The organism is Kitasatospora sp. NPDC058063 (genome assembly GCF_042885395.1).
GTDB lineage: Bacteria > Actinomycetota > Actinomycetes > Streptomycetales > Streptomycetaceae > Kitasatospora > Kitasatospora lactacystinica.
This window is the reverse complement of the sequence record NZ_JBHVSD010000021.1, coordinates 1-114,486: the sequence shown is the minus strand read 5'-3', so window position 1 is coordinate 114,486 and position 114,486 is coordinate 1. Positions and strand designations below refer to the sequence as shown.

At 74.7% G+C, this 114,486-nt stretch carries 95 protein-coding genes, 1 tRNA gene and 1 pseudogene (1 of these 97 only partly in view); 58 read left to right on the top strand and 39 right to left on the bottom strand.

The genetic code is table 11. From position 1 onward, the window contains the following. From ACFVUY_RS30870 to ACFVUY_RS30850, 5 genes are all read right to left on the bottom strand, one after another. Positions 1 to 994: the 5' portion of a TIGR03571 family LLM class oxidoreductase gene (locus ACFVUY_RS30870; protein WP_387735488.1), read on the bottom strand. The gene continues 20 nt to the left of window position 1, outside the view; 994 of the gene's 1,014 nt are visible here — the first part of the coding sequence; its start codon is at positions 992 to 994; the stop codon falls past the left edge of the window. 94 nt (positions 995 to 1,088) lie between these two features. After that, positions 1,089 to 1,925: an aldo/keto reductase gene (locus ACFVUY_RS30865; RefSeq protein WP_387692397.1), complete on the bottom strand. Its 837-nt coding sequence runs from the start codon at positions 1,923 to 1,925 to the stop codon at positions 1,089 to 1,091. Positions 1,926 to 1,987: 62 nt separating this feature from the next. Then, a complete protein-coding gene (locus ACFVUY_RS30860) occupies positions 1,988 to 2,413 on the bottom strand; it encodes a heme-binding protein (RefSeq protein WP_387692395.1) in 426 nt (141 codons plus the stop codon). A gap of 41 nt (positions 2,414 to 2,454) precedes the next feature. Next, positions 2,455 to 3,657, bottom strand: coding sequence for an MFS transporter (locus ACFVUY_RS30855; protein WP_387735486.1), 1,203 nt, complete (start codon positions 3,655 to 3,657; stop codon positions 2,455 to 2,457). Between the two features lie 256 nt (positions 3,658 to 3,913). Then, the gene (locus tag ACFVUY_RS30850) at positions 3,914 to 4,381 is read right to left on the bottom strand and encodes a MarR family winged helix-turn-helix transcriptional regulator (protein ID WP_387692391.1); all 468 of its coding nucleotides are present in this window, start codon (positions 4,379 to 4,381) and stop codon (positions 3,914 to 3,916) included. Between the two features lie 355 nt (positions 4,382 to 4,736). Here ACFVUY_RS30850 and ACFVUY_RS30845 point away from each other — a divergent pair, with 355 nt between their 5' ends. From ACFVUY_RS30845 to ACFVUY_RS30835, 3 genes are all read left to right on the top strand, one after another. Beyond that, positions 4,737 to 5,327: a lytic polysaccharide monooxygenase gene (locus tag ACFVUY_RS30845; RefSeq protein ID WP_387735483.1), complete on the top strand. Its 591-nt coding sequence runs from the start codon at positions 4,737 to 4,739 to the stop codon at positions 5,325 to 5,327. A 322-nt stretch (positions 5,328 to 5,649) separates the two neighbouring features. After that, positions 5,650 to 6,747: a chemotaxis protein gene (locus ACFVUY_RS30840; RefSeq protein WP_387735480.1), complete on the top strand. Its 1,098-nt coding sequence runs from the start codon at positions 5,650 to 5,652 to the stop codon at positions 6,745 to 6,747. A gap of 275 nt (positions 6,748 to 7,022) precedes the next feature. Then, positions 7,023 to 8,966, top strand: coding sequence for a glycerophosphodiester phosphodiesterase family protein (locus ACFVUY_RS30835; RefSeq protein WP_387735478.1), 1,944 nt, complete (start codon positions 7,023 to 7,025; stop codon positions 8,964 to 8,966). A gap of 100 nt (positions 8,967 to 9,066) precedes the next feature. Here the strand turns inward: ACFVUY_RS30835 and ACFVUY_RS30830 are convergent, their stop codons facing one another. Then, complete coding sequence (locus ACFVUY_RS30830; protein WP_387735475.1) at positions 9,067 to 11,430, bottom strand: LPXTG cell wall anchor domain-containing protein; 2,364 nt, start codon at positions 11,428 to 11,430, stop codon at positions 9,067 to 9,069. A 273-nt stretch (positions 11,431 to 11,703) separates the two neighbouring features. On the opposite strand from ACFVUY_RS30830, the gene ACFVUY_RS30825 reads away from it, so the two are divergent. Next, positions 11,704 to 11,874: a hypothetical protein gene (locus ACFVUY_RS30825; protein WP_359915435.1), complete on the top strand. Its 171-nt coding sequence runs from the start codon at positions 11,704 to 11,706 to the stop codon at positions 11,872 to 11,874. An 88-nt stretch (positions 11,875 to 11,962) separates the two neighbouring features. Here the strand turns inward: ACFVUY_RS30825 and ACFVUY_RS30820 are convergent, their stop codons facing one another. Then, entirely contained in the window at positions 11,963 to 14,884 is a 2,922-nt protein-coding gene (locus ACFVUY_RS30820) for an ATP-binding protein (RefSeq protein WP_387735472.1), read from the bottom strand. A gap of 231 nt (positions 14,885 to 15,115) precedes the next feature. Then, the gene (locus ACFVUY_RS30815; protein WP_387692379.1) at positions 15,116 to 15,502 is read right to left on the bottom strand and encodes a recombinase family protein; all 387 of its coding nucleotides are present in this window, start codon (positions 15,500 to 15,502) and stop codon (positions 15,116 to 15,118) included. A gap of 282 nt (positions 15,503 to 15,784) precedes the next feature. On the opposite strand from ACFVUY_RS30815, the gene ACFVUY_RS30810 reads away from it, so the two are divergent. The 7 genes from ACFVUY_RS30810 to ACFVUY_RS30780 all read left to right on the top strand — a co-directional run bounded on the left by ACFVUY_RS30810 (position 15,785) and on the right by ACFVUY_RS30780 (position 24,673). Continuing rightward, positions 15,785 to 16,861 (top strand): alpha/beta fold hydrolase, encoded by a 1,077-nt coding sequence (locus ACFVUY_RS30810; protein WP_387735469.1) that lies wholly within the window; start codon positions 15,785 to 15,787, stop codon positions 16,859 to 16,861. A 353-nt stretch (positions 16,862 to 17,214) separates the two neighbouring features. Further along, positions 17,215 to 18,783 carry a serine hydrolase domain-containing protein gene (locus tag ACFVUY_RS30805; RefSeq protein WP_387735466.1) on the top strand — a complete coding sequence of 523 codons (1,569 nt, stop codon included), beginning with the start codon at positions 17,215 to 17,217 and terminating at the stop codon, positions 18,781 to 18,783. Further along, positions 18,780 to 20,378 (top strand): PucR family transcriptional regulator, encoded by a 1,599-nt coding sequence (locus tag ACFVUY_RS30800; protein WP_387735464.1) that lies wholly within the window; start codon positions 18,780 to 18,782, stop codon positions 20,376 to 20,378. Before ACFVUY_RS30805 ends, ACFVUY_RS30800 begins: the two co-directional genes overlap by 4 nt. After that, positions 20,375 to 21,241, top strand: coding sequence for a GNAT family N-acetyltransferase (locus tag ACFVUY_RS30795; protein ID WP_387735461.1), 867 nt, complete (start codon positions 20,375 to 20,377; stop codon positions 21,239 to 21,241). Before ACFVUY_RS30800 ends, ACFVUY_RS30795 begins: the two co-directional genes overlap by 4 nt. After that, the gene (gene menC / locus ACFVUY_RS30790) at positions 21,238 to 22,347 is read left to right on the top strand and encodes an o-succinylbenzoate synthase (protein WP_387692369.1); all 1,110 of its coding nucleotides are present in this window, start codon (positions 21,238 to 21,240) and stop codon (positions 22,345 to 22,347) included. The genes ACFVUY_RS30795 and menC overlap by 4 nt, the downstream gene beginning before the upstream one ends. Before the next feature lie 545 nt (positions 22,348 to 22,892). After that, on the top strand, positions 22,893 to 23,546 hold the full coding sequence (locus ACFVUY_RS30785; protein WP_359906195.1) for a GAP family protein: 654 nt from the start codon (positions 22,893 to 22,895) through the stop codon (positions 23,544 to 23,546). After that, positions 23,543 to 24,673: a hypothetical protein gene (locus ACFVUY_RS30780; RefSeq protein WP_387735459.1), complete on the top strand. Its 1,131-nt coding sequence runs from the start codon at positions 23,543 to 23,545 to the stop codon at positions 24,671 to 24,673. The genes ACFVUY_RS30785 and ACFVUY_RS30780 overlap by 4 nt, the downstream gene beginning before the upstream one ends. 66 nt (positions 24,674 to 24,739) lie before the next feature. On the opposite strand, the gene ACFVUY_RS30775 is transcribed toward ACFVUY_RS30780, so the two are convergent. From ACFVUY_RS30775 to ACFVUY_RS30765, 3 genes are all read right to left on the bottom strand, one after another. Continuing rightward, on the bottom strand, positions 24,740 to 25,084 hold the full coding sequence (locus ACFVUY_RS30775; RefSeq protein ID WP_359906200.1) for a hypothetical protein: 345 nt from the start codon (positions 25,082 to 25,084) through the stop codon (positions 24,740 to 24,742). A gap of 303 nt (positions 25,085 to 25,387) precedes the next feature. Further along, positions 25,388 to 25,579: a DUF397 domain-containing protein gene (locus tag ACFVUY_RS30770; RefSeq protein WP_387735456.1), complete on the bottom strand. Its 192-nt coding sequence runs from the start codon at positions 25,577 to 25,579 to the stop codon at positions 25,388 to 25,390. Then, positions 25,572 to 26,435, bottom strand: a complete 864-nt coding sequence (locus ACFVUY_RS30765) for a helix-turn-helix domain-containing protein (RefSeq protein WP_387692363.1) — start codon at positions 26,433 to 26,435, stop codon at positions 25,572 to 25,574. Before ACFVUY_RS30765 ends, ACFVUY_RS30770 begins: the two co-directional genes overlap by 8 nt. Before the next feature lie 269 nt (positions 26,436 to 26,704). Between ACFVUY_RS30765 and ACFVUY_RS30760 the strand changes: the two genes are divergently transcribed. The 5 genes from ACFVUY_RS30760 (at position 26,705) to ACFVUY_RS30740 (ending at position 29,309) form a co-directional block, all read left to right on the top strand. After that, positions 26,705 to 27,067: an ATP-binding protein gene (locus tag ACFVUY_RS30760; protein ID WP_359906212.1), complete on the top strand. Its 363-nt coding sequence runs from the start codon at positions 26,705 to 26,707 to the stop codon at positions 27,065 to 27,067. Next, a complete protein-coding gene (locus ACFVUY_RS30755) occupies positions 27,064 to 27,309 on the top strand; it encodes a hypothetical protein (protein WP_387735454.1) in 246 nt (81 codons plus the stop codon). The genes ACFVUY_RS30760 and ACFVUY_RS30755 overlap by 4 nt, the downstream gene beginning before the upstream one ends. Positions 27,310 to 27,617: 308 nt before the next feature. Continuing rightward, the gene (locus ACFVUY_RS30750; RefSeq protein ID WP_387692349.1) at positions 27,618 to 28,073 is read left to right on the top strand and encodes a hypothetical protein; all 456 of its coding nucleotides are present in this window, start codon (positions 27,618 to 27,620) and stop codon (positions 28,071 to 28,073) included. Positions 28,074 to 28,180: 107 nt separating this feature from the next. Then, positions 28,181 to 28,891 (top strand): class I SAM-dependent methyltransferase, encoded by a 711-nt coding sequence (locus ACFVUY_RS30745; RefSeq protein ID WP_387735451.1) that lies wholly within the window; start codon positions 28,181 to 28,183, stop codon positions 28,889 to 28,891. 40 nt (positions 28,892 to 28,931) lie between these two features. Next, the gene (locus tag ACFVUY_RS30740; RefSeq protein WP_387735449.1) at positions 28,932 to 29,309 is read left to right on the top strand and encodes an ASCH domain-containing protein; all 378 of its coding nucleotides are present in this window, start codon (positions 28,932 to 28,934) and stop codon (positions 29,307 to 29,309) included. A gap of 172 nt (positions 29,310 to 29,481) precedes the next feature. Here ACFVUY_RS30740 and ACFVUY_RS30735 read toward each other — a convergent pair whose 3' ends face one another. Further along, a complete protein-coding gene (locus ACFVUY_RS30735; protein ID WP_387735446.1) occupies positions 29,482 to 29,688 on the bottom strand; it encodes a DivIVA domain-containing protein in 207 nt (68 codons plus the stop codon). 196 nt (positions 29,689 to 29,884) lie between these two features. Between ACFVUY_RS30735 and ACFVUY_RS30730 the strand changes: the two genes are divergently transcribed. After that, entirely contained in the window at positions 29,885 to 31,903 is a 2,019-nt protein-coding gene (locus ACFVUY_RS30730) for a ricin-type beta-trefoil lectin domain protein (RefSeq protein WP_387735444.1), read from the top strand. Positions 31,904 to 32,034: 131 nt separating this feature from the next. On the opposite strand, the gene ACFVUY_RS30725 is transcribed toward ACFVUY_RS30730, so the two are convergent. Further along, entirely contained in the window at positions 32,035 to 32,217 is a 183-nt protein-coding gene (locus ACFVUY_RS30725) for a hypothetical protein (protein WP_387735442.1), read from the bottom strand. Between the two features lie 162 nt (positions 32,218 to 32,379). Between ACFVUY_RS30725 and ACFVUY_RS30720 the strand changes: the two genes are divergently transcribed. Continuing rightward, positions 32,380 to 33,471, top strand: coding sequence for a DUF4232 domain-containing protein (locus ACFVUY_RS30720; RefSeq protein ID WP_387735440.1), 1,092 nt, complete (start codon positions 32,380 to 32,382; stop codon positions 33,469 to 33,471). 59 nt (positions 33,472 to 33,530) lie between these two features. Beyond that, positions 33,531 to 34,334, top strand: a complete 804-nt coding sequence (locus ACFVUY_RS30715; RefSeq protein WP_387735438.1) for a hypothetical protein — start codon at positions 33,531 to 33,533, stop codon at positions 34,332 to 34,334. Positions 34,335 to 34,742: 408 nt separating this feature from the next. Here ACFVUY_RS30715 and ACFVUY_RS30710 read toward each other — a convergent pair whose 3' ends face one another. After that, a complete protein-coding gene (locus ACFVUY_RS30710; protein WP_387735436.1) occupies positions 34,743 to 35,798 on the bottom strand; it encodes a helix-turn-helix domain-containing protein in 1,056 nt (351 codons plus the stop codon). A 325-nt stretch (positions 35,799 to 36,123) separates the two neighbouring features. On the opposite strand from ACFVUY_RS30710, the gene ACFVUY_RS30705 reads away from it, so the two are divergent. Further along, positions 36,124 to 36,645, top strand: coding sequence for a hypothetical protein (locus ACFVUY_RS30705; protein WP_387692326.1), 522 nt, complete (start codon positions 36,124 to 36,126; stop codon positions 36,643 to 36,645). Between the two features lie 134 nt (positions 36,646 to 36,779). On the opposite strand, the gene ACFVUY_RS30700 is transcribed toward ACFVUY_RS30705, so the two are convergent. Next, positions 36,780 to 37,592, bottom strand: a complete 813-nt coding sequence (locus ACFVUY_RS30700) for a GntR family transcriptional regulator (RefSeq protein WP_387692324.1) — start codon at positions 37,590 to 37,592, stop codon at positions 36,780 to 36,782. Between the two features lie 198 nt (positions 37,593 to 37,790). On the opposite strand from ACFVUY_RS30700, the gene ACFVUY_RS30695 reads away from it, so the two are divergent. The 9 genes and pseudogenes from ACFVUY_RS30695 to ACFVUY_RS30655 form a co-directional block, all read left to right on the top strand. Then, the gene (locus ACFVUY_RS30695; RefSeq protein ID WP_387735434.1) at positions 37,791 to 39,380 is read left to right on the top strand and encodes an alkaline phosphatase family protein; all 1,590 of its coding nucleotides are present in this window, start codon (positions 37,791 to 37,793) and stop codon (positions 39,378 to 39,380) included. Between the two features lie 292 nt (positions 39,381 to 39,672). Then, complete coding sequence (locus ACFVUY_RS30690) at positions 39,673 to 40,683, top strand: aldo/keto reductase (protein WP_387735432.1); 1,011 nt, start codon at positions 39,673 to 39,675, stop codon at positions 40,681 to 40,683. Between the two features lie 42 nt (positions 40,684 to 40,725). Continuing rightward, on the top strand, positions 40,726 to 41,157 hold the full coding sequence (locus tag ACFVUY_RS30685; RefSeq protein WP_387735429.1) for an SRPBCC family protein: 432 nt from the start codon (positions 40,726 to 40,728) through the stop codon (positions 41,155 to 41,157). Positions 41,158 to 41,315: 158 nt separating this feature from the next. After that, a complete protein-coding gene (locus ACFVUY_RS30680; RefSeq protein ID WP_387692317.1) occupies positions 41,316 to 42,428 on the top strand; it encodes a hypothetical protein in 1,113 nt (370 codons plus the stop codon). 199 nt (positions 42,429 to 42,627) lie between these two features. Continuing rightward, positions 42,628 to 43,638, top strand: coding sequence for a 3-oxoacyl-ACP synthase III family protein (locus tag ACFVUY_RS30675; protein ID WP_387692315.1), 1,011 nt, complete (start codon positions 42,628 to 42,630; stop codon positions 43,636 to 43,638). A gap of 314 nt (positions 43,639 to 43,952) precedes the next feature. Beyond that, positions 43,953 to 45,491 carry a phenylacetate--CoA ligase family protein gene (locus ACFVUY_RS30670; protein ID WP_387735426.1) on the top strand — a complete coding sequence of 513 codons (1,539 nt, stop codon included), beginning with the start codon at positions 43,953 to 43,955 and terminating at the stop codon, positions 45,489 to 45,491. Next, entirely contained in the window at positions 45,488 to 46,444 is a 957-nt protein-coding gene (locus ACFVUY_RS30665) for a hypothetical protein (protein ID WP_387735423.1), read from the top strand. Before ACFVUY_RS30670 ends, ACFVUY_RS30665 begins: the two co-directional genes overlap by 4 nt. Positions 46,445 to 46,672: 228 nt before the next feature. Then, entirely contained in the window at positions 46,673 to 47,185 is a 513-nt protein-coding gene (locus ACFVUY_RS30660) for a DinB family protein (protein WP_387735420.1), read from the top strand. A gap of 118 nt (positions 47,186 to 47,303) precedes the next feature. Further along, positions 47,304 to 47,432: pseudogene (locus tag ACFVUY_RS30655) on the top strand (IS630 family transposase); the annotation flags it as partial. 81 nt (positions 47,433 to 47,513) lie between these two features. Here ACFVUY_RS30655 and ACFVUY_RS30650 read toward each other — a convergent pair. Beyond that, entirely contained in the window at positions 47,514 to 48,365 is an 852-nt protein-coding gene (locus ACFVUY_RS30650; protein WP_387735417.1) for a TIGR04222 domain-containing membrane protein, read from the bottom strand. A 394-nt stretch (positions 48,366 to 48,759) separates the two neighbouring features. Between ACFVUY_RS30650 and ligA the strand changes: the two genes are divergently transcribed. Together ligA and ACFVUY_RS30640 are read left to right on the top strand one after the other, a co-directional pair. Next, positions 48,760 to 50,838: an NAD-dependent DNA ligase LigA gene (gene ligA, locus ACFVUY_RS30645; protein ID WP_387735414.1), complete on the top strand. Its 2,079-nt coding sequence runs from the start codon at positions 48,760 to 48,762 to the stop codon at positions 50,836 to 50,838. 196 nt (positions 50,839 to 51,034) lie between these two features. After that, entirely contained in the window at positions 51,035 to 52,012 is a 978-nt protein-coding gene (locus ACFVUY_RS30640) for a hypothetical protein (protein WP_387735411.1), read from the top strand. Positions 52,013 to 52,202: 190 nt separating this feature from the next. On the opposite strand, the gene ACFVUY_RS30635 is transcribed toward ACFVUY_RS30640, so the two are convergent. Beyond that, positions 52,203 to 53,174, bottom strand: a complete 972-nt coding sequence (locus ACFVUY_RS30635) for a hypothetical protein (RefSeq protein ID WP_387735408.1) — start codon at positions 53,172 to 53,174, stop codon at positions 52,203 to 52,205. A gap of 208 nt (positions 53,175 to 53,382) precedes the next feature. On the opposite strand from ACFVUY_RS30635, the gene ACFVUY_RS30630 reads away from it, so the two are divergent. The 4 genes from ACFVUY_RS30630 (at position 53,383) to ACFVUY_RS30615 (ending at position 56,854) form a co-directional block, all read left to right on the top strand. Next, positions 53,383 to 54,222, top strand: coding sequence for an arylamine N-acetyltransferase (locus ACFVUY_RS30630; protein WP_387735405.1), 840 nt, complete (start codon positions 53,383 to 53,385; stop codon positions 54,220 to 54,222). 216 nt (positions 54,223 to 54,438) lie between these two features. Then, positions 54,439 to 55,455, top strand: coding sequence for an LD-carboxypeptidase (locus ACFVUY_RS30625; protein ID WP_387735402.1), 1,017 nt, complete (start codon positions 54,439 to 54,441; stop codon positions 55,453 to 55,455). A gap of 156 nt (positions 55,456 to 55,611) precedes the next feature. Beyond that, positions 55,612 to 56,250: an ATP-dependent Clp protease proteolytic subunit gene (locus tag ACFVUY_RS30620; RefSeq protein WP_380354999.1), complete on the top strand. Its 639-nt coding sequence runs from the start codon at positions 55,612 to 55,614 to the stop codon at positions 56,248 to 56,250. Between the two features lies 1 nt (position 56,251). Beyond that, complete coding sequence (locus tag ACFVUY_RS30615) at positions 56,252 to 56,854, top strand: ClpP family protease (RefSeq protein WP_387695131.1); 603 nt, start codon at positions 56,252 to 56,254, stop codon at positions 56,852 to 56,854. A gap of 70 nt (positions 56,855 to 56,924) precedes the next feature. Here ACFVUY_RS30615 and ACFVUY_RS30610 read toward each other — a convergent pair whose 3' ends face one another. Next, positions 56,925 to 57,395: a helix-turn-helix domain-containing protein gene (locus tag ACFVUY_RS30610; protein WP_387735398.1), complete on the bottom strand. Its 471-nt coding sequence runs from the start codon at positions 57,393 to 57,395 to the stop codon at positions 56,925 to 56,927. Between the two features lie 177 nt (positions 57,396 to 57,572). Here ACFVUY_RS30610 and ACFVUY_RS30605 point away from each other — a divergent pair, with 177 nt between their 5' ends. The 5 genes from ACFVUY_RS30605 to dpgD all read left to right on the top strand — a co-directional run bounded on the left by ACFVUY_RS30605 (position 57,573) and on the right by dpgD (position 64,344). Continuing rightward, the gene (locus ACFVUY_RS30605) at positions 57,573 to 58,217 is read left to right on the top strand and encodes a tetratricopeptide repeat protein (RefSeq protein ID WP_387735395.1); all 645 of its coding nucleotides are present in this window, start codon (positions 57,573 to 57,575) and stop codon (positions 58,215 to 58,217) included. A gap of 295 nt (positions 58,218 to 58,512) precedes the next feature. Next, positions 58,513 to 59,559 carry a DUF4190 domain-containing protein gene (locus tag ACFVUY_RS30600; RefSeq protein ID WP_387735392.1) on the top strand — a complete coding sequence of 349 codons (1,047 nt, stop codon included), beginning with the start codon at positions 58,513 to 58,515 and terminating at the stop codon, positions 59,557 to 59,559. A gap of 216 nt (positions 59,560 to 59,775) precedes the next feature. Continuing rightward, on the top strand, positions 59,776 to 61,863 hold the full coding sequence (locus tag ACFVUY_RS30595; protein WP_387735389.1) for a hypothetical protein: 2,088 nt from the start codon (positions 59,776 to 59,778) through the stop codon (positions 61,861 to 61,863). Between the two features lie 14 nt (positions 61,864 to 61,877). Next, positions 61,878 to 63,428, top strand: a complete 1,551-nt coding sequence (locus tag ACFVUY_RS30590; RefSeq protein ID WP_387735386.1) for a hypothetical protein — start codon at positions 61,878 to 61,880, stop codon at positions 63,426 to 63,428. A gap of 64 nt (positions 63,429 to 63,492) precedes the next feature. Further along, the gene (gene dpgD / locus ACFVUY_RS30585) at positions 63,493 to 64,344 is read left to right on the top strand and encodes an enoyl-CoA-hydratase DpgD (RefSeq protein WP_387735384.1); all 852 of its coding nucleotides are present in this window, start codon (positions 63,493 to 63,495) and stop codon (positions 64,342 to 64,344) included. 48 nt (positions 64,345 to 64,392) lie between these two features. On the opposite strand, the gene ACFVUY_RS30580 is transcribed toward dpgD, so the two are convergent. From ACFVUY_RS30580 to ACFVUY_RS30550, 7 genes are all read right to left on the bottom strand, one after another. Further along, a complete protein-coding gene (locus tag ACFVUY_RS30580; RefSeq protein WP_387735380.1) occupies positions 64,393 to 69,405 on the bottom strand; it encodes an amino acid adenylation domain-containing protein in 5,013 nt (1,670 codons plus the stop codon). Continuing rightward, positions 69,402 to 71,432 carry an ABC transporter ATP-binding protein gene (locus tag ACFVUY_RS30575; protein WP_387735378.1) on the bottom strand — a complete coding sequence of 677 codons (2,031 nt, stop codon included), beginning with the start codon at positions 71,430 to 71,432 and terminating at the stop codon, positions 69,402 to 69,404. Before ACFVUY_RS30575 ends, ACFVUY_RS30580 begins: the two co-directional genes overlap by 4 nt. Continuing rightward, positions 71,429 to 71,656 (bottom strand): MbtH family protein, encoded by a 228-nt coding sequence (locus ACFVUY_RS30570; RefSeq protein WP_387695140.1) that lies wholly within the window; start codon positions 71,654 to 71,656, stop codon positions 71,429 to 71,431. Before ACFVUY_RS30570 ends, ACFVUY_RS30575 begins: the two co-directional genes overlap by 4 nt. Before the next feature lie 62 nt (positions 71,657 to 71,718). Continuing rightward, positions 71,719 to 73,020, bottom strand: a complete 1,302-nt coding sequence (gene dpgC / locus ACFVUY_RS30565; protein WP_387735376.1) for a (3,5-dihydroxyphenyl)acetyl-CoA 1,2-dioxygenase DpgC — start codon at positions 73,018 to 73,020, stop codon at positions 71,719 to 71,721. Then, complete coding sequence (gene dpgB / locus ACFVUY_RS30560) at positions 73,017 to 73,700, bottom strand: enoyl-CoA-hydratase DpgB (RefSeq protein ID WP_380550554.1); 684 nt, start codon at positions 73,698 to 73,700, stop codon at positions 73,017 to 73,019. The genes dpgC and dpgB overlap by 4 nt, the downstream gene beginning before the upstream one ends. 21 nt (positions 73,701 to 73,721) lie before the next feature. Further along, positions 73,722 to 74,837, bottom strand: coding sequence for a 3,5-dihydroxyphenylacetyl-CoA synthase DpgA (gene dpgA, locus ACFVUY_RS30555; RefSeq protein ID WP_387735374.1), 1,116 nt, complete (start codon positions 74,835 to 74,837; stop codon positions 73,722 to 73,724). Continuing rightward, the gene (locus ACFVUY_RS30550) at positions 74,834 to 76,219 is read right to left on the bottom strand and encodes a PLP-dependent aminotransferase family protein (protein WP_387735371.1); all 1,386 of its coding nucleotides are present in this window, start codon (positions 76,217 to 76,219) and stop codon (positions 74,834 to 74,836) included. Before ACFVUY_RS30550 ends, dpgA begins: the two co-directional genes overlap by 4 nt. 669 nt (positions 76,220 to 76,888) lie before the next feature. Between ACFVUY_RS30550 and ACFVUY_RS30545 the strand changes: the two genes are divergently transcribed. Together ACFVUY_RS30545 and ACFVUY_RS30540 are read left to right on the top strand one after the other, a co-directional pair. Further along, entirely contained in the window at positions 76,889 to 78,685 is a 1,797-nt protein-coding gene (locus tag ACFVUY_RS30545; RefSeq protein WP_387735369.1) for a hypothetical protein, read from the top strand. Between the two features lie 288 nt (positions 78,686 to 78,973). Then, positions 78,974 to 81,010: a M4 family metallopeptidase gene (locus tag ACFVUY_RS30540; protein ID WP_387735367.1), complete on the top strand. Its 2,037-nt coding sequence runs from the start codon at positions 78,974 to 78,976 to the stop codon at positions 81,008 to 81,010. A 228-nt stretch (positions 81,011 to 81,238) separates the two neighbouring features. On the opposite strand, the gene ACFVUY_RS30535 is transcribed toward ACFVUY_RS30540, so the two are convergent. From ACFVUY_RS30535 to ACFVUY_RS30525, 3 genes are all read right to left on the bottom strand, one after another. After that, positions 81,239 to 82,024 (bottom strand): MHYT domain-containing protein, encoded by a 786-nt coding sequence (locus ACFVUY_RS30535; RefSeq protein WP_387735365.1) that lies wholly within the window; start codon positions 82,022 to 82,024, stop codon positions 81,239 to 81,241. Positions 82,025 to 82,416: 392 nt separating this feature from the next. Further along, positions 82,417 to 82,674 carry a hypothetical protein gene (locus ACFVUY_RS30530; RefSeq protein WP_380357037.1) on the bottom strand — a complete coding sequence of 86 codons (258 nt, stop codon included), beginning with the start codon at positions 82,672 to 82,674 and terminating at the stop codon, positions 82,417 to 82,419. Between the two features lie 82 nt (positions 82,675 to 82,756). After that, positions 82,757 to 83,128 (bottom strand): hypothetical protein, encoded by a 372-nt coding sequence (locus tag ACFVUY_RS30525; protein WP_387735362.1) that lies wholly within the window; start codon positions 83,126 to 83,128, stop codon positions 82,757 to 82,759. A gap of 197 nt (positions 83,129 to 83,325) precedes the next feature. On the opposite strand from ACFVUY_RS30525, the gene ACFVUY_RS30520 reads away from it, so the two are divergent. Further along, positions 83,326 to 83,628, top strand: a complete 303-nt coding sequence (locus tag ACFVUY_RS30520; RefSeq protein WP_387695147.1) for a hypothetical protein — start codon at positions 83,326 to 83,328, stop codon at positions 83,626 to 83,628. Positions 83,629 to 83,892: 264 nt separating this feature from the next. On the opposite strand, the gene ACFVUY_RS30515 is transcribed toward ACFVUY_RS30520, so the two are convergent. Next, positions 83,893 to 84,915, bottom strand: coding sequence for a helix-turn-helix domain-containing protein (locus tag ACFVUY_RS30515; RefSeq protein ID WP_387735359.1), 1,023 nt, complete (start codon positions 84,913 to 84,915; stop codon positions 83,893 to 83,895). Between the two features lie 304 nt (positions 84,916 to 85,219). Here ACFVUY_RS30515 and ACFVUY_RS30510 point away from each other — a divergent pair, with 304 nt between their 5' ends. The 4 genes from ACFVUY_RS30510 to ACFVUY_RS30495 all read left to right on the top strand — a co-directional run bounded on the left by ACFVUY_RS30510 (position 85,220) and on the right by ACFVUY_RS30495 (position 93,474). Next, positions 85,220 to 88,633 (top strand): FtsX-like permease family protein, encoded by a 3,414-nt coding sequence (locus tag ACFVUY_RS30510; protein WP_387735356.1) that lies wholly within the window; start codon positions 85,220 to 85,222, stop codon positions 88,631 to 88,633. 139 nt (positions 88,634 to 88,772) lie between these two features. After that, a complete protein-coding gene (locus ACFVUY_RS30505) occupies positions 88,773 to 91,607 on the top strand; it encodes a hypothetical protein (RefSeq protein ID WP_387735354.1) in 2,835 nt (944 codons plus the stop codon). A gap of 44 nt (positions 91,608 to 91,651) precedes the next feature. Further along, positions 91,652 to 92,557: an ABC transporter ATP-binding protein gene (locus ACFVUY_RS30500; protein ID WP_387735591.1), complete on the top strand. Its 906-nt coding sequence runs from the start codon at positions 91,652 to 91,654 to the stop codon at positions 92,555 to 92,557. Between the two features lie 104 nt (positions 92,558 to 92,661). Beyond that, positions 92,662 to 93,474 carry a maleylpyruvate isomerase family mycothiol-dependent enzyme gene (locus tag ACFVUY_RS30495; RefSeq protein WP_387695151.1) on the top strand — a complete coding sequence of 271 codons (813 nt, stop codon included), beginning with the start codon at positions 92,662 to 92,664 and terminating at the stop codon, positions 93,472 to 93,474. On the opposite strand, the gene ACFVUY_RS30490 is transcribed toward ACFVUY_RS30495, so the two are convergent. Further along, on the bottom strand, positions 93,461 to 93,763 hold the full coding sequence (locus ACFVUY_RS30490; RefSeq protein ID WP_387735351.1) for a hypothetical protein: 303 nt from the start codon (positions 93,761 to 93,763) through the stop codon (positions 93,461 to 93,463). The two genes, ACFVUY_RS30495 and ACFVUY_RS30490, sit on opposite strands and share 14 nt — an antisense overlap. Positions 93,764 to 93,901: 138 nt before the next feature. Between ACFVUY_RS30490 and ACFVUY_RS30485 the strand changes: the two genes are divergently transcribed. From ACFVUY_RS30485 to ACFVUY_RS30465, 5 genes are all read left to right on the top strand, one after another. Further along, positions 93,902 to 94,603 carry an aspartate/glutamate racemase family protein gene (locus tag ACFVUY_RS30485; RefSeq protein WP_387735348.1) on the top strand — a complete coding sequence of 234 codons (702 nt, stop codon included), beginning with the start codon at positions 93,902 to 93,904 and terminating at the stop codon, positions 94,601 to 94,603. Between the two features lie 155 nt (positions 94,604 to 94,758). After that, positions 94,759 to 95,250 (top strand): hypothetical protein, encoded by a 492-nt coding sequence (locus ACFVUY_RS30480; RefSeq protein ID WP_387735345.1) that lies wholly within the window; start codon positions 94,759 to 94,761, stop codon positions 95,248 to 95,250. Positions 95,251 to 95,394: 144 nt separating this feature from the next. Next, positions 95,395 to 95,928: a PadR family transcriptional regulator gene (locus tag ACFVUY_RS30475; RefSeq protein WP_387695155.1), complete on the top strand. Its 534-nt coding sequence runs from the start codon at positions 95,395 to 95,397 to the stop codon at positions 95,926 to 95,928. Then, positions 95,925 to 96,611, top strand: a complete 687-nt coding sequence (locus ACFVUY_RS30470; RefSeq protein WP_387735342.1) for an ABC transporter ATP-binding protein — start codon at positions 95,925 to 95,927, stop codon at positions 96,609 to 96,611. Before ACFVUY_RS30475 ends, ACFVUY_RS30470 begins: the two co-directional genes overlap by 4 nt. Beyond that, the gene (locus ACFVUY_RS30465; RefSeq protein ID WP_387735339.1) at positions 96,608 to 98,956 is read left to right on the top strand and encodes an FtsX-like permease family protein; all 2,349 of its coding nucleotides are present in this window, start codon (positions 96,608 to 96,610) and stop codon (positions 98,954 to 98,956) included. The genes ACFVUY_RS30470 and ACFVUY_RS30465 overlap by 4 nt, the downstream gene beginning before the upstream one ends. Before the next feature lie 130 nt (positions 98,957 to 99,086). On the opposite strand, the gene ACFVUY_RS30460 is transcribed toward ACFVUY_RS30465, so the two are convergent. The 4 genes from ACFVUY_RS30460 to ACFVUY_RS30445 all read right to left on the bottom strand — a co-directional run bounded on the left by ACFVUY_RS30460 (position 99,087) and on the right by ACFVUY_RS30445 (position 103,684). Continuing rightward, positions 99,087 to 100,169 carry a hypothetical protein gene (locus ACFVUY_RS30460; RefSeq protein WP_387735336.1) on the bottom strand — a complete coding sequence of 361 codons (1,083 nt, stop codon included), beginning with the start codon at positions 100,167 to 100,169 and terminating at the stop codon, positions 99,087 to 99,089. Positions 100,170 to 100,290: 121 nt separating this feature from the next. After that, entirely contained in the window at positions 100,291 to 101,622 is a 1,332-nt protein-coding gene (locus ACFVUY_RS30455; RefSeq protein ID WP_387735333.1) for an RNA polymerase sigma factor, read from the bottom strand. Beyond that, entirely contained in the window at positions 101,595 to 102,014 is a 420-nt protein-coding gene (locus ACFVUY_RS30450; protein WP_380552160.1) for a YciI family protein, read from the bottom strand. The genes ACFVUY_RS30455 and ACFVUY_RS30450 overlap by 28 nt, the downstream gene beginning before the upstream one ends. Positions 102,015 to 102,190: 176 nt before the next feature. Beyond that, positions 102,191 to 103,684 (bottom strand): SDR family oxidoreductase, encoded by a 1,494-nt coding sequence (locus ACFVUY_RS30445; RefSeq protein WP_387735330.1) that lies wholly within the window; start codon positions 103,682 to 103,684, stop codon positions 102,191 to 102,193. 427 nt (positions 103,685 to 104,111) lie between these two features. On the opposite strand from ACFVUY_RS30445, the gene ACFVUY_RS30440 reads away from it, so the two are divergent. Then, complete coding sequence (locus ACFVUY_RS30440; protein ID WP_387695161.1) at positions 104,112 to 104,837, top strand: DUF4232 domain-containing protein; 726 nt, start codon at positions 104,112 to 104,114, stop codon at positions 104,835 to 104,837. A 395-nt stretch (positions 104,838 to 105,232) separates the two neighbouring features. Next, a complete protein-coding gene (locus ACFVUY_RS30435) occupies positions 105,233 to 105,892 on the top strand; it encodes a polysaccharide deacetylase family protein (RefSeq protein ID WP_387735327.1) in 660 nt (219 codons plus the stop codon). A gap of 7 nt (positions 105,893 to 105,899) precedes the next feature. Here the strand turns inward: ACFVUY_RS30435 and ACFVUY_RS30430 are convergent, their stop codons facing one another. Continuing rightward, the gene (locus ACFVUY_RS30430) at positions 105,900 to 106,610 is read right to left on the bottom strand and encodes a hypothetical protein (RefSeq protein WP_387695163.1); all 711 of its coding nucleotides are present in this window, start codon (positions 106,608 to 106,610) and stop codon (positions 105,900 to 105,902) included. A gap of 308 nt (positions 106,611 to 106,918) precedes the next feature. Between ACFVUY_RS30430 and ACFVUY_RS30425 the strand changes: the two genes are divergently transcribed. Continuing rightward, positions 106,919 to 106,989: transfer RNA gene (locus tag ACFVUY_RS30425), tRNA-Cys, on the top strand. A gap of 822 nt (positions 106,990 to 107,811) precedes the next feature. Here the strand turns inward: ACFVUY_RS30425 and ACFVUY_RS30420 are convergent. Further along, complete coding sequence (locus ACFVUY_RS30420) at positions 107,812 to 109,290, bottom strand: purine-cytosine permease family protein (RefSeq protein ID WP_387695165.1); 1,479 nt, start codon at positions 109,288 to 109,290, stop codon at positions 107,812 to 107,814. Positions 109,291 to 109,558: 268 nt separating this feature from the next. Here ACFVUY_RS30420 and ACFVUY_RS30415 point away from each other — a divergent pair, with 268 nt between their 5' ends. Both ACFVUY_RS30415 and ACFVUY_RS30410 read left to right on the top strand, forming a co-directional pair. Next, on the top strand, positions 109,559 to 109,771 hold the full coding sequence (locus ACFVUY_RS30415; RefSeq protein WP_387695166.1) for a hypothetical protein: 213 nt from the start codon (positions 109,559 to 109,561) through the stop codon (positions 109,769 to 109,771). 206 nt (positions 109,772 to 109,977) lie between these two features. Then, positions 109,978 to 110,340 carry a hypothetical protein gene (locus ACFVUY_RS30410; RefSeq protein WP_387695167.1) on the top strand — a complete coding sequence of 121 codons (363 nt, stop codon included), beginning with the start codon at positions 109,978 to 109,980 and terminating at the stop codon, positions 110,338 to 110,340. A 105-nt stretch (positions 110,341 to 110,445) separates the two neighbouring features. On the opposite strand, the gene ACFVUY_RS30405 is transcribed toward ACFVUY_RS30410, so the two are convergent. Then, positions 110,446 to 111,108: a DUF4241 domain-containing protein gene (locus tag ACFVUY_RS30405; RefSeq protein ID WP_387735324.1), complete on the bottom strand. Its 663-nt coding sequence runs from the start codon at positions 111,106 to 111,108 to the stop codon at positions 110,446 to 110,448. Between the two features lie 300 nt (positions 111,109 to 111,408). After that, a complete protein-coding gene (locus tag ACFVUY_RS30400) occupies positions 111,409 to 112,002 on the bottom strand; it encodes a transglutaminase family protein (RefSeq protein ID WP_387735321.1) in 594 nt (197 codons plus the stop codon). Positions 112,003 to 112,212: 210 nt separating this feature from the next. On the opposite strand from ACFVUY_RS30400, the gene ACFVUY_RS30395 reads away from it, so the two are divergent. Then, the gene (locus ACFVUY_RS30395; RefSeq protein ID WP_387735318.1) at positions 112,213 to 112,641 is read left to right on the top strand and encodes a hypothetical protein; all 429 of its coding nucleotides are present in this window, start codon (positions 112,213 to 112,215) and stop codon (positions 112,639 to 112,641) included. A 39-nt stretch (positions 112,642 to 112,680) separates the two neighbouring features. Here the strand turns inward: ACFVUY_RS30395 and ACFVUY_RS30390 are convergent, their stop codons facing one another. Beyond that, positions 112,681 to 114,111 (bottom strand): RICIN domain-containing protein, encoded by a 1,431-nt coding sequence (locus ACFVUY_RS30390; RefSeq protein WP_387735315.1) that lies wholly within the window; start codon positions 114,109 to 114,111, stop codon positions 112,681 to 112,683. Positions 114,112 to 114,486: the final 375 nt, after the last annotated feature.

The window sequence follows — 114,486 nt, the reverse complement described above, 5'->3', positions numbered from 1 at the left end:
GAACGGCGGCGGGGGCGGGGGCGGCGAAGCGGGGCAGGACCTCCTCGGCGAGCTCCTGCAGCAGCTCGTCGACGGGGCGGTCGTTGGGGCGCAGGTTGAAGGAGACGTGGGCGACGCCGAGTTCGGACATCAGCTCCAGGTGCTCGATCAGGGCGGTGCGTCCGGTGCTGAGGCCGAGGCGGACGGGGTGCGGCGCGGCGGCCGGGTCCTCGGCGAGGGTGAGCACCATCGGCGTCAGGTAGGGCTTGTCGCCGGCGAGGTCGCGCCACTGGCGCATCCGCAGGCGCAGCGCGCCGAGGTCGCGCGGGTAGTTGAGGGAGGCGTCGGCGTGCTCGGCGATCCACTCGGGGCTCTGCTGGGCGCCGCCGGCGACGGCGATCGGGATGCCCGCGGGGTGGACGGGCCCGGGCAGGACCGCCAGCTGCCGTTCGGCGCCGAGGCCGGCGGCGGGCAGCTCCAGCGGGCCGGGGCGCCAGGCGGCGCGCAGGGTCTCGACGCCGGTGCGGAAGGCCTCGCCGCGGCCGTGGAAGTCGCGGTCGAACAGCGGGTACTCCACGGGGCGGTCGCCGCTGGCCAGGCCGAGCAGCAGACGGCCGCCGGAGAGCACGTCGACGGTGGCGGCGGCCTTGGCGACCAGCAGCGGCTCGCGCAGCGGCAGGACGACCGCGCCGGTGGCGAGGACCGCGTCCCGGGTGAGGGCGGCGAGGTGGCCGAGGTGGGTGAAGGTCTCGAAGACGCTGCCGGCGTCGCCGAACTGGACGGGGTCGTGGAGCGGGACGTCGCGCACCCACAGGGCGGCGAAGCCGAGGCGGTCGGCGAGTCGGGCGAGGCGGGCGTGCTCGGTGAGGTCGGGGACGCCGAAGGGGCGGCCGGCCGCGCGGTCGGCCCGGCCGCGGTCCTGGCCCCAGTCGTTGTCCAGGGGCAGTTCCAGGCCGATGGTCAGCCGGCCGTCGGCGGGGGCGAGTCGGGCGAGGGCGGGGTGGGGGAGTGCCATGGCGGGGTCCTTCGGGGTGACCGGCGGCCGGGGTGGTGGCCGGGGCCCGTCCCGGGCGGCGGTGCGACCGCCCGGGACGGGAGTCGGGGCGGGGTCAGCTCGCGTTGAACTGGTCCGGGTGCGGGCCGGTGCGCAGGTCGCGGTCGCCGGCGGCGATCGCGGCCATGTCCTGCTCGGTCAGCTCGAAGCCGAAGACGTCGAGGTTCTGCCGGATGCGGGCCGGGGTGACCGACTTGGGGATGACGATGTTGCCGAGCTGCAGGTGCCAGCGCAGCACGACCTGGGCGGGGGACTTGCCGGTGCGCGCGGCGATCGCGGTGATCGCCGGGTCGTCCAGGACGGCGCCCTGGGCGAGCGGGCTCCAGGCCTCGGTGGCGATGCCGTGCCGGGCGTGGAAGGCGCGCAGCTCGGCCTGCTGGAGGCCGGGGTGCAGCTCGACCTGGTTGACGGCGGGCACCAGCGAGCTGTGGTCCAGCAGGCGCTGGAGGTGGGCGGGCTGGAAGTTGGACACGCCGGCGGCGCGGATGCGGCCCTCCTCGGCGAGGCGCTCCAGGGCGCGCCAGGAGTCGGGGTAGAGGTCGCGGGCCGGGGTGGGCCAGTGGATCAGGTAGAGGTCGACGTGGTCCAGGCCGAGCTTGGCGAGGCTGGCGTCGAAGGCGCGCAGGGTGGCGTCGTAGCCCTGGTCGGCGTTCCACAGCTTGGTGGTGACGAACAGGTCCTCGCGGGCCACGCCGGAGGCGGCCAGGGCGCGGCCGACGCCGGTCTCGTTGCCGTAGATGGCGGCGGTGTCGATGCTGCGGTAGCCGGCCTCCAGGGCGGAGGCGACGGCGGCGGTGGTCTGCTCGTCGGGGACCTGGAAGACGCCGAAGCCGAGCTGGGGGATCTCGACGCCGTTGTTCAGCTTCACGGTGGGGATGTCGGGGGTGGTCATGCGCTGTCTCCTTCAGGCGGTGCGGTCGGTGGGGGCGGAGCGGAGGGTCCGGGCGGCGGTGCTCACCGGGCGAGTCGGGCGAGTGCGGCGGCGGCGAAGGAGTGGTCCTGCTCGGGGGCGCCGCCGCCGACGCCGATGGCGCCGATCGGCCGGCCGTCGCGGTGGACCGGGATGCCGCCGGCGATGAACAGCAGCGGGCGGTCCAGCGCGGTGGGCAGGGAGTGGAACGGCCCGTCGGGCTTGACCAGGTCGACCAGGTCGGCGGTCGGGGCGTTCAGCTGGAGGGCGGTGTAGGCCTTGCGGGTGCTGGTCTCGCCGGAGATCAGCACGGCGCGGTCGTCGCGGCGGAAGGCGAGCAGGTGGCCGCCCGCGTCCAGGACGGTGACGCTGACGGTCACGCCCGCGGCCTCGGCGGCGGTCCGGGCGGCGTCGACGAGGAGTTCGGCGTCGGCGGTGGTGAGCGGGGCGACGGCGGTGGTGGTGCTCATGGTGGTGCTTCTTCCGGTGGTGGGGCGGGTCGGGTCGATGGTCAGTGGTGCAGGGCGGCGTGGCGGGGAGCCGCGCCCGCCGCGACGGCCGCACGGGTGCGGTCACGGCGCTCCAGGGCGGCGGACCAGAAGGCCAGCAGCAGGGCCGCGCCGGCGAGGACGGCGCCGACCCAGTTCGGGGCGGTGTAGCCGAGACCGGCGCTGATGACCATGCCGCCGAGCCAGGCGGCCAGCGCGTTGCCGAGGTTGAAGGCGCCGATGTTGACGGCGGAGGCCAGGGTGGGGGCGCCGTGGGCGTGGTCCAGGACCCGCTTCTGCAGCGGGGGGACGGTGGCGAAGCCGAGGGCCCCGACCAGCAGGACGGTGACGGCGGCGGCGACCTTGTTGTGGGCGGTGAAGGTGAACAGCGCCAGCACCACGGCGAGACCGCCGAGGGTGGTGTAGAGCATCGGCATCAGCTTGCGGTCGGCGTAGCGTCCGCCCAGCAGGTTGCCGAGGAACATGCCGACGCCGAACAGCACCAGCAGCCAGGTGACGGAGCCCTCGGCGTAGCCGGTGACGTTGGTCATCATCGGGGCGATGTAGGTGATCGCGGCGAAGACGCCGCCGAAGCCGAGCACGGTCATCGCCATCGCGAGCAGCACCTGCGGGTTGCGGAAGGCGGTGAGCTCGCGGCGCAGGTGGGCGCCCTCGGCGCGGGGCATGGCGGGGACGAGCCGGGCGATGCCGAGCAGGCCGAGCACGCCGAGCGCGGCGACGCCGGCGAAGGTGGTGCGCCAGCCGACGGCCTGGCCGATGAAGGTGCCCAGCGGCACGCCGACGATGTTGGCGACGGTCAGCCCGGTGAACATGGTGGCGATGGCGCCGGCCTTCTTCTGCGGGGCGACCAGGTCGGCGGCGACGACGGAGCCGATGCCGAAGAAGGCGCCGTGGGCGAGCGAGGTCACGATGCGCCCGGCCAGCATCACGGGGAAGGACGGGGCGAACGCGGAGAGCAGGTTCCCGGCCGTGAACAGGCCCATCAGCAGCATGAGCATGGTCTTGCGGCTGATCCGGGTGCCGAGGGCGGTCATCAGCGGGGCGCCGACGACCACGCCGAGGGCGTAGCCGGTGACCAGCAGGCCCGCGTTGGGGATGGAGACGCCGTAGTCGCCGGCGATCTGGGGCAGGAGTCCCATGATCACGAACTCGGTGGTCCCGATCCCGAATGCGCCGATGGCCAGGGCGATGAGAGCGAGAGGCATGGGCCCGAACCCTTCTGTGATTGCTTGAGCTAGCGCCTTGCGTGCTTAAACAATAGTTGCAGACGCGCGATAAGTGCAAGCGAGGGTATGGGGCATTCGCCATCGGTTGCATGCGCCACGGGTTGCATACGCCGCGGGTTGCATGCGCAACGGGGTGGGGCGGGCGGGAAACGCGACCGGGCCCGGCCCGTCCGAACCGTGGGTGCGGTTCGGACGGGCCGGGCCCGGGGGAGCGGCGGTGCGGGGCCGGCCGGGGTCAGCGGGCGGGCGAGGCGGCGTCCACGGCCTCGACCGCGCGGACCAGTGAGGTCAGCTCGGGGTTGCGGGCGGCCTCGTCGAGGGCCTCGCGCAGGGCGGCGTCGTTGGTCGGCCGGGCCCGCTCCAGGAGCTTCAGTCCGTCCTCGCTCACGTTGGTGTAGATGCCGCGGCGGTCGGTCGGGCACAGGTAGCGCGACAGCAGGCCGCGGTCCTCCAGTCGGGTGACCAGGCGGGTGGTGGCGCTCTGGCTGAGCACGACCGCGTCGGCGACCTGCTTCATCTGCAGGTGCCCGCCCTCGTCGTCGTGCTGGCGGCTGAGCACGTCGAGCAGCGAGTACTCGCGCACGCTCAGGTCGTGCTCGGCCTGCAGGGCGCGTTCGATGTGGGACTCGATCCGGCCGTGCAGGAGGGACAGGGCGTTCCAGCCGCTGGCGAGGGCGGTGAGCGCGGGGTCCGTGGCGGTCATGGGGCCTGGCCTCCTTGCAGATGTGGCTGGGTCCAGGATAAGCCATGAACTGAAATATCGGCTAGGGCTTGTATAGCGCTTGTGCAAATAATCTTCCCGCGCAGGCCCGGGATGGGCCCGGGTGGGTCCGGTCGGGGTGTCGGGGCGAGGGGTGTCGGGCGGTGCCCAGTGTTCGCAAGGCTTTGGCGTAAATGGTTCAGACCATTGACGCGAGGGGAAGCCAGCTCCTACGGTGTCGGGCAACCGGTCTGGCGCGGGCATGCCATGTCTCGGGCAGACCGCCGTGCGCACCCCCACGCGCACGCGCACGCCCCGCGCCGGGCGCACACTCCATCCACCCCCACGGAGGAGCACCATGCGCAAGCGCCATCTGATCGCCGCCGCCGCGGCCGCGATCGCCCTGCCGATCGCGATCGCCCTGCCGGCCCAGTCGCACGGCTTCATCAACCTGCCGCCGAGCCGTTCCGCGCTCTGCGGCGCCAACGCCGTCCCGTGGGACTGCGGCGACATCCAGTGGGAGCCGCAGAGCGTCGAGGGCCCCAAGGGCTTCCCGAGCCGCGGCCCGGCGGACGGCACCATCTGCGCCGGCGGGGACGCCCGCTGGGCCCCGCTGGACAACCCCAGGGGCGGCGCCTGGCCGACCACCAAGGTGACGGCGGGCCAGCAGCTCACCTTCACCTGGGAGATCGAGGCCCGGCACTCCACCACGAACTTCAAGTACTACCTGACCAAGCCCGGCTACAGCGCGAGCCAGCCGATCACCCGGTCCGCCCTGGACCTGACCCCGTTCCTGACCGTCCCCTACAACGGCCGCCAGCCCGCCGCCACCACCACCCACACCGGGACCCTGCCCACCGGCCGCACCGGCCACCAGGTGATCGTCGCCGTCTGGGAGATCGCCGACACCGGCAACGCCTTCTACTCCTGCACCGACGTCCAGTTCTGACCGTCCCCGGGCCGTCCCGACGGCCCTGACCGGTCGCGTCGCACCGGGCCCGAAACCGTGCCCGACCGGGCCCCACCGCGCCCGACCGCGTCCCGCCGACGCCGCCGCCCGACTCCGGACGGCGCCGGCGGGCCGCCCGATCGCACCGCAGGCCCCGGGCCCGACCCCCGCCCGCCCGCACCGCAGACCCCCGCCCGACCCCCGCCCGGGCCGTGCTCGCGCGCCGCAGAAGCCGTAAATAGGTACATTGACGACATTTGGCAGCAGTGCCAGGCTTCGCGCGTCCACGAAAGAAGGCCGACCGCCTTCGGAAAGGGTCTCCATGCGCCCCGACCTCAGCCCCGCCGTCCTCGCCGAGCTGCGCCGGCCGCGGCCCTATCCGGTGGTGTCGATCCTGATGCCCACGCACCGCCGGGAGCCGGACAACACCCAGGACCCGGTCCGGCTGCGCAACCTGCTGGCCGAGGCGAAGGAGCGCGTCCAGGCGGACCCGGAGGTCTCCCGCGCCGACCGGATCGACGTGCTGGAACAGCTCGACCGGGCCCTCGCGGAGGTCGACCTGGTGCACGCCGAGGACGGCCTGGCGATCTTCGCCGCCCCCGGCGAGCACCAGGTCTGGTCACTCGGGCGTACCGCCCCCGCCCGGGTGGTCCTGTCCGACACCTTCCTCACCCGCAACCTGGTCGCCGCGCACGCCGCCGAGCGCCCGTTCTGGGTGCTCGCGGTCGCCGCCGACAAGGTGGTGCTCTGGGGCGGCACCGAGGAGCGGGTCGCCGAGGAGAAGGGCCGCGGCTTCCCGCTGGTGCGCGTCTTCGACAACCCCGACCCCGAGCGCCAGGAGCAGATCGGCGACATGCCCAGCACCTTCCGCGACGAGGCGACCAAGACCTTCCTGCGCCAGGCCGACACCGAGGTCGGCAAGCTGCTGGCCGCCGCCCCCCGCCCGCTGTACGTGGTCGGCGAGGCCGCCGCGCTCGCCCTGCTGGACGCCGTCGGCCCGATCGCCAAGGAGTCCACCGCGCAGCTCCCGCACGGCGGCCTGGCCCAGGCCGACGCCGAGACCGTGCGCAAGGTGGTCGAACCCGCCGTGCGCGCCCACGCCGACCAGGAGGTCGCCGAGCACCTCGCCCAGCTCGACAAGGCCCGCGGCGCCCAGCAGTTCGCGGCCGGCCTGGACGAGGTCTGGCGGACCGTCGGCGAGGGCCGGGTCGCCCGCCTGGTGGTCGAGGAGAACTACCGTGCCACCGTGCGCGACGAGGGCGAGCACCTCGTGCCCGCCGAGGCCGACCAGCCCGGCGCCCGCGAGGACATCGTCGACGAGGTGATCGAGCGCACCCTGGACACCGGCGGCCAGGTCGGCTTCGTCCCCGACGGCACCCTCGCCGACAGCGACCGGATCGCCGCCGTCCTGCGCTACTGACCCGCCCTCGACCGCGGCCGCCCGTCCGATCACCCCCGGCGGGCGGCCGCGGCGCGCCCGGGACCGTCGCACAGGGCGACCGTCCGACCCGGCCCACCCCCACCGCGTACCCGCCGCACCTTTGCCCGCCGCACCCGCCCACCGCACCCGTACGGAAACGAACCGGCCGAACAGGACAAGGAACGCGCCACCTTCGCGAACCGCACGCGCAATGGTCACGAACGGTTTTCGGACTCGTGGCGCCCGGTTCGGCAAGCGCCCCTAGCCTGCCGCGCATGACACAGAGTCACCGCCCCCGCGCGGGCCGCCGCACCGGCCTGCTCGCCGCCGCCGTCGCCGCCTCGCTCGGCCTCACCGCCGTCGCCCTGAACGCCCCCAGCGCCGTCTCCGCCGAAGCCGCCCCCGCCGCGGCCGCGGCCGGCGCCGCCCCGGCCCCCGGCGAGGTCGTCGTCGACGAGACCTTCACCGCCCCCGCCCTGCCCGCCGGCTGGGCCGCCGTCGAGGGCGACTGGAAGGTCGAGGGCGGCCGCCTGGTCGGCACCTCCGCCAACTCCGGCCAGCAGAGCCGGATCACCTTCGGCCGCCACCTGGACGACTTCCGCATCGAGGCCACCGCCCGCTTCGAGACCGTCCAGGACGGCGCCCGCTGGACCGCCCTGGGCCTCGACGTCCCCGCCTCCGGCGCCACCCCCTGGTCCATCGCCACCATGCGCACCGGCACCACCGCCGCCAACGGCCTCGAATTCGCCCAGCGCACCCCCGCCAACGCCTGGAGCGTCACCGACACCGCCGCGGCCCCCACCGCCGCCGGCACCGGCCGCGACGTGCGCATCGCCGTCGAGGTCCACGGCACCACCGCCCGCTGGATCTTCGACGGCAAGGAGGTCATGCGCACCACCCAGGTCGCCCGCAGCGCCGACGGCGGCCAGGCCCTGGTCGTCAACGGCGCCAAGGTCTCCTTCGACGACCTCAGGGTCACCGCCCTCGCCCCCGGCGGCCGGCTGCGCCCGGCCGGCTCCCCGCTGACCGTCTTCGCCCACCGCGGCGCCTCCTCCGCCGCCCCCGAGAACACCCTGGTCTCCGACGAGATCGCCCGCCGCGGCGGCGCCGAGTGGATCGAGAACGACGTCCAGCCCAGCAAGGACGGCGTCCCCTACGTCCTGCACGACGACACCGTCGACCGCACCACCGACGGCAAGGGCCGCATCCGCGACCTGACCGCCGCCCAGCTCGACACCCTGGACGCCGGCTCCTGGTTCGGCCCCGTCTACGCCGGCGCCCGCATCCCCACCCTGGCCGCCCAGCTGGAGGACCTGCGCACCCGCGGCGGCAGCCTGCTGCTGGAGATCAAGGGCAAGCACAGCCGCGACGAGGTCGCCCGGATCGTCCAGGAGGTGCGCGACCAGAAGATGACCGGACGGGTCTTCGTCCAGAGCTTCGAGGTCGACGCCCTGCGGTACACCCGCGAACTGGCCCCCGAACTGCCCCTGGGCCTGCTGCGCGGCGACCTCGACGCCGACCCGGTGGCCGTCGCCAAGGACCTCGGCCTGTCCGCCTACAACCCCTCCGACGGCGGCCTCGCCGCACGCCCGGCCGTGGTGAAGGACCTGCACGCCGCCGGCGTCGCGGTCAACGTCTGGACGGTCGACTCGGCCACCCGCTGGAAGGCCCTGGAGGCCGCCGGCGTCGACGGCGTCATCACCAACCGCCCGGCGGAGCTGGCCGGTTGGAACAGCGCCTGGCTCCAGGGCGGCAACCCCGTCCGCCCCGTCGCGCCCACCGTGGCGATCACCTCCCCGGCCGCCGGCACCACCCTGGACCGCGCCCAGCAGCCGGTGACCGCCGTCCGGGCCACCGGCGCCGACACCGTCCGCCTCACCCTGGACGGCAAGGAGCTGGCGCCCGGCACCGCCCTGGACACCGCCGCCCTCCCGCTCGGCAGGCACACCCTGCGCGCCGAGGCCACCGGCCCCGGCGGCCGCGCCGAGACCACCACCGAGTTCACCCTCGCCGCCACCCCCACCGGCCTGGCCGCCCTGGTGTTCACCTCCGGCGCCGACCGCAACGCCGTCGCCACCCTGACCGTGATGCTCGGCCAGGGCCAGTACCGGCCGCTCGCCCAGTGGGCCGACGACCAGGCCGGGCGCACCGTCCCCGCCGACCGCGCCCGCCTGATCGCCGCCGACGCCCGCGCCCTGGACACCGCCCCGCGCGGCTGACCTCGCCCCGTCGGGGGCGCTCCCGGTGACGGCCCGGCAACGCGGGGCCGCGCCCACGCGAGGCGTGGGCGCGGCCGGGGCAGTGCGGTCGTGACGGGGCTCAGCGGCTGCGGCGGGTGCGGCGGGCGCGGATCAGCAGGAGCGCGCCCGCGGCGACGGCGCCGAGCGCGGTGAGGCCGACGACGGGCAGCAGCCGGGCCGCGTTGCTACCGGTCTCGGGCAGCTGGCCGCCGTGGCCGTGGTCGGGCGGGGGGACATGGGTCGGGCTGTGGCCCGGGCTGTGGGTCGGATGCGGCGAGGGGCTCGCGGTCGGGCCGGGGCTCGGGCTGGGGCTCGGGCTCGGGCTGTGGGTCGGGCTCGGCGACGACGTCGGGCTCGGGCTCGGGCTGGGGACGGTGACCGGGACCTCGGCGCGGCAGCGCGCGTCCGTCGAGCCCTGCGAGCAGTTGTTGTCGTACGTGCCGGAGGAGACGGTGTTGCGCAGGACCGCGTCGGCGGCCAGCGGGGAGCGCACGGTGACGGAGTAGTTGATGGTCACGGTGGCCCCGACGGGCAGGTCCCCGCTCCAGGTCAGCGCGGTGCCCGCGAACTGGACCTGACCGCGGTCCGCGGTGGCGTCGTTGTTGTACGCGGCGGAGTTCAGCACGCCCGACAGGTCGTCGGTGAGGGTCACCCCGGGGGCGTCGGTCCGGCTGGTGTTGGTGGCCTGGATCCGGTAGTGGACGGTGTCGCCGGGCTTGGCGGTGGTCGGGTCGGCCGTCTTGACGATCGTGTAGCCGGGCACGGCGGCGACGGTGTTGCGCACGGTGTTGCTGGTGCGCTCCTGGGCCCGCTGGGTCTGGCTGCCCCGGAAGTGGAGCGTGGCCGTGTCGTCGAGGTGGGTGCCGACGGCGGTGGAGGCGTCGACGGTGACCTGGAAGGCGACGTCGGCCTCGGCGCCCGGGGGCAGGTCGGGGACGGTGCAGGTGACGGTCTGCCCGGCGGCCTGGCAGGCCGGGTTGGAGGCGGGGACGAAGGTGGTGCCGGCCGGGATCGTGTCGGTCACGGTGACGCCGGTCGCGGTGTCGAGGTCGGTGCTGGTGCCGTCCTGGCGCCGGTTGGCCACCGCGAAGGTGTAGGTGATCGTCCCGCCGGGGCCGACCAGCCCGGGCGGGTTGTCGTCGGGGCTGCCGGGCGGGGTATTGGCCTTGGTGATCCGCAGGTCGGGTTCGAGGGCGTCCAGGGCCAGCCAGGCGGCCTGCGGTTCCAGGGCGTCGCCGGCGCCGCTGATGCGGACCAGCGCCTGCTCGCTGCCGGCCGGGATCTTGCCGGTCACGTCGATCATCCGGGCGTCGTAGCCGTAGTTGTTGACCGGGTCGGGGTCGCGGGTGGTGATGTTGGTGCCGGTGCCGTCCGTCGCGACGTGGTCGATCCGGCTGGTGAACGCGTTGTCCGTGCCGACCCCCGTGGGGCCGGGCATCGGCACCAGGACCAGGTCGGTGGGCGTTGAGCCGACGGCCAGGGAGTCCCCGGCGATCGGCGCGTCACCGTCGCCCACCGTGATCCCCATGACGGCCCGCGGGGCCTGGGTGGCGGGGGTGCGGATGCCGCCCAGGGTGAGGGTCGTCGAGTTGTTGGGGTCGCGCAGCAGCTGGTAGCCGTCCCAGACCTGGAGGTAGCGCAGCGGCTCCGCCGCGTCCTCGTACGCGACGACGAGTGACCAGCCGCCCCAGCAGCCCACGTTGTTGCCGCCGAAGTTCTGCGCGGAGGACCGGCCGGCGCACGCCTGGATGTCGGCGACGGTGTAGCTGCCCGGACCGGCCGCCCGGACCTCCGCCGTCACGTCCTTGACCGCCCCGCCGGCCAGCAGCGGCTCCGGCGGGTTGCCGCCCACCATCTGGTCGAACCAGTCGTAGGTGTCCGCGGTCACCTGCTGGTAGCCGCTCGCGCCCGGGACCTTCCAGGAGACCCGGTTGCCCAGGTTGATGTCCCCGGACGTGCCGCCCGCGGTGCTGGTGTTGGTCGGGTTGAACTGCCAGTACAGGCGCGCCGACAGGACGTTCGCCCCGGCCGGCAGCAGCAGCTGCGCCGAGGAGGCGTTGGGGCCCGGCGCGTTCGGGTCGACCTTGACGAACTTGGTCCGGCCGTTGTTCGACCCCTCGGTGTCCGAGCAGACCGTGCCGTCGCTGTCGTCGCAGGTCAGCACCGAGTTGGAGGCCATCGTGAGGTTGCCGTGCGCCAGCAGGTCGACCACCGGGTCCGGGCCGATCGGGCGCTGCGTCCCGGCCCCGCGCGGCTTCGGCCGCGCCGCCCTGCCCTCCGCCTTCGCCGCGGGCTGCGCCGCCGCGTTCGCCGCCGGCAGGGCCCGCACGGCCTCCGGCGGCGCGGCCGAGGCCGCCGGGGCCGGAACGCTCAGGGCGGCGGCACCCGCACCGAGCACCACCGCCAGCAACGCGGACAGGACGTGCGGCGGGCGCGGACGCACTCGTCGGACAGGTGACACGGGAACCTCGCTGTCGGGAGGTGACACGAACAGCAGAACCACGTACCTGCGCGGACGGGTGCCGATGCCTGCCGGACGGCTCTTTCACCCGGGTGGGGCAACAGCGCTTGACGGCCCGTCCGAGCTGCGCGAACGGCCGGTACCCAGAATTCGGTACGGGGGATTGGGTAGCGGTACGCATTGTTCCCGCCCCCGCCCAGCCGGTTTCCTGGAGCCCGCCCCACACCGACGACCCTCACCCCCAGAGGTCGCCCCATGACCCGCCGCGAACGTCTCCGGCTCTACGCCGACACCCACTTCACCGCCCCCGACCCCGGGCTGGTCCTGCCCGCCCGCCGCAGCAGCGGCCTGCGCCGGCCCGGCCTGGCCCGGCTGGCCCGGCTCTCCCGGCTCGTCGAACGCGCCGGGCACCACCGGCACGGCTGACCCCGGAGCCGGACACCACCGGCACGGCCGACCCCGGACCGGGTCCCGCCCCTTGAGGGAGCGGGCGGGACCCCCCTTTCCCCCTCCCTCAGCCGGTGCCCTCCGGGGCCCCGTCCGCGGCGGCCAGCGCCTCGCCCAGCCCCGCCCGGCCCACCCCGAGCTTGCGCAGCGCACTCGCCACGTGGTGCTCGACCGTACGGGTCGACAGGAACAGCGCCCGGGCGATGTCCTGGTTCGCCGCGCCCTGGGCGGCCAGCGCCGCGACCTGACGCTCGCGCGGGGACAGCCGCTCGCCGTAGCCGCGCCGCCCCGGCGAGGCCGCCCGGCCCAGGCCCAGCTCCCGCCGCAGCCGCTGGCAGCGGGCCGCGTCCGAGGCCGCGCCCAGCGCCAGATAGGCCCGCTCGGCGGCGGCGATCCGCTCCCCGGCCGCCGCCCGGTCGCCCCCCGCCGCCACGGTCGCCGCCCGCTCCTCGGCCCGCGCCTGCTCGTACGGGCGCCCGATCCGCTGCCACAGCCCGGCCGAGCGCTCGAACTCCGCGCCCGCGGCCGCCGGATCCCCGCCCGCGGCCGCCGGATCCGTACCGGCCAGCAGCAGACCGCCGGCGAAGGCCAGCGCCGCCCGGGCCGCCGGCGCGTCCCGCCCCTCCAGACGCGCCCGCGCCTGCTCGACCAGCTCCGCCGCACCCGCCGCGTCGCCCGCCGCCAGCAGCACCTCGACCGCCACCGGCAGCAACTCGGCGGCCCGCGGCCAGGCCCCGGCCCGGCGCAGCGCGTCCAGCGCCGGCACCAGCGTGGCCGCCGCCCGCGGGACGTCCCCCTCCGCCAGCTGCAGCCCCGCCAGCCCCGCCGCCGCCCGCAGCGCCCCGGTCACCTGCGACTCCCGCTCCCCGTACGGGCCCGCCTCCGTGAAATGGGCGCGCGCCTCCGCGAGCCGGCCGCGCGCGGCCGCCAGCCGGCCCCGCAGCAGGGCCTGCTCGACCCCGGCCATCGCGAGGTCCGGGAACTCCGCGCCCAGCGCGGCCAGCCGCTCCTCCAGCCCGTCCCACCGCCCGGCCAGACCCTCCAGCCGCACCAGCGCGATCCGGCTGTAGCACTCCAGATAGGGGATCGCCGCCCGACGGGCCAGACGCCGGCTCTCCTCCAACAGTTGTGCCGCCCGCCGGTCGTGGCCCAGCTCCACGGCGATCTCACCCGCGTTGTACAGCGCACGGGCGGTCTGCCGGACGATCTCCGGCCGCCGCGAGCTGCGCGGCAGCGCGTCCAGTTGCTCCCACACCGCGGGGTCGCCCTCGCGCGCCAGGAACGTCAGCCGGGTGGCCCGCACCGCGGCGGCCACCTCCTCGTCCGGGTTCGCGGCCAGCGTCCGATCGGCCCGCTCCAGCCACTGCCGGGCGCGCTCGCCGGCGCCGTCGCGCTCGTTCATGGCCAGCGCCACCATCGCCCGGGCCGCCCGGCCCGGGCGCTGCTCCAGCTCGTCGAGGGACTCCTCCATCCGGTCGAAACCGGCCCGGTCCCCGCCGTGAACGGCCATCAGGAAGCCCAGCGACAGCCGGATCTCGCCGCGGTCGGGCACCGGCAGCCGCGGATCGGCGATGATCGCGGTCAGCGTCGCCGCGCTGGCCACCGAATCCACGCCGTCGGCGGCGATCCGCGCCAGCGCCAGCGCGGCCCGCCCGCGCCGCCGCGGATCGAGGTCGGGCTCGTCCAGCAGCCGGCGCAGCAGCGCGCCGGCACTGCCGCTGTCCCCGAGCGCCACCGCCTGGTCGGCGGCCGCCTCGGCCACCTCCTGCCAGGCCGCCCGGTCGCCGAGCGCCAGCGTGTGGTGGGCGATCTGCACCAGCGGCCTCGGCTCGCGCGCGCCCAGCGCCGCCACCGCCCGCCGGTGCAGCGCGCCGCGCCGCGGCCCCGGCAGCCGGCGGTAGGCCACCTGCTGCGCCAGGACGTGCCGGAACCCGTAGCGGGCCAGCGGCTTCTCGTTGAGCACCGCCGCCCGCAGCGCCTCGGTGAGGCCGTCCGCCGCGGCCTGCGGGTCGAGGCCGGCCACGGCGGCCAGCAGCTCCTCCCCGGCCGGCACGCCCAGCACCGCGGCCGCCGAGGCGATCGCGGCGGCCTCCGGGGACAGCGCCGCGAGCCGCTCGGTCACCGCGTCGCGCAGGCCGCGCGGCACCTCGGACTGCTCCAGGTCGGCGGCCAGGTCCGCGGCGTTGGTCAGCGCGCCGGCACCGCGCCGCTCGCCCAGTGTGATCAGGTCCTCCTCGGCGACCAGCGGCAGGCCCTCGCTGCGGTCGAACAGCACCCGGGTGAGCGCCGCCGTCGCACGCGGGCCCAGCGCCGCCCGGGCCAGCTCGTCGACCTCGGCCTCGGCGAGCGGGGCCAGCCGGATCAGCGCGCCGCCCACTCCGGCCGGGCGCCGGTAGGCCGCGCCCAGCGCGGGGGTGTCCGGCGCCAGGTCCTCGGCCCGGTAGGTGAGCACCAGGGCCAGCCCCGCCGGCACGTCCCGGGCCAGCAGCAGGAGCAGCTCGCGGGTGGCGTCGTCCACCCAGTGCAGGTCCTCCACGACCAGCACCGTCTCGCCGAGCGCGCCGAGCAGGGCGCGCACCGCCTGGACCAGCAGCCGCAGCCCCGGCGTCCCCTCGCCGGCGGCCGCGGGCAGCGGCGGCAGCCGGTCGGCGAGGTCGGGCAGCAGCGGGCGCAGCGCCCCGGCGCTGGCCGGGATGCGGTCGGCGGGCGGCAGGAACGGGCCGACGCCGCGCAGCGCGTCCACCACCGGGCCGAAGGCCAGCGGCTCGCGCAGCGGATGGCAGAAGCCGGTCAGCACCAGGCGGCCCGCCGCCGCGGCACCGGCCGCGGCCTCGGCCACCAGGCGGGACTTGCCCAGGCCGGCCTCGCCCTCGACCAGGACCACGGCGGGCGGGCGGAGCATCGCGTCGGTCAGGCGGTCCAGTTCGGGCCGGCGCCCCACGAACACGAAACCGGCGCCGGGCGATCCCGGCTCGACGGGCCGACTCACGGCCGTCCGGTCGGTTCGGGGGCGCGGCGCTCGCCGAGGAGGGGTGCGAAGGCCATGGGCACATCATGCCGTGACGGCTTGCGGTGGTACCCGCCGGGGCGCCCTCGCGGTGCGGGTGGTGCGGGCGGTGCGGTGCGTTTCCGTGGTGCGTTCCCGGGGTGCGTTCCCGGGGTGTGTTCCCGCGGTGCGGGCGGTGTGTCCGTGCGTGTACGGATGGTGCGGGCAGTGTGTTCAGGCGGTCCGGGCACGGACCGGCGGGTGCTGCGGCGGGACGTCCGGGCCGGGCAGTTCGAGTACCGCGCAGCCCAGCGCCTCCAGCCGGCGCACGGTCGCCCGGGCACTGCGGTCGTCGAGCGAGAAGACGAACGGCCCCGGCACCAGCACCACGTTCACCCAGCCCTGCTCGGCCCGCTCCAGCAGCCGCTCCAGGGCGGGGTGCGGGTCGCCGGAGCGCACCCCGTCGTCCAGGAAGGCGGAGGGCACCGGCAGGCCGCGGTAGCGGGCCAGACGCTCCAGCACCGCGCGCTGGTACTCCAGCCCCGCCGCGTCGGCGGGGTAACAGCGGAGGTACAGCGCGGGCCGGGCCGGGAGGCCGGGGTGCGGGGGGCGGTCGGTCATGTCGTTCACCTGCCCGGTGGGTGAGGAGTGCGACGGGAGTGGGGCGCCCGTCCACTCCAGCAGGCCCCGGTGAACAGTGCGGGATCAATAGCGGTCGCCACCCAATCGTGCGACCGCCGAACAGGTCACCGCCCCGCCCCGCAGGCCCCGCGGGCCCCGGGCGGCGCTCTCGTTCCCAGCGGTCCCGGGGCCCCCGGGCGGCGCGCCGAGGCGGTCCGGGACGTTGACGTGGTGTCAACAGGCTGGAATGAACGGCACGTTCGCACCAAGGAGGAACCCGGCATGATCGACAGGCGCACCTTCACCAGGGCCGTCGGACTCGGCGCGGGCACCACCGCGCTGTCCCTGGCCGCCCAGACCCTGCCCCGGGCCCAGGCCCAGGCCCAGGCCCAGGCCGCCGCCCCCGTCGGCGCCCCCGTCCCCGCCGCCGGTGCCCCCGGCCCCGCTGCCCGGACCGGCTTCGCCCGCCTGGCCCAGGTCCGGGCCGGCCTGCTCGACGTCGGCTACGCCGAGGACGGCCCGGCCGACGGCCCGGTCGTCGTCTGCCTGCACGGCTGGCCGTACGACATCCACAGCTACGTCGACGTCGCCCCGCTGCTCGCCGCCCGGGGCTACCGGGTCGTCGTCCCGTACCTGCGCGGCCACGGCACCACCCGCTTCCTGTCCGGGCGGACGATGCGCAACGCCCAGCAGGCCGCGGTCGCCCTGGACGTGCTCGCCCTGATGGACGCGCTGGGCATCCGGCGGGCCGTGCTGGCGGGCTTCGACTGGGGCTCGCGCACCGCCGACATCATCGCCGCGCTGTGGCCCGAGCGGGTCGAGGCGCTCGTCTCGGTCAGCGGCTACCTCGTCACCGACGTCGAGACGCAGAAGGAGCCGCTGGCGCCCGCCGCCGAGCACACCTGGTGGTACCAGTTCTACTTCGCCACCGAACGCGGACGGCGTGCCATGGAGGACCGGGACAAGCGCCGCGAGCTGTGCCGCCTGGTCTGGCAGCAGGTCTCGCCGACCTGGGCCTTCGACGACGCCGTCTTCGACCGCACCGCCGCCGCCTTCGACAACCCCGACTACGCGGCGATCGTCATCCACAACTACCGCTGGCGGCTGGGCCTGGCGGAGGGCGAGCACCGCTACGACCGGCTGGAGCGCCGCCTCGCCGCCCGGCCCCGGATCGCCGTGCCGACCGTGACCCTGGACGCGGGCCGCGACCCGTTCACCGCCCCCGGCGACGGCGCCGGCTACCGCGACTACTTCACCGGCCCCTACCTCCACCGGAGCCTGCCCGAGGTCGGCCACAACGTCCCCCAGGAGGCGCCCGAGGCCTTCGTGCAGGCCGTCCTCGACGCCGACCGGCTCTGAGCGCGGACGGTTCGGCGGCCGCGCCGTGCGGGTGCGCCGCGCGGGGGCGGCGGGCGGGGAGGGTCTCGCGGCTTCGTGGGGGAGAAGCCGCGAGACGTCGGTCACCGGGCGCCGGCGGCCGGCCGCGCGGCCGTCACCCGGAAGTCGTCCACCGCTGCTCGGAGCCGCCGGTGCAGGCCACTGGACGACCGGCGCGCCCGGCGTCGTCGACGGCGTGTCCGGAACGTGCGCGACAGAGGAGTGCTCCTGACTCAGGAGGCGTACGGGCATGTCCTTTCGGCCAACGTTGGGCGAGCGGACTTTGCCTGCCAGGACAAACCCTCCGGGCAGTCCTGGCTGAGAGTCTGGGGCGCATGGCCATCTCAACAACACTGTCCGAGGTCGTGGGCTCGGCGGTACGCCCGGGTGACCCGGGACTGTCCGTCGGGATCTACACCGACGGGAAGCTGATCCACCAGGCGTCCGCGGGGCTGGCGAGCGTGGAGTTCGAGACGCCGGTCGACACCCGCACACGGTTCGACATCGCCTCCATGAGCAAGCAGTTCACCGCCGCGGCGGCGTTGCTGCTGTGCCGGGACGGGCGACTGTCGCTGGACGACGACATCCGCACGCACCTGCCCGAGCTGAAGTTGGCGGTGCCGGTGACCGTCGGTCAATGTCTGCGGCACACGGGAGGTCTGCGGGACTGGCTGGCCCTGGCGACGATCGCCGGCCGCCCGCTGACGAGGATCACCCAGGACCAGACGCTGGCCTTCGTGGCAGGGCTGACCGAGGTCGACTTCGAACCGGGAACCGCGTTCTCCTACTCCAACACCGGGTACGTCCTGGTCGCCTCGCTCGTGCGGCGGCTCACCGGTCGCACCCTGGGGGAGTTCACCACGGACCGGATGTTCGCACCGCTGGGCATGAACGAGACCGTGTTCCGCGAGGACAGCCGGGAGCCGTTGCCGCGATTCGCCTACGGGTACGACGTCACCCGCGGTGCCGTCCGGCGCGCCGACACCGAGGAATCCGCGGTCGGCGACGGCGGCCTGGCCACCAGCATCGCCGACCTGGCGCCGTGGTTCGGGTTCCTGCAGGACGGCCGGGTCCTGGGCACCGACATCCGCGACGGGCTGTCGCGGCAGGTCGACTCCGGGGACGGCCAGGAGTGGCCGTACGCGCTGGGTCTCTACCACACGACGATCGCGGGCCGGCCGGCGTTCGGCCATGCCGGCGGTGTCCCCGGGTACCGGTCCCAGCTGCTGTTCATGCCGGACGCCGACCTCGGCGTCGCGCTGCTGAGCAACAACTCCTCGATCGACTCCGCGGAGCTGGCCACCCGGGTGCTCCGGCTGGCCGCCGGGCTGCCCGAGGACGATCCCGTCGCGCTGACGGCGGACCCGGTGGCCGCCGAGCCCGCCGCCCGGCTGACGGGGGACTGGCTGGATCCGCGATCCGGCCTCACCCTCCGGATCGACGCCGTGGGCAACGGCCGGATCCGCATCCACGACGCGCCGTCCGCCGGCGAGTTCGCCCCGGCCGTCGACGGCAGCTGGCAGGGCCTGGAGGACAGCGCCGGCTTCTGGCTGCGGGCGTCGTCCGGCACGATCAGGATCGGATCGGTGTACCGCCCCGGCCGCGCCACGGAGTACCGGCGCTGTCCCCCCGCGGCTGCCGGTGCCACACTGCCACCGGCCGTCTACCGCAGTCCGGAACTCGGTGTCCTGGCGACGGTCACCCGGGACGGCACGCTCGAACTCGGCCTGGAGTTCGTCGGGACGATCGAACCGGCACCGGACGGCGCGTTCCGCGCGGGCGGCCTGATCAGCCTGCGCCCCAGCGGCGACGACCTCCTGATCAGCACGCACGGTGTCCACCGGATGCGCTTCGTCCGACAGCCCGACGACACCGCCCCCCTGGGACTTCCGGAGCGGCGATGACAGCCCCCACCGGGATCACCCTCGGGGTCGTGCTCGACAGCCTGGGAACCGACCTCCTACGGCCGCTCGCACTGCCGCGAGGCCGGGCGGTCGCCGTCGGGGCGCCCACGATCCATGACACCGACGCCCCCGGAACAGGGCTGACCGACGCGATCGTCCTGGTACCCGGCCGACTGACCGCCGACGTCCTGGAGCGGGCAGCCGAGCACCACGCCAAGGCGGTGGTCATGCGAGCCGGCACCACGGACACGGCAGCGCTGACACAGGTGGCCGAACGGACCGGAGTGGCGCTCCTGGAGCGCAGCGCCGAGATCTCCTGGGGGCAGCTCTACACCCTGATCGACGCGCTGCGCGCGATCACGAGCCCGGTGTTCGAGCCGAACAGGCACCGGTCCACCGACCTGTTCGCCCTCGCCAACGACATCGCCGTGCGCGCCGGCGGCGCGGTGGCGATCGAGGACCTGTCCATGCGCGTGCTGGCCTACTCCACGGTCCCGGGCCAACTGGTCGACGACCCGCGCCGGGACGGCATCCTCGGCCGCCGGGTGCCGGACCACCCGACCCACGCCGAGGAGTACGCCGCCGTCCTGCGCTCCGACACCGCGGTCTGGAGCTACGAGCCGAAGGAGTACCGGCCACGCCTCGCCATCGCCATCCGGGACGGTGGCGAGGCGCTGGGCACCATCTGGGTGCTCCAAGGCGATGAACCCCTGACGGAGGAGGCGGCGGACGTCCTCGCCGAGGGCGCGCGGCTGGCCGCGCCCCACCTGGCCCGGGTCAGCCTCGCGGCGGACGCCGAGCGCCGGCAACGAGCCGAGCGCCTCGGCTGGCTGCTCCGCGGCCTGGGAGCGACCCGGGAGCTCGCCGACTCGTTCGGGATACGTTTCGACGCCCCGGCGACCGTGCTGGTGATCGGCCGCCCCGGCGACCCGGCCGGTCACGCGCGAGGCGTCTCGCCGGACTCCGCCGCCGAATACGTCGGCGACCTGCTGCGGATGGGACTCTCCGCCTACCGGCTGGGAGCCGCCGCCGGAGCGCTGGACGGCCAGGCCGTGGCGGTGGTCGACACGGCGTCCGACGCGCCCGTGATCCGGCTGATCATCGCGACGGTGCTGGCCCGGGCGGGCGACACCCTGGGCGGCGGCTGGCGGGCGGGGATCAGCCGCACCCTCCCCGGCCTCGCCGACGTCCCGACCGGGCTGAGCCAGGCCAGGCAGGCGCTCGAGGTGGTCTGCGGACCGTTCGGCAGGACGGAGATCGGACGGCACGACGAGCTGGCCGCCCCGATATTCCTGCGGGACGTCCACGAGGCGCTCCGGTACCGTCCGGCCCTGCACGGGGAGCCCCTGTCGACGGTGCTCGACCACGACGCCCGGCACGGAACGGAGTACGAGAAGACACTGCGCTGCTGGATCGCCGGGCACTACGACGTGCCACGGGTCGCCGAGGCCATGACGCTGCACCCCAACACGTTGCGGCACCGGTTGCGCCGGCTGGCCGAGCTGATCGACATCGACGATCCGGACCTGCGGCTGGCACTGGCGCTGCAACTGCGGCTACGGCTGCCGGACATCGGCACGAAGGAGGCCAGGTGAACTCGGGCACGGACGCCAACGGCCCGGAGCGGCCCGCCGAGCAGACTCGTCGCACGGTCGATCTTCCTTCCGCCGGCGCGGAACGGGCGGACGTCCGAATCCGGTCGCTCCGGACCGTCCCCGAACTCCAGCAGGCCGACGCGGTGCTGCGCACCGTGTGGAACACCCCGGACACCGCCGAGGCACCGCTGGCCCTGGACGTGATGTGCGCGCTCGCCCACACCGGCGGCTACGTCGCGGCGGCGTACCTCGGGACGGCGATGGTCGGCGTGACCGCCGGATTCCGCACCATCGGGGACAGCCTGCACTCGCACGTGGCCGGCGTGCTGCCGGGAATGCACGGGCGCGGGATCGGCGCGGCGATGAAGTCGCACCAGCGGGAGTGGGCCGCCCGGGCGGGCCTGTCGTCGATCTCGTGGACGTACGACCCGCTGATCCGCCGCAACGCCCACTTCAACCTGCGGCGGCTCGGGGCGGTCGCGGAGGCGTACCTGCCCGACTTCTACGGGCCGTTGGCCGACGGCATCAACGACGGCGACGAATCCGACCGGCTGTTCGTCAGCTGGCCGGTGCACGGGACGCCGCACGCACCGGCACCGCTGCCGGACCCGGCCGCGGCGGAACCCGTGCTCGAAGCGGACGGCAACGGCGAGCCCGTACCGCGCGCCGCGACCGGCGGCGTACTGCGCTGTGTCACCCCCGTGGACGCGGAGTCCCTGCGGCGAACGGATCCGGCCGCCGCCCGGCGCTGGCGGTCCGCGATGCGCCAGGCACTCGGCGGCGCCCTGGAGAACGGCTACCGGATCGACGGGTTCGACCGGTCCGGCTGGTACGTCCTGCGACGGAAGGAAACATCGGAATGAAGCTGCAGCAGGTGGAGTTGCGCGAGGTGGCCCTGCCCCTGGTCGCGCCGTTCCGGACCGCACTGGGAACCCAGGAACACCGGAACTCGCTGCTGGTCAAGGTCACCACGGCCGACGGAGCCGTCGGCTGGGGCGAGTGCGTGGCCGACGACGATCCGACGTACAGCGCCGAGTACCTGGCCGGGGCCCGGGAAGTGGTACGCGAGTTCCTGCTGCCCCGGTTGTCCCGGGCCCCCGGGCTGACCGCGGCACTGGTACCCGAGCTGCTCCGGCCGGTCAGAGGCAATCCGATGGCCAGGGCGGCCGTCGAGATGGCGGTACTGGACGCCGAACTGCGGACCGCCGGCATCAGCCTCGCCCAGTACTTCGGGGCGACGCGCACCGAACTCGCGGTCGGCGTCTCGGTCGGCATCACGGACACCGTCGACGAGCTGATCAGCGCCGTCGACGGCTACCTCCGCGCCGGCTACGCCCGGATCAAGCTGAAGATCGAACCGGGCTGGGACATCGAGCCGCTGCGAGCGGTCCGGGAGACGTTCGGCCCGGACATCGCCCTGCAGGTGGACGCCAACACCGCCTACGGTCCGGCGGACCAGCCCCACCTGCGCCGGCTCGACGCCTACGGGCTGACGCTGATCGAGCAGCCGTTCGCCCACGACGACCTGCTCTCGCACACCCGGCTGGCGGCCCGCATGGACACCCCGATCTGCCTGGACGAGTCGATCACCTCCGCCCGGGACGCGGCCACCGCCATCCGGCAGGAGGCGTGCTCGATCGTGAACATCAAACCCGGCCGGGTCGGCGGGTACCTGGAAGCCCGCCGGATCCACGACCTGTGCCTGGCGAACGGCGTACCGGTGTGGTGCGGCGGCATGCTGGAGACCGGGCTGGGGCGGGCGGCCAACCTGGCGCTGGCCGCGCTCCCGGGCTTCACCCTGCCCGGCGACATCTCGGCCTCGGCCCGCTACTACACCCGCGACATCACCGACCCCTTCGTCCTCCACGACGGCCGTCTGACCGTCCCCACCGGCCCGGGGATCGGCATCGTCCCCGACCCCGACGCCCTGCAAGCCGCCACCACCTCCACGGAACTCCTCACCGTCTGACCAGTCGCAGGGCCCCGGGCACCGCCGCGCGGGCCCGGGTCCTGGATTCCTCTCAAGGCCGGTCCTGCGGTGAATCCAGGAAACGCCAAGCCGATTGACCGGTCGAATGATTCGATTCTTTCGAAGGGGCTGGCGAAAGGGGAGCGTTCGTGATCCGGATCCGCCTGGGGGCCCGGCTCCAGCCACCCGCCGCCCAGGCAGCTCCTGCGGGCCCTCGACCGCGGGGAGGACCACTTCGCGCTCCGCCTCGCCGACGAGATGGCGCGGTTCTGGCACGAGGCGCTGGCGCCCTCGTGGCCGGCCCTCCGGGCCCGCCCGGATCGAACGCAGCCTGCCGCTCCTCGCCGCCGCCTGCGGGTACCTTGGCATCATGCTCGGCGTCGGCGACCTTCCCGACCCCTCCCCGCGGGGAGGCTTCCCGCGCATCCTCACCGAGGGAGGCGTGCTGCTGCTCGGCGGCGCGTCGACCTCGCCCTGCTCCAGCGGGCCGAGGGGACGGTCGGCCGCATGACCGAACACCCCACCAACCACGGAAGGGGCATCCGGTGGGCACCGTGATGGGCGAGGTGACACCGCTCGCGCTGGGAATCGCGCTGTCTCCGTTTCCGGTCGTTCCCGCGATCCTGCTGCTGTTCACGCCGCGGCCCAGACCCACCGCCGCGGCCTTCCTGACCGGCTGGACGGCCGGAATCCTCGCGGCGGCGTCCGCGCTCGCCGCGCTCGCCGCCGTCGTCGAGGCCCGCGAGGAGACCCCCACCTGGGCCTCGTGGACCAAAGTGGGCCTCGGCGCGGTCCTCCTGCTCCTCGCCGCCCGGCAGTGGCGCTCCCGAGGGGACAAGGCGACCCCGGCCTGGATGAGGGCCCTGACGGACGCCACCCCGGCCAAGGCCCTGCGGCTGGGGCTGCTGCTGTCGGCGGCCAACCCGAAGGTCGTCCTGCTCTCGGGGGCGGCGGGACTGACGATCGGCTCCGCCGAACTGGAAGCGGCCCCCACCGTCGCCGCCCTGGCAGCGTTCACCGCGATCGCCGCCCTCACCGTCGCGCTCCCCCTGCTGCTCCACATCGCCGCGGGGGAACGTGTCCTGGCCCCGTTGGGCAGAGTGCGGACGTGGCTGGAGACCCACAACAGCACCGTCACCGCACTGGTCCTGGCCGTGATCGGCGCACTCCTGATCGCCGAGGGCGCCACCGCGCTGTGACCGGACCACCGCCCCGCACGGGCGGACGGCGGCACTCGCCCGGCGGGTTGCCGCGCCCGGCCGGGCCCCGCCGCGCGAGGATCACTCCGGCGACGATCCGCCGTACCGACCCGAAGGGCCGTACGGACTCGCGCGCCGAGCTGCCCCGGCGTCCCTCGCCGAGGCCGCACCACCGCCGCACCCCGGAGGGCCAAACGACACGGATCAACCGCGAGACCGTTCTCAGGACGGCGACCTTCTGGCTCCGCCCGGCGTTCGCGCTGCGCGTGGTCAGCCGCTTCCAGCGACTCGTGGGCTTCGACCGCTCCATGGCCCTGGCCTCCGCCGCGCTCACCGCCCTGGTGCCACTGGCCATCGTCTGCGGAGCCCTCGTCGTCCGCCTCGGCGGCAAGGACGTCGCCCAGCGCGTCATCGACCGCTACGGCCTCACCGGGGGCGGCGCCGAAGCCGTGCGAGACATGCTCTCCGCGTCCAACGACTGGGGCGCCACGGGGCTCTTCGGGATCGCCTTCCTCCTCGTCTCGGTGCTGAGCTTCGCGCGGGCCGCCCAGCGCCTGTTCGAACAGGACTGGGAGCTGGAACCGCTGAGCGTCCGCAACACCGTGAACGGCCTCAAATGGATCGCGCTGCTCGCCGGGTACGCCGCGCTGAGCAGCTGGGTCCACGCCACCCTCGACCGCGGGCCGCTGGGACTGGTGGCGGACGTCGTGGAGGCACCGCTGACAGCGGCCTTCCTCATCTGGGGCGGCCGGCTGCTGTCCGCAGGCCGGATCCCCCGGCTCGACCTCGTACCGTTCGCGTGCATCGCGGCGGTCCTGCTGTCCGGCTACTCCCTGGCCATGGGCGTCTACCTGCCGCGCCTCTTCAACGCCTCCACGGACCGCTACGGCGCGATCGGGGCGGTCTTCGCCATGCTCTCCGCCCTGTTCGGGGCCATGCTCGCCACCGTGGCCGCGGCGGCGCTCGGCCGGGAGGTGCGGGACGAACTCGACAGGATCGGACGCGGCGAACGCCCGCCGGACGACGAGATCCGCCAGCAGTGGGACACCGTGCTGCGCCAGGCGCGCTCGCGCTGGCAGACCACGCGCGGCCACGGCCTCCTGGGGCGACTGCCCCGGAGGCATTAAGCGCCCGACGCCCCTCGCCCCGAGTGGGCGAGGGGCGCTGCGGGTCGGGGCGGCCGGGAGCCTCGGCTACCTCTCGACCATGAAGGAGCGGGGGTGCGAGTTGAACCTGACCGAACGGCCGGCGGGGACGTTGAACAGCAGGCTGGTGCAGTCCTCCCGCCAGTAGAAGCGGACCGCGCTGTCTGTCGCGTTGTTCACGCCCGACAACGGCCCCTGCGCCTCCCTCGGCACTTCGTAGCAGCCTGCGGGCGGGTCGACGTACGGCACGCCCGGGCCAAGGCCCGACCCATCAGGGAAGATCACGTTGTAGAACGTCAAGGTTCCCGTGGCGGCCTGGGCGGACGTGGGGACGGCCACGGCCAACGTCCCTGCAGCGATGAGAGTGCCGAGCGTTGTGACGAGTCGTCGCATGATGAGACCTCCTGTGCGCAGGGGTGCCGGGCGCATCCCGCGATCACTGCCAAACGTAATGGGATGTGCGCGAATCGTCACCGGCGTGAAGGGGTGCGAACGGCGCGAAGGCTGCGGCTGCGGCTGTGCAAGGGCTCGAGCGGCGGGCGGCCGCCGGGCTTCGACGAGCAGCGGTACTTCTGCCAGGTGGACTCAGGCATTGTTGTTTTCCGTCTCCTTCCTGGCTGGGGACCTTTGCCTTCGCGGTGCCGTGGTTGCGCCCCTCGCCCTGGGTGGGCGAGGGGCGCTGCGGGGTCGGGGCGGTCAGGCGTGGTGGTCGAATTCGCCGGCTTTGAGGCCGTGGAGGAGGGTGGCGAGGGCGGTGGGGGTGGTGCGGAGGATGAGGTGGCCCTCGTCGGACTCGCGGAGTTCGATCGCCCCGGCGACCGTGCGGACCTCCACACACTCATTGTTTGCGGCGCTGTAGCTGGACTTTTGCCACTCTGGACTACGCATATGTGCGGTTCACATCCTCCATGATGGATCGAATGAAGTCGCGTGATCCTTCTTCGGAGAGTGCTGTGGAGTCCAGGCGAGAGAAGATCGCCCGGTGCTTGGCCAGGTCCGCCGGGGAGTCGAAGAAGAGTGCACCTTGGGTGACGTCCATCTGGATGGTGTCCAGCTCGGGGACGGGGCCTTCGGCGAACGTGAGGTTCTCGCCGGAACCGGGGAAGGTGTCGACGGCAAAGGGCACGACGCGAACTGAGATGCCGGGTTGCTCGGAATCGTCGAGCAGCGAACCGAGCTGGTCGATGAGGACCTTGAGGCCGCCGAACTGCATCCGCAGTGCGGCCTCGTGGATGAACACTTGGAGAGGAGTCGCGCCTGAGCGAACTACCTCTTGCCGCTTGATTCGGAAGGCCGTCCTGGTGTCGATGTCTTGTGGGGGCAGCGGAGGAAAGATCCGTGCGAACACGGCCGAGGCGTAGTCGCTGGTCTGCAACAGTCCGGGCATGTAGGTGGTCGTGCAGATTGTCAGCCGCTTGGCTCGGTTCTCAAGCTCGGCCACCTCAAGGAAGTCGATGGTCAGGGTGCCGCGGAACTTTTCCCACCATCCCTTCTCCCGCTCCAGTGCCATGTCAACGAGAGCGTTGATCAGCGGCTGGTTGACGCAGTTGCAGGCCGAGGCCAGGGTTCGCAGGCGCTCGGGGCTGACGCCGATCTTCGCCTTCTCCATCTGCGTCATCTGGCCAGGGCTGATGCCGAGGGTGCGGGCGAGCTGGCTGCCGCCGAGCTCGGCTTGCTCCCGCATTCTCCGCAGCTCAGCGCCAAGTCGCCGTTGACGGAGGGTCGGGTTGGAGCGAAGGGGCATGGCGTCCTTTCGGCCGGTGCTGGGGCCAGTGTGCCGCGCTGGCGACGTACAGGTCCATCTGCGAGCCACACGATAGAGCGAATTTTTAGGTGTGAGCCTAAAAACTCAGGAGATGGTGCGCTACGGTCGATCTCACACCGATCCGACGGATCGTCAGTAACGCCTGCTAGCAAGCACCGCAGAGCAGCCAAGTCCTTCTCCAACGGCCTGGCTCACGGCGACACATGTTCCGCCGGTTCCTCCCTCACTCACGCCTCGGGAGAACTCCCATGCGTCACATCAACACCCCCACCATCGCCATCGCCCGTCAGACCCTCCACAACAGCATGACCCGCGTCGGCTGGTCCCCCTCCGTCATCTCCGACGCGCAGCTCGCCCTCTGCGAGCTGCTCGTCAACGCCTGGCGGCACGGGGACACCCCCGCCCCGCTCGTCGAGATCATCTCCATCAACGGTTCCCTGCGGGTCTCCGTCACGGACGGGAGCCCGATCCTCCCCGCGACCCCGCCGCTCTCCCTGCTCGCCGAGTCCGGCCGGGGCCTGCAACTCGTCGAGGGCCTCACCCACCGCTGGGGCGTCGACCCCCACGAGCGTGCCAAATCCGTCTGGTTCGAGCTGGACGGCGCCGCGTGATGGCCCGCCGCCACCCGATGCTGCCGACCGACCCCCGGATCCGGCACTACACCGATGCCCACATCAACACGCTCCTCGCCGAAGTCCAGGACCGGGGGCGGAAGTTCGGCCTGATCTTCCCCTCGGCCGGCACCGACCGGACCATCGACGGCCGCGTCCTCGTCCGCTTCAACACCGCGCCGGCCTCGACGCTGCTCAACCTCCTCGTCCTTCTCCTCGACGCGGAGCGGGACTTCTCGTGAAGTTCCTGATCGGGACGGCCTTCGCCGTCCTCCTCGCCGTCGCGGTCTCCATCGTGGCCCTGGGCGTCGTCAACGCCCTCCGCACGACCCCGCCCGACGAGGACGCCTGACCCCGCCGGCCCCCGCCGCCCACGCGCCGGGGGCTGCGGCACTGCTCCGGGCCTCCCCGGGGTCGATCGGACGGGCGGTTCGTCAGACAGCAAAACGCCTGACAAGGCGGCATCCGGCGCCGGAAGGTCCGTAGCTTTCACAGGGCCGCCGGGTAGTGCCCGGCGCCACCAGGTGCCCCAACAGCAGTCGGAGGAACCATGGCAACCGCAGTTGCGCCCACCGACCCGACCGTCGGACCGCTCCGGAACGTGCGCGACCACATCCCCGCCGATCTGTGGGAAAAGCAGATCGGCCTGCTGATGCGCGACTACCCGTACGACTCCGTCATGGCCGCCCGCGTCCTCGGCCAGGGCTACGCCTACCTGCTGACCGCGATGGCCCACCGTGGCGAGCGCCTGAGCCTCGGCCCCAGCGCGCTGGTGGACATCGGCGTCCACACGATCATCCTGGACACCGTCGCCTACGCCGAGCTGTGCCGGACCCACAACGACGGCCACTTCCTGCACCACGTGCCGGCCGTCGAGTTCAAGGACGACGGTACGGTGCTGCGCACCGCCCGGATCATCGCGGCCGACGGCTGGGACGTGGACCTGTCGCTGTGGGCCGACGCCGCCAACTGCAGCCCCTGCCACCCCGGCAACGACTCGCACTGACCGGTCGGTTGCGGTGGTCCCGGCCCGGCCGGGGCCACCGCCACGCGGACGGGTGGTCTTCGCGCGAATCCCTGCGCCCGGGTGCGCCGGGCACCAGGATGGCCCGGATGACGACCACCTCACCCGCCCAGGCCGCCGCGCCGGACCTCTGGCACCACTACGGCCGCACCCGCGCCGACGCGGACCGGGCCGTCCCCGGCTCCTTCCACTGGGTCTGGGCCCAGGACGGCGGGCCGGGGAGCGAGATGCTGGGTGACATCACCGGCCTCGTCCTGGCCGATCTCGGCGCGGGCGCCGCCCGACACGCCGCCCACCTCGTCGCCCACCACGCCCCGGCCCGGGTCGACGCCATCGACGCCTCTCCCGCCCAGCACGCGATGGCCTGCGACCTCTACGGTCACCTCGCGCCGCGCCTGCACCCTCTGCTCGCCGGCGTGGTCGAGCACTTGGAGGCGCACCCGGATGCGTACGACGTCCTCTACTCCGTCTTCGGCGGCCTCGACTTCGCCGACCCCCGCCGGCTGCTGCCCGCCGCTGCCCGCGCCCTGCGTCCCGGCGGGCTGTTCGCCGCCTCCACCCTGGGCCACTACCTCGGCGGAGCGCCCGCCGAGCCGGACGTCCGGCACGCCGACATCCCGGCCCGCACCCCGGACGGCACTGCGACGACGATGCGTCGCTGGGTCCTCCAGGAGCACGTCTGGACGAAGCTGCTGGACGAGGCCGGGTTCACCGCGATCAGCATCGACCGGCTCCCCCCTGCCACTTCGGGCGCACGCTCGGCCGACACCCTGTTCATCCAGGCCCACCGGCAGCCGTGAGGACCGGTCCTGCACCACAACCGCATGGGAAGCACTACTGATGAGCACTCGCCGGCCTGCCACGCACGACTCCCGGGCGGAGCGCCCCCGCGACATGCCGATCTACCGGCAGTACTTCGACCTCATCGCCTCCGGTGAGAAGACGGTCGAGGTCCGCGTCGCCTACGAGTCGATGGAGCGGATCAGGGTCGGGGGCCGGATCAACTTCACCTGCCGCGAGTCGAGTTGCCTGACCCGGGTCACACGGATCGGGAAGTACCGCACCTTCGAGGAGATGTTCGGCACCGAGCGGGTGGAAGCGGTCAACCCCCATGCCACCGAGGCCGAACAGCTCGAAGCGATCCGCGCCATTTTCCCGCCCCACAAGGAAGCGCTGGGCGTGCTCACCTTCGAGATCGCGCGGGTGGACCCCGAGTGAGCCCGGTACCGCCCGGTCGGCTGCGGTGGTCCCGGCCGGGCCGGGGCCACCGCGACGCGGGTGCGGGTGGTTTGTGCCCTGACCCCTGTGCCCGGGCGGGCCGGGGTGCCGGACATCCCATGGCGCAGGAAGTCGGCCGGTCCGACTTCCTGCGCCGAACCCATGACGTGGGTTACGCGCTGCCGCCCCTGCCGCGCAGGAGGTCCGCGATGCGCGCGTCGACCTGGTCGCGGTCGTAGCCGCGCCACCTGATCGGGAACGCCGGCTGCGGCGGCGGTGAACCGGCTTCGGACAGGGCGCGGAGATAGCGGTCGACCTGCTCGCGGTCGTAGCCGCGCCGTACCAGGTCGAAGCCGCGGAACTCCGGTGATGTCGACACCTTGCGGGTCCTCCGATCCGGCCTGCCCGAGGCAGGCCACTGGGGTCGAGCCCGGTCCGCAGGGCCCGCCGGACCGGTTGGCGCGTGAAAGGCGTCAGGCTTCTTGATCTTGTCATATGGATTGCGTCAGGAGTCGTGGGACGGAGAATTCCGCTGCCTAGCATCCAACTTCCCCGAGAAGAAGGATGGTTCTGACGTGCAACCCCTGTCCCGCCTGAAACGCGCCCTGGCCTGCGGAGTCGCGGCGGTCGCCGTGGTCTCCGGCCTGACCGTGCAGGCCCAGGCGGCGCCTGCGGCCGCCCCCGCGGCAGCCCCCGTGGACAAGACCTGCGGAACCCCGGCCACGCCGGGCGGCGGCAACTGCATGACCGCGTTGATCAACTCCGCCTTCGACATGATCAAGCTCATGCACAACGCCGCCAATCTCAACAAGCTGGACAACGCGGAGTTCACCCAGAGCACCGCGACGAAGTTGAGTGCGAAGTTCCCCGGATTCAACGTCATGGTGTTCAAGACCGTGGGCACCGACCTGTACGACACCGAGTGGTTCAGGAACGAGTACAAGGCCGACATGAAGGGGGTGCTGCTCGACACCACCTACAAGCTCAACCACTTCATGGACAAGGAGAAGAAGGAACCGTCCGGCTACGACGTGTTCCGGATCTGGGTCTTCCAGGGGGACTCGACCTTCCGCAACCGGGGCGACGGCGGCTACCTGAACTGGGCGTTCATCGGCAACGACGGTGACACCGTCAAGAAGGAGCCGTGGACCTGCCGGTCCGGCACCGCGCGGCCCTACAAGTGCGACGGCGACGTGCGCACCGTCCACTTCCCCGCCCGGTCCGGCTACGGCACCAGGACCGGCAGCCTCACCCCCGACTCCAGCGGCCCCGGCTACCACGTCTGCCTGGACGTCAGCGGCAACGGCACCGCGAACGGCACCCCCGTGCAGATGTGGGAGTGCAACGGCGGCGACGCCCAGAAGTGGACCTACAACGGTTACAAGCTTCAGGCGGCCAACGGCAAGTGCCTCGACCTGGAGGCCGACAAGACCGCGAACGGGACCAGGCTCCAGGTCTGGGACTGCCTGGAGATCCCCGGTCAGCGCTGGAACATGTCGCCCAGCGGCGGTTTCCGGCACATGACGGACCAGGACGACCGGTCCAAGGACGTCTGCATCGACGACTTCAGCGGCCGGACCGCCAACGGCAGCACGGTGGCGGCCTGGGCCTGCGGCTCCGAGGACCGGCGGGACGCGCCCAACCAGAACTGGGCCTGGGGCGGCACCCCGCCGACCACCAACCCGCCCACGCCCGGCGGCGGCACCGGCAACGGCGCCGAGGTGTACCTGAAGCTCGACAACGGCCTGGGCGCCGTCCCGGTCAGCGGCTCCGCCGGCGCCCCGGTCGTCGCCGGGCTCCGGGGCGGCAACGAGTCCAAGTGGAAGGTCGCCCCGGTGGGCGGCGGTCGTTACCGGATCACCAGCTCGTACGGGCTGGAACTCACCGAGAACGGCACCTACACGGCCGAACTCCAGCCGTGGAGCAACTCCTCCCGGCAGAAGTGGGAGCTCGCCGGAATCGGCAACGGCAAGTACCAGATCCGGATCTCCGACGACGACTGCCTCGCCCACGACGCCGACTTCAAGCAGCTCGGCGTGTGGACGTGCAAGCAGGACTGGCATCAGGGATGGGTGCTCGAGTCCACGTCCGGCGGCGTGATCACGCCGACCGACCCGACCGGCCCCACCGACCCGACCACGCCGACGAAGCCGGACCCCAAGCCGAAGCCGAAGCCGGACCCGAAGCCGTCCTCCGACGTCCCGACCGAGCGGCCGCTGTTCCTGAAGCTCGCCAACGGGCTGGGCGCGACGGCACCCGACGAGACCGCGAGCTGGGGCTCGCCGATCGTGGGCGGGATCCTGGGGGCGAAGGGGTCCAAGTGGACCATCAAGCCGCTGGGCGGGGACCGCTACCGGATCGTCAACGACCTCGGGTTCAACCTCACCGAGAACCCGGAGACCTATGTCGCCGAGCAGCAGGCGTGGGGCGACACCTCCAACCAGAAGTGGGAGTTCGTCGGCCTCGGCAACGGCAAGTACCAGGTCCGGATCGGCGACGACGACTGCCTCGCCCACGACTCCGACTTCAAGCAGCTCGGGGTGTGGAGCTGTGAAGGCGGCTGGAAGCAGGAGTGGTCCTTCCAGCTCCTCTGAACGGCAACCCTCGGCGGCCCTGACGGACGGCACCCGGCCGCACCCGACTCTTCGAACCGGCAGGCCCGCCCACCCGCCCATCCGCTCGGCGGGTGGGCGGGCGAGGGACCGGGCGTTCGGGCCGCCGGTGGCTAGACGTTCATCCGGAGCTGCAGCCGGCAGCCGCCGGGGCGGTCGTCGGTGTCGATGGCGAGTGCCACCGGATGGTCCGGGGACGCGGTGCGGACGTCGTTCGGGAGGGCGCCCCCGCACTGGCTGACGTCGCCGTCCCCGGAGTACCGGATGTCGAGGGTGGCGGACGCGGTGTTCGACACGAGGAAGGTGAGCGTGCACCCGCCCTGACGGCTGTCCGTGTCGATGCGGATCGTCGGGCCGAAGGTGCGGGCACGGAGGCCGACACGGACCGTGGCAGGGCTGTTGCACGCGAAGTGACGCGGCTCACTGCCGTCCGGCGCGGGGCATGATCGACTCGGCGGATGCGCCAGACCTCCCCGCCCCGCCGCCGACTGACGGTCCGTCACCCCGGCGGGCCCGCCGCGTCGGCCGTGGCCGCCGCCACCGCCGCCCTGCTGCTCGCGGGCTGCGGCACCGCGGCCTCCGGCGGCACCGCGACGACCGCGGCCTCCGGCGGCGGACCGGAGGCCTCCGACAGCCCCGGCTCGTGCGGCACCCCGACGCCGGGCGCGCCCGGCGCGGCGCAGCCGACGGCGCTCGCCCAGGGCGGGGTGCGGATCACCGCCGTCGGCCGCACCTGCTTCGAGTACGAGGTGACCAACCCGAACAGCGAACCCTACGACTACACCGTGGTGTTCAACGGCCCCGATCCCAGCCGCGGCGCGGCGGTGTTCGGCAGCCCCGGGTCGGGCGGGGGAGGGAACCTCACCCGGACCGTCACCGGGCTCGCCCCCGGCGCCACCGAGAAGGGGCGGATCGACCTGACCGCGCCCGGCCCGACCGGGCCGGGCTCCCGCCCCGGCCCGACCGGGCCGGGCTCCCGCCCGGGCGCGCCCACCCCGGGACAGCCCGGCAACCCCCGCCCGCCGAAGCCGGAGCTCCTCAAGGTCCGCAGCGTGCCCACCGTCGAGGCGCCCGGCGCCGGCGGCCCCTGCCCGCCCACCGGCCTGCGGCTGTACGCCGACGAGGGCGACGCCGCCATGGGCCTGCGCGTGGTCGGCCTGCACCTGCGCAACTGCGGCACCGCCGTCGTCACCCTCGACGGCTACCCGCAGGTGCAGCCGCTCGACCTCGACCACAAGCCCCTCGACGGCGTGCGGATCCTGCGCGGCGGCGCCGAGATCGCCTCCGGCACCGGCGCCGACGACCCGCCGCGGAAGATCGCCCTGCGCCCGGGAGAGGGCGCCCGCACCACCCTGGTGTGGCGCAACACCACCGAGGCCGGTGCCGGGGAGCCGCTCAACGCCCCCTACGTACGGGTGCGCGCGACCCCCGACGCGGCCCCCGTCACGGTCGTCCCGGAACTCGACCTCGGCACCACCGGGCGCCTCGGCGCCGGGGCCTGGACCAGGGAGGACACGAACGACACGCCGTCACCGCGCCCGGCACCGTGACCGCACTGTGATCGAACCGTCGTCAAGCGCCGCAATCAAGATCACTACGGTACGGCGGTATGTTCCCCACCGATCCTGACCAGCGGCCCGACGACTCCTCGCCCCGCCCCCAGCGGGTCTGGCCGCGCAACCTCGCCTTCGCCCTCGCCGCCGCCGCGGTGACCGTCGGCGCCTTCACCCTGCTGCGGCCCTCCGGCGAGGAGGGCGGGGGATCGGCGGCCCCGTCCGCGGCCCCGTCCGTTTCCGAGTCCCCGTCCCCGTCCGTTTCCGCGTCGGCGTCGGTGTCGGCTTCGGCGTCCGTTTCCGTCACGGCTTCCGCCGCCGCGGCCCGGGCCTCCGCCACCCCGGACGCCTCCCTGCTGCCGCTCGACCAGCTGTTCCCCGCCCAGGTGACGGCGGCCGGCGGCGAGGTCTACACCAGGGTCGGATCGACCGTCATGAAGTCCTGCGTCGAACCGGACTCGGTCGGCCCGCGGCTGATCGGGATGATCCGCGCCTCCAAGGGCTGCCTGGGCGAGCAGATCGCCCTGTACACCGACAGCGCCAAGAACCAGTACAACCTGGCCGTCTTCACCATGGCCGACCCCAAGGACACCGTCCACCTGGTCACCACCCTCAGCATGGCCTTCGACGACTACCAGGTCGGCGCCCAGGCCCCGCCGCCCGCCTCGGGCCTGACCACCCTGCCCCCGGACAGCGGCATGGTGCAGGCGTTCTCCGGCGCCGGCCGGGCCATGGTCGCGGGCCTGGGCCAGTGGGCCGACGGCCGTGCCGGTGACTACCAGACCCTCGTCGACAAGCACCTGAGCCCGCTGCAGAAGGCGGTCGCCCAGGCCGTCTTCGCCCACGAGTCCGGCCGCTGAGTCGCCGAGTCGCCGAGTCGCTGAGCCGCTGGGGCGCTGGGGCGCTGAGCCGCTGGGTCCGATGACCGGCTGAGCCCGCTGAGCCCGCTGAGCCCGCCGACGGCCGGCCGGCCGGTCGGGCCGGGCGGTGCGGGACCCGGCGGCCCGGCACGCTCCCCCGTGGCGTGCCGGGCCGCCGGCGCGGAACGGAACTCGACGTTCCGCTGCGCGGTGTCCCTCAGGGAGGATGCCAGGGCGTCACCCCCGCCGTGTTGGCGCTGAGTGGACAGTCCTTGGCATTGCGTGCACTGATCCGGGATTCCCGCCCGCTCGTGCGCACCTGGTGCTCACGATGCGGGGTTTTCGCGCCCGTCGGCCCGGCCCGTACGGGCCGCGCCGCCCGCGTACGGCTGCCCGCCGCCCGTACGGCTACCCGCCGACGGCCCCGCTCCCGCCCCCGCTTCCGACCCCGCCCCCGCTCCCGGTCAGGGCGCGGTGGCGGTGCTCGCGGGGGGAGAGGCCGTACGCGGCCTTGAAGGCGCGGCTGAACTCGGCGGCGCGGGGCAGGCCGCAGCGGGTGGCGACGGCGTGGACGGGCAGGGCGCGCAGCGCGGGGTCGGCCAGTTCGCGGCGGGCCCGCTCCAGCCGGCGGCGGCGGATGAAGGCGGCGACGGTCTCGCCGCCGGACTCCCGGCCGAAGAGGCGGTGCAGGTAGCTGACGGAGATGTGGTGGGCGGCGGCGATCACGGCGGGCGTCAGCTCGGGGTCGTGCAGGTTGCGTCCGATGAAGGCCCGGACGTGCTCGACCAGGGCCCGCTGCCGGCTGTCGTCGGGCACGGCGGCCTCGGCGTCCACCTCCCGGGCGAGCCAGGCGGCCACCAGGTCGACCACGACGCCGCCCAGGCGGGGGGCGTCGGCGGGGCCCAGGAGGGCGGCCTGCCGGTCGAGGTTGAGCAGGAAGTCCGAGAGCAGCGCGCAGGTGCCCTCCCGGGAGGAGAAGCCGCGGCCCAGCAGGTCCTCCAGCCGGTGCGGCGGCACCGGAAGCAGGGCGGAGGGGAAGTCGACGCCGACGGCCTCGATCCGCAGGTCCCCGGGGGAGCGGGCGGCGCGGGAGCCGAAGGCCCGCAGGTCGAACGGGTGGGAGCTGTCGAGCATGTGCAGGTTGCCGGGCCCGAAGGTCTCGGTGCGCCCGGTGTCGCGGGTCAGGGTGAAGCCGCCGTCGAGCAGCAGGGTGAGGTGGAACACCTCCGGGTCCGAGCGCCGCACCCGGCGCGCGGTGCGGTGGAAGCGGGTCGGCTGGAAGGAACTGCGCAGGAGGGTCACCGGGCCCAGTTCCAGGCGCCGCATCTCCGCCCGGAAGTCGTCGCAGTGGACGCTGGTCACCTCGCTGTCCCGGGTGCGGCTGACCAACTCCCGCCAGCAGTCGAACCGTTCCGTCACGGGTACGCCCTCGCTGCGGAACACGCTCTGCGTGCTCGTGGCCACTGTCCGCCCTTTCCTTCCGGGGTCCGTCCCCTTCCTGCCCGGCCGGGCTCCCCTCCCCACCAGGTGTCACCGGCTCCTTGCAGCCGGTGACACCGAAACCTACAAGGTCGGGCCAGGTGGCCTCCGCCCGGCCCCCGGTCCGGCGGCCGGCCGCGGGAATCCCGGTGAACCGGCCGCCGCCCGCATCCCGTTGGCATGGACGCAGGGGTCGAGAGGCCCCGGTCCCACCGCACGACGGCGGGCGGGCCCCCGGGTCCGTACGGCCGTCCACGACACCGTGCCGCGGCCGGTCGGGAACCGCGCCGCAGCAGAAACGAGGGGAACGATGAGGAACACCGGAACGGTCAAGCGAGCCCTGTCCCTGGTCGGCGCCGCCCTGGCACTGGCCTCGGTCACCGGACTGACGACCGCCACCAGCGCCTCCGCCGACGTCAACAGCGAGTGGAACTGCTCGCGCAACCCGAGCGGCTGGGACCACATGAACTGGGGCAGCTGCCTGCTGCCCGGCGACTCGCTCGTCTCCGGCAACGGCGACTACCGGCTGCTGTACCAGAACGACGGCAACCTCGTGGAGTACGACACCAACACCGGCTACGCGCTGTGGGCCAGCGGCACCAACAGCGGCGGCCCGGGCAAGGTGATCATGCAGTACGACGGCAACTTCGTCGTCTACGACACCTTCAAGAAGGCCAAGTGGTGGTCCGGCACCGCCCTCGGCTGCAACCCCAGCGCCAACTGGGCGCGCATGCAGAACGACGGCAACTTCGTCGTCTACCGCCCGCACGACAACAACAGCCCCTGGGTGCCGGTCTGGTCCTCGTACAACGGCCGCGTCGGCACCTGCTGACACCCGGACGTTTCGTACGCCCGTACGCCCGTACGCCCGTACGCCCGTACGCCCCGCATGCCCCGCATGTCCCGTACGCCCTGCATGCCCCGCACGCCCTGCCGGCGGCGGCCGGACCCGCGGCCGCCGGACGGTCAGCTCGCGTCCGGGGCGTCCGGGGCTTTCGGAGCTCCCAGGGTGCTCGGGGCGTCCGGGGCGCCCAGCGCGAGGGTGAAACTGAACCGGTCCCCGCGGTAGAGGGTGCGCACCTGCTCCAGCGGGCGCCCCGCCGCGTCCAGGCTGCGGCGGTGCAGCAGCAGCATCGGCAGCGCCGGCGGGGTGCCGATCAGCAGGGCCTCGCGCGGGCTGGCCAGCACCGTCTCGATCCGCTCGTCGGCGGCGCCGAGCCGCACCCCCTGCTCGCGCAGATAGCCGTAGAAGGACCCCTCGGGGTCGAAGTCCCGCGCCAGCGCGGGCACCCGGGCGACCGGCACGTACGTCGACTCCAGTCCGACGCGCTCCTCGTCCGCGCGCAGCACCCGCTCCAGGTGCCACAGCGGCTCGCCCTCGGGAACCTCCAGCAGCCGGGCCATCGCCGCGTCGGCGGGCAGCCGGTCCAGGGCGATCAGGGTGCGGCCCGGGCGCAGGCCCTGGCGCGAGACGCCCTCGGTGTAGCTGCTCAGGGACAGCGGCTGCTCGATCTTCGACCCGGCCACGACCGTGCCCCGGCCCTGCCGCCGCAACCGGCCCTCCAGCAGCAGCTCGCGCAGCGCCTGGCGCACCGTCGCCCGCGCCACCCCGTGACGCTGCGCCAGATCGACCTCGGTGGGCAGCCGCCCGCCCGGGCCCAGCTCGGCGATCAGCTCCTCCAGGCGGGCCTTGACCAGGTAGTACTTGGGCACCCGGCCGTGCTCGGGGACGCCGGCGCGGGCGGGCTCGGGGACGGCCCTGGGGATGGGGTGGTTCACCGCGCAAGCGTATCGAGCGCCGTCCGGGCCGGGCGGCCGCCCCGGAGTGTGTGATCACGGAAGCATAACGGGTCTGGTCTGAATTTCTGCGGTTGTTCATACAACCGTGGATTCGCGGAGGGCCCGTCCTCGCCCGCCCCGCCCATCCTCACTCCCGGTGCAACTGCACCGTGCTGCCGACCAGTTGGGAGTCCTCCGTTGCGCACCCCGCGCTCCACCCGCACCGCGGCCCTGGCCGTCACCCTCGCCGCCGCCACCGCCGCCGCCGGGCTGATCGTGCCGACCGCCACCGCCGCGACCGCCGCCACCACCGCTGCGACCGCCACCGCTGCGACCGCCACCGCCACCGCTGCGACCGCCGCCGCCGGTGCGTACCAGGGCCTGCCGAACGGCACCAAGCAGGCCAAGACCCTCGTCATAGGCGTCGACGGCACCCGCTACGACAAGCTGCTCACCGCCGACGCCCCCAACCTCAAGGCGCTGATGGCCGGCGGCATGACCGCCACCGGCAACCTCTACGCCAACCCGCTGGCCCCCACCCTCTCCGGCCCCGGCTGGTCGACCGTCGCCACCGGCGTGTGGCCCGACAAGCACCAGGTGAAGGACAACAGCTTCACCGGCTCCCGCTTCGACCTGTACCCCGACTTCGCCACCCGCCTGGAGAACGCCGACCCCGCCAACTCCACCCTGGTGATCGGCTCCTGGAACCCCATCGCCGGCAACGTCTTCAACGGCCGCGCCGACCTGCGCCTGCAGGAGAGCGAGAACGACACGAAGACCGCCGCCGACGCCGTCGACTACCTCTCCCACGGCAACCCCGACGCCACCTTCCTGCACTTCGACCAGGTCGACGAGGCCGGCCACAACCACGGCGGCGCCAGCCCCGAGTACGCGGCCGCCCTCCACTCCGCCGACGCCCTGGTCGGCCAGGTCCTCCAGGCCGTCAGGTCCCGCCCCACGTACGCCGCGGAGGACTGGCTGATCCTCGTCACCACCGACCACGGCCACACCGACGCCGGCGGCCACGGCGGCAACAGCGCCAACGAGCGCCAGACCTTCCTGATCGCCAGTGGCGCCGGCTGCACCCCCGGCTCGCGCCGCTACGACGTCAAGCCGGTCGACATCGCCCCCACCGTCCTCAAGCACGAGGGCGCCCCCGTCGACCCCGCCCGGCAGCTCGACGGCCGCCCGATCGACGAGATCGTCCCCGACGCCTTCGACGCGCTGCGCCCGGGCCTGCAGGCCCGCACCGACGAGAGCGGCATCCCGGCCGCGGTGAAGGGCTGGACCCACACCCCGCCGGCCGGCTGGAGCATCGACAACTCCCGCATGCCCACCGGCGGCGTCACCGAGTGGCGCGGCTGGACCTTCGCCACCGACGAGTTCTGGACCGCCGCCCAGCTCGGCCAGTCCCGCGAGACCAATGTGCGCGCCCGCAACGTCTTCGCCGTCGCCGACTCCGACGAGTGGGACGACAAGGCGCACGGCGCCGGCCAGTTCGACTCCACCCTGGTCAGCCCCGCCTACCCGGTCTCCGGCGCGAGCCGCGGCGTGCTGTCCTTCGCGACGAACTACAAGGTCGACGGGCCGCAGACCGGCGACGTCTACGTGGTCTTCGACAACGGCGCCCCGCAGCCGGTGAAGTCCTACCGCAGCGACCTCAACACCGTCGAGAACCTCCCCGTCGCCATCCCGGCCGGCGCCACCACCGCCCGCTTCCAGTTCCGCTACACCGGCACGAACAGCGCCTTCTGGACCGTGGACCAGGTCGCCTTCACGGCCTCCTGAGCCGGACGGCGCGCGGGCGGGGGAAGGGCGCCGGGCCCCGCCCCCGCCCGCGGCCGTGCCGGCCCGCCCCCGCCCGTTGCCCGGGCCCGCTGATGCCCGTTGCCCGGGCCCGTTGTCGCCCGTCGCCCGGGCCCGCCGTCGCCCCGGAGCGGCCCACCCCTTGCATTGCAGCGCGTGTGCAACTATTGTTCCTGCATGTAAGGCGCGTCTGCACCAATCACTCGGCGCAGGCGCAACCCCCGGCGGGTGCCCCCTCCCCACGGACCCCCGCCCGCTCCGCAAAGGCACTGACATGTCCCTCAAGGAACTCCTCCCCGGCAAGCTCGGCTTCGGCACCGCCCCCCTCGGCAACATGTTCCGCGCGATCCCCGACACCGAGGCCGCCGCCACCGTCGAGGCCGCCTGGGAGCACGGCATCCGCTACTACGACACCGCCCCCTTCTACGGCGCCGGCCTCTCCGAGCAGCGCCTGGGCGAGGTCCTCTCCGCCAAGCGGCGCGACGAGTACGTGCTGTCCACCAAGGTCGGCCGCGTCATCCTCGACGAGCTGGAGGAGGGCGACCGCGACCTCGGCGAGAAGGGCGGCCTGTTCGAGCACGGCAACCCCAACAAGATGCTCCACGTGTGGACCGCCGAGGCCACCGAGCGCTCCATCGAGGACAGCCTCAAGCGCCTGGGCACCGACCGGCTGGACATCGTCTGGGTCCACGACATCGCCCAGGACTTCCACGGCGACCAGTGGCTGGCCAAGTTCGAGGAGGCCCGCACCGGCGCCTTCCGCGTCCTGTCCCGCCTGCGCGACGAGGGCGTCATCAAGGCCTGGGGCCTGGGCGTCAACAAGGCCGAGCCCATCGAGCTCACCCTCGCCCTCGACGAGCCCAGGCCCGACGGCTTCCTCCTCGCCGGCCGCTACACCCTGCTCGACCACGAGTACGCGCTGCAGCGCCTGCTCCCGATGGCGCAGGAGCAGAACGTCGACATGGTCGTCGGCGGCCCCTACAGCTCCGGCATCCTCGCCGGCGGCGCCCACTTCGAGTACCAGGCCGCCCCGGCGCACATCATCGAGAAGGTCGCCCGCCTCAAGGCCGTCGCCGCCCGGCACGGCGTGTCCATCAAGGCCGCCGCCCTGCAGTTCTCCCTCGCCCACCCGGTGACCGCCGCCGTCGTCCCCGGCGCCACCAGGCCCAGCCGCATCGCCGAGGACCTCGCCGCGCTGAACGAGACCGTCCCGGCCGCGTTCTGGCAGGAGCTGCGCGCCGCCGGCCTCGTCAGCCCGGCCGCCCCGCTGCCCAACGGCGCCTGAACCCCCACCCCGCACCCCCACCGCAGTACAGGAGAAACGATCATGGCCTCCACCTCCGTCAGCCGCATCGTCCCCGCCTCGCCCGGCCAGGTCTGGAACCTCATCGGCGGCTTCGACGCCCTGCCCGACTGGCTCCCCTACATCCCCGAGAGCACCGCGTCCGAGGGCGGCCGGGTCCGCAGCCTGAAGAACCCCGAGGGCGACGTCATCGTCGAGCGCCTCGTGGACTTCAACGAGACCGAGCGGCAGTACAGCTACGCCATCCTCCGGGCCCCCTTCCCGGTCACCGGCTACGTCTCCACCATCCGCGTCCACGCCGTCCCCGGCCGTGACGACATCGCCGAGGTCCAGTGGTCCGGCCGCTTCAACCCCGACAACGCCACCGAGCAGGAGGTCGTCGACCTGTTCGCCGGCATCTACGCCGACGGCCTCGACGCCCTCGACAAGACCCTCGCCCAGGTCCTCGCGGGCTGAGCGGGGCACCCCGCCCCGGCGCCGCGGCGGCCCGGACACCCAGGGGATCGGGTGTCCGGCCCGCCGCGGCGCCGGAATCCCGCGGCCCCACCCCTCGGAGGCCGCCCGGGCTGCCGGCCCCGCGGGCCCGTACGGGCGGCGGGCGTAGGCTCCGACCGGTGACACCGAGACCGACACCGCCCGCCGCGCCCGGCCCCGTCTGGGCCCCGCTCACCTCCGCCACCGACGTCGAGCGCGCGACCGGCCTCGCCTGGCTGTCCGGGCTCGGCCACAACCGCGCGGCGCCCGCCGACCTGCTGCTGCGCCTCCTGGACGCCGGCACGCACGACGTCCTGCACCGCGACGACCTTCCCGAGGAGGTCGTGGACGCCGCGATCGCCCACCCCGGCCGACGCGTGCGGATCGCTGTCGCGGAGAGCGGCCGACTGACACCGGCGCAGTGGGACAGGCTCATCGCCGCCACACCCGGGTCGGGCCTGCGCGGGCTGTTCACGGAACTGGCCGGCGCCGCCCGGAAACCGTCGCCGGGCGACGCCCTCCCGCCCGCCGACCCCGCCGACCCCGCCGAGCTGGCGGCGACGGCCGCCGCGACCCCCGACATCGGCCCCGGCAGCGGGAGCGCGGAGCTGCGGTGGGTCACCGCCCTGCACGCCGATGCCGAGGCCATGCGCCTGCTCGCCGCCTCCCCGAAGCTGCTGGTCCGCCGCAGCGTCGCCAGGGCGCCGCGCCTGCCCGCCGACGTGGCCGACCTCCTCGCCCGCGACGAGGACCGCGTGGTGCGGATCTTCCTGGCCGAGTCCTGCGACGATGCCCCGCCCTGGATGCTCCTGGACATGGCGGCGTGGTGGGACGGCACCTTCTCCTTCCCCGGCCGCCCGCGGAACCACCCCAACTTCCCCCGCGAGGGCCTGCTGCGCCTCGCCGCCGACCCGAACCCGCGCCTGCGGGCCGCCGCGCTCGACGACCCCGCCACCACCTGCGCCGACGTCGAGCGGGCCGCCGCGGACCCCGACCCGGTGGTCCGCCGGGCCGCCGCAGGGCACCGCCGGCTCGCCCCGGCCACCGCCGCCGCGCTCACCGCCGACGACGACCGCGACGTGCGGTGGCTCGCCCGGACCAATCCGGCCCTGCCGCCGGAGGACCTGGTGGCGCTGCTGCTCGATCCGCGCGGGGCCGCGACCGGCGCCCGGAATCCCGCCGTTCCCGGCGTCGTCATGCACCGCATGGTCGATCTCGCCCTCGCGCACGCCGGGATCCCGCCGGCGCCGTGATCCGTCGTCCGCCCGGGCGGCGAGGGCGCCGGTGTCGGTGCTGGTCAGGGCTCCTCGGCGCTGTATAGCCTGACGGGGCGTCGGGCCGGACCGGGAAACGGAAGTTCGATGACGAACTCCCTCGGCGGCGGAAGCGGCACCTTGCCGGTGCCGAACAGTGCGCGGACATGCGAGCCGCGCGGCCGGAAGGGGCAGTGGCGTGGACTACGGACTGATGTCGTTCGGATCGGCCCTCGGGGAGCCCGTCGCCGTCGCCGACGTGGCGTCGGAGTACACCGAGGACGTCGAACGCGTCCTGGCGTACGGCTACCGCGCCGTCCACCGCAGCCCGGCCGGGGTCGGGCTCACCGACCTGGCCGTCGACGCCGCCCGGGCGGCCCTGGACGAAGCGGGCACCGACCCCGCCGAGCTGGACCTGGTGGTCCTCGCGATCACCGACATCCCCGAGTACCTGTACTGGGACGCGGCCGCGAGCCTCCAGGACCGGCTGGGCGCCCGCCGTGCCGAGGCGGTCCTCGTCGGCCAGGGCTGCGTCAGCGGCATCACCTGCTTCGACCTGCTCGCAGGCCGCTTCGCCACCCACCCCGAGTACCAGCGGGCGCTGGTGGTCGGGGCGAACCGGACGTGCGAGCCCTACTGGAACCGGATGCACACCAACTCGCTGCTGTTCTCCGACGGCGCCGGCGCCGCGGTGGCCGGGCGCGGCCACCCCGAACTGCGCTGGCGGGCCAGCGAGACGATCAGCGACGGCCGCTACGTCGACCTGTTCCGGATGGACCAGGGCGGGGCGGCCGACCCCTTCCGCGGCGGCCGGACGCCCCCGCCGGCCCGCGACGCCTGGGGCCTGATGGAGTTCTTCGACTACGACACCGACCGCTTCCAGGAGTTCGCCGGCCTGATGGGCGAGCGGGTGCGCGAGGTGGTGGCCCGGGCCTGCAAGCGGATCGGCGCGTCCGTCCCGGACCTGGCCAGGGTGGTGCTGCTCAACGACAACCTCGGCACGCTGACGAAGCTGGCCGACCGGCTCGGTGTCCCGGTGGAGCGCACCAACCTCGAAATCTCCCTGGAACGGGGCCACTTCGGGGCCGCGGACCACCTCCTCGACCTCCATCACCACCGCGCGTCCGGGCACTTCGGCGACGGCGACCTGATCGCCCTGGCCGGCATGGGGCGCGGCATGCACTGGAGCTGCACCCTCCTGGAGTGCTGACACCACGAACTGACGTGAACAGCCGGAAGGTTGGCCGTGCACACAGGCTGTTGCGGGTGGCCGAACCGTCCCTATACTGCCGTTGCCCGTCGACCAGAACCGGCCACGGGCATCCGCTGCCGCGCCCGGTCAGGGCGGCCGGCCGGCCCGTACGAGGGAGAACCGATCATGGTCAAGCACTACCTCAAGTACGCCTTCAGCACCCTCACCGCCGCCATGTTCCTCCACATGGTCTGACCTGATCGGGGCCTGATCCGATCGACCCCGGCCGGGGCCGGGTGGCGTACCGTCCGACCCTGGCCTGGGGAGTCCGCTTGTTCGCGACCGCGCTGAGTCAACTGCGTTACGGCGCAGCAATCCTGACGAACCGTCGAATACGTCCGAACGACCTGGAACGCCTCGCGCGGGACCTGGTCGCCACCATCGCCGAGTTCGGCGAGCCCGGCGAGGACTCCGCCCTGCTGCCCGGCCGGGCCGGACACGTCGACCCGCAGGTGCGGCGCGAGGTGGCCCGGCGCAGCCTGCGCGCCACCGCCCGTACCGCGGCCCGGCACACCGCCCACTACCGCCGGCAGTTCGCCGAACTCGACCTCGACCCGGCCCGGTTGGAGCCCGAGGACTGGTCGCGCGTCCCCGTCACCCCCAAACAGGCGCTGCGCGCCCTGCCCGCCGCCTTCGTCTCGGACGCCGCCACCCCCGTCCTGATGGCGCTCACCACCGGCACCAGCGGCACCCCCACCGCGGTGTGGTTCTCCCGCGCCGAACTCGAGTGCGCCGTCGCCTTCAGCACCATCTCCGCCGTGCTCGGCCTCGGCCTGCGCCCCCGCCACACCGTCGCCTACGCCGGCTGCTCCCGCGCCACCCTGCCGCTGGTCAACGCCGAGGAGTCGGCCACCCGCGCCGGCGCCGGGTTCGTCCAGTTCGGCACCGTCGGCCCCGCCGTGGCCCTCGACCGCCTCGCCGCCCCGCTCGGCCTGCCCGGCAAGGACCCCCGGATCACCCACCTGACCACCTCCGCCTCCTACCTGGCCGCCCTCGTCCAGGAAGCCGAACAACGCAAGTGGCGCAGCACCGACTTCGGCCTGCGGTCGATCAGCGTCGGCGGCGAGGTGCTCTCCGCACCCCTGCGCCGCCGCGCCGAGGAGGTGTTCGGCGCCACCGCCACCTCCGCCTACCTGATGACCGAGATCCTGCCCTCCGGCGCCACCCCCTGCACCCGGGGCCACCTCCACCACACCACCGAGTTCGGACACCTCGAAGTCCTCGACCCGCTCACCTGGCAACCCACCGCCCCCGGCGCCACCGGCACCGTCGTGCACACCCCCTACGTGCCCTACCGCGACTGCACCCTGCTGCTGCGCTACGCCACCGGCGACCTCGTCCGCCTCCCCGCCGAGCCGCCCACCTGCGAACTCGCCCACCTCCCCGCCACCTCCGAGATCCTCGGCCGCTGGAACGGGCCGCTCAGCCGCACCGTCACCACCCGCGAGGTGCTCGACCTGGTCGAGGCCGAACCGGAGGTCCCGCTGCCCGCCCGCCACGCCCTCACCGAAGGCCCCGACGGCCCCCACGGACCCGCCCGCCTGCACCTGCTGGTCGACCGGCTGCCCGCCACCGCCCTGCGCGGCCGCCTGGAGGAGCGCGCCCACGCCGCCGGCCTGCGGCTGTCCGACATCGTGCTGTACGAGGACCGCGCCGCCATGCCGCCCACCGCGCCTCTGCGCGCCGACCTGCGCGAGCACACCTTCGACACCCTCGACACTCCCGACACCGCCGGCGGCCCCGGCGCCCCCGGCACACCACCGGCGCCCCCGGCACCGTCGACGGCCCCGGCCGCGGGAGGAACCGCATGACCGTCAGCCCCGCCGCCCTGGCCGCACTGAGCGCCGCCGTCGCCGCCGAACTGGCCCTGGCCGCCTGGTACCTCGCCCGGATCCGGATGCCCCGCCCCCCGGTCGGCGTCTACACCGGCGGCGACATCGCCGTCCTGTGCGCCGGCGTCGTCCTCGCCCCGCTGCTCTACACCGCCCTGCCCGGCGCCGCCGTCTCCGCCGTCTTCGGCCTCGTCGCCTGCCTGGCCGTCCAGTTCACCCTCGCCCCGCTGCTCGCCGCCACCCGGCTGCGCGCCACCCCCTGGTCCTGGGCCGCCGCCCTCACCGCCACCGCCGCCACCACGCTCGCCGCCCTCACCGGCCACCCCGGCGCCGCCCGGGCCGGCAGCGACCTGATGATCGCCGCCGCCGTCGTCGGCGTCGCCAACCTCTGGACCCAGAGCGGCCTGCGCTCCGTCCACACCGCCGCCCTGGCCGCCGTCCTCACCGCCTACGACCTCACCGCCACCACCCTCACCGACACCACCGCCCGCTTCTTCGAACAGGTCCAGGACCGCCCCTTCGCCCCGATGCTCGCCCTCACCGGCGGCCCGGCCCCCGTCGCCGTCGGCCTCGGCGACCTGCTGCTGCTCGTCCTGTACCCGCTGGTCGCCGCCAAGGCCCACGGCCGCACCGCCGCCGCCGTCGCCGCCCTCCTCGGCCTGCTGACCACCAGCGCCGTCAGCGCCTGCTTCGCCCTCGGCTGGCTCACCACCGGATTCCCGCTGCTCACCGCGCTGGGCCCGCTCATCGTCGCCCAGCACCTGTACTGGCAGCGCCGCTCGGGCGGCGAGCGGACCACCGCCCAGTGGCGCGAGGGCCACCCGCTCCCGCTCCCCGCCCGCTCCGGCACCGGTACCCGACCCGGACCCGACACCGAGCCGGACGCCGCCCTCGCCGCCCCCCTCCCCGAGGGCACACCCCCGGGCACTTAGTACGGCAACGGTGCTTACCGTGACGGTTGTTAGGTTCGCTCGCTGGGCTGTTCACGGGTGGGGACATGTCCGATCCCGGTGGCGTGCTGATCGTGGACGACACCGGGTTCCTCAAGAAGGGAACGCGGTCGGCCGGGTAGGCCCCGTAGCCGATGCCGCATCAGGCAACGTTCGCCCTGTCGGAGGTCCTGCCTGTCGATGGCTTCGGCCGCTGGCGATAATCGTCCGATGAGTGCCATCGAACGTCCTTTGCCGCCCCTGAACGCCGACGAGAGCACCACGCTCGAAAGCTGGCTTGAATTTCACCGCGTCACCCTCGCCGTGAAGTGCGAGGGCCTGGACGATGAGCAGGCCGCTGTCGCGTCCGTGCCACCGTCCGGCTTCACCTTGACCGGCCTCGTCCAGCACATGGCGGAGGTGGAGCGGAACTGGTTCCGCCGAGTGTTCGCCGGAGAACAGGCCCCGCCCATCTACGACCCGCAGGCCGACCCGTCTGCCCCCGACGGCGGCTTCGAACTGGCCGAGGGCGCCACACTGCACGACGCCCTCGCCACCTGGCATGCGGAGATCGCCCGCGCCCGCGAGCTCTGCGCCGGCCGCGCTCTGACCGACACCGGCCGTTTCATGGAGCAGGACGTCAGCCTCCGCTGGATCTACGTCCACATGATCGAGGAGTACGCCCGCCACAATGGCCACGCCGACCTGCTCCGGGAGCGCATTGACGGCACCACTGGTGTGTGACGCCGGATCAGGCAGGGCCGCCGCCCTGTTGTGACACGATGCGCCGCCGGGTTCCGTGCCGGGCGGCGCGTCGTGTCAGGGTGCTCGGGTGGCTGAACGTGTGAGCGTGCGCGAGATCGATGACGACGAGGGCCAGCGCATCCTGCTCCGCGAGGAAGGCGTCTCCTTTCAACGCCCGAAGACCTGGAAGACCTCCCGCGACCCGGACTGCGCGGCCGAGAAGGCCCGCGTCGAGCACCTCTGCGCGGCTCGCGGTCGGGGTCCTTGTGCTCGCCGCCGCGCTCGGCCCATCGAGCGGCGCACCCACCGAACGTTGCCTGATGCGGCACTAACCCCCCTCACCGGAGCACGTGTAGAGGCGCTGCTGCATCGAGGCTTCCACCTGGGCGGCGATCCGGCGGTCGGAGGCGGCGTCGCAGATACGCAGTTCGTGGTCGGCGGGCAGGGCGGTGAGTCCCCGCAGGGCCACGGCTGCCGTCCCGCTGTGGGGTTCGGCCGCTCGGGCGGCTTTCAGTACCCGGGATCCCGTCCCGGTGGCGTTGCGTAGCGGCGGAAGCGATACGTGGTTGATCCACAGCGCGGCCGCGAAGGGCAGCAGGAAGGCCGCCAGCAGGAAGGCCGCCAGCGGGACGGGCCAGAGCCCTCGGTGCGCGCCCGTCCACGCCCCTGCGACCAGGAACGCGAGGAACACCGCGCCGATCAGCACCTCCATCCACCGGTTCACCCGGCATACGCGTTCGACGAGGTCCTCGTCGTCGGCCAGGCCCCGCGCCGCGAGCCGCGCGCGCAGGGCCTTCGCCTCCGGGGACTTCTCCACCGCCCAGCGCAGCGTGGTGAGATCGCCGGTGCGCGCGGACCCGAGTGAGCGCGCGGCCGCCGCCTCGAACTCGTCTCCGGCACCGTCCTCCGCTCCCGCGCCGGTGCCGGCTGCGGCGGGCGTGGTCAGCGTGACGTCACCGGAGCGGGAGGCAACCAATCGGCCGCGCTCGTACATCTCCGTCACGGTCATCACCCCCAGGTTCCCGGCCAGGAAGGCGAGTTCGACCCGTGTCGGGTCGAACTCCCGCCCGGTCGCCAGCTGTTCCGCCCGGCGCAGCTCCCGCAGCCCGGCGTAGCAGCGCACGGCGGCCACGGCCACCGCCGCCGACACTCCCAGCAGAAGCACCAGGACCACCCACATGACGTCCCCTTCCCCGTCGAGCCAGCCCCAGTGTGTGGCCCGCGAAGACCGTCGGGCAAGTGGCAAGTGTGTTATGCAGAACGGGAGTTGACCCTGATCTGGCGCCTGCCTTCCCGCCCGGCGGGCAGGGACGCGACGGAGCCCGGGCGCGTGGTCGGGCGGGGGAGGGGCCGTCAGAGGGTGACGAAGCGACGACCGCCGCAGGACAGGGCGTGGAGGGCGGTGCCGTGGTGCAGCCGGTCGGTGTGGCGGGCACGGCAGGACCGCACTGGGCGGGCGGCCCAGGTCCGGGGTGGACGTAGAACCCCCTGAGGTCTGCTGGAAACCGCGGGTGGGGTGCCTGGTCTGCTGGGCTCCGGGCGCCGATGTCAGTGCCGGCCGTCATGATTCCCGCATGATCGAGACCGCAGCCCCGCTCTCCTCCCCGTCCGCGTACGCCGACGCCGTCGCCACCGCCGTCCGGGCCGCCGCCGCGTACTACGGCGACGGCTCCACCCCGCTCGGGGACGACGAGTACGACGCCCTGCTGCGGGCCATCGCCGCCTACGAGAGCGCCCACCCCGGCCAGGCCCTGCCCGACTCGCCGACCGGAAAGGTGGCCGGCGGCGCCGCCACCGGCGACGTCCCGCACAGCGCGCCGATGCTCTCCCTGGACAACGTCTTCTCCACCGAGGAACTGGAGTCCTGGGCCGCCGGCCTCGAACGGCGCCTGGGCCGGCCGGTCGCCGCCTGGTGCGTGGAGCCCAAGCTCGACGGCCTCGCCATCGCCGCGCGCTACCGCGCCGGGCGCCTGCAGCAGCTGATCACCCGCGGCGACGGCCTCGCCGGCGAGGACATCACCCACGCCGCCGACGCCGTCCTCGGCCTGCCCGCCGAGCTCACCGAGCCCGCCGACATCGAACTGCGCGGCGAAGTCCTGCTCACCCAGGAGCAGTTCGAGCACGCCAACCGGGTGCGCGCCGAGCACGGCGCCACCCCCTTCGCCCACCCCCGCAGCGGCGCCGCCGGCACCCTGCGGGCCAAGGACCGCCCCTACCGGATCGAACTGACCTTCTTCGCCTACGACGCCGTCGGCCCCGAGGGCCTCGACCACAGCGCCCTGCTGGACCACCTCGCCGCCCTCGGCGCCAACACCGCCGCCACCACCGACGCCCGCCCGCGGCGCTGCGCGGGCATCACCGAGGTCCAGCAGCGGATCGAGGAGATCGCCGCGCTGCGCGCCGAACTGCCCTTCGGGATCGACGGCGTGGTGGTCAAGGCCGACCTGGCCGCCGACCGCGCCGAGGCCGGCCTGGGCTCGCGCGCCCCGCGCTGGGCGGTGGCCCGCAAACTGGCCGCCCAGCACAAGGTCACCCGGCTGCTCGGGGTGGAGTGGAACGTCGGCCGCACCGGGATCATCGCCCCGCGCGCCGTCCTCGAACCCGTCGTCATCGACGGCGTCACCGTCACCTTCGCCACCCTCCACAACCCCGCCGACATCGAACGGCGCGGGCTGATGATCGGCGACCAGGTCTTCGTCTACCGCGCCGGCGACGTGATCCCCCGGGTGGAGGCCCCGGTGCTCGACGCCCGCACCGGCGCCGAGCAGCCGATCGCCTTCCCCCAGGCGTGCCCGCGCTGCGGCGACGCCATCGACACCACCGAACAGCGCTGGCGCTGCACCCGCGGCCGCAACTGCCAGGCCGTCGCCTCCGTCCTCTACGCGGCCGGCCGCGACCAGCTCGACATCGAGGGCCTCGGCGGCACCCGCGCCGTCCAGCTCGTCGAAGCCGGCCTGGTCGCCGACCTCGCCGACCTGTTCACCCTCACCCGCGAGCAACTGCTCACCCTGGAGCGGATGGGGGAGACCAGCGCCGTCAACCTGCTCGCCGCGATCGCCACCGCCCGTACCCAGCCGCTCAACCGGGTCTTCTGCGCCCTCGGCATCCGAGGCACCGGACGGACCATGTCCCGCCGGATCGCCGCGCACTTCGGTTCGATGGCGGCGATCCGCGCCGCCGACGCCGAAACCCTGGCCGGCGTCGACGGCATCGGCGCCGAGAAGGCCCGCGTCGTCGCCGCCGAACTCGCCGACCTCGCCCCGCTGCTGGACCGCCTCGCCGCCCTCGGCGTGGGCACCGCCGTCACCGCCCCGACCGCCCCCGCCGCCGCGGCGGGGGAGAGCGGTACGGGAGAGGGGAGCGGCGCCACCGACGGGAGTGACGACGGGAGCGACGGCGGACCGCTGGCCGGCGAGGCCGTCGTCGTCACCGGCAGCATGACCGGTGCCCTCGCCGACCTCTCCCGCAACCAGATGAACGAACTGATCGAACGCGCCGGGGGCAAGGCCTCCTCCTCGGTCTCCAAGCGCACCACCCTCCTGGTCGCGGGCGAGAAGGCCGGCTCCAAGCGCGCCAAGGCCGAGGAGCTCGGCATCCGCATCCTCACCCCCGAGGAGTTCGCCACCCTGGTGGCCACCCACCTCCCGGCCTGACCACCTGCCGGCCTGACCACCACCGGTGCCGACGGCCGGTGCCGGCCCTCCCCGTCCTCCGGCAGCGGGGTGCCTTCCGACTGCGCCCCCTCTTCCTCGGTCTGCGGGGCGGTCACCCTGCTAGCTTGCTGGACGGTCGCCAACCAGGCCGATCCCGGAAGCAGTTGACCGCACACCACAGTGAGGAAACCGAACGATGACACGACGCTCACTGCCCGTTCCCCTCGCCGCCGTACTCGCCCTGCTCGGCGCGGTCCTCCTCCCGGTCGCGGCGCAGGCCGCGCCCGCCGAGGTCCCGGCCGCAGCCGGCGCGCCGGCCGTCCGCATCGACGCCGACCCCGCCGCGAACCCCGCCCTGGCGGCCGGCTGGTCGGACTGGGAGTCCCTCGGCGGCTCGGCGATCAGTGCCCCGGTCGCGTCCTCCTGGGCCGCCGGCCGGCTCGACCTGTTCGTCGTCGGCGGCGACAACGCCCTGTGGCACCGCTGGTACGACAACAGCACCTGGTACGCCTGGGAGTCCCTCGGCGGCAAGCTGACCGGCAACATCTCCGCCGTCTCCTGGGGGCTGGGTCGGATCGACGTGGTCGGCACCGACGCGGTCAACGGCGGCCTCACCCACCGCTGGTACGACAACGGCACCTGGTACAACTGGGAGGACCTGAGCGCCGGCCTCACGTCCGTCAGCCCCGTGATCTCCTCCCAGGGGCTCGGCAGGCTGGACCTCTTCCTCCCGGTCGGCAAGGACCTCCACCACCGCTCGTACGGCAACGGCGCCTGGACGGGTTGGGAGAACCTCGGCGGGGACCTGTACAGCAACGCCGCCGCCGTCTCCTGGGGCCCCGGCCGCGTCGACGTCGTCGGCCGGGCGCAGGACGGCGGGCTCCGCCACACCTGGTACGGCAACGGCTCCTGGAACGGCTGGGAGACGCTCCCCGCGCAGATCACCGGCACCCCGGCGATCTCCTCCCGGGGCCCCGGCCGACTGGACGTCTTCGCCTGGGGCCCCGGCAACCACATCTGGCACGACTCCTACGACGGCGCCTGGAGCCAGTGGGGCGACGTCGGCGCGGTCGACTTCCCGCCGGTGGTGGGCGCCGTCTCCTGGGGCCCCGGCCGCATCGACCTGTTCACCTTCGGCGCCCAGAAGTCCGTCGCGCACAAGTGGTACGCCTGACCACCGCCCGACCACCGTCCGACCATCGCCTGACCGCCGCCCGACCGGCACCCGGGCCCCGAACGGCCCCTCCCGCCACCGCCCCCGGCGGGTCCTCGCCCAGGACCCGCCGGGGGCGGTGGCGTTCGCGGGGGAGTGACGCACGGGCGGCGCGGGGGCGGCGCGGGGCAGCGGCGACGGCCCGACGGCGCTACGGGGGGTTGCCGTTGGCGGCGAGGCGGGCGCTCACGTCCGCGTGGGCGCGCTCGGAGCGGGTGTTGGCCGGGTCGTGGACGAGGCGCAGGTAGTCGTAGAGGATCCCCACGCACGCGTCGCGGGTGGAGCAGGGCGCGTCCGGGACCAGGTCGAGGCCCCTGGTGATCTCCATCAGCCGGCCGTCGGCCGCGGCGTACACCGGGTGCCAGACGAGCCGCACCGCCGGGTCCAGCGCCATGACCACCCGCAGCTGCGGCACCTCCTGCGCGATGAGGACGCTCTCGGGGTCGTAGGCCCGCAGGAAGATGTGGACGGGGCCGCGGGCGCGGCTCACGAAGGCCTTGGACAGGACGTTCCACATCGGCGTCTTGAGCATCCAGTCCGGAGTCAGGGCCAGCCGGTCGACCACGCCGCCGAAGGCGGTGGCCTCCAGCGGGGTGTGGCCCTTGGCGAGGGCGTAGTCGCTGATCTCCCGGCCGCCCGACCACAGGGCCAGCGTCGGCGTGTCGATCTCCAGATGGTCGCCGACCACCTTCACCAGCTCCTGGTACCAGCTGTTCGACGCGCGGTGGTCGCGCTGGTCCTGGCGCTCGGTGAACCGCGCCATGGCCTCGTCGTTGAGCCGCCCCTGGTCGGCGATGCCGCCGAGGACGAGCTGCCAGGCGATCTCCGTGACGTCCCCGGAGAAGCCCGCCCGGGCCATGTCCTCGCGGAACGTGCCCCACTCGCCGTGCCCGGTCGGGTCGGCGGCGTCGCGCCGCGCCTGCTCCCGGACCCCGGGGGCCTCCTGGCGCTGCAGCCGGCGCGTCACGGCCGCGTTGCCCACCGTCCGCTGGAGGGCGGCGAGTTCGGCCGGGTGCGGCGCCCTGCCGGGGGCGGCGGGCAGCGCGGCCGGGCCCGGCGTCGTACGCCTCCTCGGCGCGGCCCCGGGCACCGGCGGCACCGAGTGTGTCACGGCCTTGCGCACGCTTCCCGGCCCTCCCGTTCCGCCGTCCGGCCCCCGGCCGTCGAGACTACGGCCCCGCGCGGGCGTCCACGAGGGCCGAAAGGGCAGCGCGGGGGCAGCGCCCGGGGGCGATGCCGACCCGTGGCCGCGCACGGCCGTCCGGCCGCCCGGGTGGACGTAGGACCAAAAGCCGATGTCCCCGCGCCCCGCACCCCGGTGGAATGGCCGGATGGATCACGCGCCGCACCCCGACCAGCCCCCCGCCGGCCTCACCGCCGCCCAGCGGTCCGCCTACCTCGACCGCATCGCCCTCCCCGACCCCGGAGCGCCCTCCCCGCAGGCCCTCGCCCGGCTCCAGCTCGCGCACCTGCGCACCGTCCCGTTCGAGAACCTGAGCATCCACCTCGGCGAGGGCGTCGACCTCGACCCCGCCGCCCTGCGGACCAAGGTCGTGACCCGCCGCCGAGGCGGCTTCTGCTACGAACTCAACGGCTCCTTCGCCGCGTTGCTCACCTCACTCGGCTACCGGGTCAGCCTGCTGGCCGCCCGCGTCTTCGACGGCGAACGGCTCGGCCCGCCGCTCGACCACCTCGCCCTGCGGGTGGACCTCGACGAGCCGTGGCTGGTCGACGTCGGCTTCGGCCGCTTCAGCCGCCACCCGCTGCGCCTGGACGAGCGCGGCGAACAGGCCGACGCCGAGGGCGCGTTCACCCTCGTCCCGACCGGCGGGCACGGCGACCTGGACGTCCTGCTGGACGGCGCGCCGCAGTACCGCCTGGGCCCGCGCCCGCACGAACTCGCCGACTTCGCCCCGACCTGCTGGTGGCAGGCCACCTCGCCGCACTCCCACTTCACCCGCTCGACGACCTGCTCGCTGCTCACCGCGGACGGCGGCCGGGTGACCATCAGCGGCAACCGCCTGATCACCACCGCTCCGGACGGCGGGCGCACCGAGCGGACCCTCGCCGACGACGAGGCCCTCGCCGCCTACCGCACCCGCTTCGGGATCGCGCTGGACCGACTCCCGGCCCTGCCGGTCGCCCCGGTCGTCCCCGTCCCCTCGGGCTGAGCGCTCGGCGGCCGCCGCCTCGCCGGAGCCGCCCGTCCCGGAGCCGCCCGGAGCCGCCCCGGAGCCGCCCGGTTCCGGGGCGGGCGAAAACCGGTTGCCACCGGGCCGGCCGGCGGCGAGACTGCGGTCCGACCTGCCCGGCCGGTGCGGCCGCCGGGGTGTCCCGCCCGTCCGGCCCGGCCGGATCCGCCCACCTGCGAAACCGGGGTCGCCCACGTGTCCACCGCACCCACCGCCCTGCTCCTTCCGCGCGCCCTGCGCCCCGGCGACCTGGTGGCGGTGGCCGCGCCGTCCGGTCCGCTGGACGCCGACGCCCGGCCCTTCCTGGCCCGCGGCACCGCCGTCCTGGAGGAACTCGGCTTCCGGGTGCGGGTGTGCCCGTCGGTAGCCGAGGGGCGCCGGCACTGGTGGGCCGCGGCCCGTCCCGCCGAGCAGGCGGCCGAGTTCAACGCGCTGCTGCGCGACCCCGAGGTGCGGGCGGTCGTCGCGCACACCGGCGGGCAGGCGGTGACCGGCTGGCTGGACCAGGTGGACCTGGACGCCGTACGCGCCGATCCCAAGCCGGTGCTGGGCTGCAGCGACGTCTCCCAACTGCTGCTGGCCCTGCACGCCCGCACCGGACTGGTCGGCGTGCACGCCGACATGGCCACCTACGGCCTCGGCGGCTCGTGGAACGAGCGCTTCGCGGGCGGGCCCGGGCAGGGCCCCGAGGAGGACGGCGCGCGCCGGGCCCTGCGCGAGGCGTACCTGCGGGTGCTCACCGCCCCCGTCCCGCCCGGGGCGCTGCCGGCGCTCTCGCCCTGGCAGTGCTGGCGCGCCGGCCGCGCCCGGGGCCCGCTGATCGGCGGTCTGCTCAACCGGCTCGCCGCCCTCCAGGCCACCCCGTACGCCGTCCCCGCAGGCCGCTTCGACGGCGCGGTGCTCTTCTGGGAGGAGGTGGACCGGCCGCTGTCCGCGGTCTGGAGCGACCTGCACGCGCTGCGGCTGTCCGGCGTCCTGGACCGGATCGCGGCGATGGTGGTCGGCACCCCGCACCGGGTCGGCGCCGCCGACGGGACGGAGCCGTCGCTGCGCGAGGTGGTCCTGGACGTGCTCGGCCCCCGCCCGCTGCCCGTCCTCGCCGGCGTGGACCTCGGCCACGCGGGCCCCAACCTCCCGCTGCCCCTCGGCGTGCGGGCCGAGGCCGACGCCACCGCCCGCACCCTCACCCTGCTCACCCCGGCGGTCCGCTGACCCCCGCGGGCCGAACGCCCCACCGGCGCAGGGCGTCGGCCCGCTCTGCCCTCGGCGAATCCGCCGCGGGCAGAGCGGCCGCATCCGGGGGCCCTCCCGGGACGAGAGTGGAGTGGACGGCGAGTTCCGCCCCCCCCGCCTCGACAAGGAGACCCGATGGCCCCGCTCACCACGCCCCCGCCCCGCGCGGCGGAGGGCGACACCCCGCCCAGCGCCTTCGACGACCACCTCGCGGCGCAGCTGCTCGCCCAGCGGATCGTGCTGCTCGGCACGCAGGTCGACGACGTGTCGGCGAACCGGGTGTGCGCGCAGCTGCTGCTGCTGTCGGCGGAGGACCCGCGCACCGACATCAGCCTGTACATCAACAGCCCCGGCGGCTCGGTCACCGCGGGTCTGGCCGTCTACGACACCATGCGGCTCATCCCGAACGACGTCTCGACGCTGGCGATGGGCTTCGCCGCCAGCATGGGCCAGTTCCTGCTCACGGTGGGGGCGCCCGGCAAGCGCTTCGCCCTGCCGAACGCGCGGATCATGATGCACCAGCCCTCGGCGGGCATCGGCGGCACCGCCGCGGACATCGAGATCCAGGCGGAGAACCTCCAGTTCACCAAGCGGGCCATCGAGCGGATCACCGCCGAGCACACCGGGCAGAGCGAGGAGACCATCGCGCGCGACGGCGACCGGGACCGCTGGTTCACCGCCGAGCAGGCCAGGGAGTACGGGCTCGTGGACCGGGTGGTGGAGTCGGTCGCCGACATCCGCCCGGCCGCCTCCCGCCGACGGATCGGACTGTGACATGGGCTCGTACACGGTTCCCTACGTCATCGAGCGCACCGCGCAGGGCGAACGCACCTACGACGTCTTCAGCCGGCTGCTGAACGAGCGGATCGTCTTCCTCGGCACCGAGATCGACGACTCGGTCGCCAACGTGGTCATCGCCCAACTCCTGCACCTGGAGTCGGAGAACCCGGAGCGGGAGATCTCGATCTACCTCAACTCGCCCGGCGGATCGTTCACTTCACTGATGGCGATCTACGACACGATGACCTTCGTGCAGGCGCCGATCTCCACCTTCTGCGTCGGCCAGGCCGCCTCCACGGCGGCGGTGCTGCTGGCCGGCGGGGACCCGGGGCGGCGGTTCGTGCTCCGGCACGCCCGGGTGCTGCTCGGTCAGCCGGCCAGCGGCGGCCGGCGGGGGACGGTCTCCGACCTCAGCCTCGCGGCCAAGGAGATGGTCCGCATCCGCGCGCAGGTGGAGGAGGTCCTGTCCCGGCACACCCACCACGACGTGGCGACGCTGCGCGCGGACATGGACCGGGACAAGGTGCTCTCCGCCGAGGAGGCCGTCGCTTACGGGATCGCCGACCAGGTGCTGAGCCGGCGCTTCGCGTCCGGGTGAGCCGCGCGCGGCCGGGTGGGGGCAGGGGGGGCGAGCCCCTGCCGTACCCGGCCGCCGTGCCGAGCCGCGGTCAGGCGACGAGGCAGAGTCCGTCGTACCGCCCCGTCGGCGAGGTGCGGCCCCGGCCCGCCAGGCCCTGGCCCGCGAGTCCCCGGCCCGCCCGGTTCTGGTCCGCCAGGCCCTGGCCGACCCGGCTCGGGGCGTAGCGGGCCAGTTCGTCCTGGGCGAGCGAGAGCAGGTCCGCGAGGCCGAGCCCCAGCGCCCGGGCGGCCGCCGCGAGCACCTCGGAGGAGGCCTCCTTGCGCCCGCGCTCCAGCTCCGACAGGTACGGCATCGAGATCCGGGCCGCCTCCGCGACGTCCTTCAGCGTGCGTTCCTGGGCGAGCCGCTCGCGCCGCAGCACGTCGCCGACGACGTCGCGCCACAGCGGCTCCCGGCGCGCGGGCGTCCGCGGGGGGCGGGACTCCCCGCCGGACGCGGGCGGCGAGGCGTGCGGGCGCAGGGGGATGACGCGGGCTTCGTTCGGCGCTTGAGTGCTCACCCCTTCAGCCTAGGGACCGGGGGCCCGGGGGGAAGAGCACGGCGTTCTGCCCTGGGTGAATCCGCCCCGCCCCGCCCGTCCCGCCCCGCCAGTCCCGCCCGCCCGGGCGCCGCCTGACGGCCGGGTGCCCGCCCGCAGGACACCGGACTGTCGCAGGCCCGTGGTAACCATGGGGCCGTGGACACCACGGAGCCGTCGCCGCTGCCCCTGCCGCCCCTGTCTCCCGCCGCCGAAGCCGCGTTCGGGCGCGGCCGCGAGGCCGCGGACGAGGGGGAGTGGGAGCGCGCCCGCGACCTGTTCGAGGAGGCGGTCCGCGGCGCGGGGCCGCAGTTGCTGTGGCACGTGGTCGAGGCCTGCGGCGAGAGCGACGAGGCCGCGTTCTGGATGCGGCGGGCGGCCGTCTCGGAGAGCGAGCCGGGCGGCATCACGGTGGATCCGCACACGCTGCCCATCGGGCGGACCCGCCCCGGCGCTGTTCCCTGCCAGTCCTTCGGAGTGGCCGTCAGGTCCGACGACCCGGCGCGCGCGGTCGCGGCGCTCACCGCCGCCGAGCCCCGGCTCATGCTGGTCTTCGAGGACGGCCGCGAACTCTCGCCGGAGGAGGCCGAGGAGGCCTGGGACGAGGAGATGCCGCCCTACAGCCCCAACTACGCCGCCGTCGACGCCTCGATCCCGTACGTATGGATGGACTGCAAGGGCCTGATCTTCCCGCACATGGCCCGCACCGTCCTGCGCATCGTCGCGGACGAGCTGCGCAGGGCCGGGGTGCGGCAGGCGCACCTGTTCAGCCCGGAGCTCCGGGACGACCGGGACGGGTCCTGAGGCGTCGTCCCGGGCCCGGATCCGCCCGTGGACCGCGGCGTCGGGGCCCGGGGCGGGCCCCTGTATGTTGATCACTCGCCGATCCTGTCGGTGTCCCGTCCCAGGGGGTTGACGCGCGGGCCCGGCACGAGGTGGCGGCCGTTTCGCGCGGGGCGGGTCGCCGCCGCCGGGGAGCCGGGAACGACCCGGAGGAACCCGGAACGACCCGGGAGCGACCCGGAGGCACCCGGGAAGGACCCCGCCCCGGTGCCGGACGGCAGCAGCTCATCGTCCCGACGTTTCCGAAGGATCCCGCATGACCGTTCCCGTCCCGCCCGACAGCAGCCCGCAGTCCGCCGAGGAACCGGCTGCCACCGACCCGTGGGCGCCGCCGACCCCGGGTCAGGGCGAGACCGCGGCCCCCGCGTCCGTCACCGCTCCCGCCCCCGCGGGGGCACCCGGCATACCGCCCGCCCCGGGCGCGGCGCCCGCGCCCGGCGTGCCGTACTGGCCGCCGTACCCGATGCCGATGCCCGCCCCGCAGCCCCGCAACGGCCTGGGCATCGCCGCCCTGGTGCTCGGCATCGTCGGTGTCGTCCTCGGTCTGGTCGTCATCCTGTTCTGGCTGTCCTGGCTGCCGGCCCTGCTCGCCGTCGTGTTCGGAGCCATCGGCCTGGGCTACGTGCGCAAGGGCACGGCGACCAACCGGGGGATGGCCCTGGCGGGCGTGATCCTGGGCGTCACCGGCCTGCTGGTCTCGGTCGGCGCCGGGGTGTTCGTCGTCTCCCGGGTGCAGGCGGTCAACGAGGAGCGGCGGGCCGAGGCGGACGCCGCGCGCGCCCGCTCCGAGGCCGCGACCAAGGCCGCCCAGGAACGGGCCGCCCAGGAGAAACAGCGGATCGACGCCGAGCTGAAGCGGATCGAGGCCGAGAAGGAGAAGGCGGCCGCGGAGGAGCGGGCCCGGCACCTGTCGTTCGGCCAGACCTACACCTACGGGGACGGGCTGAAGGTCACGACGGCCGCGCCGGAGCCGTACTCCCCGCTCCTGACCGTGTACCAGCCGCCCAAGGACGCCACGATCGTCCAGCTGAGGATCACCGTCGTCAACACCGGATCCCAGGAGCTCCCGCTCAACGGATCGGGACTGCCCACGGTCAGGGACGCCAAGGGTGCCCTGCTCTTCTCGCTGAGCGACGGGAGCAGCAGGCTGAAGCTCATCACCGGCTCGCTGGCCCCGGGCCAGGAGGCCACCGGCGTGTACGCGTACGCCCTGCCGAACGGCACGGACCGGATATCGGTCGAGTTCACCTACGGGCTCCTGCTCCAGCGCAAGACCGTCGCCTGGACCGGTCCCATCGGCTGACCCGGCGCCGCCCCGTCCCACCGGCCCCACCGGCACCACGGGAAAAACGGTTCCCACCGGCCAGCCCCCGCAGGCAGTCTGACGATATGTCAGGCGAGTCACGAATTGGCAACCGAGGGCCGGTCCGCGGCGATACACCTGTGGCGGACCGACCGGTTCCCCTATTCTCCATCCGGCGCGGCGCACTCCCGCCGCGCCGGAGGACAGGGGGGCGCGGTGGTTCTGGACGGACGGGCGGCAGTTTTCAAGGACGTCGTTCCCTCGCTGGTCGGCCTCGAACTGTCGGGGCCCGAACCCGGGGGCGGCACCCGGCTGCGCGTCCCGGCCGGGATTCCCCTGCTCATCGAGTGCTCCGGCGGGCGCCTGACCGGCAGGACCACCCTCCTGAAGACCCTGGAGGTGCGGTACGCCGAGCGACTGCCCCAGGCCTACGCGGACCTCGGGCGCGCGGACTTCGGCCGCCCCGGCCTCGCCCTGCCCGCCGAGAACGAGGCCCCCCGGCTGAGCAACGCCTCCCACACCTCGGACCTGCTCTTCCACCTGCGGTACGAGCTGAGCCGGCGGGCGAACAGGTTCGGTGCGGGCCTGTCCTTCCCCCGGCTCACCCAGGGCCTGCTGGCGGTCACCAGCTGGCAGACCGTCGGACTCGGCGAACTGGAGGCCGCCGGCCGGCGCCTGGAGAGCCTGCTGCGCGAGAGCCAGCCCGACGCCCAGGTGCGCCGGGACAAGGTGGCGAAATGGATCAGACAGGTCGCCCCGAACCTCGGCACCGCGGCCGGGCTGGGCCCCGGGGTCAACGAACTCGTCGCCTCGCTCGCCGACATCGTCGCCACCGAACTGCTCGGCGCCCGCGCCAACACGCACGGCCTGCGCTGGTGGGCCGAACGGCGGGTCAGCGCCCAGGGCGAGGCGAACGTCCAGCTCTCCGAGCTCGCCCGCGGCTTCCGCGGCAACGCGCACGACCGCGAGCGCGCCGAGCGGCACCTGATGGCCGCCCTCCTGGCGGACATCGACGACCACTACACCTGGGTGCGCCTGAAGAACCGGGTGCCGCGCCCGCTGCTGCTCCTGGACAACGCCCACTCCCCGCTCGGCCGCCCGGTCCTGGACACGCTGACCCGGGTCTGGCACGAGGAGACGGTCCGGACGCGGCCGGGCGTGGTCGTCACCGTCCTGGCACCGGAACCGGCCACCCCCGACCCCGAGGGCACCACCGCGACGACACGCAACGCCACCGGCCCGTTCTGGCGCGAGGACCGGCCGCAGACACCGGCCGACTGGACCCTGCGGCTGCCGCTGGCCCAGCTGACCCTCGACGAGGTCACGTGGATGTTCGGCACGGACCACCCCGGGCCCGACACCGCCCAGTTGATCCACCGCCTCAGCGCGGGCCGGGCCGGAATCGCCCACGCCCTGGTCCAGGCCGCCCGACGGGCCGTGCGCCTCGGGCAGAACCCCGACCCGCGCACCCTGTTCGACCTGCCCGCCGAGGACGAGCCCGGCACACCGGCGCACGAGCGGCTGCTGCGCCTGCTGGTCCCCGACGACATCGCCCGGGAGCGCCTGACCAACTTCGCCCCGGCGCTCGACGAGGACGCCGCCCACGCGCTCGACGCCCACTACCCGCCCGGCGACAACGGGACCCTGCGCGTCCAGACGAGCAGAGGGCTGCTGCAGCGCGACCACTGGGGCGCCCACCCGTGGCCGGGCATCGGCGCGCCGTTCGTCGGCGACCCCACCCTGCGCGCCCTGCTCGGCCACCGCCTGGTCACCGCGCTCGACGCGACCCCCGGGGCCGAGCGGTGGCACGACATCCACGAGACCCTCTGCGACCGCTACGCCCCGCAGACCGCGGCCCCGCAGGCCGCCGCCGCCCCGCCCGACGACCGCTTCCTGCACCACTCCCTCGCCGTCCTCGACACGGGCACCGTCGCGCGCGCCCTCCACCGGCGCCTGGCCGACCACGACACGGCCGGCTGGCTCACCGCCCTCAACCTGGTCTGCGCCGCGCCGCACCCGCCCCGGAACCTGACCGCCCTCGCGGCCCGGCCCGAGGACTGCCCGGCCTGCGGGGGCGCCGGCACCCCCGTGCACCAGGCGGTCGAGTTCCTCGTCGACGCGCTGTGGCAGCAGTCGCACCCGCTCGCACCGCCCGACGAGCGGCTGATCGGAAGCGTCCAGCTGCAGCTGCTCACCCTGGCCCAGCTCGCCGGGGCCGCCCACCAGACGGTGTTCTTCCACGCGTACGAGACCTGGCCGCAGCTCCTGCGGCGCTGGGTCCAGGCCCCCCACCTCCCGATCTGAGGAGACCCCCGACCATGAGCGTTCTGCCCGACGGCCCCCTGAACCGCGCGCTGGCGGCCGTCCTCGCCGCCGCCGTCCTGGCCGCAGGGGGCTATCTGGGATACGAGTACCTGCTGGTCGACGACCCCTCCTGCGCCCCCGGCGTGGAGCGGCGCGGGGACCGACACGAGTGCGTCGGCGTCACCGACGGCGCCTACGTCTTCACCGACGAGCTGAAGCAGGTCACCGCCCGCATCAAGGCCGAGAACGACCGCGTGGCCGACAGCTCGCCCGTCACCGTCGCCCTGATGATCCCGATGACCTCCGCCGCGCCCGCCGAACGGCGCGAACTGGTCGAACAGGTGCAGGGCGCCTACCTGGCCCAGCACTGGGCCAACGACGACCGGAACAAGAACAAGCGGCAGCCCCCGATCCGGCTGGTGCTGGCCAACCCCGGCCGCGGCTACCTGCAGTGGCGCGCCGTCGCCGACCAGCTGGCGCAGGCCGCGACCGACGGGAAGCAGAACCTGCGGGCCGTCACGGGCATCAACATCAGCATCGCCGAGACCGAACAGGCCGTGCGCTACCTCACCGCGGACAAGCACATCCCGGTCGTCGCCGGCCCCATGACCGCGGACGACATCAAGAACACCGCCGCCGACCCGCGCCGCTACCCGGGACTGGCGCGCATCGCCCCCGGCAACGCCGACCAGGCCGGCGCCCTCACCTCGTACGGGGCGGCCATCAAGCCCGAAGAGGCCCTGGTGATCGAGGACACCCGCGACAACGACAACTACCTCGCCACCCTGCGCCAGACCTTCGAGAAGCTCACCAAGGGCGCCCCCAACGCCCCGGAGACCTACCAGTCGCCGCCCGACTTCAACGACGAGGGCAACCTCGCCAACGACTTCCACCAGATGGTGCCGAGCATCTGCACCTCCGCCGCCACGACCCTCTACTTCGCCGGCCGCCCGGTCCAACTGCGCCAGTTCCTGGTCGAACTGGGCAACCGGAAGTGCAACAAGCACTACACGGTCATCACCGGCTCGCACGCCTCCACCCTGATGGTCGACGAGAAGTTCGCCGACAAGTGGGACGCCCTCAGCACCGGCGCCGGCATCACCGTGCGCTACACCGCCCTCGCCCACCCCGACACCTTCGGGGAGAAGAGCACCGAGGGCCCCGGCGGCACCAAGGCCGTCTCGAAGGAACTGGCCGACCTGCTGGGCGAGCCCGACACCAAGGCACCCGACGCGATCGGCCCCGCCGACCTGCGCGACGGCCGCGTGATCATCACCTACGACTCGGTCTCCACCGCCGTCGCGGGCATCCGCAACCAGACGGTGGGGAACGTGAAAACGCCCTCGACGGACGACGTCGTCCAGAGCTGGCGACGGCTGCACGGCGACAACCGGGTCGACGGCGCGAGCGGCTGGATCTGCCTCGACCAGTACGGCAACCCGTACAACAAGGCCGTGCCCGTCGTCCACCTCGACCCGGTCACCAGGAACGCCGTCCTGGACGCCCTCGCCTGGCCCCTCGGCCACGCCCCCGACCCCAACTGCTCGATCGGCAGCGACGGCTGACCGGGCCGCGGCGCCGCGGCCCGGCCTGCGCCCGGCGGCCCGGGCCCACCGGTAGCCTGCCCGCGTGGACCCCGCGACGCCGCCACCCGCAGCACCACAGCCCGCGGCACAGGAACCCGCGACGGACCGGCCCGTGCTCTACGAGCGGGCCGGCCACGTCGCACGCGTCACCCTGAACCGGCCCCACGTGCTCAACGCGATGGACCAGCGGATGCACGCCGAACTCGGCGCGGTCTGGGACGAGGTCGAACGCGACGACGAGGTGCGGCTGGTCGTGCTGACCGGCGCGGGCGAGCGCGCCTTCTCCGTCGGACAGGACCTCAAGGAACGGGCCCGGCTCGACCGCGAGGGACACCCGCCGACGAGCTTCGGCTCCCGGGGCCAGCCGGGCTCGCCCCGCCTGACCGACCGCTTCACGCTGTCCAAACCCGTCCTGGCCCGGGTCCGCGGCCACGCCCTCGGCGGCGGCTTCGAACTCGTCCTCGCCTGCGACCTGGTGATCGCCGCACAGAGCGCCGTCTTCGCCCTGCCCGAAGCCGCCCTCGGCCTGATCCCCGGCGCGGGCGGGGCCTTCCGGCTGGCCCGGCAGATCCCGCTCAAGGCCGCGATGGGCTACCTGCTGACCGGGCGCCGGATGTCGGCCCACGAGGCGCTGGCCCTCGGACTGGTCAACGAGGTCGTCCCGGACGACCGGCTGGACGCCTGCGTCGAGCGGTGGACGGCCGACCTGCTGCGCTGCGCCCCCCTGTCCCAACGCGCCCTGAAGGAGGCCGTGCTGCGCTCGGTCGACCTGCCGCTGGAGCAGGCCTTCACCACCCGCTACCACTGGGAGCAGGTCCGCCGGGCCAGCGAGGACGCCCGGGAGGGGCCGCGCGCCTTCGCCGAGAAACGCGCACCCGTGTGGCGCGGGCGCTGAACCGGCCCCCTCCGGGGCCGCTCCGACGCCCGCGCCGGTGCGGCCCGCTCAGCCCCCGCCCCGGCCCTCGTCCCGGCCTTCGCCTTCGCCCTCACCGCCGAAGGCCGACTCGAACTCGTCGATGTCCTCCTGCCCCAGCGAGATCAGCGAGAAGTCCGACGGGGTGTGGCCCCCGGACCCCTCGGCGGCGTGCCGCACCAGGCCCTCCAGCACCGCCCGCCAGCGCCCGGCGAGATCGCCCAGCTCCGCCCCGGTGAGCAGCCCGCCCGGCGACTCCAGGACGAAGCCCAGCTCGGGCCCCCCGGGCAGGTCCCGCGCCGAACCGTTGATCTCCAGCACGTGCCGCAGCGGCGTCGACGGGTCCACGCCGCCGTCGGGCACCGGGCGCTCACCCGCCGGCGTCCACGCCCGCGCGGACACCCCGGCCGGCACCCCGTCGGCACCGGGGACGTCCGCCTCCCCGCCGGCCCCGCCGAACCGGCCCAGGTAGTTGAACCCGATCTGCGGCCGCGCCAGCGGCTCCAGCACCGCCCGCGTGGCCGGGTTCAGGTACCGCAGCAGCCCGTACCCCAGACCGTCGCCCGGCACCTGCCGCAGCTGCTCCTTGACCCGCTTGATCAGCCGCGCCGCGTCCGCCCCGCCCGCCCGGACCTCGGCCGTGTCGACCGGCCCGGGCTCCAGCCGCACCGGATGGACGGCGGTGAACCAGCCGACCGTGCGCGTCAGGTCCATGTCCTCGGCCAGCGGCACCCGGCCGTGCGCCTCCCGGTCGATCAGGAAGCCCTCCGGGGCCCGCCCGCCGCGCGCCCGCAGCCACTCGTCGAGCGCCGCCGCCAGCCCGGACAGCAGCACGTCGTCGACCCCCGCGTGGTAGGCCGCGGGCAGGGCCGCCAGCAGCGCTCCCGCCATCGGCGCCGGAACGGTCAGCTCGGCGCGGGACACCCCGTTTCCCACGGTGTCGGTCCGCGGGTCCGGCGCACGCCCGGCGATCGGCGGCTCGACCCGGTCGAGCATCCGCCGCCAGGCCGGCAGCTCGTCCACCGTCCGCTGCGCCCTGGCCCGCTCCGCCAGGGCGCCCGCCCAGCGACGGAACGAGGTCGGCTCGGGGGCGACGGCCGCCCGCGCCGCGTCCGCGCCCCCGGCGGCCAGGGCCGTGTGGGCGAGCGCCAGATCGGGCATCAGCACCCGCCAGGAGACCCCGTCGATCACCAGGTGGTGGGCCGTCAGCAGCACCAGGGCGTCCTGCGCGGCGCCGCGCTCGACGAGCACGGCCCGCAGCATCACGCCGTCCCGCGGCGCGAGCGCGGCCTCGGCGGCCGCCGCCTGCTCGTCGAGCAGCGCGTCCAGCCGCGCCCCGTCCAGGCCCGCCGCCTCCACCCGGGTCACCAGGTCCGCCGCGGCGACGGCCGGGGCCGCGCCGGGCTCCGGGACCACCAGCCGACCGTCCGCCTCCTCCAGCCGCGCCCGCAGCACGTCGTGCCGGTCGAGGACGGCCCGCAGCACGGCGGCCAGCAGCGGGGGCGTCAGACCGGGCGGGGCGGTCAGCACCATCGACTGGCTGCCCGCGCGCGCGGGCGAACCCGTGCGGGCCGCGATCTCGTGCATCACCGGGGTCAGCGGCACCGGGCCCCAGGGGACGTCCTCGGGGCGCGCCGCCCGCTCGGCGTCGACCGGCTCGGCCACCCGCGCGAGCTCCGCGGGCGTGCGCAGCTCGAAGACCTGGCGCGGCGTGATCGCCAGCCCGGCCTTGCGGGCCCGCCCCGCCAGCAGCATCGAGGTGATCGAGTCGCCGCCGAGGCCGAAGAACGAGTCCTCCGCGCCCACCCGCTCCAGGTTCAGCACCTCGGCGAAGAGCCGGCACAGCAGCTCCTCCGCGTCGGTGGCCGCGGCGCGCCCCTGCGCCGGACCGGCGAAGACGGGCCGCGGCAGGGCCGCCCGGTCGACCTTGCCGTTCGCCGTCACCGGCAAAGCCTCCAGCACGGTCACCGAGGCCGGGACCAGGTAGTCGGGCAGCTTCCCGGCGAGGTACTCCACCAGCGCCCGCGGCTCGGGCGGTGCCTCCCGGCCGCCGGCCGGCACCGCGTACCCGGCCAGCCGCTTGCGGCCGTCCGCGTCCTCGACCGCGACCACCAGCGCCTGCGCGACGCCCGGGTGGGCGGCGAGCACGGCCTCGATCTCGGCCGGCTCGACGCGGAACCCGCGGATCTTGAGCTGCTTGTCGGCGCGGCCGAGGAAGAGCAGCTGCCCGTCCCGGGTCCACTGCGCCAGGTCGCCGGTGCGGTACATCCGCGCGCCCTCGGGCTCGCCCTCGGCGGGGAAGGGGCAGGCGACGAAGCGCTCCGCGGTGAGCGAGGCGCGCCCCAGGTAGCCGCGCGCCAGCCCGGCCCCGGCGAGGTAGAGCTCGCCTGTCATGCCGACCGGCACGGGCCGCAGGAACGCGTCCAGGACGAACGCCCTGGTGTTGTCCATCGGCAGGCCCAGCGGCACCGCGTCGGGCACCGCGTCCGGGTCGGTGAAGGGCAGCTGGGTGGCGAAGGCGGTGGACTCGGTCGGGCCGTAGGTGGTGCGCACCACCAGGCCCGGGTGGGAGCGCAGCAGCGTCCGTACGGCGTGCGCGGAGACCACGTCGCCGCCGGTGGACACCTCGCGCACCCCGGCGAAGATGTGCGGGGCCTGCTCCGCGAGCACCCGGAAGTGCCCGGCCGTGGCGTGCACGCTGGTCACCTTCTGGTCCGCGATCAGCCGGCCGCGCTCGACCGTGTCGATGTCCCCGGGCGGCACCAGCACCAGCCGGCCGCCGTGCAGCAGCGTCGTCCAGATCTCGTAGGTGGAGGCGTCGAAGGCGTGGTTGGCCTGCACCAGCACCCGTTCGAGGGTCTCGGCCGACCAGCACCCGTCCAGGCAGAACGCCAGGACGCTGCCGTACGTCACCGCGACGCCCTTGGGCAGGCCGGTGGAACCCGAGGTGTAGACGACGTACATGAGGTTCTCCGGCCGCACCGGCACGGCGGGGAAGGCCGCGCCGTCCCCGTTCGCGGCGGGCGGGCCGGGGGAGCCGGGCGGGCCGGGGGAGTCCGGGTCCGCGGGGGCCGGCTCCAGGAGGAGCACCTCGGCGCCCTCGAACAGCGCGGCGTCGGCCAGGCCCCGGCGCGCGTTCGGCCCGTCGACCAGGACGACGGCCGCACCCGCCTGCGCCGCCGTCGCGGCGAGCCGGGCGGCCGGGTGCCGGCCGTCCATCGGCAGGTACGCCGCACCGGCCTTCACCACCGCCAGCAGCGCGGCGATCAGCTCGGGCGAACGCTCGGCGACCACGCCCACCACCGTCTCCGGGCGCACGCCGAGCGCGGCCAGCCGGCGCGCCAGCCGGTTCGCCCGCCGGTCCAGCCCGGCGTACGTCAGCTCGGTGGCCCCGGCGACCACGGCCACGGCCCCGGGGGTGCGGCGCGCCTGCTGCTCGAAGAGCTCGGCGAGCGTCGCGCCGGGCAGCTCGCGGCGGGTCCGGTACCCGGAGCCGTCCAGTTCGTGCCGCTCCTCGCCGGTCAGCACGTCGAGCCGGCCCAGGGGCACGTCCGGGTCGTCCGCGACCTGGCGCAGCACCAGGAGCATCCGGTCGACCAGGCCCCGGGCGGTGGGCTCGTCGAACAGGTCGGGCCGGTAGTCCAGCCGGACCTCGATGTCGTCGGTCGGCGTGACCACGATGGTCAGCGGGTAGTGGGCGGCCTCCTCGCCGCCGCCGGCCGAGACCCGGATGCCGGCCGGGCCCCGCAGGCCGATCCCGGACGGACCGCCCGGAGGCTCCCGCCCGTCGCCCGGAGGCGGCCCCGGAGGCTCCCGCCCGTCGCCGGGCGGCGGCCCCAGCGGGCCGCCGGCCTGCTCCCCGCTGCGCAGCGCCGTGCCGCCCAGGCCCTCGCCCGGGGGCGAGCCCTCGGCGGGCCGCGGCGCCCGGCCCGGCCCGGCGGGCGCCGCCGGTCCGGCCGAGGGCGCCGCCATCGGTCCGCGCGGGTAGTTCTGGAAGACCATCAGGGTGTCGAAGACCGCGCCGGGACCGCCGGCGCGCTGGATCTCCGGCAGGCTCAGCTGCTGGTGGTCGAGCAGGGCGGTCTGCTGGTCCTGCAGCGCCGCCATGGCCCGGCGGAAGGGCAGGGCCGGGTCCAGCGGCACCCGCACCGGCACGGTGTTGATGAACAGCCCGACCATCCGGTCCGACTGCGGCACCTCGGCGGGCCGGCCGGAGACGGTCGCGCCGAAGACGGTGTCCAGCCGGCCGGACAGCTTGCCCACCAGCAGCGCCCAGGCGACCTGGAAGACCCGGTTGAAGGTGACCCCGGCGGAGCGCGCCGTCTCCCGCAGCCGCTCGGCGAGGTCGTCGCCGAGCCGCTCGACCACGTGCCGCAGCATCACCGGCGGGCCGCCGCGGTCGGCCGGGCCCACCAGGGTGGGCTCCTCCGTCCCGGCCAGCATCGCGCGCCAGGCCGCGCGCGAGGCGTCGGTGTCCCGGCGCACCAGCCAGGCGAGGTAGTCGCGGTACTGCGGCACCTTGGGGAGCACCGAGGCGTCGCCGCCGTTGCCGTAGACCTCCCACAGCTCGCCGAACAGGATCGGCAGCGACCAGCCGTCCATCAGGATGTGGTGCATCGTCACCACCATCCGGTGGCGGCCGGGGCCGGCGCGCAGCAGCAGCACCCGCAGCAGCGGCGGCACGCCGAGGTCGAAGCGCCGCGCGTCGACCGCGGCCAGGCGCGCGGCCTCCCGCTCGGCCTCCTCCGCGCCCAGCCCGCCGAGGTCGGCGTACGTCCAGGGGATCCGCACGCCCCTGGCGATCACCTGGACGGTGTCGCCGGACGCGCGCGAGCGGAAGGCGGCGCGCAGGCTCGCGTGCCGGTCCAGCACCGCCTGCCAGGACGCCTCCAGCACCTCGGGGCGCAGGTCCCCGTCGAGGTTGAGGATCCGCTGCCCCACGTACACGTCCCGGGGCGCGTCCTGGTCGTACGAGGCGTGGAACAGCAGTCCCTCCTGCAGCGGGGAAAGCGGCCACACGTCCTCGACCGTCAACTGGCTCATCGTGCTCTCCGTTCGGGTCGGCCGGGCTCGGGCGCCGTCTGGGGCGGCGGCAGCCGGCGCAGGGGCCCTCCGCCGCGCGGCAGCGGGGGCAGGTCGCCGTAGCCGTTCGCCGAGTGCTGCTCGGCCTCCGGGCGCGGCGCGGGCGGTTCGGCGAACTGGGTGCGGTAGAGCTCCGCGTACAGGCCGTCGGCGTCGACGAGGTCGGTGTGCCGGCCGCGTTCGACCACGCGCCCGTCCTGGACCACGAGGATCTGGTCGGCCTCGCGGACGGTGGACAGGCGGTGGGCGATCACCAGGGCGGTGCGGCCGGCCAGGGCGGTCCACAGCGCCTTCTGCAGGGCCGCCTCGGACTCGGAGTCCAGGTGGGCGGTGGCCTCGTCGAGCACGACCACGGTCGGTTTCTTGAGCAGCAGCCGGGCGATCGACAGGCGCTGCTTCTCGCCGCCGGAGAAGCGGTAGCCGCGGTCGCCCACGACGGTGTCGAGCCCGTCGGGCAGCGCGGAGACCAGGTCCCAGACCTGCGCGGCCCGGCAGGCCTCGACGAGCTGCGTCTCGGTGGCGTCCGGTTCGGCGTAGAGCAGGTTGGCGCGGATGGTGTCGTGGAACATGTGCGCGTCCTGGGTCACCATGCCGACGGTGTCGTGCAGCGAGGCCAGGGACAGGTCGCGCACGTCGTGGCCGCCGATCCGCACGGTGCCCGCGGTGGGTTCGTAGAGCCGCGCGACCAGCTGGCTGATCGTGGTCTTGCCGGCGCCGGAGGGCCCGACGAGCGCGGTCAGCCGGCCCGCCGGGGCGCGGAAGCTCACCCCGCGCAGCGCCGCGGCGTCGCCGGAGCGTTCCGGGGCCGGCAGCGACAGCGTCTCCAGCGAGGGGAGGGAGACGTCCTTCGCGGCGGGGTAGCGGAAGGAGACGTCCTCGAACTCGACCTCCGGGGCCGGGGCCCGGGCCGCGGCGGGCAGCACGACCGGGTCGGGCCGTTCCGCGATCAGCGGTTCGAGATCCAGCACCTCGAAGAGCCGGTCGAAGGAGACGAGGGCGGTGAGGTAGTTCGACTGCAGGTTGGAGAGCTGGTTGATCGGGCCGAAGAGCCGTGCCAGCAGGGTGGCCAGGGCCACCAGCGAGCCGATCTGGATGGCCCCGTCGATCACCAGTTCGCCGCCGACGCCGTAGACCACCGCGGTGGCGAGCGAGGCCAGCAGCGTCACCGTCACCAGCAGCATCCGCGAGTAGACGGAGGTGACCACGCCGACGTCCCGCACCCGCGCCGCGGTGCCGGCGAACCGCCGGGCCTCGCCCTTCGGCCGGCCGTAGAGCTTGACCAGCAGCGCGCCGGCCACGTTGAAGCGCTCCTGCATGAACGAGCCGAGTTCGGCGTCCAGTTGCATCGACGTGCGCAGGTTGCGCTGCAGCCGGCGCCCCACGACGCGGCCGGGCAGCACGAACAGGGGCACCGTGACGAGGACGACCAGGCCCACGAACCAGGACAGGAGGAAGATCGTGACGAGCACCAGGCCCAGCACCACCAGGCTGGAGAGCACGTTGGACAGCAGCACGGTCACCGCCTGCTGGGCCTCCATCACGTCGGTGTTGAGCCGGCTCACCAGCGAACCGGTCTGGGTGCGGGTGAAGAACGCCAGCGGCTGGCGCTGCACGTGCCGGAAGACCTCGGTGCGCAGGTCGTAGACGAGCCCCTCGCCGATGCGCGCCGAACTGCGGCTGACGAAGAAGCCCACCAGCGCCTGCAGCAGCGCCAGGCCCGCCACCGCGGCGGCGGCGGCCGCCACCACGCCCCGGTCGTGGGGCACGATGCCGTGGTCGATGAGCACCTTGAACAGCAGCGGCGTGGAGACGGTGATGACGGCGTCGACCACGGTCAGGCTCAGCAGCGCGGCGATCTGCCGGCGGTAGGGCCGCAGGTAGGGCCGGATCCGCCGGGCGGTGCCGGGCCTGACCCGGCCCCGGGCCGGGTCGGGCCCGTCGCCGCCGGTGGCCCGTACCGTGATCAGCGGGCCCGGGCCGGCCATCATGGCGCGGCGACCTCCTTGCCGTTCGTGGCCGTGACCGGGCCCGGCGGCCGCTGGTCGCTCCAGACCCGGTCGATGTACTCCAGGCATTCGTCGCGCGCGCCCGGGCCGTGGGCGATCCGCCACCCGGCGGGTGTCCGCGCGAACGCCGGCCACAGCGAGTACTGGCCCAGGGGGTTGACCAGGACGAGGTAGGAGGCGTCCGGGTCGTCGAAGGGGCTGGTCATCTCGGTCTCCTCAATCGTTCGGGGGCCGCCCGCCGGGGCGGCGGGGGAGGGGCCCGGGGGCCTCAGCCGGGCGGCCGGGCCGTGAAGCGGCCCGCCTTGCCGAGCACGTCCGCCGCGTGGACGCGCAGCGCCTGCTGGACGGCGAACTCCGCCATGTACGCGCGGAAGCCGTCCGCCGGCTCCAGGGCGAGGTTCACCATGCGGCGGTTGGCGGTGACGGCCGGGTCGCGCAGCAGCCGCACGGCGTGCTCGACGGCCCCGTCGAGCTCCGCCGGGTCGACGACCCGGTCGACGAGCGTGCGGGCCTCCGGATCGCTCGCGCGCACCCGCCGCCCGCCGAGGATGATCTGCCGGGCCAGCCGCGGTCCGGTCACCGCGGGCAGGCGGAAGTCCGCCGCGCCCGGGACGATCCCCTCCTGCGCGGCCGGCAGGCTCAGATAGGCGTCGGAGGCCGCCAGGACGTGGTCCACCGCGAGCAGCAGCTGCATGCCGCCGCCGATCGCGAAGCCGTCCACCGCGGCCACCCACGGCATGTCGGTGAGCGGGTAGCGCCAGGACGCCTCGTCCGTGCGCAGCCCGAGCAGCAGCTTCCTGAGGTAGCCGAGCTCGCGGCGCAGCAGGAAGCCGACCAGCGTGATCTCGCCCGCGTGCAGGCGCTTGAGGTTGATCCCGGCGCTGAACACCCGGCGGCCCGCGTAGCGCGGGTGCGTCATCTCGCCGCCCCGGATGAGCCCGATCTCGCACTGCCCGTCCAGCAGCGCGAGGTCGACCGCGGTCTCCATGTCGTCGACCTGCTGCTCGTCCTCGGCGTTGAGGCGGTCCCCGGCGCACATGGTGATCCGGGCCACCCCCGCGCGCCGCTCCAGCCGGGTGCTCTCCATCCGCACCACCCCGGTGGCCCGGAACTCCCCGAGCAGGGCCAGCGCCCGCCCGGTGGGCCGCAGCATGGAGTCCATCAGGTGGTGGCCGGCGGCCGGGCAGCGCAGCAGCCCGCGCAGGAGGACGCCCAGGTCGATCTCGTAGCCCAGGCGCCGTGCGACCGGCAGGGCCCGTTCCGCCCGCAGCTGCGCGGGCGTGGGCACCAGGTGGGGCACGGCGAGCGCGGCGCCCTCCACCAGGGCCTCCAGCCGCGGGCGCAGCGTGCGGCCCTCGGTGAGCCGGTCGTACAGCGCCTCGGCGTGCAGGTCCAGGAAGGCGGTGCGCCGGGCGCGGCCGTCCTCCAGCGCCCGCTCGGTGCCGGCGGGCGGGCCGCCGGCGCGCGGCCCGGGCCCGGGGAACGGCGGCAGCTGCCGGGCCGCCCGGTCGAAGCCGTCCGCGGCGCGCTCCCGTACGTCGGCGGGTGCCCGCCCGTTCGGGGTGCTCACGCCGTCACCCCGTCCGCCGCCCGGGCGCGCCGCAGCGAGCGGTCGCAGGCGGCCAGGTGCGGGCCGAGCGCGTCCTCGAAGCTCATCCACTGGGCGTCGAAGGCCAGTTGGCGGCGGATCGCGAGTTCGGGGCCGGACAGCCGGCGCAGCAGCCGGGCCGCGGCCGCCAGGGTGCGCCCGGGGTCGGTGCTCACCCGGTCCACCAGGCAGTGCTCCAGGGCCTCACGGGCGGTGATCGGCATCCCGAAGAGCACCGTGCGGCGCGCCGGGGCCGGCCCGAGCTGCTGGACCAGCCGGAAGCCGGCCATGCCGGGCCACACGGCCTGCCCGTGGAAGGCCACCTGCAGCCGCAGGTCCGGCGCCGCCACCCGCACGTCGGTGGCGAGCAGCAGGTCCAGTGCCGCGCCGCCGCACTCCCCGCTCGCCGCCGCCAGCGTGGGCAGCCGCAGCCGTTCGAAGCGCCGTACGGCCCGCTCCCACTTCGTCACGGTGGCCACGTCGGCGGGCTTCGCCACCGCCTCGCCCGTCGGGGCGCCGGAGAGGTACAGGGTCGCGAAGTCGGCTCCGGCGGACTCCGCCTCGTCGCACAGCGCGCCGACGGCCTCGGTCAGTTCGGCCGAGATCTCCCGGCCGCCGTCCACGTGCAGCACGGGGCCTTCGGGCAGGGCGTTGACGGGCATCGCGGTCTCCCTCGCGTCGGTTCACCACTGGATGAGCGCGGATTCGATCGTCGAACCCGGCCCCATGGTCATGAGCACGCCGTAGTCGCCGTCGCGGACCACGCCCTCCTGCAGGAGCCGGTCGTAGGAGAAGAGGAACGAGCCGCTGGAGACGTTGCCGAAGTCGCGCAGCACGGTGATGGTGTGGCGCAGGTCGTGGCGGGTCAGCCCGAGGTTGACGGCGACCGCGTCGATGACCTTCTTGCCGCCCGAGTGCACCAGCCAGTGCGCCACGTCGTCGCGGCGCAGCGACGTGCCGGCCAGCAGCCGGTCGACGACGCCCTCCACGTGCGCGCCCACCAGGTAGGGGATCTGCGGATCCAGGAAGAAGCTGAAGCGGTCCTGGTCGCGGTCCCAGTCGTAGCGCATCGCGTCGATGGCGTCGACGATCGTGACGCTCGCCGTCCGCAGGATCCGCGGGCCCTCCGGGCGCGGGCCGGCCCCCTCCTCCTCGGCCCCCTCGCCGCCCCGCGGGTCGGCCATCACCGCCACCGCCGCCGCGCCGTCGCCGAAGAGGCTGTTGACCACGGCCGTGCGCATCGTGGAGTCCATCGTGTACGCGGCCGAGCAGGCCTCCGAGCAGACCATCACGGCCAGCCGGCCCGGATTGGCCGCGGCCCAGTTGCCCACCACGGCCAGCGCGTTGAGCCCCGCGTTGCAGCCCATGCCGACGATGTCGGCCCGCGCCGTGTGCCAGTCCATGCCGAGCTCGCGGATCAGCAGCGCGCTCAGACCCGGGGTGAGGAAGCCGGTCGACGTCACGCAGCACAGGTAGCCCACCTCGGACAGGTCGGCCCCGATCCGCTTGAGGCACACCGACATCGCGTCCGACCCCATGCTCACGGCCCACGTCCTGTGCTTGTCCAGGAGGTCGCCCTGGCTCTCGCGCACCCGCGTGCCGTCGGGCGCCGCCGGGGGCAGCACCAGCGAACGCTGCCGGATGGAGCCCAGCAGGAAGACCGAGCGCACCTTGCGGTCGGTGATCCCGAACAGGTCGAGCAGCTCCTCCTGGGAATAGTGCTCGGGCGGCACGGCGGTGCCCACGCTCAGGATGCGCGGGGCCGTGGCGACCGTCGCTCGCTCCAGGGTCGCGGTCATGATGCGTCACTCTCCGTTCCGGTGCCGGGCGCGTCGCCGCCGTGCCTCCCGGCTCTGCGGGCTCCGGCTCCGCGCGTCCCGTCCGGGCGCCGCTCGCCGCTGAGCGCCTCCACGAACCGCGCGAGCCGCTCGACGCCCTCGGTCACCTGCCCGGGCGTCAGACAACTGATCGAGAGCCGGATGTCCTGCTCGCCCCCGCCGTATGGGTGGAAGAACTCCATCGGCGTCCAGATCACACCGAAGTCCCGGGCCGAACGCTCCAGGGCCGCGGCGCCGGTCCGGAAACCGGTGCGCAGCGTGAGGAAGAACCCGCCCTCGGGACGGTTCCACCCCACCCCCAGCTCCCGGCGCCGCCCCTCGGGCAGCCGCCGCTCCAACTGCGCCAGCGTCGAAGCCATGCTGCGGCGGTAGTGCTCGGCGGCCCGGGCGTTCAGCACGGAGAGCCGGCCGTCCGCACCCAGCAGCGCACCCGCCGCGGCCGCCTGGCTGAGCGAGGACGTGTTCACCGTGACCATGCTCTTCACCCTCGCCAGGTCCCGCGCGAGCAGCCGCACCCCGCCGCGCCCGCCCCGCACCTCCTGGTCGGCCACGACATAGCCGATCCGCGCGCCGGGGAACAGCGTCTTGGAGAAGCTGCCGAGCTGGACGACGCTCCTCGACCGGTCGAGCGCCTTGAGCATCGGCTGCCGCGGCCCCGGGCCGCTCAGCCGGTAGGGACTGTCCTCCAGGACGAGCAGCCCGTGGCGCTCGGCCAGCTCCAGCAGCGCGGTCCGCGTCGCCAGGTCCAGCGTGGACCCGCTCGGATTGGCGTGGTCCGGCACCACGTACACCGCCCGTGGCCGCCGGCCCGCCGCACGCTGCGCCCGCACCGCCCCGTCCACGTCGGCCACCACCAGCCGCCCGTCACGCTCGGGCACCGCGACCACCGGGATGTCCAGCAGCCGCGCGGCCCCGATGATCCCGACATAACAGGGGGTCACCAGCAGCAGGACGTCCTCGGGCGTCGCGAACAGCGCGCGCAGCACCAGGAACATCGCCTCCTGCGCACCGACCGTCACCACGATCGCCTCGGGCGCGACCTCCAGCCCCTCGTCCTGCCGCAGCCAGTACGCGATCAGCTCGCGGATCCGCCCCGCGGCCGGCCCGTACTGGTAGAAGCCGTCGCGCACTTCGGCCGGCCCCGCGCCCCGGCTCTCCAGGTACTTCGCGTACCGGCGCAGGTGGGCGTGGATCTCCTCGACCTCGAAGAACCCGTCATAGGGCCGCCCCGGCGCGAAGGACACCGCGTCCGGATAGCTGGACGTGATCTCGTTCAGGAAGATCATCCGGTCGAGAACCGGGTCCTCGATGCTCGAGTGCAGAGTTGTCGAATCGAGCACCATGGTGCCCGCCTTTCCGTCGACGAGCCGCGGGACGGCAGTCCGTCGGAAGGGCGGATGCCGGGGCTCGCGTGAAGGACGCGCGGCAGAGCGGCGATGCGGCGGCGTCCCACCGGCGGTGCGCCGGTGGCGTCCTCCCGCGTTCGAACATCGGCCGTTTTCGACTTCAACCTCATGGCGGCCCCTCGGACCCGGCCCACGGGCTCCGGCCCCCGGCGGCGTCACCGCCCGTGCACCGTCCGGTGGTGCGGGCGCGGTACCGGCACACGAAAGGGCCCGTCGAAGGCACCGGGCCGAGCACGACGCGGGGGTGCGGAGCATCCCGACGCCCTGTCGCCGCTTCGCACCGGCCGCGGAGATCGAACGGAATCCTGGAGCACAGGGCCCTGTCTGCTGTTTGTCCTTGTTCCAGTACGCGCCTCGGGGCAAGAGACTGTCAAGTGCTGAGGGTTTCCCTCCCGTCACGGTCCGCTACCGGCGGGCCCGGCGGCGGCTGCGGGAGCGCGGCCCGGGAGAGGCCACCGGACGGCAAACCCCTTGGGCGGGCGCAGGGTTGGCCGGGCGATATCCCGGCGGCCGGGGCGGTGCGGCGCGTACCATCGGACGCCCGCCGTCAGGTCGCGGACCGGCGCGCGGGGCAGCGGCCGGCCGGGGCGGGGACAGGGGTGGCGTGTGACGAAGAGTGATGTCCGGCGGGGCGTGGTGCGGCGCGGGCTGACGGCGCTGGCCGTCTGGTGGCTGTGGATGCCGCTGGTCGCACTGCTGGTACGGTTGGTCAAGCACACCGTGTTCGGCGGGTTCGGGCAGCAGGACCAGAGCTACGCGCTGCTGATCGAGCGGGAGTTCCTCCCGCACGGCGGCGTGCTGGACGCGGCGCCGCTGTTCTGGCTCTGGGTCGCGATCGGGCTGTGCGGCACGGTGGGCGTGGTCACCTACGTCGCGCAGGAGTCCGGGGCCGGCTACGGCGGGTGGCGGGTGCGCCTGGCACTGGCGGCGGTGCTGCTGGCGGTGGCCGGCTCGCTGGTGCGCACGGGCACCGGACTGTGGGACGACGACAAGGACGCGGGCCGCTTCTACGCGGCGGCCACCGTGCTCGACGTTCCCGCCGGCGGGGCCGGCACACCGCGCTCGGTCCTGCCGGTGACCGAGCACACCCGCGCGGGCGACGGCACCCGCTGCGACCTGGTCGGCACCGCCGACGTGCCGGCCTGCGTGAAGACCGCGCCGATGCCGGACTTCGACTTCGAGGCCCGCACCGCCTCCTACGCGGCGGCCACCAAGGCGCTCACCGACAGTGCCGGCCTGACCTCCGGGGTCCACCTGATGGGCCACAGCCTGCACTACCTGCCCGACGCCTCACCGGGCGGCGGCGTCTGGACGGCCGTCCTGGACGGCTCCGGCGAGCAGCCGATGGAGGGCGTCGCCGTCTGGGACGGCCGCTCCAACTCCGTCACCACCTGCGCCTTCCGCGGTGAGCACGCCTTCGGCCGGGCCTTCGCCGGCACCGGGGCCGTCAGCCTGCGCAACCTGCTCGCCGAGCGCTTCCCGGACCTCGTCCACAGCGACCAGGACATCTGGGGCTACTGCGACGGCACCGACCCCCGCACCGCCCAGCCGGTGGTGGTGATCTCGGTGGCCCGGCAGACCGGCTGGCGCCAGCGCACCGTCCTGGAACCCGCCGGGGTGCTGGTGCTGCGCGGCTCGCCCGACGGCCGCCCGAGCATGACGTACCGGGCGGACGTGGCCCCGGGCGAACTGCCGGGGGCCGTCTACCCGGCCTCGGTGGTCCGCTCGCAGATCCACGAGATCCAGTGGCTCGGCGGCCGCGGCGCGAAGGACGACCGCGGCTTCGGCTACGCGCACACCTCGGCGTCGACCAACGCCGTCAACCCGGGCGAGTTCCTGCTGCGCTCCAGGGCGGACGGCCACCTGTACTACGTGACGCCGCTGGTGCCGCGGGAGAGCTCCTCGCAACTGGTGGTGGCCTTCGCCGTCCTGCAGGCCGACCGGGTCGGCGGCGGCCTCAACGACCTGCACGTGTACGTGCGCGGCGACGACAGCCCGTCGGTGAACCTGGACGTGCTGGCCAGCCGGATGGTGTCGTACATGGCGCAGCAGACCTCGATCACCATCAGCGCCGGGCAGGGCGGCGCGCTGCAGGAGATCGTCCCGTTCGGCCGGGACATGTGGCGCGGCTTCGTGGACTTCAACGGGCAGACCCAGGACTACATCGACCTGTCGGGCGACGCCACGGTGACCCCCAACCTGGTCTCGCTGAGCGGCGACATCACCGCGCCCGGCGGACGCCCGGCCCCGGCCCCGACAGCGGCCCCGACACCGGCCGCACCGGCGGCCGGGTGTGGCGGCGACCCGGGGCAGCTGACGACCGGACAACTCGCCTCCTGCGTCGCCGAACTGTCCAAGGCCCTGCAGGGGCGCGTCCAGGACCCGGCACCCGCCCGGCCCTGACGGCCGGGCCCCGCCACCGCCCGTCCGATCGCTCTCCGTCACCCCTGATGTGGTCTCAACCACCTCGGGAAAAGCCCAGCTCGACGCAGACCCGCCCCTGCGGGCTTGACGGAATTTGCCAACCCGGCGCCTCACGCGCACCAGCCATTGACCCGGCCATGACGCCGTGTGAGGGTTCGGGCACCCGAGCGCGGACGGCCCGCACGGCCGTCCCCTCCAGAGGCGGCCCCGCGACGCCTCCCCAGCCTGCCGTCCGCGGTCGAGGACCCCCACACGCGAGGAGCCCCGATGCAACGCAGGATTTCCGCAGGAAGGTTGCTGACCGCGGCGACCACCCTGACCGTGCTGGCCGGCATGATCGCCGCCACCGCGGGGCCGGCCACCGCCGCACCCGACACCACCCCGGCCCCGCCCAACGGGCAGGCCGCGGCGGTGCGCGCCGCCGACGCCGCCGTGACGGCGGGCCTGGACGCACTGGCCAAGGGCAGCGACGAGACCTACGAGCGCAAGGCCGTCACCCCCTGGGTGGACGGCCTCTACTCCGTCGCCTACGAGCGCAGCTACCGCGGACTGCCCGTGGTCGGCGGCGACGCCGTCGTCCTCGCCGACTCCCGGGGCACGGTCCGCGCCCTGCAGTCCGCCGCCACCGGCCCCGTCGGCACCTCCACCACCGCACGGATCAGCGCCGCGCAGGCGGAGCGGACCGCCCGCACCAAGGCGGCCTCCGTCGACACGGTCGAGTCCCGCCGCCTGGTCGTCCGGGTCAAGGACGGCACCAGCCGCCTGGCCTGGGAGACCGTCCTGGCCGGCCACAAGGGCGCCGCCCCCAGCCACCTGCACGTCTTCGTGGACGCCACCACCGGCGAAATCGTCGACAGCTACGACGACGTCCACGCGGGCACCCTGAACAGCGAGTGGAACGGCCCCTCCCCGACGATCGCCACCACCGCCTCGGGCGGCTCCTACTCGCTGCGCGACCCCAACCGCCCCGGCCTCTCCTGCGCCGACTACGGCACCGGCCAGGTCTTCTCCAAGTCGAGCGACTCCTGGGGCACCGGCAGCGCCTCCAGCAAGGAGACCGGCTGCGGCGACGCGATGTTCGCGGCCCAGAAGGAATGGGACATGCTCCGCGACTGGCTCGGTCGCAACGGCCACAACGGCAACGGCGGCAGCTGGCCGGTCAAGGTCGGCCTCAGTGACGTCAACGCCTACTGGGACGGCAGCACGATATCCATCGGCCACAGCCAGGCCAACAAGTGGATCGCCTCCATCGACGTCGTCGGCCACGAGTTCGGCCACGGCATCGACCAGTACACCCCCGGCGGCGCCAACAACGAGTCCGGCCTGGGCGAGGCCACCGGCGACATCATGGGCGCCCTCACCGAGGCCTACGCCAACGAGCCCGCCCCCTACGACACCCCGGACTACACCGTCGGCGAGATGATCAACCTGGTCGGCAACGGCCCGATCCGCAACATGTACAACCCCTCCCTGGTCAGCAACAACCCCAACTGCTACTCGGCGTCCATCCCGAACACCGAGGAGCACGCCGCGGCCGGCCCGCTGAACCACTGGTTCTACCTCCTCGCCGAGGGCTCCAACCCCGGCGGCGGCAAGCCCACCAGCCCCACCTGCAACAACTCCTCCGTCACCGGCATCGGCATCAAGGACGCCGGCCGGGTCTTCTACGGCGGCATGCTCCTCAAGACCAGCGGCATGACCTACAAGCGCTACCGCACCGCCACCCTGACCGCCGCCAAGAGCATCGACCCGACCTGCACCTTCTTCAACCGGGCCAAGGCCGCCTGGGACGCCGTCAGCGTCCCCGCCCAGACCGGCGACCCCACCTGCGCCAACAACGGCAGCAACGACTTCTCGCTCTCCCTCGGCCCGGCCTCCGGCTCCGTCCAGCCCGGCGCCTCCACCACGGCCACGGTGAGCACCGCGGTGACCTCCGGCACCGCCCAGACCGTCGCCCTGACCGCCTCCGGCCTCCCCGCCGGCGTCACCGCGAGCTTCAACCCCTCCTCCGTCCAGGCCGGCTCCTCCGCCACCCTGACCCTGACCGCCTCCTCCGGCGCGGCGAACGGGACCTACCAGATCACCGTCACCGGCACCGCCGGCACCACCACCCACACCGCCCAGTACAGCCTGACGGTGGGCAAGGACTCGCCCAACCCCGGCGGCACCTGGACCGCCGGCACCACCTACCAGGCCGGCGACATCGTGACCTACAACGGCGTCAGCTACCGCTGCCTCCAGGGCCACACCGCCCTGGTCGGCTGGGAGCCGCCGAACGTCCCCGCGCTCTGGCAGCAGGTGTGACCGGCTCGCGCTGACACCCCGTGAAGCCGCTGCGCCGCGGCCCGTCGAGGGGGACGGACCGCGGCGCGGCCGTGCGCGCCGACGGATGCCGGAGGGGTCCCGGGGAGAGGGCCCCGGGATGCCGCGGTGCGCACCGAAGCCCCGGGGGCGGCCTGGACAGTGGGCCGCCCCCGGGGCGCGTCGGCGCGCCGTGCCCACGGCGCGGCGGTCGGTCGGCTGCTGCGGTGGTCAGGTGCTGCGGTCGAAGAGCTTGACGCGCAGCGGCTCCCGGGCCGGGGTGTCGACCGGTTCCGGCGGGGACAGGGTGAGGACGAACCCGCCGATCGCGATGACGGCCATGATGGCGACGGCGAGCGGCACGACGAACTGGGAGGCGGGCAGGCCGTCGGCCCGGAACCGCTCGTCCAGTTGGACGGAGACGGCGGCCATCCCGGTGTAGTGCATGGCGGTGACCGCGACCCCGGCGACGAGGGAGGCGGCCAGCGAGGCCGCGAAGCCGGTGATGTTGAGGGTCATCCACAGCGCCGCGGTGGCGGCGGCCACGGCGATGGCGATGGAGACGGCCACCAGCACGGGGTCGTAGGAGACCTCGCCCTCGACCTGCATGGCGGACATGCCGAGGTAGTGCATGGCCGCGACACCGCAGCCGGTGACGGTGCCGCCGATCAGCAGGGACGCCGTCGTCCTGCGGCGGTAGCCGACGTACAGGACGCCGGCGCCGACGACCACGACGGCCAGCAGCAGGCTGCCGAGGGTCTCGGGGACACGGTAGACGACGGTCGAGCCGGTGACGGCGAAGCCCATCATCGCCATGAAGTGCATGGTCCAGATGCCGCAGCCGAGTTCGACCGCGGACAGCAGCAGCCATCCCAGGCGGCGGGCCGGCGGCAGGGTCAGGGCCCGTACGGTGCAGCGCAGTCCGAGCGCCGCGCCGGTGCAGGCGATGAGGTAGGACAGGAGCGGGTTGATCCAGCCGTAGTGGAACCCGTCGATGTGGGCGGTGTGGGGATGCATGGCCACCTGGGGTGCGTTCTTGCGGAGGGGGGCGGAGCGCTCTCCTGTCCGGGGCGGGGCGGCGACTGTGGGGTTGCCGTTCCGGCGGGGGATCAGGATCCGATTCCCGATGGATCGTATAGCGATCAATTTGATTCCGCGAAATCGGCGGCCGACGGAATTGCTGAGGGGTTTTCAGGGGAATCCGCCGATGGCGGCGGTTCATGATCGACATTGCGCCGGGGCAGGTCGTTCTCGCGACGGGGGCGTCAATTTCCCTTTTGTGAAACACCTTGAACAATTCCGTCCGACGGCGGGGGTGCCCCCGCCGAACGGCGGGGGCACGGAAAACGCCGCAGAATTCACCCGCGCGGAAAAGCCGGCCCGCGGCACACCGGGGACGGGGCCGCCCGCTACCGCCCGAGCGCGGCCTGCGCGATGACGGCCCGCAGACGGGCCTGAACGGCCTCGGCGGCCTCCCGGGTGACCGGGTCCTCGCTCTCCAGCTGCGGGGCGATCAGCTCCGCGGCGGCCACCAGGAGCGGCAGGGGCACCTCCACACTGCGCAGATGGAGGAGCTGGGAGGCCGCCCGCTCACCGGGCGTGGCCGGTGCGGGGGCGACGGGGATCAGGGCGGTGAGGCCCCGGGGGAGCGGCTGAGTGCTGGTCACCCGGCCCATTCTCCCGTGCGGGCCCGGGCGGTCCGCGCCGGCGGGCCCGCACGGGCCCGCGGCGGCGCTCGAAGGCCCGCCCCTACCGGGGCCCCGGAACCGGCGTCCGCCGGCGCGGACCGGCGCCCGAGGCCTCCCCGCCTTCCGACGGCCCCGGGCGGGCGGCGAAGACCCAGCGGTTGGCCGCCGGCGCGTCGCTCGGCTCCGGCAGCGGGCCGCGGCCGTGCACGGCGGTGAAGTCGTACGGGCTGCGCACGGTCACCGTCCAGCCCCGGCTGGCGAGTCGGGCGGCGGAGTCGGGGCGGGGATCGGCGTCGAAGAGCGCGCGCAGATCGATGCCGAGCCGCTGCCGGGCCGCGACGTACACGGGGGACGTGCGCACGGCCGGCGGCTCGGCGGCCACGTCCTTGAGCTCGTAGGCGAGGGTGCTGCCGGGCGCGCCGAGCCGGTGCACGGTGGCGGCCCGCGCGCCCCCGACCAGGCCGCCGGGGGGTGATTCCGTCCGTGACTGTGCACAGCGTCGCAGGCTCTTGGCACCGCGTCCGCCGGCCCGCGAGGAACCGCCGCCCGGGGATGGTTCCGTTCTAGCCTCAGGCACGACGCAGCCGCCTTCGCCCGAAAGCGGACTGCCCTGTCCGGGAGGGGAATTCGATGCTCAAGATACGCAAATTCGCGGCAACGGCCGTCGCCGCGGCCTCGCTCACGCTCGGAATCGCTGCCGCCACGCCGGCGTCGGCGACCACGACGAACACTTCCTGTTCCACCTGGAGCGACAGCAACACGTTCGGTGCGTACTGCTCCGAGGGCGCCACCTACTTCCGGGCCGTCGCCCTGTGCAACAGCGGCCAGACCGTGTACGGAGACCTGCGCCGGGTCGGTGGCGGATCCTGGAGCTACGCGTACTGCACCAGCGTGGGTTCCTCGCTCTACCGCGGGTCGGTTTCCCTGGCCTGACCGGGCCGGACCGTTCGCCCCTGAGTGGCCCGCAGGCCGAGAAGCCGCCCCCAGCCACCAGGGAGCCCTGGAGGACTGCCGGGATTCCCGTCGTGCGGGGATCCCGGCAGTCCGCGTCGAGAGCCGCCGACGTGTGCGGCCCATGATCCCCGGTCGCCCGAACTCTCCCCGAACTCGGCGGAGTCCGGGGAGAGTTCGGCGACCGGGCCGTGCCGCCCGGCAGCGGTCGCCGCCGCGGGCCGGGATCCGTCCCGCGCCCCGCGGCTACTCCCGCGCCGCCCCCGACAGCGCCCGCTGCCGGTGCTCGCGGGGCGAGAGGCCGTACGCCGCCTTGAACGCGCGGCTGAACTCGGAGGCGCCGGGGATGCCGCAGCGTGCGGCGACGCCCTGGATCGACAGGGCGCGCAGGGCGGGGTCGGCGAGGTCGCGGTGGGCCTTCCGCAGCCGCTGGCCGCGGATGAACGCGGCGAGGGTCTCGCCCTGGGAGTGCCGGGTGAACAGCCGGTGCAGGTGGCTGACGGAGATGTGGTGGGCGGCGGCGACCACCGGCGGGGTCAGGCCGGGGTCGTGGAGGTGGTGCCGGACGAAGGACCGGACGCTCTCCACCACGGTCCGCTGCCGGGCGTCCGGCGGCAGCGCGTTCACGGCGTCGAGCTCCCCGGCGATCCAGGCCCCCACCAGGTCGACCACGACCGTCCCGAGGCGGCACGTCTCGGCCGGTGCCAGGGCGGCGGCCCGGCGGTCCAGGCCGAGGAGGAACTCCGCCAGCAGCGCCCCCGTCCCCTCCCGCCGGGACAGCCTGCGCCCGAGCAGGTCGCGCAGCCGGTCCGGGGGCACCGGCAGCAGCGAGGCGGGCAGGTCGACGCCCACGCCGGCGGCCCCGAACCGCTCCTGGCCGGGGTCGCCGGCGCCGAAGCACCGCACGTCGTACGGGTGCGAGCTGTCGACGATCGTCAGGTCCCCGACCCCGATCGTCTCCCGCTGGTCGCCGGCGCGGCTCAGGGCCTGGCCGCCGGCCGTCAGCAGCGTCAGGTGGTACAGCTCCTCGTCCGACTGGCGCACCATGCGCTCGGTCCGCCGGAACCTCGCCGACGGGAACGACGTCCCCAGCAGCGCCACCGGCCCCAGCTCGACCCGACGCACCTGCGCCGTGAAGCTGTCGACATGGGCGCTGGTCGCGTCGCAGACCCGCGTCCGTCCGACCAGGTCCCGCCAGTGCTCGAAACGCTCCTCCGCCGACGGACCGTCGCCTCCGGCCACGCCCTTCACCCCCACGGACACTTCCACCCCCACGGACACTTCCACCCCTTCTCAAGCGATTTCCCAGGGGAGGGCCGGCAGGTCCTCCCCGCGGCCCCGCCCTTGACGGACTCCTCGGAGTCCGGCGGCGTGGCCGCCGCCCTGCCCCGTCGTTCCTCCTCCTCGCGGCAGTTCGACACGGCGGGGGCGGTTCGGGTTGTACGGGAAGGACCGTGATCTGATTGGTACAGACCACTGCTGGTTCGCTGTGATAGAACCTCAGCTCTGGGCCGCAAGTGGTCCCGTGACGTGCGCCCCGGAGCCGAGCGAAGGGCGCCGAGGGGAGTGGCGGATGGTGCTGGCGGGGGTCGGGCGCCGGATCGGGCGGCACGGCGCGGTGCTGGCGGCCGTGGCCGTGAGCATCCTGGTGGCGACGGCGGTGCTGTCCGCGGTGGCCGGGCTGGCGCAGTCGGCCGCCGCGGCCGGGGTGCGCCAGCGCCTCGCCGCCGACGCCGGCCGCTCGGTGGAGGTGTCCGCGCGCTGGACGGCGCAGGGCCTGCCCGCGGCCGACCGGGCGGTGCACACGGCACTGGTCCGGGCGATGGCCGGCGTCCCCTTCCGCTCCGAGACCGCGCTGCGGGCCGGTATCGCCGTGGACCTGCCGCTGCCGCTCGCCGCGCGCCGGCAGGCCACCGAAACCGGCCTGCCCGGGCTCCCGGTGGCACTGCCCGACCCGGGCCGCTACGCCCGGCTGAGCAGCGGCAGTTGGCCGGACGCCGCCCCCGCCCCCGCCCCCGCCCTCGCCCCCACCGCGTCCTCCGCCGCCCCCGCCGCCGCCCCCGGGAACGCCCTGCGCGTCGCCCTCCCCGAGACCGTCGCCGACCGCCTCGGCCTGGCGAGCGGCAGCACCGCGGTCGTCCCGGACCCCGCCACCGGCGGCCCGCTCACACTCACCGTGACCGGCGTCTACCGCCCCGACCCGGCCGCCGACGCCTTCTGGAGCGGCCTGGCCGGCGCCGACGGCGCGGACCGCGCCCTGCTGCTGGCCGACGGCGCCCAGCTGACGGCCCTGCCCACGTTCGGCAGCCGCACCCAGGCCGTCTGGCTGGCCCTGCCCGACACCGGCCGGTCGAGCCTGCCCGAACTCGCCGCGCTGCGAGACCGGGTGGCCGTCCTCGCCGGCTCCGACACCGCCCGCTCGGTCTACCGCGGCGCAGCCCCGCCCCTGGCCGACACCAGGGTGCGCAGCGCGCTGCCCGCCGCGGTCGACGGCCAGGCGGTGCCGGCCCTGGCCGCCAGGGCCGAGATCGCCGTTCCGCTCGCCCTGCTCGCCGTACTCGCCTCGGTGGTCCTGGTTCTGACGGCTCGTCGGCTGGCCGACGCGATCGCCGTCGAGCAGGCGCTCCAGCGTTCCCGGGGAGCCGGCCTGGCGCGGCTGCTCGCGGTGGCGGCCGGCGAGTGGGCGGTGGCCGCCGTGCCGGCGGCGGCCTGCGGGCTGCTGCTGGTCGAGCCGCTGCTCGCCGCCGTTCTGCGCGGCGCCGGGGCGCACGGCCTGACCGCGGCCGACGGCCGAACCGCCTGGTGGGCCGCCGGGTTCGCGCTCGCGGTGCACGGCGCGGCCCTGCTGCTGCCGCTCGCCCGGCAGGCCTGGGACCCGCACGCCCGGCAGGCGCTCCGCCGGCGCCGCCCGCTTCGGCCGGGCCTGCAGCGGGCCGGAGCGGACCTGGCGCTGCTCGCCGTGGCGGTTCTCGGCTTCCTCCAACTGCACCACTACCAGGGCGTGGTGGTGCCCGACGAGGGTGCGGGCTTCGACACCGGAGTCGACCCGGTCCTGGTGCTCGCCCCGGCGGCGATGGCGGTGGCCGGCGCGGTGCTGGCGCTGCGGGTGCTGCCGCCGGCCGGACGGCTGCTGGAACGGGCGGCCGCCCGCTCCCGCGGACTGGTCGCGCCACTGGGCGCCTGGCGGCTGAGCCGCGACGCCGGCCGCCAGGCGGTCCCGGTCCTGGTCACGCTCCTGGCCGTGGCCTGCGCCGGCCTGGCCGCCGGGGTCCTGGCCGCACTGCCGGCCGGCGACCGCGACCGGGCCGCCTTCGCCGTCGGCGCCGACCTGCGGCTGTCCGGGGTGACCGGCGCGGCGGCGCAGCGGCACAGCGCGCTGGCCGCGCTGCCGGGCGTCACGGCCCTCACCCCGGTCGCCGACCAGTCGGCCTACGTGGGCAGCGCCGTGATCCGGACCGTCGCCGTCGACACCGCCGCCGCCGCGGCCTCCGGCGCCCTGCCGGCCCTGCGCCCCGACCAGGCCGACCGCCCGGCACCGGCGCTGCTGGCCCCGCTGACCGCCGCGCCCGCCCAGGGGCTCGCGATCCCCGGCGAGCCGACCGCCCTGGAGCTGACCGTCCAGGCCACCGCCGACCCCGCACCGCCGGACCGGGGCCCGAGCCTGCTGCTGTGGATCCAGGACGCCGACGGGCTGACCGAGCAGCTGGCCCTCCCGCTGACGGCCGACGGCCGCCCCCACCCGCTGACCGTGAACCTGGCCGACGGCGGCCGGCGCAGCTACCCGCTGACCCTCGCCCGCGTCGGCGTCCGCTTCCCCGGCCCGCTGGCCCGGCGCACCACCCTGGACCTGGACCTGCCGCGGATCAGCGCCGTCACCGGCGACCGGCGAACCGACCTCGCCCTCGGACCGGACCGGTCCTGGGTCCGCTCCGGCGCGCCCTTCGTCAGCCCCACCGCACTCGGCTGCCCCGCCGGCGACCCGGCCCCGGACGCCCGGCCCGCCTCGGTGCTCGACGGCGGCGCCCAGGACGACCGGGCCACCGCCTGCACCTGGCACAGCCGCGGGCCCGGCCTCCTGCACGCGGTGCTGCGCTCCCAGAACCCCGCGAACGCCCTGGACCCGGCCGCCCTGGACACGTACTTCGCCGTGCGCCCCCCGGCCGGCACCCCGACCGGCACCCCGGACGGGAGCGCCCCGCCCGTCCTGTCCGCGATCGCCGACCGCACCCTGCTCGACGCGGTGAACGCCAAGGTCGGCGACACCATCCGGCTCACCTGGGACCGCGACCGCGACAGCGACCAGAAGGTCCGCATCACCGGGGAGGTCGACGCCCTGCCCGGCTACGGCCGCGGCCAGGGCCACCTGCTGCTGGACCTGCCCGCGCTCGCTGCCAACCGAGCGCTCACCGGCGCGCCGCCGCCCGTCGACACCCACTGGTGGCTGGCCAGCGACGACCCCGCCGCCACCTGGGCCGCCGTCGACGGCCACAGCGCGTTCGGCCGCGCCCAGAGCGCACAGCGGCTCGCCGACGACCTGGCCGACGACCCGTTCCGGGCCGGACTGCGCTGCGCCTGGCTGCTGGTCATGGCCACCGCCCCGCTCTTCGCGGTGACCGCCCTGACCCTGCACGCCGTCGGCGCGGCCCGCTCCCGGCAACGGGAGTTCGCCGTGCTGCGCGCACTGGGCGCACGGACCGGCGAACTGACGGCGATGCTGCGCGCCGAACAGGTGGCGGTGACGGTGCCCCCGGTGCTGCTCGGCGGCCTGCTGGGCCTGCTGCTGACGGCCCTGCTGCTGCCGCTCACCGTGCTGGACGACAGCTCCGGCCCGGTCTTCCCGGCCCTGGCCACCGCCCCGGGCCGGCCGGCCGCCGCGCTCACCACGCTCGCCAGCGGCCTGCTGCTGGCCCTCACGGTCCTGGTCCTCACCCGGCTGCTGGCCAGGGTCGACCTGGTCCGGGCCCTGCGCGCGGGGGAGGACGGATGAGCCCGACGCCAGGACGGCGGCCCGGGACGGGGCCCGGCCTCGCGCCCGGCAGCGGGCGCGCCCCCGGGCCCGGCACCCCGCCCGGCACCGCCCCCGGCACCCTGCCCCGCAACGGACGCTTCGACGGCGGGAGCCCCGCATGCTGACACTGCGCCTGATCCGACGAGAGGCGCGGATCGCCTGGCCGGTGGCGGCCGGGCTGGCGCTGCTCTCCGTCCTGCTCACGGCGATCCCGCTGAGCTGGCCGCCGCGCTTCGACCGCCTCGCCGCCGGCGCGCTCGCGGACCGGGTCGCCCGCGCCCAACTGTCCGGCCCGCTGATCACCGCCACGTCCACCACCGTCCCGCTGCCGTCCAGGCCCCGGATCGCCCCCGGCGCACTCGACCGCGACCTCGACCGGGCCGGCCACGCGGTGCGCGCCGCCGCCGGCCCGCGACTGGCCGCCGCGCTCGGCACACCGAAGGGCCGCGTGAGCGCCCCATCCGCCGTGGCGGAAGGGCCCGGAGTCCCCACCCCCTACGGCCGGCCCCCGGGGCTCAGCCTGGTCCACGCCCAGCCCGACGACGCCCACGGCCCGGTCGAGTACGTCCAGGGCCGCGCACCCCGGCAACCCGCACCCGACCCGACCGACCCGCCCGGACAGCCGCCCGCCGTCGAGGTCGCGGTCTCCGAAACCACCAGGGACCGCCTCGGCCTGACGATTGGTCAGCGATTCGGCCTGGCCGGCACCGGCTGGTCCACCCCGGTGCTCCTGGTCGGCGTCTTCCGCACCGACCACGGCGCCGACCGCCTCTGGCAGCAGTTCCCGATGCTCGTCGCCCCCTGGACCGTCCCGGCCGAGACCGGCCAGCAACTGGCCGGCCAACTCCTCACCAGCGCCGAAGGGATCGAACAGGTCGCGGGCCGCGGCACCGTACCGCTCGAACTGGCCTGGGACCTGCCCGTGGCCACCGACCGGTCCGGGCCCGCCGCCACCGCCACCGGGACCGCCGAACTGCGCGCCGCCCTCGCCGGGTTGCGCGCCGCCGACACCGCCCAGCGCTGCGGGGACGAATCCGGCGGCCTCTGCACACTGGCCGGCCAGATCGTGCCCAAGATCGCCGTCACCGACCGGCTCACGCCCGAACTGGACGCCTACGCCGCCCAACGAGGACGCGCCCAACAGCTCCAGGGCTTCGCACTCGTCGGACTGCTCGCCGTGGTCGTGGCCACCGCCGTCGCCACCGCACGGCTCGGCGCCCGCCGCCGGGCCGGCGCCTTCGCCCTCCAACTCTCCCGCGGCGCCGGGACCGCCGGGATCGCCGGCCGCCTGCTGGCCGAGGCCGCGGTCGCGGTCGGCGCCGGCGCCGCCGCGGGCTGGGCGATCGCCCGCGCCACCACGCCCCAGGGCACCGCCCTGGGATCCGCCCTGCCGGCGGCCGCCGCCGCCCTGCTGGTCTGGTGCGCCCCGGCCGCCACCCTGCTCACCACCGCCCCGCGCACCCGGCCCCCGGCACGCGCGCGCCGCCTCGCCCTGGAAGCCCTGGCCCTGCTGCTCGCCGCGGGCGCACTGACCGCGCTGCGCACCCGCGGCGCCCTCGCCGGCTCCGGCCTCGACCTCCCGCTCGCCCTGACCCCGGTCCTGCTGGCCCTGGTAGCGGCGCTCGTCCTGCTCCGCCTGCTGCCCCCGCTGCTGCGCCGGGCCGCCCACTGGGCGCGCCGCTCGCGCGGCCCGGTCCCGCTGGTGGCACTCGCCCAGGCCGGCCGGCACACCGGCACGGCCGCACTCGCCCTGCTGGTCCTGACGCTGGCCATGGGCTACGGCGTCTTCGGCGCCGGGATCTCGCGCACCGTCACCGACAGCCGCGCCCAGAGCGCCGACTGGCGCACCGGCGGAGCACCGCTCGCCCTGGTCGGACCGCGCGACCGGCTGCCCGAGGACCTCTCCCACGTCCCCACCGTCGGCCACCAGGTGACCGTCACCGGCGCGAGCGGCGAACTCACCTCGCAGGACGACGGCACCGCCTTCCCCGGCGCCCAGCTCGTCGGACTGGACGCCGCCGCCCTGTCCGCCGCCAGCCCCTCCTCCCCGGTCGCCCGCGCCCTGCTGGCCGCCGACGGGGCCGACGCGCCGGTGCGGCAGACCGGCGAGAACGGCGCCGAACCGCTGCTCACCGCCCTGGCCGACCCCGCCCTGGCCGCCCGCTTCCCCGACGGCACCTTCGAACTGTCCGCCCTGGGCACCAGCCGCGTCCTGGTCCACGTGATCGGCGCCCTGCCCGAGGACGCCCTGCGCGACCCGGTCCTCGGACCGGTCCTCGGCAACGGGCCGCGCCCCGGCGCCCTGCTGCTGTTCACCGGCCCCTCCGCACAACGCCTGCCCGCACAGCCCGGCCACCCCTCCGCACTCCTGCTCCACCCCGCCGCCGGCGCCCCACCGCTGGACCGGGCCGCCGTGCGCACCGCGGCCACCCCGCAGCTCGCCCCCACCGGCAGGACCGGCCCGCGGGTCGAACTGCTCGACCACGCCGCGGAGTTCGAGGCCCTGCGCACCGACGGACTGGTCCGCTCGGTCCAGCTCGCCTTCCAGGTCACCACCGCACTCGCCCTGCTGCTCGCCCTCGGCGCCTTCGTCCTGGACCTCCTCCTCAGCGCCACCGAACGCGCCCGCGTCACCTCCTACCTGCGCACCCTGGGGCTCACCGGCCGCTCGGTACTCGCCCTGCAACTGCTGCACCCGCTGCCACTGCTGCTCACCGCCGCGGCCGGCGGCACCGCCCTGGGCCTGCTGCTGCCCGGGGCGCTCGGCCCCGGCCTGCGGCTGCAGGCGCTCACCGGAGCGCCCTTCGAACCCGCCGCACACACCGACTGGACCACCACCACGGCGCTCGGCCTCGCCCTGACCGTGCTGGTGACGGCGGCCGGCGCCCTGGAGACCGCGATCGCCCGCCGCCGCGCCCTGGGCGCCGTCCTACGACTGGGGGAGGCCCTGTGACCACCCGTGAGAACGAACGACCCGCCGCCGGGACCGACCGGCCCATGGTCCACTGCGAGAGCCTCGTACGGATCTACCGCACCGGCACCACCGCCCGCGGCGGCGTCGAGGTCCAGGCCCTGCAGGGACTCGACCTGACCGTGCGCGAGGGCGAACTGACCGCCCTGGTCGGGGCCTCCGGCTCCGGCAAATCCACCCTGCTCGGCATCCTCGCCGGCCTGGACACCCCCAGCGCCGGCACCGCCACCGTCGACGGCACCGACCTGGGCGCGCTCAAGCGGCGCGAACGCACCGCCTACCGCCGCCGCACCGTCGGAACGATCCAGCAGCAGACCGCCGCCAACCTGCTGCCCTACCTGACCGCCCGCGAGAACGTCCAACTGCCCATGGGCTACGCCGGCGTACCGCGCCGCCGCCGCGCCGCCCGGGCCACCGAACTGCTCGACCTGATGGGCATCGCCCAGGCGGGCGACCGCACCCCCGCCGCGCTCTCCGGCGGCGAACAGCAGCGGGTCGCCATCGCCGTCGCCCTCGCCAACGAACCCCGCCTGCTGCTCGCCGACGAACCCACCGGCGAACTGGACACCACCACCTCGCAGGAGATCTTCACCGCCCTGCGCACCGCCAACAGCGAACTGGGCACCACCGTCCTGATCGTCACCCACGACGCCCTGGTGGCCGACCAGGTCCGCCGCACGGTACGGATCCGCGACGGGCGCACCTCCACCGAAGTGCTGCGGGGCCCCGCGGCCGCCGACGGTGACGGCGACGGCGCACCCGTCGAGTACACGGTGCTGGACCGGGTCGGCCGGCTCCAACTGCCGCGCGACTTCACGGAATCCCTCGGCCTGGCGCACCGCGTGCGACTGGTCCTCGAACACGACCACATCACCGTGTGGCCCGACCGCGACCGCCCGCCGGGCGCCGGACCCGCCGCGGACGGCGGCTGACCTCCGCCCGCCGCCCGCCCGCCCGCCGACCGACAGGAACACCCGTTCTCCCGGCCCTGTCAGGGAACTGGACAGCGGTGCGGGAGTCGACCAGTCTCACCACCATGACGTTCCCCCAACACTCTCCCTCCGCCACACGCACAGCGCTCCTCCAGGCCGTCACCGCGGTCGGCGACGAAGCCGTCCCCCTGCTCGCCGACTGCCGCGGCGACATCCGCATCCCCGGCGCCGAGTGGACGGTCGCCGAGGCCGCGGCCCACCTCGCGATGGCCAACGAGCTGATGGCCGCCCTCGCCGCCGGGGAGGAACGCCCGTACGGGGACGGCACCCCGGGCGCGCTGGCCGCGGCCAACGAGGTCTCGCTGGCCGCGCGACCCGAACGCGACCCGGCCGTACTCGCCGAGCAAATCGCCCGCCAGGCAGGGGAGTTCGCGGCGGCGGCCGGCCCGCGCACCGGCACCGAGCCGATGCTGACCCCGCTCGGCCCGATGGACCTGGACACCCTCGGCGCCTACCTGCTGACCCACATGCTGGCCCACCTCTACGACGTCGCCGTCGCGCTCGGCCGGCCCCACCCGATCGACCGGCAACGCGTCGGGCTGACCATGCCGTTCCTGCGAACGGCCATGCCCCTGGTGGCGGACGCCCGCACCGCGGCCGGCCACAGCGCCTGCTACCGGCTGCGACTGCGCGGCGCGGGCGGATTCGCGGTCACCTTCACCGACGGCGCCGTCGCGGTCAGCCAGGAGCCGCCCCGCCGCCCCGACTGCACGATCCTCGTCGAGCCGGTGGCGTTCTTCCTCCTCGCCCTGGGCCGCTGCTCCACCACCGGCGCCATCGCCCGCGGCAAGGTGCTCGCCTGGGGCCGCCGGCCCTGGCTGGCCCCGTCCTTCCCCGGACTGTTCACAGCCCCCTGAACCCGCGCGCCGGCCCGGCACCGGCGGCCACCGCGCCCCCCTCGGCCTCACGGCACGCCCCGCAGGCGTTCCACTGGGGCCCGCCGGGCGCGGGGGAGCGGCGAGGGGCCAGGGTCATGTCGGAGGTGCTCAGGCCGCACAGCGTCAGGGGGCCGCAGGCGCCGGAGGCCTCCGCGGGGGCGCAGTGCGCCAGACGCACCGGGTCCCCGGGGCCCGCCGGCCCGCGGTCGGGGCCGAGGATCCGCACATTGGTCGGCGTATCGGGTTCGAGCACGATGACGGTGTCCATCTCCACAACCTCGCCGCCCGACCCGTCCGCTGCACCCGCACCGTGGCATCCGGCCCAGCCACCCCCACCCCTGACACCCCGCCCCGGCGCCCTCCCGGCGACGGCGTCCGGCACCCCGGGGCCGTTAGCATCGCGCGCATGCTGGCGCTGCTCCACACCTCCCCGGTCCACGTCCCCGTCTTCGACGCGCTCCGCGACCGCGAGCACCCCGGGCTGTCCCTGCGGCACGTCGTGTCGGAGGGGCTGCTGGCCAGGGCCCTGGCCGAGGGGCCCGAGGCCGTCGCGGGGGACATCGACCGGGCTCTCGCCCCGGCGATCGCCGCCGGGGCCGCGGCGGTGCTGTGCACCTGTTCGACGATCGGGGGCGTCGCGGAGGCCCGGGCCGCGGCGCTGGGAGTGCCCGTGCTGCGCGTCGACCGTCCGATGGCGGCGGCCGCCGTCGCCGTCGCACCCGGCGGCGGCCGAGCCGTGACACGCATCGCCGTGATCGCCGCACTGGCCGGCACCCTGGGTCCGACCACGGCCCTCGTCGACGAGGAGGCCGCCCGATCCGGCCGGCCGGTCACGGTGACGGCAGCGGTGGTCGAGGGCGCCTGGGACCGGTTCGAGAGCGGTGACCGCGCCGGCTACCTGACGGCGATCGCGGCCGCCGTCGAGGCCGTGGACGACGCGGACGCCGTCGTCCTCGCCCAGGCGTCCATGGCTGACGCCGCGCAGCGGACCGCGACCGCGGTGCCGGTCCTGTCCAGCCCGGCCCTCGGGCTGCGCGCCGCCGCTGCCGCCGCCGCGGTGGCACGCCCCGCGGCGGGGGCCGCACCGGCGGACGGCGGGCCCGCGTAGGGCAGTGCCGCCCGGCCGAGGACGTACCGCCCTCCCGCCGCGGCGGGGAGCACCGGGCCATTTGAGTGTCCGTACTCAGGCGGCGCTGTCGGTGCCGGATGACAGTGTGCGGGTACGTCGGGACGCCCGGGCCCGGCACCACGGAGGGGATGACCATGAGGCGTGCGAGTTTCGCCTGGACGACGGCGGTCGCGGCGATGGCGGCAATGGCGGCGGTCGCGGTGACGGCCGCCCCGGCGTCCGCCGGACAGGTCGGACAGGCAGGACAGGCCGGGGAGCCCGGGCACGGGACGCCGGGGACGGGCGAGATCCTGCCCTACCCCGGGCCGGAGGGCCTGATCTGGATCCCGGACTGGATCGGTGACGGCGGGGCGGTCACCGGCGGCGCCTACACGGCCGGTCCGCCCGTCACCGTCACGGTCGGCTGCCGGGGCGGCAGCGGCGGTGCGGGCGAGGTGCGGGTCACCTTCACGCCGTACTACGGCGACACCACCCCGGTGGAGTTCACCGTGCCCTGTCCGGCCGAGGCCGTCGACAGGGGCTCGGCGGTGGTGACGGCCGAGCAGGGCCGGTCCTTCCACGTCGGGGTGAGGGCGTCGGCCCCCGACGTGCACTGGGGGCTGACGGTCACCCAGCCGGACGCCTGACCGGCCGGGGACGGGAACCGCTCGCCGGCCGCAGCCCTCGCGGGTGCGGCCGGCGGGCGTACGGAGCGGGTGCGGGCCGGCCCCACCGCCGGGGCCCGCCTCGCTATACATGCCATGTATACATGATGTGTATAGTCCTTGATCATGTCACTCGGACAGATGCTCCTCGGGTTCCTGGAAGCCCAGCCCCGCCACGGATACGACATCAAACGCCTCTACGACGAGCACTTCGGGCGCGACCGGTCCCTGCACTACGGGCAGGTGTACGCGACGCTCTCCCGGCTGCTGAAGAACGGCCTGGTCGTCGTGGAGGGCGTGGAGGCCGGCGACGGCCCGGACCGCAAGCGGTACGCGATCACCGACGCCGGAGTCACCGACCTCGCCGACTGGCTCAACCAGCCGGAGGACCCGCAGCCGTACCTGCAGAGCACCCTCTACCACAAGGTCGTGCTCGCCATCCTGACCGGACGCTCCGCCGCCGACGTCCTGGACACCCAGCGGGCCGAACACCTGCGGACCATGCGCGAACTGACCCGCCGCAAGCTCGCCGGCGACCTCGCCGACGAACTGATCTGCGACCACGCGCTGTTCCACCTGGAGGCCGACCTGCGCTGGCTGGAACTGACCGCCGCCCGCCTCGACGACCTCACCGCCCGCCTCACGGAGACCCCACGTTGACCAGCGCCGGACCCCTGCTCACCGCCCAGGACCTGCACAAGTCCTTCGGCCTCACCCCGGCCCTCGCCGGCGCCTCGCTCACCGTCGCCGCCGGCGAACTCGTCGCCGTCATGGGCCCCTCCGGCTCCGGGAAGTCCACCCTGCTGCACTGCCTCGCCGGCATCACCCGCCCCGACCGCGGCACCATCGGCTACCGGGGCCGCGACCTCACCACCTGCACCGACGCCGAGCTCAGCGCCCTGCGGCGCACCGAGTTCGGCTTCCTGTTCCAGTTCGGCCAGCTCGTCCCGGAACTCTCCTGCCTGGAGAACGTCGCGCTGCCGCTGCGCCTGAACGGCATGCGCCGCAAGGCCGCCGAGGCCCGCGCCGGCGAGTGGCTGGAACGACTGGAGGTCGCCGACGTCGCCGCCAAGCGCCCCGGCGAGGTGTCCGGCGGCCAGGGCCAGCGGGTGGGGGCCGCCCGCGCCCTGATCACCGGCCCCAAGGCGGTGTTCGCCGACGAGCCGACCGGCGCCCTCGACACCCTCAACGGCGAACGCGTCATGAAGCTGCTGACCCTCGCCGCGCGGGAGACCGGCGCGGCCGTCGTCCTGGTCACCCACGAGACGCGGGTCGCCGCCTACGCGGACCGCGAGGTCGTCGTCCGCGACGGCCGCACCCGCGACCTGGCGGCCGCCCGGTGAGCGCCGCCGACCCGAAGGTCCGCCGGCCGGCCCTGGACCAGCTCGCCCTCGGCGCCCGACTGGCCGTCACCAGCGGACAGGACGGCTGGGGCCGGCTGCTGCTCACCGCCTGCGGCGTCGGCCTGGGAGTGGCCCTGCTGCTCTTCACCGCCTCCTTCCCCGGCATCGTGCACCACCGCGACCAGCGCCTGTACACGCAGAACGACACCTTCCAGGACGAGGACCTGCCCACCCCCGGCGACCGGACGGTCCTGGTGGCCGTCGCCGACACCACCTTCCACGGCACGCCCGTCCGCGGCCGGATCGTCCAGCCCGAGGGCCCGAACGCGGCGCTGCCGCCCGGGGTGGCCGCCTACCCGAAGCCCGGCGAGATGGCCGTCTCCCCGGCCCTGGCCGACCTGCTGAAGGATCCCGCCAACCAGCTGCTGCGCGAGCGCCTGCCCCACCCCGTGGTCGGCACCATCGGCCCGGCCGGACTGCTCGGACCCGGCCAGGCCGACTTCGTGCTCGGCGGCGACCGCCTCTCGCTGGACACCGGCGCCGTCCGGATCACCGAGTTCGGCCACTTCTCACCGCCCAAATCCATGGACCCGAAGCTGATCCTGCTCAACGCCGTGGGCCTGACGGTGATGCTGGCCCCGGTCGGGGTCTTCCTCGCCGCCGCCGCGCGCTTCGGCGGCGAACGGCGCGACCGCCGCCTCGCCGCCCTGCGGCTCGGCGGTGCGGATCACCGGATGACCGCCCGGATCGCCGCCGGGGAGTCCCTGGTGGGCGCGGTGCTGGGCCTGGCCGCCGGGGCGGCGCTCTTCCTGATCGGCCGGCAGGCGATCGGACGGATCCGGCTCGCCGGATTCAGCTTCTACCCCGAGGACGTCGCACCGCAGCCCGCCGTCGCCGCCGCGATCGCCGTGATCGTGCCGCTCATGGGCATCGGCGTCACCCTGCTCGCGATGCGCCGGGCGACCGTCGACCCGCTCGGCGTGGTCCGCCGCTCCGGCCCCGGCCGGCGCCGGATCGGATGGCGCCTGATGCTGCCGCTGGCCGGCCTGGCCCTGACGGTGTTCGCCCTCGCGCTCTTCGACCCGGGGAACGGCACACACGGATCGCTCCTCGTGGCAGTCGGCGTGATGCTGACGCTGATCGGCCTCTGCACCCTCCTGCCGTGGCTGGTGGAGGCCGTCACCCGACGGGCCGGCGGCGGCGGGCTTTCCTGGCAACTGGCTACCCGCCGCCTGCAGTTGGGCTCGGGACCGGCCGCCGCGGCGGTCAGCGGCGTTGTGGTGGCGATCGCTGGGGCGATCGCCCTGCAGACGCTCTTCCTCGGCATCAGCACACAGTACGAGGGCATCACCCGGGGCGTGCCCGCCGCCGGGCCGTACCAGCAGTCGGTGTCCTTCCCCGGCGGCGCGCCCACCGCCGACGGCATCGCCGAACGCCTGGCGCACAGCGCCGCGGTCAAGGCCACCGCGGCGTACACCGAGTTCTCCCTGGAGAGCGGGACAGCCAGGTCCTGGCAGCTGCCCTCGGTCCGGATCGCCTCCTGCACGGTGCTGCGCGGCTTCGCGACCCTGCCCGACTGCAAGGACGGCGACGCCTTCGCGGTCCAGGGCCCGGCCGGGCGGCCGGACGCCGAACCGGTCCGGCCCGGGACGACCGTCCACGCCGCCTACTTCCGGGGCACCGGCGAGCCGGCCCCCTTCCCGCTGCCCGCCGTGACGGCCACCGTCACCGCCGTCGAGGGCGCGGACCCCAACGGGCGGATCGGATCCGGCCTGCTGCTGCTCACCCCCGCCGCCGTGCCGGCCGAGGCGCTGCGCGGACAGCCGGCGACCGTCCTGGTGTCGCTCGCCGACGGCCTGACGGACCCCAAGGAGCAGCTGACCACCGCCGTGATGGCGATCGACCCGCAGGCCCGCACCGGGTTCCCGCTCGACAACACGCTCGACCCCACCTACCTCGCGGTCAAGCGCCTGCTGACGGCGGGATCGGCGATCACCCTCCTGCTGGTCTCCCTCAGCCTGCTGGTCGGCCAGCTGGAGCGCTTCCGGGAACAGCGCCGGGTGCTCGGCGTGCTGAACGCCGTCGGCACCCGCCGCCGCGTCCTGGGCCTGTCGGTGCTGTGGCAGACGCTGCTCCCGATGGCCCTGGGCCTGGTGCTGGCGGCCGTCGGCGGCCTGCTGATGGGGACGGTGCTGCAGTACGCGGCGGGCGTCCCGTGGAACGTGGACTGGGGCTCGATGCTGGCCATGTCGGGAATCGCGGCCGGTGCGGTCCTCCTCACCACCGCCCTCGGACTGCCGCGACTCCTGCGGCTGATGCGGCCCGACGCGCTGCGCTACGAGTAGCCCGTCTCCCGCGCGGCGCCCCGGTGCACCCCGGCCGGTCCCCGCGGGGGGCCGTCTCCCGCGCCGGGGCGGGAGACGGCGGCTTGGGGGCGGCGGTACGGGAGCCGGCCGGGGAGGCGGCCCGGGGGGATCAGCCGCCGACGGCCGACCCGTCCGCGACGGGCCGCCAGGGGGAGAGGTCGACGGCGCTCTGGACGTAGCCGGCCCGGTCCCAACTGCCGTTCGCGTGACGGATGGTGTGGTAGAGCGAGCCGTTGTTGGCGCAGGTCTCGAAGAGCAGCTGCAGCTCGTTGTTCACATTGGCGCCGTCGGCGCCGCACACGTAGAAGGGCTGGGTGAGGATCTGCTGGCCGATGGGCCCCCAACCGGCCCAGTTCCCGTCGGAGTTGCGGATCGTGTGGTAGACGGCGATCTGGCTGTTGTTCACCACGGCGACCTGCAGCGCGCCGTTGATGCCCACCGCGACCACGTCGTGCGGCCAGCCCCAGGGGGAGGGGGTCCCGGCCGCGCCCATGATGTTGCCCCAGCCGGCCCAGGTGCCGTCCGCGTGCCGGATGGTGTGGAGCACGCTGCCGTCGTTCCACATGGTGGCCACGATGTGCAGTTCGCCGTTCACCTCGGCCGTCGCCAGGCTGAAGTATTTGTCCGAGCCGAGTCCCGGAGGGGCGCTGATCGCTCCCCAGGGCTGCCAGCTCCCGTCCGGGTTCTCGACGGTGTGGACGAGCCGGCCCGCGGGGTCGACCGCCGCCAGCTGGACCCGGCCGTCCACGATGGCCGCGCCGGCCGTGCCCAGCTGGAAGTACTCGTTGGAGACGGGCAGTTCCGCCAGGCCCCGCATCGGGGTCGGGGCGGGCCAGCTGCCGTCGGGCTGCTGCGTCGACTGGACGAACTGCACGCTCATCGGGCCGGAGCTCCGGAGCCCGAACAGCCGCAGCCGCCCGGAGTCGACGACGGTCGTCCAGTACCGGAAGCCGCCGAACTGCGGGATCTCCCTGGCGGCGTCCCAGGTGCCGTCCGGTGCCCGGCGGGTCTGGACGACCTTCCACGGATCGGCGCGCAGCATCAGGTTCAGCCCGGCCGTCGGGGCGGCGTCGCTCCCGGTCGAGTGGGGCGCGGCCCCGGCCGGCGCGGCCGTCATCACGGTGGCGAGCGCCACCGAGGCGGCCAGCATCGAAGCGACGCGTACCCGGCGTCGGCGGGTGGTCCTCAGCACGACAACATCCCCCTGTTCAGGTGGCCCCGATCGGGCCAGGTGCTGTCATACCAGAGCCAGGAGAGCAAGGGGAAGCGGAAATTCCGCCGGCCGCGGCCGCGGGCGGCCGGGCCGGCGGACGTCACCCCAGCGCGGCCGCCTTGCGCAGCAGCACCGACCGCTCGCGGGAGTTGCGGCACAGGCGGGCGGCGAGTTCCAGCTCGGCACGGGCCTCGGCGGTGCGGTCGAGGCGGAGCAGCAGTTCGCCGCGCACACCGGGGAGCAGGTGCGACCCGGACAGGCGGCCGGAGGCGGCCAGGTCGTCGACGATGGACAGCGCCTCCCGCGGTCCGCCCGCCATCGCGACGGCCACCGCGCGGTTGAGGTCGACGACGGGGGAGGGGGCCACCCGGCCGAGCGCCTCGTACAGGAGCACGATGCGGTCCCAGTCGGTCTCCGGCACCGAGGGCGCCGTCGCGTGGCAGGCGGCGATCGAGGCCTGCAGACCGTACGGTCCGAGGCCCCGCCCGAGGGCGGCGGCGCGGCCGAGCGCGGCCAGACCGCGCCGGATCGCGGAGCGGTCCCACCGGCGCCGGTCCTGGTCCTCCAGGAGCACCGCCTCGCCGTCGGGCCCGGTGCGGGCCGGGAAGCGCGCGGCGGTGAGCTCGAACAGCGCGAGCTGGCCGTGCACCTCGGGCTCCCCGGGCAGCAGGGCGGCCAGGACCCGGGCCAGCCGTACGGCCTCGTAGGCGAGGTCGGGGCGCAGCAGGTGGTCGCCGGCCGTCGCCGTCGAGCCCTCCGTGAAGACCACGTACAGGACGCTCAGGACGGCGCCGAGCCGCGCCGGCCGTTCCTCGGGCGGCGGCAGCTCGAACGGCACGCGGGCGGCGGCGATCGTCTTCTTGGCCCGGGTGATGCGGGCCTGCACGGTCGGTACCGGCACGAGGAAGGCGCGGGCGATCTCCTCGCTGGACAGGCCGCCCACCACGCGCAGCGTGAGTGCCACCCGGGCCTCGGGCGACAGCACCGGGTGGCACGCGACGAACATGAGGGACAGGACGTCGTCGTCGACCCGGTCCGGGTCCCACGGCAGATCGTCGGGCGGCGCGGGCGGGTCGGCCGCGCCCGAGCTGGACTGGCCGTCGGCCAGCCGGCCGGCGAGCGAGGCGTACCGCTCGTCGCGGGCCGACCTGCGGCGGAAGGCGTCGACGGCCCGCCGCCGCGCGGTCGCCAGCAGCCAGCCCACCGGGTTGGCCGGCGCACCGTCGCGCGTCCAGGTGACGAGTGCCTCCGCCAGCGCCTCCTGCGCGACGTCCTCGGCCAGCGCGAAGTCCCCGGTGTACCGGGCCAGCGCCCCGACGATCCGTGCCGACTCGATCCGCCAGACGGCCTCGACGGCCCGCCGCGCCGACTCGGCGACCGGCGGGCCGTCGGTGGCCCCGGCTGTCACAGCTGGCCGGTCCGCTCGCGCCACGCCCGCTCCTTGACGATCCACTCGTTGTCCTGCGGGAACTCCTCGATGCCCGGCACGCGGCGGACCTCGCACTTCGAGCCGGGCAGCGCCGGGAGGCGCTTGGCCCACTCGACGGCCTCCTCCTTCGAGGCGACGTCGATCACGTAGAAGCCGCCGAACAGCTCCTTCGTCTCGCCGTACGGTCCGTCGGTGACCACCGGGGTCTCCCCGCCGAAGTCCACCACCACGCCCTGCGAGGGGTCGTCCAGCCCCTCGGCGGCGACGAGCACGCCCGCCCGGATCAGCTCCTCGTTGAAACGGCCCACCGTTTCGAGCATCTCCTCGAAGGGCGTCTCCATCATCTTCGCGACGGACTCGTCGGTGCCCCGCATGATCAGCATGTACTTCGCCATCTCCGGCCTCCTCGTTCGGGGGTCGCCTCTCGACCCTTCCGGTCCCAGGTCGAACGGCGCGGTCGCGGATCGACACGGTGGGCGGACCCGGATCATTTTCTTCGTGTTCTCCGTGTTCCCCGCGACGGGGGCCCGCGCCGCACGCCGGGGAGCAGGGGAGCCGGGGCCCGGCCGGATCAGGGCTGCCGGCGGGCGCGTTCGGTGATGTTGCGGGCCATGCCCCCGAACACCACGGTGTGGAACGGCGCGGCGGCCCACCAGTACGCGTGTCCGGCCAGGCCGTGCGGGTGGAACAGGGCCCGCTGCCGGTACCGGGTCCCGCGGTCCCCGTCCGGTGCGACGGAGAGTTCGAGCCAGGCCGGTCCGGGCAGGCGCATCTCGGCCCGCAGGCGCAGCAGCCGGCCGGGTTCGATCTCCTCGACGCGCCAGAAGTCCAGGGAGTCCCCGACCCGCAGCCGGGCCGGGTCGCGGCGGCCCCGGCGCAGTCCGACGCCGCCGACCAGGCGGTCCAGCCGGCCGCGCACGGCCCAGGCGAGCGGGAAGGAGTACCAGCCGTTGTCGCCGCCGATGCTCTCGATCACCCGCCAGACGGCGGCGGGCGGCGCGGCCACGACGCGTTCCCGGACGTCCTGGTAGAGGCTGCCGCCGGCCCAGTCGGGATCGGTGGGCAACGGGTCGCTGGGCACACCGGGCAGCGAGGCGGAGGACCAGCGGGTGGCGACGTCGGCGTCCTTGATCCGGCGCAGGGCGAGCGTGACGGCCCGGTCGAAACCGGTCAGGCCCTCCGGCGGGTCGGGCACCCAGCGGGCGATGTCGTGCTCGCCGCAGACGACCTCGTGGCGCAGGGACTCGACGAGGGGGCGGGCGATGGACCCCGGCACCGGGGTCACCAGACCGACCCAGTAGCTGGAGAGGCGGGGGGTGAGGACCGGCACGGGGACGACGAGGCGCCGGCGCAGCCCGGCGACGCGGGCGTAGCGCTGCATCATCTGCTCGTAGGTGAGGACGTCGGGGCCGCCGATGTCGAAGGTGCGGTTCAGCCCGGGCGGCAGGTGGGCGGCGCCGACCAGGAAGCGCAGGACGTCCCGGACGGCGATCGGCTGGATCCGGGTGGACACCCAGCGCGGGGTGACCATCGCGGGCAGGCGTTCGGTGAGGTGGCGCAGCATCTCGAAGGAGGCGCTGCCGGAGCCGATGATCACGGCGGCGCGCAGTTCGGCCGTGGGGACACCGCCGGCGCGCAGGACACGGCCGACCTCGGCGCGCGAGCGCAGGTGGGGGGAGAGGTCCGCCTCGGGCACCCCGGCGGGGACGAGGCCGCCGAGGTAGACGATCCGGGTGACGCCGGCGGCCGCCGCGGCCGCCGCGAAGGCACGGGCGGCGTCGCGGTCGGTCGCCTCGAAGGACGGCCCGGTGCCGAGCGAGTGGACGAGGTAGTAGGCGACGTCGACGCCGTCGAAGGCCCCGGCGAGGGTGGCGGGGCGGGTGACGTCACCGGTGGCGGTCTCCACCCGGGCCCGCCAGGGCTGGTCGCGCAGCCGCCGGGGATCGCGCACCAGGCAGCGCACGGTGTGCCCGCGGGCGAGCAGTTCGGGCACGAGCCGGCCGCCGATGTAGCCGGTCGCCCCGGTCACCAGGCAGCGCAGCGGGCCGGGCCGCAGCGGATCCATGTCGACTCCTCTCCGGAAGCAGCACCCGCGGCTTCCGCCGGGCCGGGAAGCCCTCGTCCGGTTCCACGTTCCCGCACCGGAAGGCCCGGCGCGCCCGCTGCCGCGCCCGCGGTCGCCCGAGCCGGGCCTCGGCCGGGCCTCGCGCGGCCGGCCGCGGCCCGCAGGCCCCGGGCCCGTACGGCCGGTCGCCGTCCGCCTCCCGGGCCGCCCTCGCGGCCCCGCCCGCCGCCCGCAGAGCCGATCCCGGGCCGCCCGCCGAGCCGACCCCTGGCCGGCCGTCCACCCGCACGCACTTGACGGAATGTCACGATCCGATCTTCATCCTGTCCGGATGATTGTGACGCTGTGCATGCCACCAAAAGCCGTCCACCGACCGTCCTGTGAGGTGTCCACGCAAGTCAGCACGCACCGCCATCGGGGAGCCACCATGTCCGTCCGCCACCGTCACCAGCTGCTCGCCTCCGCCGCCCTCGTCGTCGGAGCCGGCCTCGCGCTGACCGCCTGCGGGCCCGACAACACCGACACGGCCGGCGGCCCGGGGGCCTCCGCGGCCGCCACGGTGGCCGTCACGCCCCCGGCCTCCGGTGCCCCCACGGCGGGCGCACCGGCCACGGGAGCGGCGACGAAGCCCGCCCCGCAGAAGCCGTCCGGCGCGAGCACCCCGGGCGGCACCAAGTCCGACGGCGGCGGTGCCGGCGCCGCCGCCCACCCGTGCGACATCAAGAACCTCTCGATCAAGGTGACGGCCCGGTCCGGGGCGGCCGGCCAGCGGGTGATCGAGGTGCGCAACACCGGTGCGAGCTCCTGCAGCCTGAGCTCCTCCCCGGGGGTCGACCTCGGCGACTCCGTCTCGCCCGACCAGAGCAAGAACGTCAAGCCGATACTCGCCAGCGGCACCGAGCGCTTCACGGTCCCGGCGGGGCAGAACGCCTACGCGGTGATCGACCTCGACCCGAGCGGCGCCACCACCGGCACCACCCCCGGCATCAACGAGATCAACGTGCTGGCCGACGACGAGGGCACCAACATGCCCCTCGCGAACACCCAGAACTTCCCGCTCGACAGCGGCGTGCGGGTGCTGAACCCCAAGATGGGCAACTACCGCTCCAGCGTGGCGGACGCCGTCGCCTCCATGACGGCCGCCCCCAAGTAGCCCCGGAACCGGCCCGCCCGCCACGGCGGCACCTGCCGCCACGGCCGGAGCGGGCGGCGAGAACCCCTCGCCCCTCCAGGGCCTGCTCCGGCACCTGCGACGGCGGCCCCCGCCCCCGCCGTCGCCATTACCGCCACCGTCACCGGGGCTGTTCGGCCGGTCCCCCGGCAGACGGCTCCCGCTCCGGCATCCGGGTGAAATGAAGCGGAGTCGCCTGGCGCGAATGGAAGCCGGGTCCGACGCTGCCAGAATGCAATTTCCTCGGGTCCACCTGCACAGGCGGTGCCACCGGACAGCTGGAGCGGAACATGCGAATCATTCGACCACGCAATAGTCCGGAAAGGGAGACCGGCGCAGGCGCTGGAAGCCTCCCGTGGACACTCATGTATCACTCGGTGACGTCGACGGTCGAGGACCCCTATCTGATCACCGTCGATCCCGCACGGTTCCGCCGCCAGCTGCGCTGGCTGTCCGCCCGCGGGCTGCGCGGGGTGTCGGTGGGCGAGCTGATGCGTTCCCACCGGGACGGCACCGCGGCGGGCCTGGTCGGGCTCAGCTTCGACGACGGGTACCGCGACTTCCTGGAGGAGGCCATGCCCGCACTGGCGGAGTACGGCTTCACCGCGACGGTCTACGTGGTGGCCGGCCGGCTCGGCGGATCCAACGACTGGGACCGGCAGGGCCCGCGCAAGCCGCTGATGACGGCGGACGAGGTCCGGGAAGCCGCTGCCGCCGGGGTGGAGATCGGCTCGCACGGGCTGACCCACCGGCGGCTGGCGGGCCTGGGCGCGCGGGACCTCGCCGCCCAGGTCACCGACAGCCGCCACGTGCTGGAGGACCTCACGGGCCGGGAGGTCGACGGGTTCTGCTACCCGTACGGCTCGCTCGACGACGCCGCCGTGGAGGCGGTGGAGCAGGCCGGCTACGCGTACGGGTGCGCGGTCAGCCCCGGGCCCCACAGCGGGGTGTACGCGCTTCCCCGATGTTACGTCGGGGACCGGGACGGACCGCTGCACCTGACCGCGAAGCTGGTGCGCGACCGCTGGCGGCGCTGACGGCCGCTCAGCGGCCGGCGGCGGAGGGTTCCGCGGCGGGTTCCAGGCGCAGCCAGGACTCGTGCCACAGCAGGGCGCAGCGGCGGTCGCAGCCGGTGGGGGCCGGCTCGCCGCCGCAGCGCAGGCCCTGGAGGATGAACCAGCGCCCCCCGGTGGGGTGCTGCCACCAGGCCAGGGACCGGTGACGCAGCTCGGTGGCGCCGTGCCGGGTGCCGGCGTGGAGCTCCATCCCCGGCTGGAAGGGGACGCCGTGCAGGCGCCCGTCGGAGCCGAGGGTCGCGTGGATCTCCGCGAGGCTGCGCACCGTCGCCCACAGGGCGACCGGCCGGGCGGCGGGGACCGGCGCGGGGGCGGGCTCCAGCCATTCGTCGCGGAACAGCAGCGCGCAGTCCATGCCGCAGCCCTGGGTCCCGTCGGCGCCGTGGCAGGTGGCGCCGGCCAGGGCGACGGTGCCCGACAGGCGCCGCACGCGGTAGTGGTCGTCGATCATGCGGCGCACGACGCGTTCGACCTGGTAGACGCCGCCGCAGAACGACCACTGGCTCCGGGTGAACCACAGGCCGCGGTGGCGGTCCTTGGCGTCCAGGGTGGCGCGCACCACGGCCTCGTCCTTCACCCGGACCCAGTCCCCCTCGGCGAAGCGGGAGGGACGGCCGGGCGCCGGAATGTCGGCGCGGCGCTCACGCAGGCCTTCGCGGACGATCCGCGCGCGACGCACGACACCGAGCGGCGGAAGGTCGCGCAGGGGCAGACTCTTGTACTGGCACCGGTTCGTGGCGGATTCGCCACGCAGCTCCGTGATACGGGTGAACCGTGATTCCTCGACGGCCATCAATGAAATCCCATCGGGTTGGAGATATCGGCACAGGCTAGCGCAACATGACTTTCCCCGTGTCGGCCTCCGGGCCCTTTCGGCGCCATGTCGAGAGAAATAACACTAGAAGCATTAAGAGCCTTCCGGAGTGAAAATCCAGCACTTCCGGAGAGTTCCGGTTCATACGTGTGTAATGTTTCCACCGTTGTCGAGGTGGAGTGGCCGAGTGGCGAGGCGACGGTTTGCAGGACCGTTCAGACGGGTTCGATTCCTGTCTCCACCTTTTCTCCTGTCCGCCGGTGCCGGGATGTGCCCCGCCGGCCGCCCCCGCGTCGGCCGGCGGTCCGTCAGCCCACCGCAGGAACAGCCCGGCTGCCGCCCCCGCCCGGACGGCAAGGCCCGGGCCGGGGGCCTCCCCGGGAGTGCTGACCCGGCATCGGCCCCGGCGTCTCCGGGCCGCCCGTCCGACCGCCCGGCCACGCACGGCAGGCCGCCGCCCACCGGCACGCAAGCCCCGCCGACCCGCGGTGGGAGCCCGGCGCCGACGACGGTCCCCGACCGTGGCATGCTGCCCGGCATGACCGACAGCCCGGACACCGGAGCCCCTGACGGGACCCGGTCCTCCGCCACCGCGCGCGAGCCTGCCGAGTTCCCCGCCGTCGGGGTCCAGGGGGTGCCCGGTGTCCTGCACGCCGGGGACCTGAGCCGCGGCAGGCCCCGCACCCTGTGCGGGCTCCGTTGCTTCAAGGTCTTCCTTTGCCACTTCGAGCCCGGGGACCCGGCCTCGTGCCGGAAGTGCCGGGCCCTGGTCCGGGCCGCGCCGTCCCGGTAGGGCGGGCAGGAACGCCCGCACGACCTGCTCCCGCGCGAGGCCGGTGACGGGCCGCTGCGCACGGACCTGCCCGCCGCGCCGCGGCGCGCGGATAGCGATCCGGAACACCGGCCCGGGCCGAGGGCGCCGACCACCAGGACCTCGTCCGGCGCCCCGGCGCCCGGCCACGGCACCGGCGGAATCTGCGGAACCGAAAACCGGACCGCCCGGGTGCCGGCTCGGTGGAGCCGGCACCCGGGCGGTCCGGGGCGTGCGGGGGTTCGCGCCGTGCGGTCAGACGGTGACCCGCTCGGTGCGCTCCGCCGGGACGTCGGCGGGCTGCTCGGCGGTGGCGGGGGTGTTCTCCCGGGGCGCGGGGAGCACGGCCATGATCGCGCCGGAGATCACGATGGTCGCCGCCCAGGCGAGCCCGTACTTGCCGATCGGGGTGTCGGAGAACGGGCCGGCGAACCAGTCGCACTTGGTGAAGGCGAGCCCGATCAGCAGCGCGAGCACCCAGGAGACCATCGCCTGCCAGCAGAAGCCGGCCTTGTACCAGTACGGGCTGTTCCTGCTGGTGTCCATCAGCGCGGCGGCGTCGTAGCGCACCGCACGCGACCGGCGGCGGAACATGTCCACCGCGTAGACGCCGATCCAGGCCGAGAAGGAGACGGCGAGCAGGATCAGGAAGGTGATGAAGGAGCCCAGGAAGCTCTTGGCGACCAGCATCAGCAGCAGGCCGCCGACCAGCGAGATCACGGCGTTGATGCTGACGGCCGTGGCGCGCGGCAGCTTCACGCCCATGGTCTGCGCGGTGAAGCCGGCCGAGTACATGGAGAGGCTGTTGATCAGCAGCATGCCCACGATCGCGGTCAGCAGGTAGGGCACGGCCAGCCAGGTCGGCAGCAGGTCGCCGAGGAAGGAGACCGGGTCCGCGGCCTGCGCCAGGCCGGGCGAGGCCACCGCCATCACGGCGCCCATCAGCACCATCGGCACCATCACCAGGCCGGCACCGGAGACCGTCACGCCGACGATCTTCCGGCCGGAGGCGGAGTGCGGCAGGTAGCGGGCGAAGTCCGGGCCGGTGGGGACCCAGCTGATGCCGCCGGCGGCGATCGTCCCGATGCCGGCGATCATCATCGCGGTGGTGCCCGCGGGCTTGGAGAAGACCTCGCTCCAGTTCATGGTCGCGATCAGGTAGCCCAGGACCAGGACGCTGAAGACGCCGAAGAGGTACGTCGACCAGGTGTTGCAGACGTTCAGCGCCTTGCGGCCCATGCCGGAGACCAGGAAGGTGCAGGCGACGAAGGCGAACAGCGTGATGACGATCAGCGCGGTGTTGCTCTTGACGCCGAACATCAGGTCGAGGACGGTCAGCACGGCGTAGGCGCCGGTGACGGCGTTGATCGTCTCCCAGCCGAACCGGGCGACCCAGAGGATCGCGCCGGGGAAGAGGTTGCCGCGCACCCCGAAGGTGGCCCGGGAGAGCGTGGCGCCCGGGGCGCCGCCCCACTTCCCGGAGACCGACAGCACGCCGACCATGCCGAAGGAGGCGAGTGCGGCGCACGCGGCGACGACCAGGACCTGCCAGAAGTTCAACTGGTTGAACACCACCAGGGCCGCGCCCATGGTGAGGAGCAGGACGCTGATGTTCGCCGCGACCCAGGTCGGGAAGAGCTCGCGGACTCTGCCCCGGCGCTCGTGGTCCGGGACGGGTTCGATACCGCGGGTCTCTATCGCGCCGTCGACGTCGACGGTGGACAGGTTGTCCATGAGGGTGGCTCCGTGCGTGTGAAGCGGGAGAATGAAACAGGCAAATGGGGCATTTATGGAACTCTTCGCGCGTAGCGCGGGAGTTCAGCCATCCTACTTTGTCCACTTCGTTACGGGTTCGGCCCAGTGGTCCGGCGGTCCGGCGGCCCAGTGGTCCGGCGGCCGAGTGGTCCGGCGCCCGCGCCCACCTCGGCGGCGCGGCTTGGGCCGCGGCCTGTTCACCGCCCGCCGGGGGCGGCAGACTGGCGGCCGGGAGAGGGGAGCCGAGATGGCTGTCACGTTCGCGGGGGCCGACACCCGCCCGATCGGCACCATGACCTGCGACCACGGGTGCGGTGCCGTCTTCCACGACGGCAGGGCCGAGACCGACGGCCCGCTGATCCACCAGCGGGCCGCTCGCGCGGGCTGGTTCTACCCCTGCCCCGCACCCGGCGTGCAGATCGACGTCTGCCCCGGCTGCCAGCCGTACGACGGCTACTGACCCGGTGCGGGCGGCGGAGGGATCCCGCACCGCCCGGCGCTGCGCACCCTCCTGGGGGCGCGCCCCGGTCGTGCGTACGCCCCCGGCGCCGCCCCCGGAGGCCGGAAGCGCCGGTCACCCACCCCCGGCGGGCCGGATTCTCCCCCGCGCAGGGAAGTTGACCCGTTCCCACCACATCGCGGTGCGTCGTGGTGCATGATCGCAACGTGAGCACCTGGTGGGACAAGCGCCGCAACGCCCGGCTGGCAGAACTGGCGTCCATGCTGGAGTTCTTCGGCGCCGAACCCGTCGAAGACCCCGGCGTCGGCGAACTCGCCCATGCCGCCGCAGCCCTCGCCGAGGAGTACCGCGCCAGCGACCGCGGCCAGGCCATACACCGCGCCGGCGAGCTGCTGGGACAGGCCGCCACCGCACTGCACACCGCCGATCGCCTGCGCGGCACCCTGCTCCCCGTCGTCAACCACCACCTGCGCGCCGCCGCCGCGGCCCTGTCGCACGCCCGCGCCTGCCTGCACGCCCAGGTGATGGCGGGCGCCGCCGGCCCCGGCCCGGCACCGGAAGCCGGCTGACCTCGGCACGGGCCGCCCTCGCCCGGCCGCGGACGGCGGCCCGACGGCGAAGGGCCGCACCCGGGCCGCCGTCCGTCGGGACCGCCGGTGCGGCGGCAGGACCGCTCAGTCCCACGGGCTGGTGGGCACCGGGCCGGGTGCGACGATCGCCGCGATCCCGCCGTCGCGGGCCAGGCCCTCCCAGACCTGCCCCCAGCCCTCCGGGACGCCGAAGGTCAGCAGGTCGGCCCGGTGCGCCTCGTCGCGGACGAGCTCGAAGTGGCCCTCGCAGAGGTCCTCGGTGTCCCGTCCGGCCGCCGGACCGTGGCGGAAGGGCCCGGTCAACGCCTGCCAGGCGGTGGCGTCGGCGAAGCAGCCCATCGCCTCCTCCGCCTCGTACCCCGCGCCGGCGGAGCGCAGCGCCGGGTCCTCGCCCACCCCGAGGGCGAGCTGCCAGGTGACCACCGGCTCGTCGCGCACGCGCAGGCGCGTCGCGGCGCACATCCGGTGTTCGGTGTAGTAGCCGTCGGCGAGGCGGGGCCAGTCGGCCCAGGAGACGTCCACCGGGTACTCGCCGGGCGGCACGCGGACCGAGAGCTCGCGCGGCGCCCCGGTGCTCCAGGGCGAGTCCACGACCAGCCGCCCGCTCGGCAGCCGGATCGTGCTGACCTCCTTCAGTTCGGCTATCTCGATCCAGCTGTACGGGGTGTGCGGATCGCCGCCGATCCGCACACCCGGGGTGAACAGCCCGTCGAGGTACTCGCGCGTCTCCTGCCGGACCTCGTTCATGCCCGCCCCTTTCTTCTCACGTCCGTGGTGCCTGCCGCCCCGGACGATACGCACCCCCACGGACAACCCCGGCGCCCCCGGGGCACCGGCGACCCAGGCCGCTGACGCGGGTGCCTACCGGCTTTCCGTGCCGCGGCCGTGGCGGCGGACCGCGAGGACGGCCGTCCCGGTGGCGGCCACACCATGGCCCGCACCCGGCGGACGGGCACGCCGCCGGGCCGCGTGCACGGCGCCCCGTAACGCCCACGGGCGAATCCCCGGACGACCGGCCGCCTGCCGCGCCTACGACGTTCGGGCACCTCACCCGGGGCCGGGCGACGCCTCGCCCGGGAGTTCGGACGGCAGGTGGTCGTAGCCGAACCGGCCGGGCACCGCCCGGGCGAGCGCCCGGACCAGCGCGGCCGGCGGTGCGGCGAAGACCCCGGGGTAGTCGCGCTCGCCCCGCTCCGGCCGGACCGGCCAGGCCAGCCGCTCCCGGTCCAGGTCGTACCGCGCGTCGACGCCCTCCCGGTTGCCCCGGGCGTCCAGGCGGGACCAGCGGCCGTCCAGGTGCACGGCGTTGAGGGCGTGCAGCACGAATCCGCCCCCGCCGTCCTCCAGCCGCTGGTAGCACAGGCCGGTCGGCACGCCCTGCGCCCGCAGCAGCGCGGCCAGCAGGTGCGACTTGCCGTGGCAGATCGCGTTGCGCGCGGCCAGCACCTCGGAGGCGCGGAACGCCCCGCTGTACGCGCCCGCGTCCGCGGAGTGCGCCACCCGGTCGCGGACGTGGCGGTACGCCGCCTCCGGCGCGGCCAGCTCGGCGGCCAGCCGCCGCAGCTCCGGGTGCTGATGGTCGATCACCTCGTCCGCCCCGAGGTAGGCGGCGAGGTCGGTGGTCTCCGGTTGCAGGATCATGCCGCCCACGGTGCCGCGCGCGCCGTCCACCGCGGGCGGAATTCCACCTCCTGGACAGGGGGCAGGGGGCGGGGGACAGGGCCCGGGGCCGCATGGCCCGCCTTGCCCGGGTGGCGGGGCGAACGGCAGGGTACGGGCAGCCGTGGCCCGGCCCGTCCCCGCGGGCACCGCTCGTCCCTGCCCCGCACCTCCGCTCGGAAGGCACCCGCGATGACCGACACCACCCGCCCCGCACCCGGCCCCGCCGCCCCACCCGTCGATCCGCACGCCCAGGGGGAGCCGGACGACCGGGAGTACGGGCTGCTCGGCGACGTCCGGCACCGGGTCCGCCTCCGGGCCGCCGGGACGAGCCCGCGCGCGATCGCCCAGGCCCTCGCCGCCGCCCGGAGGATCCGGCGCACCGCCTACCGGCACACCGACGCCGGGGAGGAGGCCGCCCTCCACGCGGCCGCCGCCCGCGACGAATGGCAGCGCATCCACGACCACGTCGCCGCCACCGCCTCCCCGCTCTACGACCCGGACGACGACCCCGAACTCCAGCGGGCCCTGCGCGGTGAGCGCCACCGACGGGAGATCGCCCCACCGGCACCCTCGGCCCGGCCCTGCTGCTGCACCGGGTCATGCCGCGCCGGGTCATGAGCCGGCCGGGGCGCCACGGCCGGGGCGCCACGGCGCGGGTCAGGCCGGGACGAGGTCCCACAGCTGGTCGGGGGTGCCGGCGGCGGGTGTCTGGGTGACCGCTCCTCCGGCCCGGGCGGGGGAGGTGAGGGCGAGGCCGGAATTGGCGTTGGTGATGGTGTAGCCGCCGGTGCGGTCGCCGCGGACGCGGAAGGCCTGGTTGGGGCTGGACATCCATGACACGTTGGCGGGGCCGACGGTGACGGCGGTGCAGTGGAACTGGATCAGGGGGGTGCCGGCGGCGGTGCTCGACCCGGTCACGTCGAGGCACTGGTCGCTGTGCACCGGGCGCAGGTTCCAGCCGCCCAGGGCGGCCCTGAAGGTGAAGGCCTGGTTGGGGTTCCCGGTGGGGGAGAAGCCGAGCAGGGGGGCCTGGTCGGCGACCGAGGAGCCGGAGACGTCGAGGTAGAGGCCGGTGGAGCGGTTCACGACGCGGTAGCGCTGGTCGAGCTTCGGGTCCTCGAAGCCGTAGGACATGGGCAGGATGTAGGAGCCGCGCCACGTCGAGTCGGCGTAGTACTGGCGCCGGTACCAATCGACGTAGTCCGGTCGGCAGGAGCCGCCGCGGTGGATCTCGTCGTCGTACGGGCAGTAGGCCTCGAAGACCTGCTGCTTGCGGGCCTGCTCCGGGCCGTCCAGGTTGGGGGCCGACTCCCGGGCCAGGTAGTCCCGGTAGTAGGTCGTGCGCGGCCAGGTCCCGCCGCGACGGTTCAGGGCGCCGAGCAGCAGCCTGGTCGCCGCGACGTGGTCGGGGTGGAAGTTCCCGTCCATGGAGCTCCGCTGGTGGTCCGCCGACGGATCCTCGGTGTTGATCACGGTCGGCCCGTAGTCGTCGATGACGCCCTGGACGAAGGCGAGGACCTGCTCGCGGCTCAGCCGCTGCTGCACCGGCGCGTCCGCGCCCGGGACGGGCCAGGCCTCCCGGCCGTCCGCGTACAGCGCCCACAGCTGGCCCTTGAACATCGTGCCGGCGTCGTTGGACGCGGCGGCGTCGGGCACGCGCAGCTCGACCGTGGAGATCCGGCCGCCCAGCGACCACGTCGTCGCCCGCACGCCCGCCGCCGAGTAGGGCGCGTGCTGCCAGTCGCCGGGGATGCCGGCGGCCGCCCGGTAGGCCTCGCGGTCGCCGGCCTCACGGCTTTCCATGTAGGCGTACTTGTCGGCGTCCGTGGGATGCGCCGCGACGTCGTCCCGGCTGTAGTACGAGCCGACCAGGAACAGGGTCCGCACGCAGACGTCGGGGTTCGCCAGGTCGTGGATCAGGTCGGGGGTCAGGAAGAGCAGGTCGTCGTCGTGGTGGGCGACCACGTCCAGCACCCGGCCGCCCGAGCACGGTGCGGCGGGCGCCGCGCCGGCCTGCGGGGCGGCCACGACTCCCGCTGCCAGCAGGACGGTCGACAGGACGCCGGAGACCCGGCCGGTGAATCGCACAATCTCCCCCTCGGTGCCTCGGTGCCTCGGTGCCTCGGTGCCGCGGCACCGGTCCGGGATGCTCCCGGCAGCACACGCATCATCCGTCAACGCACGGACCGGCGGGGGCACGTCTGCGGGGTGTGGCGGGGGTCTCAGTGGCGGCCGGTCGGTGGTGACCCGGTGTGACGGTGGTGGGTCCGTCAGCGATGCCGTCGGATCCCGGCCGGTGAGGGCGCTCACACACGGATGCGATGAACGACGACGGCTAGCAGTGTCCGTTTTGCCTGCTTTTTGCCGCGAGGGGAACGGTGTTCGTGCAGGCCGGGAGGGGTCGGGGCGTGCGGGGCGGCGGTTCCTTGGAATCGGAGCCGGGCGCGCGGCTACGACGGCGGA

What these genes read in the sequence shown, in the direction of transcription:
- ACFVUY_RS30630 (WP_387735405.1), top strand. Translation starts at nt 53,383, where the DNA reads ATGGATCACGCGCCGCACCCCGACCAGCCCCCCGCCGGCCTCACCGCC.
- dpgA (WP_387735374.1), bottom strand. Translation starts at nt 74,837, where the DNA reads ATGACCGCGACCCTGGAGCGAGCGACGGTCGCCACGGCCCCGCGCATC.
- ACFVUY_RS30420 (WP_387695165.1), bottom strand. Translation starts at nt 109,290, where the DNA reads ATGGACAACCTGTCCACCGTCGACGTCGACGGCGCGATAGAGACCCGC.
- ACFVUY_RS30580 (WP_387735380.1), bottom strand. Translation starts at nt 69,405, where the DNA reads ATGAGCCAGTTGACGGTCGAGGACGTGTGGCCGCTTTCCCCGCTGCAG.
- ACFVUY_RS30810 (WP_387735469.1), top strand. Translation starts at nt 15,785, where the DNA reads ATGATCGACAGGCGCACCTTCACCAGGGCCGTCGGACTCGGCGCGGGC.
- ACFVUY_RS30745 (WP_387735451.1), top strand. Translation starts at nt 28,181, where the DNA reads ATGACGACCACCTCACCCGCCCAGGCCGCCGCGCCGGACCTCTGGCAC.
- ACFVUY_RS30400 (WP_387735321.1), bottom strand. Translation starts at nt 112,002, where the DNA reads ATGATCCTGCAACCGGAGACCACCGACCTCGCCGCCTACCTCGGGGCG.
- ACFVUY_RS30520 (WP_387695147.1), top strand. Translation starts at nt 83,326, where the DNA reads ATGCTCAAGATACGCAAATTCGCGGCAACGGCCGTCGCCGCGGCCTCG.
- ACFVUY_RS30740 (WP_387735449.1), top strand. Translation starts at nt 28,932, where the DNA reads ATGAGCACTCGCCGGCCTGCCACGCACGACTCCCGGGCGGAGCGCCCC.
- ACFVUY_RS30415 (WP_387695166.1), top strand. Translation starts at nt 109,559, where the DNA reads ATGGCTGTCACGTTCGCGGGGGCCGACACCCGCCCGATCGGCACCATG.
- ACFVUY_RS30640 (WP_387735411.1), top strand. Translation starts at nt 51,035, where the DNA reads ATGACACGACGCTCACTGCCCGTTCCCCTCGCCGCCGTACTCGCCCTG.
- ACFVUY_RS30600 (WP_387735392.1), top strand. Translation starts at nt 58,513, where the DNA reads ATGACCGTTCCCGTCCCGCCCGACAGCAGCCCGCAGTCCGCCGAGGAA.
- ACFVUY_RS30860 (WP_387692395.1), bottom strand. Translation starts at nt 2,413, where the DNA reads ATGAGCACCACCACCGCCGTCGCCCCGCTCACCACCGCCGACGCCGAA.
- ACFVUY_RS30720 (WP_387735440.1), top strand. Translation starts at nt 32,380, where the DNA reads ATGCGCCAGACCTCCCCGCCCCGCCGCCGACTGACGGTCCGTCACCCC.
- ACFVUY_RS30835 (WP_387735478.1), top strand. Translation starts at nt 7,023, where the DNA reads ATGACACAGAGTCACCGCCCCCGCGCGGGCCGCCGCACCGGCCTGCTC.
- ligA (WP_387735414.1), top strand. Translation starts at nt 48,760, where the DNA reads ATGATCGAGACCGCAGCCCCGCTCTCCTCCCCGTCCGCGTACGCCGAC.
- ACFVUY_RS30865 (WP_387692397.1), bottom strand. Translation starts at nt 1,925, where the DNA reads ATGACCACCCCCGACATCCCCACCGTGAAGCTGAACAACGGCGTCGAG.
- ACFVUY_RS30765 (WP_387692363.1), bottom strand. Translation starts at nt 26,435, where the DNA reads ATGCCCCTTCGCTCCAACCCGACCCTCCGTCAACGGCGACTTGGCGCT.
- ACFVUY_RS30505 (WP_387735354.1), top strand. Translation starts at nt 88,773, where the DNA reads ATGCTGACACTGCGCCTGATCCGACGAGAGGCGCGGATCGCCTGGCCG.
- ACFVUY_RS30485 (WP_387735348.1), top strand. Translation starts at nt 93,902, where the DNA reads ATGCTGGCGCTGCTCCACACCTCCCCGGTCCACGTCCCCGTCTTCGAC.
- ACFVUY_RS30805 (WP_387735466.1), top strand. Translation starts at nt 17,215, where the DNA reads ATGGCCATCTCAACAACACTGTCCGAGGTCGTGGGCTCGGCGGTACGC.
- ACFVUY_RS30480 (WP_387735345.1), top strand. Translation starts at nt 94,759, where the DNA reads ATGAGGCGTGCGAGTTTCGCCTGGACGACGGCGGTCGCGGCGATGGCG.
- ACFVUY_RS30615 (WP_387695131.1), top strand. Translation starts at nt 56,252, where the DNA reads ATGGGCTCGTACACGGTTCCCTACGTCATCGAGCGCACCGCGCAGGGC.
- ACFVUY_RS30510 (WP_387735356.1), top strand. Translation starts at nt 85,220, where the DNA reads ATGGTGCTGGCGGGGGTCGGGCGCCGGATCGGGCGGCACGGCGCGGTG.
- ACFVUY_RS30550 (WP_387735371.1), bottom strand. Translation starts at nt 76,219, where the DNA reads ATGGTGCTCGATTCGACAACTCTGCACTCGAGCATCGAGGACCCGGTT.
- ACFVUY_RS30775 (WP_359906200.1), bottom strand. Translation starts at nt 25,084, where the DNA reads ATGCGACGACTCGTCACAACGCTCGGCACTCTCATCGCTGCAGGGACG.
- ACFVUY_RS30800 (WP_387735464.1), top strand. Translation starts at nt 18,780, where the DNA reads ATGACAGCCCCCACCGGGATCACCCTCGGGGTCGTGCTCGACAGCCTG.
- ACFVUY_RS30815 (WP_387692379.1), bottom strand. Translation starts at nt 15,502, where the DNA reads ATGACCGACCGCCCCCCGCACCCCGGCCTCCCGGCCCGGCCCGCGCTG.
- ACFVUY_RS30715 (WP_387735438.1), top strand. Translation starts at nt 33,531, where the DNA reads ATGTTCCCCACCGATCCTGACCAGCGGCCCGACGACTCCTCGCCCCGC.
- ACFVUY_RS30665 (WP_387735423.1), top strand. Translation starts at nt 45,488, where the DNA reads ATGACCGTCAGCCCCGCCGCCCTGGCCGCACTGAGCGCCGCCGTCGCC.
- ACFVUY_RS30690 (WP_387735432.1), top strand. Translation starts at nt 39,673, where the DNA reads ATGTCCCTCAAGGAACTCCTCCCCGGCAAGCTCGGCTTCGGCACCGCC.
- ACFVUY_RS30495 (WP_387695151.1), top strand. Translation starts at nt 92,662, where the DNA reads ATGACGTTCCCCCAACACTCTCCCTCCGCCACACGCACAGCGCTCCTC.
- ACFVUY_RS30535 (WP_387735365.1), bottom strand. Translation starts at nt 82,024, where the DNA reads ATGCATCCCCACACCGCCCACATCGACGGGTTCCACTACGGCTGGATC.
- ACFVUY_RS30750 (WP_387692349.1), top strand. Translation starts at nt 27,618, where the DNA reads ATGGCAACCGCAGTTGCGCCCACCGACCCGACCGTCGGACCGCTCCGG.
- ACFVUY_RS30650 (WP_387735417.1), bottom strand. Translation starts at nt 48,365, where the DNA reads ATGTGGGTGGTCCTGGTGCTTCTGCTGGGAGTGTCGGCGGCGGTGGCC.
- ACFVUY_RS30705 (WP_387692326.1), top strand. Translation starts at nt 36,124, where the DNA reads ATGAGGAACACCGGAACGGTCAAGCGAGCCCTGTCCCTGGTCGGCGCC.
- ACFVUY_RS30500 (WP_387735591.1), top strand. Translation starts at nt 91,652, where the DNA reads ATGGTCCACTGCGAGAGCCTCGTACGGATCTACCGCACCGGCACCACC.
- ACFVUY_RS30540 (WP_387735367.1), top strand. Translation starts at nt 78,974, where the DNA reads ATGCAACGCAGGATTTCCGCAGGAAGGTTGCTGACCGCGGCGACCACC.
- ACFVUY_RS30660 (WP_387735420.1), top strand. Translation starts at nt 46,673, where the DNA reads ATGAGTGCCATCGAACGTCCTTTGCCGCCCCTGAACGCCGACGAGAGC.
- ACFVUY_RS30590 (WP_387735386.1), top strand. Translation starts at nt 61,878, where the DNA reads ATGAGCGTTCTGCCCGACGGCCCCCTGAACCGCGCGCTGGCGGCCGTC.
- ACFVUY_RS30855 (WP_387735486.1), bottom strand. Translation starts at nt 3,657, where the DNA reads ATGCCTCTCGCTCTCATCGCCCTGGCCATCGGCGCATTCGGGATCGGG.
- ACFVUY_RS30620 (WP_380354999.1), top strand. Translation starts at nt 55,612, where the DNA reads ATGGCCCCGCTCACCACGCCCCCGCCCCGCGCGGCGGAGGGCGACACC.
- ACFVUY_RS30845 (WP_387735483.1), top strand. Translation starts at nt 4,737, where the DNA reads ATGCGCAAGCGCCATCTGATCGCCGCCGCCGCGGCCGCGATCGCCCTG.
- ACFVUY_RS30405 (WP_387735324.1), bottom strand. Translation starts at nt 111,108, where the DNA reads ATGAACGAGGTCCGGCAGGAGACGCGCGAGTACCTCGACGGGCTGTTC.
- ACFVUY_RS30475 (WP_387695155.1), top strand. Translation starts at nt 95,395, where the DNA reads ATGTCACTCGGACAGATGCTCCTCGGGTTCCTGGAAGCCCAGCCCCGC.
- ACFVUY_RS30445 (WP_387735330.1), bottom strand. Translation starts at nt 103,684, where the DNA reads ATGGATCCGCTGCGGCCCGGCCCGCTGCGCTGCCTGGTGACCGGGGCG.
- ACFVUY_RS30850 (WP_387692391.1), bottom strand. Translation starts at nt 4,381, where the DNA reads ATGACCGCCACGGACCCCGCGCTCACCGCCCTCGCCAGCGGCTGGAAC.
- ACFVUY_RS30840 (WP_387735480.1), top strand. Translation starts at nt 5,650, where the DNA reads ATGCGCCCCGACCTCAGCCCCGCCGTCCTCGCCGAGCTGCGCCGGCCG.
- ACFVUY_RS30440 (WP_387695161.1), top strand. Translation starts at nt 104,112, where the DNA reads ATGTCCGTCCGCCACCGTCACCAGCTGCTCGCCTCCGCCGCCCTCGTC.
- ACFVUY_RS30450 (WP_380552160.1), bottom strand. Translation starts at nt 102,014, where the DNA reads ATGGCGAAGTACATGCTGATCATGCGGGGCACCGACGAGTCCGTCGCG.
- ACFVUY_RS30760 (WP_359906212.1), top strand. Translation starts at nt 26,705, where the DNA reads ATGCGTCACATCAACACCCCCACCATCGCCATCGCCCGTCAGACCCTC.
- menC (WP_387692369.1), top strand. Translation starts at nt 21,238, where the DNA reads ATGAAGCTGCAGCAGGTGGAGTTGCGCGAGGTGGCCCTGCCCCTGGTC.
- dpgB (WP_380550554.1), bottom strand. Translation starts at nt 73,700, where the DNA reads ATGCCCGTCAACGCCCTGCCCGAAGGCCCCGTGCTGCACGTGGACGGC.
- ACFVUY_RS30770 (WP_387735456.1), bottom strand. Translation starts at nt 25,579, where the DNA reads ATGCGTAGTCCAGAGTGGCAAAAGTCCAGCTACAGCGCCGCAAACAAT.
- ACFVUY_RS30570 (WP_387695140.1), bottom strand. Translation starts at nt 71,656, where the DNA reads ATGACCAGCCCCTTCGACGACCCGGACGCCTCCTACCTCGTCCTGGTC.
- ACFVUY_RS30685 (WP_387735429.1), top strand. Translation starts at nt 40,726, where the DNA reads ATGGCCTCCACCTCCGTCAGCCGCATCGTCCCCGCCTCGCCCGGCCAG.
- ACFVUY_RS30575 (WP_387735378.1), bottom strand. Translation starts at nt 71,432, where the DNA reads ATGATGGCCGGCCCGGGCCCGCTGATCACGGTACGGGCCACCGGCGGC.
- ACFVUY_RS30490 (WP_387735351.1), bottom strand. Translation starts at nt 93,763, where the DNA reads ATGGACACCGTCATCGTGCTCGAACCCGATACGCCGACCAATGTGCGG.
- ACFVUY_RS30395 (WP_387735318.1), top strand. Translation starts at nt 112,213, where the DNA reads ATGACCGACACCACCCGCCCCGCACCCGGCCCCGCCGCCCCACCCGTC.
- ACFVUY_RS30825 (WP_359915435.1), top strand. Translation starts at nt 11,704, where the DNA reads ATGACCCGCCGCGAACGTCTCCGGCTCTACGCCGACACCCACTTCACC.